This is a genomic window from Streptomyces sp. NPDC001744 (assembly GCF_042892575.1).
Classification (GTDB): Bacteria; Actinomycetota; Actinomycetes; order Streptomycetales; family Streptomycetaceae; genus Streptomyces.
The window spans coordinates 54,625-165,317 of sequence record NZ_JBIAUG010000001.1 but is presented as its reverse complement, the minus strand read 5'-3'; the positions used below and the strand labels follow the sequence as shown (position 1 = coordinate 165,317).

The 110,693-nt window shown below is 71.8% G+C and carries 120 protein-coding genes and 4 tRNA genes (2 of these 124 only partly in view); 71 read left to right on the top strand and 53 right to left on the bottom strand.

Features of this window, described 5'->3' with window-relative positions:
* Positions 1-373, bottom strand: partial view of a helix-turn-helix transcriptional regulator gene (locus tag ACFYZY_RS00900; protein WP_388688191.1) — the 5' end (the start) only. Its footprint begins 617 nt before the window's first position; the window shows 373 of its 990 coding nt (coding positions 1-373); its start codon is at positions 371-373; its stop codon lies off the left edge, out of view.
* 93 nt (positions 374-466) lie between these two features.
* Here ACFYZY_RS00900 and ACFYZY_RS00895 point away from each other — a divergent pair, with 93 nt between their 5' ends.
* Both ACFYZY_RS00895 and ACFYZY_RS00890 read left to right on the top strand, forming a co-directional pair.
* Entirely contained in the window at positions 467-865 is a 399-nt protein-coding gene (locus ACFYZY_RS00895; RefSeq protein WP_388688779.1) for a VOC family protein, read from the top strand.
* A gap of 255 nt (positions 866-1,120) precedes the next feature.
* Complete coding sequence (locus ACFYZY_RS00890; protein ID WP_388688777.1) at positions 1,121-1,501, top strand: integrase core domain-containing protein; 381 nt, start codon at positions 1,121-1,123, stop codon at positions 1,499-1,501.
* 22 nt (positions 1,502-1,523) lie between these two features.
* Here ACFYZY_RS00890 and ACFYZY_RS00885 read toward each other — a convergent pair whose 3' ends face one another.
* The 3 genes from ACFYZY_RS00885 to ACFYZY_RS00875 all read right to left on the bottom strand — a co-directional run bounded on the left by ACFYZY_RS00885 (position 1,524) and on the right by ACFYZY_RS00875 (position 3,736).
* Positions 1,524-2,384 (bottom strand): hypothetical protein, encoded by an 861-nt coding sequence (locus tag ACFYZY_RS00885; RefSeq protein ID WP_388688188.1) that lies wholly within the window; start codon positions 2,382-2,384, stop codon positions 1,524-1,526.
* 324 nt (positions 2,385-2,708) lie between these two features.
* Complete coding sequence (locus ACFYZY_RS00880) at positions 2,709-2,912, bottom strand: DUF397 domain-containing protein (RefSeq protein WP_388688186.1); 204 nt, start codon at positions 2,910-2,912, stop codon at positions 2,709-2,711.
* Positions 2,909-3,736 (bottom strand): helix-turn-helix transcriptional regulator, encoded by an 828-nt coding sequence (locus ACFYZY_RS00875; protein WP_388688183.1) that lies wholly within the window; start codon positions 3,734-3,736, stop codon positions 2,909-2,911. The genes ACFYZY_RS00880 and ACFYZY_RS00875 overlap by 4 nt, the downstream gene beginning before the upstream one ends.
* A 359-nt stretch (positions 3,737-4,095) precedes the next feature.
* Here ACFYZY_RS00875 and ACFYZY_RS00870 point away from each other — a divergent pair, with 359 nt between their 5' ends.
* The 5 genes from ACFYZY_RS00870 (at position 4,096) to ACFYZY_RS00850 (ending at position 6,615) form a co-directional block, all read left to right on the top strand.
* Entirely contained in the window at positions 4,096-4,353 is a 258-nt protein-coding gene (locus tag ACFYZY_RS00870; RefSeq protein ID WP_388688180.1) for a hypothetical protein, read from the top strand.
* Positions 4,354-4,534: 181 nt separating this feature from the next.
* Positions 4,535-4,663 carry a hypothetical protein gene (locus ACFYZY_RS00865; protein ID WP_388688177.1) on the top strand — a complete coding sequence of 43 codons (129 nt, stop codon included), beginning with the start codon at positions 4,535-4,537 and terminating at the stop codon, positions 4,661-4,663.
* Positions 4,664-4,948: 285 nt separating this feature from the next.
* Entirely contained in the window at positions 4,949-5,182 is a 234-nt protein-coding gene (locus tag ACFYZY_RS00860; protein WP_388688175.1) for a DUF397 domain-containing protein, read from the top strand.
* A gap of 76 nt (positions 5,183-5,258) precedes the next feature.
* Positions 5,259-6,149: a JmjC domain-containing protein gene (locus tag ACFYZY_RS00855; protein WP_388688172.1), complete on the top strand. Its 891-nt coding sequence runs from the start codon at positions 5,259-5,261 to the stop codon at positions 6,147-6,149.
* 31 nt (positions 6,150-6,180) lie between these two features.
* Positions 6,181-6,615, top strand: a complete 435-nt coding sequence (locus ACFYZY_RS00850) for a hypothetical protein (protein WP_388688170.1) — start codon at positions 6,181-6,183, stop codon at positions 6,613-6,615.
* 232 nt (positions 6,616-6,847) lie between these two features.
* Here ACFYZY_RS00850 and ACFYZY_RS00845 read toward each other — a convergent pair whose 3' ends face one another.
* The gene (locus ACFYZY_RS00845) at positions 6,848-7,315 is read right to left on the bottom strand and encodes a VOC family protein (RefSeq protein ID WP_388688167.1); all 468 of its coding nucleotides are present in this window, start codon (positions 7,313-7,315) and stop codon (positions 6,848-6,850) included.
* Between the two features lie 21 nt (positions 7,316-7,336).
* Here ACFYZY_RS00845 and ACFYZY_RS00840 point away from each other — a divergent pair, with 21 nt between their 5' ends.
* Positions 7,337-7,945, top strand: coding sequence for a CGNR zinc finger domain-containing protein (locus ACFYZY_RS00840; protein WP_388688165.1), 609 nt, complete (start codon positions 7,337-7,339; stop codon positions 7,943-7,945).
* Positions 7,945-8,304, top strand: coding sequence for an SRPBCC domain-containing protein (locus ACFYZY_RS00835; protein ID WP_388688163.1), 360 nt, complete (start codon positions 7,945-7,947; stop codon positions 8,302-8,304). The genes ACFYZY_RS00840 and ACFYZY_RS00835 overlap by 1 nt, the downstream gene beginning before the upstream one ends.
* On the opposite strand, the gene ACFYZY_RS00830 is transcribed toward ACFYZY_RS00835, so the two are convergent.
* Together ACFYZY_RS00830 and rarD are read right to left on the bottom strand one after the other, a co-directional pair.
* Entirely contained in the window at positions 8,301-8,921 is a 621-nt protein-coding gene (locus ACFYZY_RS00830; RefSeq protein WP_388688160.1) for a DUF4291 domain-containing protein, read from the bottom strand. The genes ACFYZY_RS00835 and ACFYZY_RS00830 overlap by 4 nt on opposite strands.
* A gap of 168 nt (positions 8,922-9,089) precedes the next feature.
* Entirely contained in the window at positions 9,090-10,130 is a 1,041-nt protein-coding gene (gene rarD, locus ACFYZY_RS00825; RefSeq protein ID WP_388688158.1) for an EamA family transporter RarD, read from the bottom strand.
* 359 nt (positions 10,131-10,489) lie between these two features.
* Between rarD and ACFYZY_RS00820 the strand changes: the two genes are divergently transcribed.
* Genes ACFYZY_RS00820 through ACFYZY_RS00810 form a run of 3 tightly spaced genes read left to right on the top strand, consistent with a single transcriptional unit; the run spans position 10,490 to position 15,749 of the window.
* Positions 10,490-11,317 carry a hypothetical protein gene (locus ACFYZY_RS00820; RefSeq protein ID WP_388688156.1) on the top strand — a complete coding sequence of 276 codons (828 nt, stop codon included), beginning with the start codon at positions 10,490-10,492 and terminating at the stop codon, positions 11,315-11,317.
* Positions 11,314-13,569 (top strand): bifunctional serine/threonine-protein kinase/ABC transporter substrate-binding protein, encoded by a 2,256-nt coding sequence (locus ACFYZY_RS00815; protein WP_388688154.1) that lies wholly within the window; start codon positions 11,314-11,316, stop codon positions 13,567-13,569. The genes ACFYZY_RS00820 and ACFYZY_RS00815 overlap by 4 nt, the downstream gene beginning before the upstream one ends.
* A gap of 2 nt (positions 13,570-13,571) precedes the next feature.
* Complete coding sequence (locus ACFYZY_RS00810; protein ID WP_388688775.1) at positions 13,572-15,749, top strand: bifunctional serine/threonine-protein kinase/ABC transporter substrate-binding protein; 2,178 nt, start codon at positions 13,572-13,574, stop codon at positions 15,747-15,749.
* Between the two features lie 15 nt (positions 15,750-15,764).
* Here the strand turns inward: ACFYZY_RS00810 and ACFYZY_RS00805 are convergent, their stop codons facing one another.
* The 5 genes from ACFYZY_RS00805 to ACFYZY_RS00785 all read right to left on the bottom strand — a co-directional run bounded on the left by ACFYZY_RS00805 (position 15,765) and on the right by ACFYZY_RS00785 (position 22,487).
* Complete coding sequence (locus ACFYZY_RS00805) at positions 15,765-16,829, bottom strand: 2-oxoacid:ferredoxin oxidoreductase subunit beta (protein ID WP_388688150.1); 1,065 nt, start codon at positions 16,827-16,829, stop codon at positions 15,765-15,767.
* The gene (locus tag ACFYZY_RS00800; RefSeq protein ID WP_388688148.1) at positions 16,822-18,759 is read right to left on the bottom strand and encodes a 2-oxoacid:acceptor oxidoreductase subunit alpha; all 1,938 of its coding nucleotides are present in this window, start codon (positions 18,757-18,759) and stop codon (positions 16,822-16,824) included. The genes ACFYZY_RS00805 and ACFYZY_RS00800 overlap by 8 nt, the downstream gene beginning before the upstream one ends.
* A 303-nt stretch (positions 18,760-19,062) precedes the next feature.
* Positions 19,063-19,734: a LuxR C-terminal-related transcriptional regulator gene (locus tag ACFYZY_RS00795; RefSeq protein ID WP_388688773.1), complete on the bottom strand. Its 672-nt coding sequence runs from the start codon at positions 19,732-19,734 to the stop codon at positions 19,063-19,065.
* Between the two features lie 79 nt (positions 19,735-19,813).
* Complete coding sequence (locus ACFYZY_RS00790) at positions 19,814-21,106, bottom strand: sensor histidine kinase (protein ID WP_388688146.1); 1,293 nt, start codon at positions 21,104-21,106, stop codon at positions 19,814-19,816.
* Between the two features lie 205 nt (positions 21,107-21,311).
* A complete protein-coding gene (locus ACFYZY_RS00785; RefSeq protein WP_388688143.1) occupies positions 21,312-22,487 on the bottom strand; it encodes a sensor histidine kinase in 1,176 nt (391 codons plus the stop codon).
* A gap of 239 nt (positions 22,488-22,726) precedes the next feature.
* Here ACFYZY_RS00785 and ACFYZY_RS00780 point away from each other — a divergent pair, with 239 nt between their 5' ends.
* The 13 genes from ACFYZY_RS00780 to ACFYZY_RS00720 all read left to right on the top strand — a co-directional run bounded on the left by ACFYZY_RS00780 (position 22,727) and on the right by ACFYZY_RS00720 (position 34,863).
* Positions 22,727-23,155 carry an NADH-quinone oxidoreductase subunit A gene (locus tag ACFYZY_RS00780; RefSeq protein ID WP_388688140.1) on the top strand — a complete coding sequence of 143 codons (429 nt, stop codon included), beginning with the start codon at positions 22,727-22,729 and terminating at the stop codon, positions 23,153-23,155.
* Complete coding sequence (locus tag ACFYZY_RS00775; RefSeq protein ID WP_388688137.1) at positions 23,146-23,739, top strand: NADH-quinone oxidoreductase subunit B; 594 nt, start codon at positions 23,146-23,148, stop codon at positions 23,737-23,739. The genes ACFYZY_RS00780 and ACFYZY_RS00775 overlap by 10 nt, the downstream gene beginning before the upstream one ends.
* Positions 23,736-25,154 carry an NADH-quinone oxidoreductase subunit C gene (locus ACFYZY_RS00770; protein WP_388688134.1) on the top strand — a complete coding sequence of 473 codons (1,419 nt, stop codon included), beginning with the start codon at positions 23,736-23,738 and terminating at the stop codon, positions 25,152-25,154. Before ACFYZY_RS00775 ends, ACFYZY_RS00770 begins: the two co-directional genes overlap by 4 nt.
* A complete protein-coding gene (locus ACFYZY_RS00765) occupies positions 25,151-26,119 on the top strand; it encodes an NADH-quinone oxidoreductase subunit H (protein WP_388688131.1) in 969 nt (322 codons plus the stop codon). Before ACFYZY_RS00770 ends, ACFYZY_RS00765 begins: the two co-directional genes overlap by 4 nt.
* 2 nt (positions 26,120-26,121) lie before the next feature.
* Entirely contained in the window at positions 26,122-26,691 is a 570-nt protein-coding gene (locus tag ACFYZY_RS00760; protein ID WP_388688128.1) for a NuoI/complex I 23 kDa subunit family protein, read from the top strand.
* The gene (locus ACFYZY_RS00755; RefSeq protein ID WP_388688125.1) at positions 26,688-27,284 is read left to right on the top strand and encodes an NADH-quinone oxidoreductase subunit J; all 597 of its coding nucleotides are present in this window, start codon (positions 26,688-26,690) and stop codon (positions 27,282-27,284) included. Before ACFYZY_RS00760 ends, ACFYZY_RS00755 begins: the two co-directional genes overlap by 4 nt.
* Positions 27,284-27,658: an NADH-quinone oxidoreductase subunit NuoK gene (gene nuoK / locus ACFYZY_RS00750; RefSeq protein ID WP_388688122.1), complete on the top strand. Its 375-nt coding sequence runs from the start codon at positions 27,284-27,286 to the stop codon at positions 27,656-27,658. Before ACFYZY_RS00755 ends, nuoK begins: the two co-directional genes overlap by 1 nt.
* Positions 27,655-29,628 (top strand): NADH-quinone oxidoreductase subunit L, encoded by a 1,974-nt coding sequence (locus ACFYZY_RS00745; RefSeq protein WP_388688119.1) that lies wholly within the window; start codon positions 27,655-27,657, stop codon positions 29,626-29,628. The genes nuoK and ACFYZY_RS00745 overlap by 4 nt, the downstream gene beginning before the upstream one ends.
* Before the next feature lie 27 nt (positions 29,629-29,655).
* Positions 29,656-31,209, top strand: a complete 1,554-nt coding sequence (locus tag ACFYZY_RS00740; protein ID WP_388688771.1) for a NuoM family protein — start codon at positions 29,656-29,658, stop codon at positions 31,207-31,209.
* Positions 31,206-32,795: an NADH-quinone oxidoreductase subunit N gene (locus tag ACFYZY_RS00735; RefSeq protein WP_388688116.1), complete on the top strand. Its 1,590-nt coding sequence runs from the start codon at positions 31,206-31,208 to the stop codon at positions 32,793-32,795. The genes ACFYZY_RS00740 and ACFYZY_RS00735 overlap by 4 nt, the downstream gene beginning before the upstream one ends.
* 74 nt (positions 32,796-32,869) lie before the next feature.
* Positions 32,870-33,364: an MscL family protein gene (locus ACFYZY_RS00730; RefSeq protein WP_388688113.1), complete on the top strand. Its 495-nt coding sequence runs from the start codon at positions 32,870-32,872 to the stop codon at positions 33,362-33,364.
* A gap of 222 nt (positions 33,365-33,586) precedes the next feature.
* Positions 33,587-34,450 carry a zinc metalloprotease HtpX gene (gene htpX, locus ACFYZY_RS00725; RefSeq protein WP_388688111.1) on the top strand — a complete coding sequence of 288 codons (864 nt, stop codon included), beginning with the start codon at positions 33,587-33,589 and terminating at the stop codon, positions 34,448-34,450.
* The gene (locus tag ACFYZY_RS00720) at positions 34,447-34,863 is read left to right on the top strand and encodes a YccF domain-containing protein (protein WP_388688108.1); all 417 of its coding nucleotides are present in this window, start codon (positions 34,447-34,449) and stop codon (positions 34,861-34,863) included. Before htpX ends, ACFYZY_RS00720 begins: the two co-directional genes overlap by 4 nt.
* A gap of 5 nt (positions 34,864-34,868) precedes the next feature.
* Here ACFYZY_RS00720 and ACFYZY_RS00715 read toward each other — a convergent pair whose 3' ends face one another.
* The 3 genes from ACFYZY_RS00715 to ACFYZY_RS00705 form a co-directional block, all read right to left on the bottom strand.
* The gene (locus ACFYZY_RS00715; RefSeq protein WP_388688105.1) at positions 34,869-35,495 is read right to left on the bottom strand and encodes an alpha-ketoglutarate-dependent dioxygenase AlkB family protein; all 627 of its coding nucleotides are present in this window, start codon (positions 35,493-35,495) and stop codon (positions 34,869-34,871) included.
* A complete protein-coding gene (locus tag ACFYZY_RS00710; protein WP_388688102.1) occupies positions 35,492-35,986 on the bottom strand; it encodes a methylated-DNA--[protein]-cysteine S-methyltransferase in 495 nt (164 codons plus the stop codon). Before ACFYZY_RS00710 ends, ACFYZY_RS00715 begins: the two co-directional genes overlap by 4 nt.
* Before the next feature lie 93 nt (positions 35,987-36,079).
* Positions 36,080-36,571 carry a YajQ family cyclic di-GMP-binding protein gene (locus tag ACFYZY_RS00705; RefSeq protein WP_388688099.1) on the bottom strand — a complete coding sequence of 164 codons (492 nt, stop codon included), beginning with the start codon at positions 36,569-36,571 and terminating at the stop codon, positions 36,080-36,082.
* 173 nt (positions 36,572-36,744) lie between these two features.
* On the opposite strand from ACFYZY_RS00705, the gene ACFYZY_RS00700 reads away from it, so the two are divergent.
* Positions 36,745-36,826, top strand: a tRNA-Tyr gene (locus ACFYZY_RS00700).
* 80 nt (positions 36,827-36,906) lie between these two features.
* Here ACFYZY_RS00700 and ACFYZY_RS00695 read toward each other — a convergent pair.
* Both ACFYZY_RS00695 and ACFYZY_RS00690 read right to left on the bottom strand, forming a co-directional pair.
* Positions 36,907-37,563: an SDR family oxidoreductase gene (locus ACFYZY_RS00695; RefSeq protein WP_388688096.1), complete on the bottom strand. Its 657-nt coding sequence runs from the start codon at positions 37,561-37,563 to the stop codon at positions 36,907-36,909.
* 2 nt (positions 37,564-37,565) lie between these two features.
* Positions 37,566-38,852 carry an amidohydrolase family protein gene (locus ACFYZY_RS00690; protein ID WP_388688093.1) on the bottom strand — a complete coding sequence of 429 codons (1,287 nt, stop codon included), beginning with the start codon at positions 38,850-38,852 and terminating at the stop codon, positions 37,566-37,568.
* Between the two features lie 205 nt (positions 38,853-39,057).
* Here ACFYZY_RS00690 and ACFYZY_RS00685 point away from each other — a divergent pair.
* From ACFYZY_RS00685 to ACFYZY_RS00660, 6 genes are all read left to right on the top strand, one after another.
* Positions 39,058-39,130, top strand: a tRNA-Thr gene (locus ACFYZY_RS00685).
* A gap of 43 nt (positions 39,131-39,173) precedes the next feature.
* Positions 39,174-39,246 (top strand) — tRNA-Met (locus ACFYZY_RS00680).
* An 89-nt stretch (positions 39,247-39,335) separates the two neighbouring features.
* On the top strand, positions 39,336-39,500 hold the full coding sequence (gene rpmG, locus ACFYZY_RS00675) for a 50S ribosomal protein L33 (protein WP_003956487.1): 165 nt from the start codon (positions 39,336-39,338) through the stop codon (positions 39,498-39,500).
* Positions 39,501-39,609: 109 nt separating this feature from the next.
* Positions 39,610-40,062 carry a MaoC family dehydratase N-terminal domain-containing protein gene (locus ACFYZY_RS00670; protein ID WP_388688090.1) on the top strand — a complete coding sequence of 151 codons (453 nt, stop codon included), beginning with the start codon at positions 39,610-39,612 and terminating at the stop codon, positions 40,060-40,062.
* 2 nt (positions 40,063-40,064) lie between these two features.
* A complete protein-coding gene (locus ACFYZY_RS00665; RefSeq protein ID WP_388688087.1) occupies positions 40,065-40,493 on the top strand; it encodes a MaoC family dehydratase in 429 nt (142 codons plus the stop codon).
* Positions 40,494-40,555: 62 nt separating this feature from the next.
* Complete coding sequence (locus ACFYZY_RS00660; RefSeq protein ID WP_388688084.1) at positions 40,556-41,632, top strand: UDP-N-acetylmuramate dehydrogenase; 1,077 nt, start codon at positions 40,556-40,558, stop codon at positions 41,630-41,632.
* A 143-nt stretch (positions 41,633-41,775) separates the two neighbouring features.
* On the opposite strand, the gene ACFYZY_RS00655 is transcribed toward ACFYZY_RS00660, so the two are convergent.
* On the bottom strand, positions 41,776-42,651 hold the full coding sequence (locus ACFYZY_RS00655; protein WP_388688081.1) for an NAD(P)-dependent oxidoreductase: 876 nt from the start codon (positions 42,649-42,651) through the stop codon (positions 41,776-41,778).
* Between the two features lie 109 nt (positions 42,652-42,760).
* Between ACFYZY_RS00655 and ACFYZY_RS00650 the strand changes: the two genes are divergently transcribed.
* Positions 42,761-43,333, top strand: a complete 573-nt coding sequence (locus ACFYZY_RS00650) for a TetR/AcrR family transcriptional regulator (RefSeq protein WP_388688078.1) — start codon at positions 42,761-42,763, stop codon at positions 43,331-43,333.
* Between the two features lie 187 nt (positions 43,334-43,520).
* On the opposite strand, the gene ACFYZY_RS00645 is transcribed toward ACFYZY_RS00650, so the two are convergent.
* Entirely contained in the window at positions 43,521-44,576 is a 1,056-nt protein-coding gene (locus ACFYZY_RS00645; protein ID WP_388688075.1) for an adenosine deaminase, read from the bottom strand.
* Positions 44,577-44,708: 132 nt separating this feature from the next.
* A complete protein-coding gene (locus tag ACFYZY_RS00640) occupies positions 44,709-45,935 on the bottom strand; it encodes a pyridoxal phosphate-dependent aminotransferase (protein WP_388688073.1) in 1,227 nt (408 codons plus the stop codon).
* Positions 45,936-46,153: 218 nt separating this feature from the next.
* On the opposite strand from ACFYZY_RS00640, the gene ACFYZY_RS00635 reads away from it, so the two are divergent.
* From ACFYZY_RS00635 to ACFYZY_RS00590, 10 genes are all read left to right on the top strand, one after another.
* Positions 46,154-46,226, top strand: a tRNA-Trp gene (locus tag ACFYZY_RS00635).
* A gap of 103 nt (positions 46,227-46,329) precedes the next feature.
* Entirely contained in the window at positions 46,330-46,617 is a 288-nt protein-coding gene (gene secE / locus ACFYZY_RS00630; RefSeq protein ID WP_388688070.1) for a preprotein translocase subunit SecE, read from the top strand.
* A 44-nt stretch (positions 46,618-46,661) separates the two neighbouring features.
* The gene (gene nusG, locus ACFYZY_RS00625; RefSeq protein WP_388688067.1) at positions 46,662-47,597 is read left to right on the top strand and encodes a transcription termination/antitermination protein NusG; all 936 of its coding nucleotides are present in this window, start codon (positions 46,662-46,664) and stop codon (positions 47,595-47,597) included.
* 180 nt (positions 47,598-47,777) lie between these two features.
* Entirely contained in the window at positions 47,778-48,212 is a 435-nt protein-coding gene (gene rplK / locus ACFYZY_RS00620) for a 50S ribosomal protein L11 (RefSeq protein WP_030208950.1), read from the top strand.
* 103 nt (positions 48,213-48,315) lie between these two features.
* The gene (gene rplA, locus ACFYZY_RS00615) at positions 48,316-49,044 is read left to right on the top strand and encodes a 50S ribosomal protein L1 (RefSeq protein ID WP_388688063.1); all 729 of its coding nucleotides are present in this window, start codon (positions 48,316-48,318) and stop codon (positions 49,042-49,044) included.
* Between the two features lie 123 nt (positions 49,045-49,167).
* The gene (locus ACFYZY_RS00610; protein WP_388688060.1) at positions 49,168-50,001 is read left to right on the top strand and encodes a hypothetical protein; all 834 of its coding nucleotides are present in this window, start codon (positions 49,168-49,170) and stop codon (positions 49,999-50,001) included.
* 248 nt (positions 50,002-50,249) lie between these two features.
* Positions 50,250-50,780, top strand: a complete 531-nt coding sequence (rplJ, locus tag ACFYZY_RS00605) for a 50S ribosomal protein L10 (protein WP_388688057.1) — start codon at positions 50,250-50,252, stop codon at positions 50,778-50,780.
* Positions 50,781-50,891: 111 nt separating this feature from the next.
* Entirely contained in the window at positions 50,892-51,275 is a 384-nt protein-coding gene (rplL, locus tag ACFYZY_RS00600; protein ID WP_388688054.1) for a 50S ribosomal protein L7/L12, read from the top strand.
* A gap of 549 nt (positions 51,276-51,824) precedes the next feature.
* Positions 51,825-55,307, top strand: a complete 3,483-nt coding sequence (gene rpoB, locus ACFYZY_RS00595; protein ID WP_388688051.1) for a DNA-directed RNA polymerase subunit beta — start codon at positions 51,825-51,827, stop codon at positions 55,305-55,307.
* 98 nt (positions 55,308-55,405) lie between these two features.
* On the top strand, positions 55,406-59,305 hold the full coding sequence (locus ACFYZY_RS00590; RefSeq protein WP_388688048.1) for a DNA-directed RNA polymerase subunit beta': 3,900 nt from the start codon (positions 55,406-55,408) through the stop codon (positions 59,303-59,305).
* A gap of 64 nt (positions 59,306-59,369) precedes the next feature.
* On the opposite strand, the gene ACFYZY_RS00585 is transcribed toward ACFYZY_RS00590, so the two are convergent.
* The 15 genes from ACFYZY_RS00585 to ACFYZY_RS00515 form a co-directional block, all read right to left on the bottom strand.
* A complete protein-coding gene (locus tag ACFYZY_RS00585) occupies positions 59,370-59,642 on the bottom strand; it encodes a hypothetical protein (protein ID WP_388688046.1) in 273 nt (90 codons plus the stop codon).
* Positions 59,629-59,883: a hypothetical protein gene (locus ACFYZY_RS00580; protein WP_388688043.1), complete on the bottom strand. Its 255-nt coding sequence runs from the start codon at positions 59,881-59,883 to the stop codon at positions 59,629-59,631. Before ACFYZY_RS00580 ends, ACFYZY_RS00585 begins: the two co-directional genes overlap by 14 nt.
* A gap of 11 nt (positions 59,884-59,894) precedes the next feature.
* The gene (locus tag ACFYZY_RS00575) at positions 59,895-60,827 is read right to left on the bottom strand and encodes a peptidoglycan-binding protein (RefSeq protein ID WP_388688040.1); all 933 of its coding nucleotides are present in this window, start codon (positions 60,825-60,827) and stop codon (positions 59,895-59,897) included.
* A gap of 77 nt (positions 60,828-60,904) precedes the next feature.
* A complete protein-coding gene (locus tag ACFYZY_RS00570) occupies positions 60,905-62,350 on the bottom strand; it encodes a phage tail protein (protein WP_388688037.1) in 1,446 nt (481 codons plus the stop codon).
* A 148-nt stretch (positions 62,351-62,498) separates the two neighbouring features.
* The gene (locus ACFYZY_RS00565; protein WP_388688034.1) at positions 62,499-63,215 is read right to left on the bottom strand and encodes a hypothetical protein; all 717 of its coding nucleotides are present in this window, start codon (positions 63,213-63,215) and stop codon (positions 62,499-62,501) included.
* A gap of 3 nt (positions 63,216-63,218) precedes the next feature.
* Positions 63,219-64,325: a hypothetical protein gene (locus ACFYZY_RS00560; protein WP_388688031.1), complete on the bottom strand. Its 1,107-nt coding sequence runs from the start codon at positions 64,323-64,325 to the stop codon at positions 63,219-63,221.
* A gap of 8 nt (positions 64,326-64,333) precedes the next feature.
* Positions 64,334-65,533 (bottom strand): hypothetical protein, encoded by a 1,200-nt coding sequence (locus ACFYZY_RS00555; RefSeq protein ID WP_388688029.1) that lies wholly within the window; start codon positions 65,531-65,533, stop codon positions 64,334-64,336.
* 61 nt (positions 65,534-65,594) lie between these two features.
* Positions 65,595-66,530: a phage distal tail protein gene (locus ACFYZY_RS00550; RefSeq protein ID WP_388688026.1), complete on the bottom strand. Its 936-nt coding sequence runs from the start codon at positions 66,528-66,530 to the stop codon at positions 65,595-65,597.
* 149 nt (positions 66,531-66,679) lie between these two features.
* The gene (locus ACFYZY_RS00545) at positions 66,680-67,984 is read right to left on the bottom strand and encodes a tape-measure protein (protein ID WP_388688024.1); all 1,305 of its coding nucleotides are present in this window, start codon (positions 67,982-67,984) and stop codon (positions 66,680-66,682) included.
* A complete protein-coding gene (locus ACFYZY_RS00540; RefSeq protein ID WP_388688022.1) occupies positions 67,981-69,180 on the bottom strand; it encodes a phage tail protein in 1,200 nt (399 codons plus the stop codon). Before ACFYZY_RS00540 ends, ACFYZY_RS00545 begins: the two co-directional genes overlap by 4 nt.
* A 24-nt stretch (positions 69,181-69,204) precedes the next feature.
* The gene (locus tag ACFYZY_RS00535; protein ID WP_388688021.1) at positions 69,205-69,945 is read right to left on the bottom strand and encodes a hypothetical protein; all 741 of its coding nucleotides are present in this window, start codon (positions 69,943-69,945) and stop codon (positions 69,205-69,207) included.
* A gap of 319 nt (positions 69,946-70,264) precedes the next feature.
* Entirely contained in the window at positions 70,265-70,603 is a 339-nt protein-coding gene (locus tag ACFYZY_RS00530; protein ID WP_388688019.1) for a hypothetical protein, read from the bottom strand.
* 65 nt (positions 70,604-70,668) lie between these two features.
* Entirely contained in the window at positions 70,669-70,959 is a 291-nt protein-coding gene (locus ACFYZY_RS00525; RefSeq protein ID WP_388688016.1) for a hypothetical protein, read from the bottom strand.
* Between the two features lie 103 nt (positions 70,960-71,062).
* Positions 71,063-71,668: a phage tail protein gene (locus ACFYZY_RS00520; protein WP_388688014.1), complete on the bottom strand. Its 606-nt coding sequence runs from the start codon at positions 71,666-71,668 to the stop codon at positions 71,063-71,065.
* 190 nt (positions 71,669-71,858) lie between these two features.
* Entirely contained in the window at positions 71,859-72,263 is a 405-nt protein-coding gene (locus tag ACFYZY_RS00515; RefSeq protein ID WP_383440659.1) for a hypothetical protein, read from the bottom strand.
* Positions 72,264-72,622: 359 nt separating this feature from the next.
* Here ACFYZY_RS00515 and ACFYZY_RS00510 point away from each other — a divergent pair, with 359 nt between their 5' ends.
* Positions 72,623-72,913, top strand: coding sequence for a hypothetical protein (locus ACFYZY_RS00510; protein WP_388688011.1), 291 nt, complete (start codon positions 72,623-72,625; stop codon positions 72,911-72,913).
* A 133-nt stretch (positions 72,914-73,046) separates the two neighbouring features.
* Here ACFYZY_RS00510 and ACFYZY_RS00505 read toward each other — a convergent pair whose 3' ends face one another.
* From ACFYZY_RS00505 to ACFYZY_RS00495, 3 genes are all read right to left on the bottom strand, one after another.
* Positions 73,047-73,256 carry a hypothetical protein gene (locus ACFYZY_RS00505; RefSeq protein WP_388688009.1) on the bottom strand — a complete coding sequence of 70 codons (210 nt, stop codon included), beginning with the start codon at positions 73,254-73,256 and terminating at the stop codon, positions 73,047-73,049.
* On the bottom strand, positions 73,253-73,969 hold the full coding sequence (locus ACFYZY_RS00500) for a hypothetical protein (protein WP_388688769.1): 717 nt from the start codon (positions 73,967-73,969) through the stop codon (positions 73,253-73,255). The genes ACFYZY_RS00505 and ACFYZY_RS00500 overlap by 4 nt, the downstream gene beginning before the upstream one ends.
* Positions 73,970-74,365: 396 nt before the next feature.
* Complete coding sequence (locus ACFYZY_RS00495) at positions 74,366-74,662, bottom strand: WhiB family transcriptional regulator (RefSeq protein WP_388688007.1); 297 nt, start codon at positions 74,660-74,662, stop codon at positions 74,366-74,368.
* 208 nt (positions 74,663-74,870) lie between these two features.
* Between ACFYZY_RS00495 and ACFYZY_RS00490 the strand changes: the two genes are divergently transcribed.
* On the top strand, positions 74,871-75,308 hold the full coding sequence (locus ACFYZY_RS00490) for a helix-turn-helix domain-containing protein (protein WP_388688004.1): 438 nt from the start codon (positions 74,871-74,873) through the stop codon (positions 75,306-75,308).
* 1,310 nt (positions 75,309-76,618) lie between these two features.
* On the opposite strand, the gene ACFYZY_RS00485 is transcribed toward ACFYZY_RS00490, so the two are convergent.
* The 14 genes from ACFYZY_RS00485 to ACFYZY_RS00420 form a co-directional block, all read right to left on the bottom strand.
* Positions 76,619-77,713 carry a bifunctional 5,10-methylenetetrahydrofolate dehydrogenase/5,10-methenyltetrahydrofolate cyclohydrolase gene (locus tag ACFYZY_RS00485; RefSeq protein WP_388688002.1) on the bottom strand — a complete coding sequence of 365 codons (1,095 nt, stop codon included), beginning with the start codon at positions 77,711-77,713 and terminating at the stop codon, positions 76,619-76,621.
* Positions 77,710-78,150, bottom strand: coding sequence for a hypothetical protein (locus tag ACFYZY_RS00480; RefSeq protein ID WP_388688000.1), 441 nt, complete (start codon positions 78,148-78,150; stop codon positions 77,710-77,712). The genes ACFYZY_RS00485 and ACFYZY_RS00480 overlap by 4 nt, the downstream gene beginning before the upstream one ends.
* A 28-nt stretch (positions 78,151-78,178) precedes the next feature.
* Entirely contained in the window at positions 78,179-79,579 is a 1,401-nt protein-coding gene (locus tag ACFYZY_RS00475) for a hypothetical protein (protein ID WP_388687997.1), read from the bottom strand.
* A gap of 22 nt (positions 79,580-79,601) precedes the next feature.
* The gene (locus ACFYZY_RS00470; protein ID WP_388687994.1) at positions 79,602-79,994 is read right to left on the bottom strand and encodes a DUF4913 domain-containing protein; all 393 of its coding nucleotides are present in this window, start codon (positions 79,992-79,994) and stop codon (positions 79,602-79,604) included.
* Complete coding sequence (locus ACFYZY_RS00465; RefSeq protein ID WP_388687992.1) at positions 79,991-81,757, bottom strand: type IV secretory system conjugative DNA transfer family protein; 1,767 nt, start codon at positions 81,755-81,757, stop codon at positions 79,991-79,993. Before ACFYZY_RS00465 ends, ACFYZY_RS00470 begins: the two co-directional genes overlap by 4 nt.
* On the bottom strand, positions 81,754-83,163 hold the full coding sequence (locus ACFYZY_RS00460) for an ATP/GTP-binding protein (RefSeq protein ID WP_388688767.1): 1,410 nt from the start codon (positions 83,161-83,163) through the stop codon (positions 81,754-81,756). The genes ACFYZY_RS00465 and ACFYZY_RS00460 overlap by 4 nt, the downstream gene beginning before the upstream one ends.
* Positions 83,164-83,300: 137 nt before the next feature.
* Complete coding sequence (locus ACFYZY_RS00455) at positions 83,301-84,779, bottom strand: SCO6880 family protein (protein WP_388688765.1); 1,479 nt, start codon at positions 84,777-84,779, stop codon at positions 83,301-83,303.
* A 68-nt stretch (positions 84,780-84,847) separates the two neighbouring features.
* Complete coding sequence (locus ACFYZY_RS00450) at positions 84,848-85,954, bottom strand: zeta toxin family protein (RefSeq protein WP_388687989.1); 1,107 nt, start codon at positions 85,952-85,954, stop codon at positions 84,848-84,850.
* A 34-nt stretch (positions 85,955-85,988) separates the two neighbouring features.
* A complete protein-coding gene (locus ACFYZY_RS00445) occupies positions 85,989-86,231 on the bottom strand; it encodes a hypothetical protein (RefSeq protein ID WP_388687987.1) in 243 nt (80 codons plus the stop codon).
* A gap of 78 nt (positions 86,232-86,309) precedes the next feature.
* The gene (locus ACFYZY_RS00440; protein ID WP_388687984.1) at positions 86,310-87,545 is read right to left on the bottom strand and encodes a hypothetical protein; all 1,236 of its coding nucleotides are present in this window, start codon (positions 87,543-87,545) and stop codon (positions 86,310-86,312) included.
* Entirely contained in the window at positions 87,535-88,338 is an 804-nt protein-coding gene (locus ACFYZY_RS00435) for a hypothetical protein (protein WP_388687982.1), read from the bottom strand. Before ACFYZY_RS00435 ends, ACFYZY_RS00440 begins: the two co-directional genes overlap by 11 nt.
* Before the next feature lie 17 nt (positions 88,339-88,355).
* Complete coding sequence (locus tag ACFYZY_RS00430; protein ID WP_388687979.1) at positions 88,356-88,637, bottom strand: hypothetical protein; 282 nt, start codon at positions 88,635-88,637, stop codon at positions 88,356-88,358.
* Between the two features lie 168 nt (positions 88,638-88,805).
* On the bottom strand, positions 88,806-89,048 hold the full coding sequence (locus ACFYZY_RS00425) for a hypothetical protein (RefSeq protein WP_388687977.1): 243 nt from the start codon (positions 89,046-89,048) through the stop codon (positions 88,806-88,808).
* Between the two features lie 22 nt (positions 89,049-89,070).
* Entirely contained in the window at positions 89,071-89,532 is a 462-nt protein-coding gene (locus ACFYZY_RS00420) for a DUF6668 family protein (protein ID WP_388687975.1), read from the bottom strand.
* A 293-nt stretch (positions 89,533-89,825) separates the two neighbouring features.
* Between ACFYZY_RS00420 and ACFYZY_RS00415 the strand changes: the two genes are divergently transcribed.
* The 7 genes from ACFYZY_RS00415 to tuf all read left to right on the top strand — a co-directional run bounded on the left by ACFYZY_RS00415 (position 89,826) and on the right by tuf (position 97,553).
* On the top strand, positions 89,826-90,863 hold the full coding sequence (locus ACFYZY_RS00415; protein WP_388687973.1) for a peptidoglycan DD-metalloendopeptidase family protein: 1,038 nt from the start codon (positions 89,826-89,828) through the stop codon (positions 90,861-90,863).
* A gap of 38 nt (positions 90,864-90,901) precedes the next feature.
* Positions 90,902-91,597 carry a hypothetical protein gene (locus ACFYZY_RS00410; RefSeq protein ID WP_388687970.1) on the top strand — a complete coding sequence of 232 codons (696 nt, stop codon included), beginning with the start codon at positions 90,902-90,904 and terminating at the stop codon, positions 91,595-91,597.
* An 11-nt stretch (positions 91,598-91,608) separates the two neighbouring features.
* Complete coding sequence (locus ACFYZY_RS00405) at positions 91,609-92,808, top strand: tetratricopeptide repeat protein (RefSeq protein WP_388687968.1); 1,200 nt, start codon at positions 91,609-91,611, stop codon at positions 92,806-92,808.
* 389 nt (positions 92,809-93,197) lie between these two features.
* Positions 93,198-93,569, top strand: coding sequence for a 30S ribosomal protein S12 (rpsL, locus tag ACFYZY_RS00400; protein ID WP_003948652.1), 372 nt, complete (start codon positions 93,198-93,200; stop codon positions 93,567-93,569).
* Between the two features lie 2 nt (positions 93,570-93,571).
* Complete coding sequence (gene rpsG / locus ACFYZY_RS00395) at positions 93,572-94,042, top strand: 30S ribosomal protein S7 (protein WP_015035567.1); 471 nt, start codon at positions 93,572-93,574, stop codon at positions 94,040-94,042.
* A gap of 39 nt (positions 94,043-94,081) precedes the next feature.
* A complete protein-coding gene (gene fusA / locus ACFYZY_RS00390) occupies positions 94,082-96,208 on the top strand; it encodes an elongation factor G (protein ID WP_388687965.1) in 2,127 nt (708 codons plus the stop codon).
* A gap of 151 nt (positions 96,209-96,359) precedes the next feature.
* Complete coding sequence (gene tuf / locus ACFYZY_RS00385) at positions 96,360-97,553, top strand: elongation factor Tu (protein ID WP_388687963.1); 1,194 nt, start codon at positions 96,360-96,362, stop codon at positions 97,551-97,553.
* 128 nt (positions 97,554-97,681) lie between these two features.
* Here the strand turns inward: tuf and ACFYZY_RS00380 are convergent, their stop codons facing one another.
* On the bottom strand, positions 97,682-99,667 hold the full coding sequence (locus ACFYZY_RS00380; protein WP_388687961.1) for a PIG-L family deacetylase: 1,986 nt from the start codon (positions 99,665-99,667) through the stop codon (positions 97,682-97,684).
* 269 nt (positions 99,668-99,936) lie between these two features.
* Here ACFYZY_RS00380 and gdhA point away from each other — a divergent pair, with 269 nt between their 5' ends.
* The 19 genes from gdhA to rpsH all read left to right on the top strand — a co-directional run.
* Complete coding sequence (gene gdhA, locus ACFYZY_RS00375; protein ID WP_388687959.1) at positions 99,937-101,304, top strand: NADP-specific glutamate dehydrogenase; 1,368 nt, start codon at positions 99,937-99,939, stop codon at positions 101,302-101,304.
* A 183-nt stretch (positions 101,305-101,487) separates the two neighbouring features.
* Entirely contained in the window at positions 101,488-101,850 is a 363-nt protein-coding gene (locus ACFYZY_RS00370; protein WP_388687956.1) for a YciI family protein, read from the top strand.
* On the top strand, positions 101,847-103,109 hold the full coding sequence (locus ACFYZY_RS00365) for an RNA polymerase sigma factor (protein WP_388687953.1): 1,263 nt from the start codon (positions 101,847-101,849) through the stop codon (positions 103,107-103,109). The genes ACFYZY_RS00370 and ACFYZY_RS00365 overlap by 4 nt, the downstream gene beginning before the upstream one ends.
* Positions 103,110-103,562: 453 nt before the next feature.
* Positions 103,563-103,871 carry a 30S ribosomal protein S10 gene (rpsJ, locus tag ACFYZY_RS00360; RefSeq protein ID WP_003948644.1) on the top strand — a complete coding sequence of 103 codons (309 nt, stop codon included), beginning with the start codon at positions 103,563-103,565 and terminating at the stop codon, positions 103,869-103,871.
* Positions 103,872-103,884: 13 nt separating this feature from the next.
* Positions 103,885-104,529 (top strand): 50S ribosomal protein L3, encoded by a 645-nt coding sequence (gene rplC, locus ACFYZY_RS00355; protein ID WP_388687950.1) that lies wholly within the window; start codon positions 103,885-103,887, stop codon positions 104,527-104,529.
* Between the two features lie 7 nt (positions 104,530-104,536).
* Entirely contained in the window at positions 104,537-105,187 is a 651-nt protein-coding gene (gene rplD / locus ACFYZY_RS00350; protein ID WP_388687948.1) for a 50S ribosomal protein L4, read from the top strand.
* The gene (rplW, locus tag ACFYZY_RS00345) at positions 105,187-105,510 is read left to right on the top strand and encodes a 50S ribosomal protein L23 (RefSeq protein WP_053646169.1); all 324 of its coding nucleotides are present in this window, start codon (positions 105,187-105,189) and stop codon (positions 105,508-105,510) included. The genes rplD and rplW overlap by 1 nt, the downstream gene beginning before the upstream one ends.
* Before the next feature lie 39 nt (positions 105,511-105,549).
* Positions 105,550-106,386: a 50S ribosomal protein L2 gene (gene rplB / locus ACFYZY_RS00340; protein WP_030208986.1), complete on the top strand. Its 837-nt coding sequence runs from the start codon at positions 105,550-105,552 to the stop codon at positions 106,384-106,386.
* Positions 106,387-106,398: 12 nt separating this feature from the next.
* Positions 106,399-106,680 (top strand): 30S ribosomal protein S19, encoded by a 282-nt coding sequence (gene rpsS / locus ACFYZY_RS00335; protein ID WP_015035577.1) that lies wholly within the window; start codon positions 106,399-106,401, stop codon positions 106,678-106,680.
* A 42-nt stretch (positions 106,681-106,722) separates the two neighbouring features.
* Entirely contained in the window at positions 106,723-107,070 is a 348-nt protein-coding gene (gene rplV, locus ACFYZY_RS00330) for a 50S ribosomal protein L22 (protein ID WP_004571827.1), read from the top strand.
* Positions 107,070-107,918, top strand: coding sequence for a 30S ribosomal protein S3 (gene rpsC / locus ACFYZY_RS00325; protein WP_017239578.1), 849 nt, complete (start codon positions 107,070-107,072; stop codon positions 107,916-107,918). Before rplV ends, rpsC begins: the two co-directional genes overlap by 1 nt.
* A 5-nt stretch (positions 107,919-107,923) precedes the next feature.
* Complete coding sequence (gene rplP, locus ACFYZY_RS00320; protein WP_015035580.1) at positions 107,924-108,343, top strand: 50S ribosomal protein L16; 420 nt, start codon at positions 107,924-107,926, stop codon at positions 108,341-108,343.
* On the top strand, positions 108,343-108,567 hold the full coding sequence (gene rpmC, locus ACFYZY_RS00315) for a 50S ribosomal protein L29 (RefSeq protein WP_017239580.1): 225 nt from the start codon (positions 108,343-108,345) through the stop codon (positions 108,565-108,567). Before rplP ends, rpmC begins: the two co-directional genes overlap by 1 nt.
* Positions 108,567-108,848 (top strand): 30S ribosomal protein S17, encoded by a 282-nt coding sequence (gene rpsQ / locus ACFYZY_RS00310; protein WP_388687943.1) that lies wholly within the window; start codon positions 108,567-108,569, stop codon positions 108,846-108,848. The genes rpmC and rpsQ overlap by 1 nt, the downstream gene beginning before the upstream one ends.
* 106 nt (positions 108,849-108,954) lie before the next feature.
* Complete coding sequence (gene rplN, locus ACFYZY_RS00305) at positions 108,955-109,323, top strand: 50S ribosomal protein L14 (protein WP_003956455.1); 369 nt, start codon at positions 108,955-108,957, stop codon at positions 109,321-109,323.
* 2 nt (positions 109,324-109,325) lie between these two features.
* Positions 109,326-109,637, top strand: a complete 312-nt coding sequence (gene rplX, locus ACFYZY_RS00300) for a 50S ribosomal protein L24 (protein WP_030208998.1) — start codon at positions 109,326-109,328, stop codon at positions 109,635-109,637.
* Positions 109,634-110,191, top strand: a complete 558-nt coding sequence (rplE, locus tag ACFYZY_RS00295) for a 50S ribosomal protein L5 (protein WP_104860432.1) — start codon at positions 109,634-109,636, stop codon at positions 110,189-110,191. Before rplX ends, rplE begins: the two co-directional genes overlap by 4 nt.
* A 5-nt stretch (positions 110,192-110,196) precedes the next feature.
* Positions 110,197-110,382: a type Z 30S ribosomal protein S14 gene (locus ACFYZY_RS00290; protein ID WP_003948630.1), complete on the top strand. Its 186-nt coding sequence runs from the start codon at positions 110,197-110,199 to the stop codon at positions 110,380-110,382.
* Positions 110,383-110,588: 206 nt separating this feature from the next.
* Positions 110,589-110,693, top strand: the 5' portion of a protein-coding gene (gene rpsH / locus ACFYZY_RS00285; protein WP_015035585.1) for a 30S ribosomal protein S8. The gene runs 294 nt beyond the window's last position; 105 of the gene's 399 nt are visible here — the first part of the coding sequence; the start codon lies at positions 110,589-110,591; its stop codon lies off the right edge, out of view.

Genomic DNA, 110,693 nt, shown 5'->3' with positions numbered 1-110,693 from the left:
GGAGTGTGTCGAGCCGGCGGGCGACGTGCTGGGGCAGCACCCTCCGGATCTTCGCCGATGCCGTCTCGTTCGCCGTGCGCTGCGTCGTCGTCAGCCCTGCCCGGCGGCCGGCGACCAGGCCGAGGAGCACGGCCAGCGCCTCGTCGTCGCTGAGCACGAGCGGAGGCAAGCGGTACCCGGGGGCGAGCCGGTACCCGCCGTAGCGGCCGCGCACCGATTCCACGGGCACGTCGAGGTCGATCAGCTGGTCCACGTACCGCCGTACGGTGCGCCCTTCGACGCCGAGCCGGTCGGCGAGTTCGGCCACCGTCCGGGTGCCGCCCGACTGCAGCAGCTCCAGGAGTGTCAGCACGCGGCCAGTGGGTCGAGGCATGTACACAACCTAACGCGAATACAGGACCGATTCTGTCCGCTATTTCTCCTAGCCTGCGACGTGCACGCCTCCAGCACGGCCAAGGAGATCCCCATGGACTTCGTCTCGATCCGCATCATCACCAGCGACGTAGCGCGTCTCGTCGAGTTCTACGAGCGAGCCACAGGAATGCGGGCGACGTGGGTCACCGAGGACTTCGCCGAACTCAAGACCCCGGGCGCCACCCTCGCGATCGCCGGCACCCGCACCGTCCCGCTGTTCGCCCCGGGCTCTGCCCGCCCGGCGGACAACCACAGCGTGATCACCGAGTTCCTCGTCGACGACGTGGACCGCGTTCACCAGAACCTGACCGGCTTCGTCACCGACTTCGTCAACGAGCCCACCACGATGCCCTGGGGCAACCGGTCGCTGCTGTTCCGCGACCCCGACGGCAACCTCGTCAACTTCTTCACCCCCGTCACCCCGGAGGCCATCGAAAAGTTCGCACGCTGACGCCACGCACAGCCGTCCGTGCGGGAGCCCCGAGATCCCGGGGCTCCCGGTGAACGCGGCCGCCGAGTCCAGGAGCGCCACCAGTCCCGCCCGCACCCCCAAACGCACCGGCACCGGCAAGGCCGGATACACGTACCCGCATGCGGCGCTCGACGACCACTCCCGGCTCGCCCGCACCGAGGCCCCGGACGATGAGAAGGCCGTCACCGCGGTCGCCTTCCGGCACCGGGCCGTTGCCTTCTTCGCCGCCGCGGCATCACACCGATCCGCCGCCGCCTCACCGACAACGGCGCGTGCTGCCGGTCTACGACCTGGGCCGGAGCGCTCGCCGCGACCGGTACGAAGCACAAGCGGACGAGGCCGTACACGCCGTGCGCGAACGGGAAGGCGGAGAGGTGCAACGGGACGCTCTCCCGCGAGTGGGCGTACGTCCGCGACGACACAACCGAGCGTGAACGCCGCGTCGCACTAGCGGAGTTCGCGCACTACTGCAACCACGAGCGGCCGCACGCCGCGCTCGGTGGCCGACCGCCCATCAGCCGGGCCGCCGGGAGCGACTACCGGATCGCCTTCGACCAGCCGCCCGAACCACTCGCGGACATCCCGCGGCAGCTCACCTTCGAGGACTTCGCGTGACCAAGGCCCCGGGACACCACAACTAGAAGAGGGTGTACGTGGTCAGGCCGAACAGGTCGGCGAGCGCCGTCAGGCCGAGGGCCGTGCCGCCGGCCAGCAGGGGAAGGGCGAGGACCAGCAGGACGACCAGCCCGGCGGCGAGCTGGGCGGCGTTGCGGCGCCGCAGCTGGTTGACGCCCGGGTTCCGCGGGTCGTAGACGATCTCCTCCTCGTCGCGGCCCCCGTTCGAGCCCCGGTACACGCCCGGTGCCCCTTCCGCGTCGGTGAACAGGTAGACGTACAGCGCGTCGGGGTCCCCCCGGTCGACGGACCCGGAGTTCTTCCGGTGCCCGTCCACCGTGATCCCCCGCACGGCCAGGACCCAGCCCTCGCGGACGGGCTTCCCCCCGAGGGCGGCCAGGGCGACTCCGCCGCCGACCGTCATCGGGACGAACAGCCAGCAGAAGGCCCCGGTCCAGTCCTCCGTGACCAGCAGCGCCGCCATCACCAGGAAGAACGCGGCGGCGACGGCCACGCCCGGCCGGACGGCGGGAAGGCCCGGACGGTCCAGGGGCTCGGTGGTGACCAGGGCGGAGCCGGAGACGTGCAGCTCGGCCCCGTCGCGCACCGGCAGCGCCTCGCGCAGGACGGCGGCGAAACGCCTCACCGCGCCGGGCCCGAGGGAGGTCAGCGCGTGGGTCCGCGCGGTCTCGGGCTCCTGCCCGGTCAGCACGACGGCGAGCGTGCGCCCGCCGGGGCCGCGCACCTCCACGCGCTCGATCGCCGCCACGGGTATCCGCCGGAGTTCGCGTCTCGACCCGAGCAACAGCTCTCCCGAGCGCAGCCGGGCGCGCCGTCCGAGGAGGCCGTGGAGTACGAGCGGGGAAGTGGTCGCCGAGGTCATCGCCCCACTGTAGGGACGGCCCGTCCGCCGCGTGGGCGCGGCCGGGAAAACCCCTCGCCGGACCGGTTCGGCCCGGCCCGGCGAGGACGTGCGCACCCACCGACCCCACGGCGGAAGTGCGTGCGGTACCGGCCCCGCGAGGGAGCCTCCCACCCGGCCCGCAGGGCTTCCGGGCCCGAGTCCGGGGCGGACGCGACGAGCGCCGGGGCGACGAAACCGAGGGGGCGCGCATGCGCTGCATCGGCTGCACGGAGCCAGGGCGGTGAGTACGACGACGCCCCGCCCTGCTCCCATGTCGGGTGGCGGGGTGGGGTATCCGTTGTTTCAGACTGTGAGCCGGCCGTCCTTGACGCTCTCGATGAACGCGGAAAACACGGCGGCCGGTACGGACAGAGCGGGGCCGCTCGGGACCTTGGAGTCGCGGACAGGAATGACGCCGAGGGTTGGCACGAGGTTGCGGGCGACCTCTACGCAGTTGCCGCCAGTGTCACTGTGGGAGGACTTGAACCACTGCGGGGTTTCGGTCACGGGTAGCCCTTTCGTGCCTCACGGATCAATTCGACCGTCGCGCTCTGCGAGAGGGCTTCGGCCTGCAACTGATGGTAGGCCGTCAACAAGGGGAGCAGCGTTGACGGGTCGCGCTCCAGGTACCCCCGCATCTGTGACTCCGCATAGGCGATCACGGTCATGTCCGGCATGGTCAACAGGTTCGTCGGCAGGTAGAGAGCGCGGTGCTCGCCCATCTCGAACGGTGCGATCTGGAGGACGGTGTTCGGGCGTTGGGCGAATTCCAGTAGGTGGTCGAGCTGCGCCCCCATCGTTCCGGGGCCGCCCACTCGGCGGCGGATGCAACTCTCGTCCATCACGACCAGCAGCATCGGCGGACGAGGGCGGGTGAGCGTGGCTTGCCGCTCCACGAGGAACGCCACCAACTCATCAGCCTGCTCGTGCGTTATGGCGCCCCGTCGGGCCTTGCTGTCCGCCAGGCAGCGCGCGTACTCCGGTGTCTGGAGCAGGCCCGGCACGATTCCGGTGTCGAACAGACGCAGTTCTACGGCTGTTCCCTCGTGTTCGACGTACTCGGGGAACCCCTCCAGGAGCGCCCCTTGCCGCATCTCGCGCCACTCGCGCTCAAACGTGTCCCCGCACTCAAGCGCGCTGTCTGCACGTCGCGCGAACCGAAGAGTCGGCATCTTGCGACCAGTTTCGACTGCCGAAATATGCGTCCCTGAATACCCCATCGGCACGCCCAACTCTTCCTGCGACAAGCCCCGTTCTTCCCTCAGCCTGCGCAGACGTGCCCCGAACGCAGCTTGCGGCGAGGACTCCGGGTCCAAGTCTTTACGGTTCACGGCCGTGCTCCCAACCTGCCGTCCTGTCTTGCCACGTTGAACGGCCCCGAGTCTAGGCCACGCTGATGACCCCTAGTAGTGGAAGCGCTACGGAGAGGAGTGACGGTGGTCGAGAGCATGTCCGGTCCGAGCCCCGAGCCGGCGGAGTCCGGGCCCGGCCTCGGGGCGTTCGTGGTGGACACCCTCACCGGAAAGGAGCGGCTCGGAAGAGTGGTGGCCGACGACGACGGCTGTCTGTGTCTGCGTCCCCCCGGCGGAGGCAAGGAGTGGACCGCAGTGGCCGGAGACCTACGTCCGCCCACGGAAGCCGAGTGGGTCCGTATCCGAATGCTCACCACGCCCGTGCCGGGTGCGCAGCCGTGAGCCGAGTACTGGCGCTGGTCAACTGGACCTTACGGGCCGACCGGGACGACGACGCCCCGCCGGTGACGTACCGGTTCCGGTGCCTGACGCTCAACGACGACGACACCGAGTGCGGGGCCGAGGGCGAGCCGGTCACAGACCCGGGAGCGGCGCAGGACTGGACGTTCGCGCACCTGCGTGAACACCCCGAGCACACCGGTTACGCCGGAGTCGTCGAGCTGCCTTATGTGATGTGGCGCGAGGGGCGAGCATGACCGGGGAAGCACGCCTTCTTGCCTACCGGGCCGAGGTCCGCGCGGAGGGCCCGGTGTACGGCACCGGTCGGGGCCCCATGGCTGCTCGGGCTCTTCCGGGTGCCCTCTCCGGAGCCGGCGCCGCGGTGGCTCCGGGGCGAGGCCCTGCGGACCGCGGACCGGCTCGACACCCACCGAGCCCGTGCCCGAGGAGCCGACGATCAGCACCACGGGCGACACCGACCGGGTGTCCGGCCCGGACGCCGACGAGCACCAGGACGACGACCAGGCGGACGTCGACACCGTGGCCCGGCTGCTGCCCATGGCGTAGGGGTAGCGCGCCGTCCTACAGGTTTCCCCGTCCACACGGGCGGGGCCGTGCAGTCCTGCGAACCGCCCGGACCACACCGGGCACGGGGGCCGCACCACGGGTTCCCCCTACGTCCCTCCCGGACGTGGACGGAGCCCGCTCACCGACTCCGTTCCTCGGTCCGGTCCCTGCCCACGGGGAGGGCCCGAGCCGGAGAACGGTTGAGCCCCGCCCTCCGACGGTCTCGCCGGACATCACGGAGGGCGGGGCGGAGTCCCTATCAGTGACAGAGACAGGAGAACGGTAATGCCCCACCTGTACGAGAGCGAGATCACGGGCGAGTTCGCGGCCCTCTGCGGCGGCGCCGGCGGCACCTCCAACGCGGAGAGCTGCCTCACCCTCGCCGAGCTGGCCGGCGGCGGCTACGCCCTCGGCGACAGCAAGCCGGAGGGGGCGGGGCGGCAGCTCCGCATGAGCGAGGCGGAGATCACCGCGTTCGCCGAGGCGTGGATGTCCGGCAAGCGCAGCGCGTCCGCCTGACGCGGCACCACGGGGGTCCGTACCGGTCGGGTGCGGGCCCCGCTGCCCCTTCCACAGATATCAGGGAGCACAACCGATGCCCTTGTCCGACCTGGTCGACAATGTGCCCGAGGTCTTGACCCGGTGGCCGGGCAAACCCCTCTTGTCCGAGCGGGACCCGAACTCGTTCGCGCACCTGCTGACCCTTGCCGAGGTCAATGCGCTCGTTGACGCGCACTGCCTCGCCGCCCGAAACGTCGTGCTGCTGAAGGACGGCGAGATCATCGGCCGGGAGACGTACGTCTCGGGCGACATGCCCCGCCCGGGAGCCATCCGCGCGCACCTGGACCAGGGCGGCACGATCACCCTCCGGGATCTTCAAGCACTCAAACCGGCGGTCAGCCGACTGCGTGACGAGATCCGGCAGGAAACCGGCTGCCGCGTCCACATCAACGCGTACATGACCCCGCCCGGCGGCCACGGGCTCACGTACCACTACGACCCGTACGCAACGCTGATCATTCAGGTAGCGGGCCGGAAGGCGTGGCCGCTCCACCCGCCGGTCGTGCGGAACCCCATGGGCGAGCACGGGGCGTTCGAGGAGCGGGGGTTCACGCGCGAGGAATGGCAGTGGCTCGCCACGACTCCGCCGGCGCAGACCATCACCCTTGAGCCGGGCCGTGTCCTGTGGCTCCCTCGCGGCTACATCCACGCGCCGTACACGGTGGGCGAGGAGACTTCGCTCCACTTGACCGTCGCGCTCAAGGAACGGACGCGGCACTGGCTCGCCGAGCGCGTAGCGGCCGAGGTCCTGGCACAAGCGCTCGTGGACCCCGCGCTACGGGCCGAAGTCCCTCCCGCCGAACTCCTCGACGCCCCCGGCTCCGCCATCGAGCGGGCGCGCACGTACCTGCTCGGAGCGCTGCTCACGATGACACCCGACGACGTGGCCGGACTCGTTCGAAGGACGGCAAAGGGTGTCGCGTGAAGAGGGGTCCCCCGGCTCGTACGCTCCGAGCGTGACAGCTCACTGGCACGCGTACGCGTACACGGGGCGGAAGCATTCGGACGCGGACATCCGCCGTGGAACGGCGCCGGTCAACTATCCGCCCATCGAGATCGCGCATTGGCTGCGGCGTCCGGCCACACACGTGGCCGACACGTTCGCGTACGGCCCCGAGGGGGTGGACAGGGCGGTGGCGTGGCTGGAAGGCGAGCTGACGCAGAACCCGCCTCTGGATGAAGAGCACCACCCCGTTTTCGAGCGTCTGGAAGGTGGCCGGCGAAGTCTCATGGCCACGACCACCATCCTCGCCACCGGGGACACGCCGACCGTGCAGCGGGCGAGGGACGCCGTGTACGGCTACTGGTCGAAAACCGGCCAGTACGTGTCCCGCGCGGTGATCGCCTGCCCGCGCGGGGCGGGTGACGTGTGCCCGTACGGCATGGGGTAGACCGGCCCTCGCCACACCGCACACCCCTGCTGCCCCGTCCGCGCGTCGCCCCCGCGACGCACGGGCGGGGCTCCCGCGTCTCCGGGCCCGGGGAGCGGCCGTGCGCCTCTGCGGCAACACGCGTCGGCTTCCCCGCGTGGAGCTGCTGACTGCCGTGCGGGACGCCGGGGCGAAGGAGAGCGACCGCGATCCCGGCCCGCTGAACACAGCGCACCAGTGGCCCCCCCGCCCCCTACTGGACGCAGAACTCGTTCCCCTCCGGGTCCGCCAGGACCACCCACGACCCCGACGGCTCGTCCACCTCCCGCAGGACCGTCGCGCCGAGGCCGCGCAGGCGGGCGACCTCCTCGTCGCGGGTGCCCTCCTCCGTGTGGAGGTCCAGGTGGAGGCGGTTCTTGGCGGTCTTCGGCTCCGGGACGCGCTGGAAGAGGATGCGACGGCCCCGGCCCGTGTCGGTGGCCTCGTCGTAGGGGTCGTCCGGGTGGCGCACGGCGGCGAGGTCGCGCCAGCCGAGGCGTTCGCGCTCCGTGCCCCCGTGGACGGTGGCCGTGGCCTCCAGGGGGGCGGCGCCCAGGTCGAGGAGGCGGCGGACGAGGCCGCTGTGGTCCTCCTCCCGGTAGCGGAGGGCGCCCGCCCAGAAGGTGGCCTGGGCGTGCGGGTCGGCGGCGTCGAGGACGAGCTTCCAGTGCAGTGCGTTCATGTAACCAGTTATAGTGGTTACATGCCTCGGACCGCCACCGGAATGACCCTCTCGCACCACGACGGGCAGACCTTCCGCTTCGACGCGGGCGCCCTCTGCCTCGAACTGCTCCTCACCGGCGGTCCCGGCCCGGTCGCCTCCCGGTACGAAGTCCTCGACCGCGCCGAGGGCCTGCTCGCCTGGGTGCGGAACTGCCGGCTGGCCCCCGGCCCGGACCTGACCGTCACCGGCGCGGAGCTGGCGGCGGTACGGGAAACGAGGGACGCCCTCTGGGGCCTCGCCCTCGCGCGGGCCGAGGGGAGGCCGTACGCCCCCCGGGAACTGGCGGTGGTCAACGCCGCCGCCACCGGCGCGCCCCTCGCCTCCCTGATCTCCGCCGACGGCACGCGCGCGTGGGCCCCCGGCGCCACCGGGGCCGGGCTCCTGGCGACGCTCGCCCGCGACGCGGTGGACCTCCTGACCGGGCCGTACGCCGACCGGATCCGGGTCTGCGGCGCCGCCGACTGCTCCCTGCTCTTCGCCGACACCTCGCGTCCCGGGCACCGCCGCTGGTGCTCGATGGACCGGTGCGGCAACCGCCACAAGGTGCGGGCCCACCGGTCCCGCACCCCTTCGGAAGGAGAAACGTGATGCCCGTGGGACTGACGCGGGACGCCGGCTGGGAGATCGGCGTCTCGAAGACCCTGCCCCTGCCCGTGGCGGCCGTCTGGGACTTCCTGGTCTCTCCCGGGGGCCTGGCCCTGTGGCTCGGGCCGGGCGCCTCGCTGCCCCCGGCGGGCGACCCCGCCCTCCGGAGCCTCCGGCCCCGCGACCGGGTCCGCCTCTCGTACGGCGGGACCGTCCTCCAGGTCACGGTCTCCCCGGCGGGCGACGGCCGGACCGTCCTCCGCTTCCACCAGGAACACCTGGCCGACGCGGAGGAACGCGAGCGCCGGCGCGCCCACTGGAAGGCCGTGACGGCGGAGATCGCGCGGACCCTCGCCCCCTAGGGGGCGGGGACCCGCAGGTGGTCCAGCAACCCCTCCGGCTCCGGGTACGGCTCCTCGCGGGGGAGCAGCGCGCGGGCCCCGTCGAGGTCACCGGCCCGGACCAGCGCGTGGACGCGGTGGGCGAGCGGGGTCACGTCGGTGACGGACACCGTCCACTCGTCCGCGTACCGCCGGACCGCCTCGCCCGACAGGCCGAGCTGGAGCGAGCGGTACGGGAGCGGACGGAGGCGCAGGTCCCGCTCCGGGTCCCACTGCACGCGGGCCGGGGCGCTCCGCAGCTCCCGCCGCCACGCGTCCCGGTCGGGGTGGAGGCCGCGGTCGTGGTGGGAGAGGCAGGCGTTCCGCAGGGCCCACTCGAAGCCCTCGCGGGTGATCTCCACGGCGAGGACCGTCTCCTGGCCCTCCTTCGTGCCCCAGCCCGAGCGGTACATCATCCACAGGAACGACGGCTTGATCCACGTCATGCGGTCCCGCTTCCAGAGGGCCGGAAACCGCCCCTCCCGCGCCGTCGGCAGCCCGATCGCGGGCGGGTACGCCTGGTGGACGGTGACGGTACGGGCGGTGTGGACCGCGCGCACGCGGCACCTCGGCTCTTCCGGCTCTTCCGGTTCTTCCATGCGCCTCAGGGTGGGCGAAGTCCCCGGGCGGGGCCATCGATTATTCCGGCCGGGAGCCGTTCCGGCCGACGGCGGCCAGGGCCGCCCGTGCCGGGACCGCCCGTACCGGAACCGTCCGGCCGGGACCGCCCGTGCCCAGGGCCGCCCGCGCCCGGAGCCGTACCGCCGTCACCCCCGGTCCGTCGGGGCCGCCGGAGTCCCGGCCCCCGTCGGCGCCTCGGCCTCCGCCGGAGTTCCGGCCCCCGTCTCGGCCCCCGTCGGCGTCCCCACCCCCGTCGCCCCGGCCGCGGCCGCCTGGACCGCCGCGGCCTCGGCCGCCGCCCTGCTGCGGCGGCCCGTGCGCAGCGCGTCCCAGGTGAGGATCGTCAGGGCCAGCCAGACGAGGGAGAAGCCCGCCCACCGCTCCGGGGGCATCGCCTCGTGGAAGTAGAGGACGCCCAGGAGGAACTGGAAGGTCGGCGCGAGGTACTGGAGGAGCCCGAGCGTCGACAGCGGTACGCGGATCGCCGCCGCGCCGAAGCAGACCAGCGGGACCGCCGTGACCAGGCCGGTGGCGGCGAGCAGCGCGGTGTGGCCGGCGCCGTGCGCGCCGAAGGCCAGGGTGCCCCGGGTCCCGAGCCAGACCAGGTAGGCGAGGGCGGGCAGGAACTGGACGGCGGTCTCGGCGGCCAGCGACTCCAGGCCGCCGAGGTTGACCTTCTTCTTCACCAGGCCGTAGAGAGCGAAGGAGAAGGCGAGGACGAGCGAGATCCAGGGCGGCTGCCCGTATCCGATCGCGAGGACGAGCACGGCGGCGAAACCGATCCCGACCGCCGCCCACTGCGCCGGGCGCAGCCGTTCCTGGAGGACGAGGACGCCGAGGGCGATGGTGACGAGCGGGTTGATGAAGTAGCCGAGGGACGCCTCGACGACGTGGCCGCTGTTGACGGACCAGATGTACAGGCCCCAGTTCACCGTGATGACGGCGGCGGCGACGGTGACCAGGCCGAGCTTGCGCGGGCTGCGCGCCAGCTCCCGTATCCAGCCCCAGCGGCGCAGCGCGAGGAGGGCGAGGGCGACGAAGACCAGGGACCACGCCATGCGGTGGGCGAGGATCTCGATCGCCCCGGCGGGCTTGAGGAGCGGCCAGAAGAGCGGGACCAGGCCCCACATGCCGTAGGCGCCGATCCCGTAGAGCAGTCCCGCTCGTCCCTCGTCGTCCTTCTTCACCGGACCTCCCGCCCCGTACCGTGCCGCCCTGCCGGCCGCTCTGCCGACGGTAGCTCCGCACGGGGCGGGTTGTCATGCCCGTACCGCTATACGGTCATGACGGCCGGTGCGCCTCGCGGGAGGCGTCCGGAGCCTCCCCGATCGAGACGGCGACCGGGGTGGTCGGGCGGCCGGTCGGCCGGGCCGGGAGCTCGCCCGCTGGACCGGATGCCGGGTCCGGGCCGCCGAAGAGGCGCGCGTGCGTTACGACACCGTGCACGAGGCGTCTCAATGACGTTGTAGACCCGCGCAGTTGACCCACGGACCCGTACGATCTCCTGCACCGGCCGGGGGATCGTACGAGCGACCGTGGGGGAATCGTGGGGGACGCGTACGGAAGAACGCTGCGCACCGGTGCCGTGCTGGCGGCGGGCATGGCACTCCTGGCGGGCTGCTCGCCGGGAGGCGGCGGGGACGGCGGGAAACCGCCCGCGAGCACACCGCCCGCGAGCACACCGGGCGCGAGCACGTCCGGGGCCCCGGCCCCGTCCCCGACGCCGACCGCGCCCCCCTTCGCCGCGGACCCGAAGAAGGCCCCGCGCACCGAGGCCGACGCCCGGCGGATGGCGCTCGCCTTCGTGGCGGGGCCGGACGACTGGGGGCCCGAGTACGTCAAGCGCAGTTCGTTCCTCAGCGCCCCCGGCTCCTGGCCGGTCCTCGACGCGAACTGCGCCTGGGAGGCCGCGAGCCTCCCGGTCTCCGTCCTCTACAGCGTCACCGCCCACAGCGAGATCCCGGCCGCCGGCGGCAAGGGCCCCCTGCGTGTCGCCGCCACCGTCACCGTCCATCGCACCGAGACCGACGCCGACTGGGAGATGGCGGAGACCCTGGAGGAGGCGCTGCGCTGCCCCGACCAGCAGCTGCGCGAGGGCGAACGCATCAGCCGCCTCATCTCGCTCGCCCCCTACACCGTCGGCGAAAGCACCGCCACGACCGACTTCATCACCGAACGCGGCTCGTACCTCAACGACGCCTTCGAGAAGCCGCAGTTCTACAGCTGGTTCCAGAGCCGGGTCGGGCAGGTCAGTGTCGCCACCGTCGTCAAGGGAGCCCCCGGCTACACCGAGGAGGAGACCACCGCCGCCCAGGTCCGGGCCAATGTCGTCATGCAGGACCGGGTCAAGAAGCAGTTGGGAGCCCCGTCATGAGCCCGATGGCCCAGCCCGACCCGAGGCCCGTTCCCCGGCCCGGCGCACTTGATCCCCTCCTCCCCGCCGACCCCTCCACGATCGCCGGCTACCGGCTCCTCGGCCGCCTCGGCGCCGGCGGCATGGGCGTCGTCTACCTCGGCCGCACCGGCACCGGCGAACTCGCCGCCGTGAAGGTCACCCACGCCGACCGGGCCGACCGGGCCGACTTCCGGGCCCGCTTCCGCCGCGAGGTCGAGGCGGCCCGCCGGGTCGCCAGCCCCTGGGCCGTGCCCGTGACCGGCGCCGACCCCGACGCCCCCGAGCCGTGGATGGCCACCGCCTTCGTGCCGGGACCGTCCCTCGGCGAGGCCGTCCGCGCGCACGGGCCGCTGCCCGGACGGAGCGTACGGATCCTCGGCGGAGCCGTCGCCCGCGCCCTGGCCGCCGTCCACACGGCCGGGCTCGTCCACCGGGACGTGAAGCCCGGCAACGTCCTGCTCGCCGTCGACGGCCCCCGGCTCATCGACTTCGGCATCGCCCGCGCCACCGGAGAGACCGGGCTGACCTCGACCGACATGGTCGTCGGCACGCCCGGCTTCCTCGCCCCCGAGCAGGCCGAGGCCCGCGCCGCCGAGATCGGCCCCGCCGCCGACGTCTTCGCCCTCGGCTGCCTCCTCGCCTTCGCGGCGACCGGCCGCCCCCCGTTCGGCGCGGGCGCCCCGGACGCGCTCCTCTACCGGACCGTGCACGACGAGCCCGACCTCGACGGCGTGCCGGAGCCGCTGCTCGACCTCGTACGGCAGTGCCTCGCCAAGGAGCCGGCGGCCCGCCCCACCGCCGACGAGGTCGCCCTCCGGCTCACCGAGGACACCTCCGACACCCCCGCCGGCTGGCTGCCCGCCCCCGTCGTCGCGGACGTCGCCGCCCGCTCGGCGGCCATGCTGGCGCTCCCCGACATCGACCCGACCGCGCCCGGCACGGTCCCCGCCGCCCCGGCCGGGCCCGGCCGACGCGGCTTCCTGCTGCTCGGCGCCGGTGCCGCGGTGCTCGCGGCGGGCGGCGCGTACGCCCTGTGGAACTCCGGGCGCGACGGCACCGGCGACGGGAAGCCCTCCGCGCCGAAGCCCCGGAACACCTGGGCCATCGGCGTCCTCGCCGACCTGTCCGGACCCGCGCAGGAGATCGGCAGGGCCCAGGAGCGCGGCGCCCGGCTCGCCGTCGAGCGGTTCAACGCCGTGCACGGGGGCAAGCCCTTCACCCTCGAACTCAAGGTCTCCGACGACCGCGGGGACCGTGCCGGCGCCCTCGCCGCCGCCCGCCGGCTCACCTCCGACCCCTCCGTGCTCGCCGTCCTCGGCCCCACCTCCGACGACACGGGCGTCGCCGCGCTCCCCGCCTTCGAGGAGGCCGGCGTGCCGCTCCTCACCGTCTCGGCGGGCTACCACCTCTTCACCCTGCGCGGCGCGTCCGGAGCGCCGAACACGACCGTGCTGCGCGCGATCCCGAACCACATCATCGCGGGCACCTACCTCGCCTGGGCCGCCACGCTGCCGTCGCGGATCCGCCGCCCCGGCGTCCTCCAGGAACGCACCGACGACCAGTACAGCTGGCAGTACGTCAGAGGAGTCGGCTTCGGCTTCAAACAGGCCGGCGTCGCGCCACACTTCCGGGTGGTCCCGGGCCGGGCCACCGACTACCGCCGGATCGTCGGCGAGATGATCGACGCCGGCATCGACGCCTACGTCCACTGCGGCGACCGCTCCACGGCCGTCCTCGCCGCCCGCGCCCTGAACCAGCTGGGCTTCACCGGGCCCCGGTTCACCGGCCAGCACGTCCTCGGGTCCGCGTTCCTCCAGGAGGCCGGCGAGGACGCCGAGGGCTGGTACGTCTGCGCGCCCGTCGTCGACCCCGTCCAGCGGGCCGCCGACACGAAGCAGAAGGCCGCCGACCGCGAACTCGCCCAGGACTTCCTCGACGCCCACCGCGAGCGCTACGGCACCGCCCCGGCCTTCTACACCGGCGAGTCCTTCGACGCGGTCAACCTGGTCACGTCCTGGCTCTCCTCGAACGCCGCCAAGGGCCCGCCCGCCCGCAAGGGCCTGTGGGAGGCCCTGCGCAAGCGGAAGCACACCGGGGCCATGGGCGGTTACTCCTTCGCCGACAACGGCGAACTCATCGGCATCGGCACCTTCCTCTACGGCGTGCGGAAGGGGGCCTACACGTTCCTCGGCCCCGCGCCCGCGGAGCCCCGCAAGCCCGAGAAGGCATGACCGTGCAGCCGCTCAGGAAGACCGACCCCTCCTCGATCGCCGGTCACCGCCTCCTCGGCCGGCTCGGCGCCGGCGGCATGGGCGTGGTCTACCTCGCCCGGTCCGCCGGCGGCGCGCTCGCCGCCCTCAAGCTCATCCGCGCCGAGCACGCCGCCGACCCCGGCTTCCGGGAGCGGTTCCGCCGCGAGGCCCGCGCCGCCGAGCGGATCACCGGCCGCTGGGTCGTCCGCGTCCTCGGCGCCGACCCGGAGGCCCGGGAACCGTGGCTCGCCACCGAGTACGTGCCCGGCCCCTCGCTCGCCGAGGCCGTCGCCCTGCACGGCCCGCTGCCCGAACCGGCCGTACGGGCGCTCGGCGCGCGGCTCGCGGACGCCCTCGCCGGCGTGCACGCGGCCGGACTCGTGCACCGGGACGTCAAGCCCGGCAACGTGCTGCTCGCCCTCGACGGGCCCCGGCTCATCGACTTCGGCATCGCCAGGACCGCCGGGGCGACCGCGCTCACGGCCACCGACGCGATGATTGGCACCCCCGGCTTCCTCGCCCCCGAGCAGGCCCGCTTCCTGGGCGCCGGCGAGGTCGGACCGGCCAGTGACGTCTTCTCGCTCGGCTGCGTCCTCGCGTACGCGCTGACCGGGGAGCGCCCCTTCGGCACGGGCGCGGTGGCCGCGGTCGTCTACCGCACCGTCCACGAGGAACCCGACCTCGACGGCCTGCCCGAGACGCTGCTGCCCCTGGTCACGGCCTGCCTCGCCAAGGACGGCGCCGACCGGCCGAGCACCACCGAGGTGCGGGACGCCCTCGGCCCGCACGAAGGCCCGGCGGCGGGCGACTGGCTGCCGCCCGGCCTGCCCGCGCTGATCGCCCGGCGCTCCTCGCGGATCCTGGACCTGCCGGTCGCCGACCCGACCGTGCTCGAACCGGAGGGACCGGAGGAGCCCCCGCGCCGGCGCTTCCTGGCCCTCGGCGCGGCCGGGGCCGTCGCGGCCACGAGCGGCCTCACCGCCTGGCTGCTCGGCCGCGACCCGGACACCCGCACGGGCGGCGGCGGTACGGGAGCGCCGAGGGCGGCGTACACGCTCGGCGTCCTCACCGACCTCAGCGGCCCCGGCAAGGCGGACGGACGCGCCCAGGAACGCGGGCTGCGCCTCGCCGCGGAGACCTTCAACGCCCGCGCGGACCGGCCCTTCGACCTGGTCCTCAGGGTGGCGGACGACGGAGGAGAGCCCGGGCGGGCCACCGCCGGGGCCCGCGCCCTCCTCGAGGAGCCCGCCCTCGTCGCCGTCCTCGGCCCGACGACCACCGAGACGGCGATCGCGGCGGCGAACGTGCTCGTCGATCCGAAGGTGCCGGTGCTGAGCGTGGTGGCGACGGTCGCGGAGGGGGTGATCCGGGGCCAGTCGCCGGAGATGCGCACGTACTTCGAACTGCGGCCCTATCCCGAGTTGATGATCGCGCCCTTCGGTCGCTACCTCACCGAGCACGGTCTCGGCCGCACCGCCGTCATCGAGGACCGGGCGGCCGGAACCTACAGCTGGCTCGTCGCCCGGAACCTGAAGGGATCGCCCCCCGCCGGCGGTACGACCACCGTGCACCGGGTCGCGGCGGACGGCGAGGACTTCGGCCCGGCGGTCCGGGACGCGCTCGCCACTTCCCCGACGGGCGTGGCGTACCTGGGGAGGTCGCCGCGCCGGGCCGCCCTGTGCGCCAGGGCCCTGCGACAGCGGGGGTACCGGGGCCCGTGCGGAAGCGTCGAGTCCGTGCTCCGGCCGGAGTTCCTCGCCGTGGCGGGGTCGGCCGCCGAGGGCTGGTACTTCGGGGCGGGCTACACCGATCCGGACACGATTCCGGCCGCGAAGGGGTTCGCGGCCGCGTACCGCGAGCGCTGGGGGCTCGCGGCCACGGATCCGGTCGACCGGTTCGCGGTGGAGTCGTACGACGCCCTGTCCTGGACGGCGCGGGCGCTGCGCACCGCCGCCGGGAGGAACGCGAGGTCCCCGGCAGCGGCGTTGTCGTACGCGTTCATGAAGGAGCACAAGGCGTACCGGGGGCTGGTGAGGTCCTACGGTTCCCGGGCCAACGAGAACTCCGCGTCCGCCCTCGAAGGGCTGTTCCTCTGGCGGATCCGCTCCGGGAGGCCCCGCTGCCTCGGCCCGTACGCCGAGGCGGCGAAGCGCGACTGACCGCGCGGACGGACGTCAGCCGACGACCGTCCAGGTGTCGTTCCCGGCGAGGAGCCGTCCCAGGTCGCCCCTGCCGTGCCGCTCCACGGCCGCGTCGAGCTGCTCGGCCATCAGGGCGTCGTAGACCGGCCGCTCCACCGACCGGAACACCCCGACGGGGGTCCGGTGGAGGGTGTCGGGGTCCGCGAGCCGGGAGAGCGCGAAGGCGGTGGTGGGGGAGGCGGCGCGGGCGTCGTGGACGAGGACGCGCGCCTCGTTCTCCGGGGTGACCGTGACCACGTGGAGGTCGCCGGTGTCGGGGTCCCGCACGACGCCCTTCTCGTTCTCCGCGCCGAAGCGGATCGGCTGCCCGTGTTCGAGCCGGATCACCGCCTCCCGCGCCCGGTCCTTGTCCTTCAGGACCTCGAAGGCGCCGTCGTTGAAGATGTTGCAGTTCTGGTAGATCTCCACGAGCGCGGTGCCGTCGTGCTCGGCGGCCTGCCGCAGCACCCCGGTCAGGTGCTTGCGGTCGGAGTCGACCGTACGGGCCACGAAGGAGGCTTCCGCGCCCAGCGCGAGCGAGACGGGGTTGAAGGGCGCGTCGAGCGAGCCCATCGGCGTCGACTTGGTGACCTTGCCGACCTCGGAGGTGGGGGAGTACTGGCCCTTGGTCAGCCCGTAGATCCGGTTGTTGAAGAGCAGGATCTTGAGGTTCACGTTGCGGCGCAGGGCGTGGATCAGGTGGTTGCCGCCGATGGAGAGCGCGTCGCCGTCGCCGGTCACGACCCAGACGGACAGGTCGCGGCGCGAGGTGGCCAGACCGGTGGCGATGGCCGGGGCGCGGCCGTGGATGGAGTGCATCCCGTAGGTGTTCAGGTAGTACGGGAAGCGGGAGGAGCAGCCGATGCCGGAGACGAAGACGATGTTCTCCTTCGCCAGGCCCAGCTCCGGCAGGAAGCCCTGCACGGCGGCGAGGACGGCGTAGTCGCCGCAGCCGGGGCACCAGCGGACCTCCTGGTCCGACTTGAAGTCCTTCATGGACTGCGGGGCCCCGGCCTTCGGCACCAGGTTCAGGAGCGAGTCACTGCGCGGCTCAGCCATCGATGGCCTCCTTGAGGACGGCGGCGAGCCGTTCGGCCTTGAACGGCATGCCGTTGACCTGGGTGTGACTGCGGGCGTCGACCAGGTACTTCGCCCGGATCAGGGTCGCGAGCTGACCGAGGTTCATCTCCGGGACCACGACCTTCTCGTACCGCTCCAGCACCTCCCCGAGGTTCTTCGGGAAGGGGTTGAGGTGGCGCAGGTGGGCCTGGGCGACGGGCAGCCCGGCGGCCCTGAGGCGGCGGACGGCCGCCGTGATCGGCCCGTAGGTGGAACCCCAGCCCACGACCAGGGTGGACGCGCCGTCCGGGTCGTCCACCTCCAGGTCCGGGACCTCGATGCCGTCGATCTTGGCCTGGCGGACGCGGACCATGAAGTCGTGGTTGGCGGGGTCGTACGAGATGTCGCCGGTGCCGTCCTGCTTCTCGATGCCGCCGATGCGGTGCTCCAGGCCGGGGGTGCCGGGCACGGCCCACGGGCGGGCGAGGGTCTCCGGGTCACGCTTGTACGGCCGGAAGACCTCGGTGCCGTCCTCCAGGGCGTGGTTGGGGCCGGTGGCGAAGGGGGTCCTCAGGTCGGGCAGCTCGGCCGTGTCCGGGACGCGCCAGGGCTCGGAGCCGTTGGCCAGGTAGCCGTCGGAGAGCAGGAAGACCGGGGTCCGGTACGCGAGCGCGATCCGGGCCGCCTCCAGGGCCGCGTCGAAGCAGTCGGCGGGCGTCCTCGGCGCGACCACCGGGACCGGCGCCTCGCCGTTGCGGCCGTACATCGCCTGGAGGAGGTCGGCCTGCTCGGTCTTGGTCGGCAGGCCGGTCGACGGGCCGCCGCGCTGGATGTCCACCACCAGCAGCGGCAGTTCGAGGGAGACGGCCAGGCCGATCGTCTCCGACTTCAGCGCCACGCCGGGGCCGGAGGTGGTCGTCACGGCGAGGGAGCCGCCGAAGGCCGCGCCGAGGGCGGCGCCGATCCCGGCGATCTCGTCCTCGGCCTGGAAGGTCCGCACGCCGAAGTTCTTGTGGCGGCTCAGCTCGTGCAGGATGTCCGAGGCCGGGGTGATCGGGTACGAGCCGAGGTAGAGCGGCAGCTCCGCCCGGTCGGCGGCGGCGATCAGCCCGTACGACAGCGCCAGGTTCCCGGAGATGTTGCGGTACGTGCCGGCCGGGAACGCCCGCGCGGCCGGGGCGACCTCGTAGGAGACGGCGAAGTCCTCGGTCGTCTCGCCGAAGTTCCATCCGGCCCGGAAGGCGGCCACGTTGGCCTCGGCGATCTGCGGCTTCCCGGCGAACTTCCGGCGCAGGAACGCCTCGGTGCCCTCGGTCGGCCGGTGGTACATCCACGACAGCAGCCCGAGCGCGAACATGTTCTTCGACCGCTCGGCCTCCTTCCTGGGCAGGCCGAACTCCTTCAGGGCCTCCAGGGTCAGCGTGGTCAGCGGCACCGGGTGGACCCGGTAGCCGTCCAGCGAGCCGTCCTCCAGGGGCGAGACCGCGTAGCCGACCTTGGCCATGGCGCGCTTGGCGAACTCGTCGGTGTTGACGATGATCTCGCCGCCGCGCGGCACGTCCCCGATGTTCGCCCTCAGCGCGGCGGGGTTCATCGCGACCAGCACGTCCGGCGCGTCGCCCGGGGTCAGGATGTCGTGGTCCGCGAAGTGGAGCTGGAAGGACGACACGCCCGGCAGCGTCCCGGCGGGGGCCCGGATCTCGGCCGGGAAGTTCGGCAGCGTGGAGAGGTCGTTCCCGAAGGACGCCGTCTCCGAGGTGAAGCGGTCGCCCGTGAGCTGCATGCCGTCGCCCGAGTCGCCCGCGAAGCGGATGACCACCCGGTCGAGCCGGCGGACTTCCTTCCCGGTGCCGTGCGGGGACGTCGCCGGGGCACCGCGCTGCTCCCCGAGCAGGGCCTCACCGGCCTCGCTGCTGACCTGGCTGGTCACTGAACTGGACCTCCCTCGTCGCAGGGGGGCTCTCCGCCGGAGGCGGGGAGCGGCTCGGGGAGCGGCCGGCCGATCACCGTCCGTCCCGTCGCCCACCCTACGACGGGAAGGGGGAACCGCCCGGGACTTCTCGCATCGCGGATCCGGTTTCGGGACGCCCTTTTGCCCGGTGACGTCCCGTTGTGCCGTCACCGGGCGCATTTGGAAGATCGCGTTCCGTTTCATTCCCGGGGGTGTGCGGCGGGCGCCCGGGGCCGCGCCGCCCGGTCCTTCAGGACCTCAGGACCTCAGGAACTCAGGACTTCAGGACCTCAGGTACGTCAGCACCGCCAGCACCCGCCGGTGGTCGCCCTCGCTCGGCGAGAGCCCCAGCTTCAGGAAGATGTTGCTGATGTGCTTCTCCACCGCGCCGTCGCTCACCACCAGCGCCTTCGCGATCGCCGAGTTCGTCCGCCCCTCCGCCATCAGGCCCAGGACCTCCCGCTCGCGCGGGGTCAGGTTCGCCAGGACGTCCTGCCGGCGGCTCCGGCCGAGCAGTTGCTGCACGACCTCCGGGTCCAGGGCCGTACCGCCCCCGGCGACCCGGACGACCGCGTCCACGAACTCGCGGACCTCCGCCACCCGGTCCTTCAGGAGGTACCCCACGCCCCGGCTGGAACCGGCGAGCAGCTCGGTGGCGTACTGCTCCTCCACGTACTGCGAGAGGACCAGCACCCCGAGCCCGGGGTGCTCCCCGCGCAGCCGCACCGCCGCCCGCACGCCCTCGTCCGTGTGCGTCGGCGGCATCCGCACGTCCGCCACCACCACGTCCGGCAGCGCGCCCGCGGCGGCCAGCTCCGCCACCGTCTCCACTAGGGCCTCGCCGTCGCCCACCTTGGCGACGACCTCGTGCCCCAGGTCGGTCAGGAGCCGGGTCAGCCCCTCCCTCAGCAGCACCGAATCCTCGGCGATGACCACGCGTACCCGCCCCGCCACGTCCCGCTCTCCCACGCCCCACAGCCCTTACGTTCCGGTCCTCGGATGAGGCCCCCAGCATCCCATCCGGGGCCCGCCGTCACGCGCGTGTCCGCCAGGGCAGTTCGACGGTCGCCGTGGTCGGCCCGCCCGCCGGGGAGTCCACCACCAGTACGCCGTCCACCGCCCCGACCCGCTCGGAGAGCGCCTCCAGGCTCCGCCCGGCCGCCCGCTCCGCCCCGCCGGTCCCGTCGTCCCGGACCTGGAGCATCAGCCGGTCGTCCACGCGCCACACGTCCACCCGGGCGCTCCGGGCCCGCGCGTGGTCGGTGACGTTCCGCAGGAGCTCCGAGACCGTGAAGTACGCGAGGCCCTCGATGGCCGCGGCCGGCCGCTGCGGCATGTCCACGTTCACCGACACCGGGACCGCGCAGCGCGCGGCCACCGCCGAGAGCGCCGCGTCCAGGCCCCGGTCGGTGAGGACGGCCGGGTGGATGCCCCGGGCCAGGTCCCGCAGCTCCCGGAGGGCGAGCTTCACCTCGCCGTGCGCCTCCTCGACCAGGACCGCCGCCGCCCCCGGGTCCTCCGCCAGCCTCTCCTTCGCGCGCCCCAGGTCCGTGGCGAGCGCCGAGAGCCGGGCCTGCGCGCCGTCGTGCAGGGCGCGCTCGATGCGCCGCAGGTCGGCGGCGGCGGTGTCCACCAGGACGCCCCGGTCCGACTCCAGCTCCGTCACGCGCGAGGCCGGCCGGGACGGGCCGAGCAGCCCGGAGACCAGGAACCGGTCCACGGCGACGAACCCGCGCAGCACCCACGGCCCCACCAGCACGACCGCCAGGCCGACCAGGCAGGTCGCCGTGACCTCGAAGGGCGAGTCGAGGAAGAAGTCGTGCGTCCCGTCGCCGTACAGCTGGAGGCCCTCCTGTCCGGTGTACGCGGGGAACACCCACCGCCACAGCGGATAGGTGAAGAAGGCCCAGCCCCACGCCCAGAGCGCCGTCGTCACCGAGAAGGTGAACACCGCCCAGGGCAGGTGCACGACCGCGTACAGCAGGTGCCGCCAGGACGCCCCGCTCTTCAGCACGGCCCCCATCCACGAGAACGCCCCGCCGGTCCGGCCGCGCACCGGCTCCGGCGCCGCCACGTCCAGGCCGAGCAGCGCCCGCGCCCGTGCCCGCTCCACGACCCCGAAGCCCCGGCACAGGGCGAGCGCCCCGGCCAGGACCGGCACCCCGAGGAAGGTGATCAGCAGACCGGCGCCGGCCGAGACGAGGGAGACGGAGAGCGAGAACCAGCAGACGCTCAGGGGCAGCCCGATCAGCACGTACCCGAGGGCGCGCCAGGTGCGGCCCTCGAACGGCGCGCGGATCGCGGCGGGGAGACGGGGAGAGGCCATGACGGACGTCCTTCTCTGCTGGTGGGCGGGGAGCATGTGTTCCAGGGTTCCGTCCCGGCGGGCGCCGGACCATGAGGGGAGTCGGCGTCTGCGGACGGGGGTTTTCCCCACCCCGGGCGGTCGGCGGGCCCCGTCCGGCCGGGGCACGGGACCGGTCGGCCGGGCCGCGGGTCCGTCCGGCCGGGTCGCGGGTCCGTCCGGTCGGTCAGCGGGCCGACGGCCGCCCCCGCCACGGCAGTTCCGCCGTGACCGTCGTCGGGCCGCCCTCGGGGGAGTCCACGACGAGGACGCCGTCGACCGCGCCGAGCCGTTCCGCGAGCCCGGCGAGCCCCGTACCGCCGTCGAGGCGCGCCCCGCCGGCCCCGTCGTCCCGGACCTGGAGCATCAGCCGGTCCCCCGCCCGCCACACCTCCACGGAGGCCGACCGGGCGCGGGAGTGCTTGGAGACGTTCTGGAGCAGCTCCGAGACCGTGAAGTACGCGATGCCCTCGATCGCCTCCGCCGGACGTTCCCGGAGGTCGGCGTGGACCGTCACCGGCACCGTGCAGCGCGCGGAGACGGAGGACAGGGCGGGGCCGAGCCCCCGGTCGGTGAGGACGGCCGGATGGATGCCCCGGGCCAGGTCCCGCAGCTCCTGGAGGGCGAGCTTCACCTCGCCGTGGGCCTCGTCGACCATCGCGGCGGCGGCCTCCGGGTCGTCGTGCAGCTTCTCCTTGGCCAGACCGAGCCCCATCGCGAGGGCCACGAGCCGGGCCTGCGCGCCGTCGTGCAGGTCGCGCTCGATGCGCCGCAGGTCGGCGGCGGCGGTGTCCACGACCACGCCCCGGTCCGACTCCAGCTCCGCGATCCGCCGCTCCAGCTCGTCGGAGGGCGCGAGCAGCCCCCGGACCATGCCCCGGTCGGCGTTGGCCAGCCAGCGGGACACGAAGGGCAGGACCGGCCAGAGGACGACCAGCGAGACCAGCGTGACCGTGAACGTCAGGATGCCCCAGGGCAGCCGGATCAGCCCGTACAGCTGGGTCCGCCAGGCCACCGGGTCCTTCAGGGCGGTCCACAGCCAGGGCAGGAAGCCGTCGTGCCGGGGCAGCGGGGACGGCTCGGGCACCGCGACGCCGAGCAGCGCCCGGCCCCGCGCCCGCTCCGACCGGCCGAGCAGCCGGGCGCCGCCGAGCCCGAGGGCGAGCAGCGGCAGGCCGACCACGGTGACCGAGAGGCCCACGCCGAGCAGGACGCTCACCACCGCGTACACGAAGCCCACCAGCGTCGTGAGGAGGTTGGAGAGGAGGAAGACGATCTCCTTCCAGGTCTCCTTCCCGTAGGCGGGACGCGGACGCGCCGGGGAGGCGGCGGGCGTGACGGCGGGATCGTGATCGGTGGTCATGGACCTCAGGGTGCCGGGTCGGGGGCGCGCGGCACCATGGGGGAGGTGGGCCGGTGGGAGGGGGGATATCCCCACCGGGGCGCGGCGGGGACGTGGCCGGGGTGCCCCCGGAGCGCGGCCGGCCCGCCGCCGGGACTCCGCCGCCGCCCCGGCGGAGAGGGTGCCCGCACCTGCTTACGGCCCCTTTGACAGGGCCTAGACTCGCGTGCGTACAGATGCGTACAGAACAGAAGTGACCCATGGGGCACCCGGACCGAGGGGCGGACGTGCGGGAACCGACCGTTGTCGCGGCCGACGCGGCGGACTACTTCCAGACGTACTCCGCCGTCGGCCTGCTCGCCGTCGTCGGCGTGCTCTTCGTCGCCGTGGCGTTCGGCGCCGGACGGCTGCTGCGGCCCGTCGTGCCGACGCCCGAGAAGCTCCTCACGTACGAGTGCGGCGTCGATCCCGTGGGGGAGGGCTGGGCGCACACCCAGGTCCGCTACTACGTGTACGCCTTCCTCTACGTGATCTTCGCCGTCGACTCGATCTTCCTCTTCCCCTGGGCGACGGTCTTCGCCGCGCCCGGCTACGGCGCCACGACCCTGGCCGAGATGTTCGTCTTCCTCGGCTTCCTGGCCGTGGGGCTGCTCTACGCGTACAAGAAGGGCGTCCTGGCATGGACGTAACACCCGGAACCGGCCCCGTGCCCCTCCCCGCCCCGAAGCTGGGCACGCTCGCCCGGCTGGCCCCCGAGCCGATGAAGGTGGTCCTCAACTGGGGCCGCCGCTACAGCCTGTGGGTCTTCAACTTCGGCCTCGCCTGCTGCGCGATCGAGTTCATCGCCGCGTCGATGGCCCGGCACGACTTCATCCGGCTCGGCGTGATCCCCTTCGCGCCCGGCCCGCGCCAGGCCGACCTGATGATCGTCTCGGGCACGGTGACGGACAAGATGGCACCGGCCGTGAAGCGCCTGTACGAGCAGATGCCCGAGCCGAAGTACGTCATCTCCTTCGGCGCCTGCTCCAACTGCGGCGGCCCGTACTGGGACTCGTACGCGGTGACGAAGGGCGTCGACCAGATCATCCCGGTGGACGTGTACGTACCGGGCTGCCCGCCCCGGCCCGAGGCGCTGCTCCAGGGCATCCTCAAACTCCAGGAGAAGATCGCCCGGGAGAACCTGGCGGAGCGGTACGCGACCGCGGCACCGCCGCAGGCGTCGGTGGCCGAGCTGACGAGCCCCCTGACTCCCCCGCCGGGAGGCACGGCATGAGCACGCACGCGCACGCGTACGACTCCCTCCCGGACTCCGTGACGGAGGTCTTCGGCGCGGAGGCGACGGCGGAACGGGCGTACGACCTGCTGACGGTCGACGTCCCGCCGTCCTCCTGGATCGCGGCCCTGACCACGGCCCGCACCACGCTGGGCTGCACCTACTTCGACTGGCTGAGCGCGGTGGACGAGCCGGGCACGGGCTTCCGGGTCTGCGCGCACGTGGTGGCCCTCGGCGGGGGCCGCCCGCGCCGCCTCCTCGTCCGCACGACGGTCCCGCACTCCGCGCCCGTCCTCCCCACGGCGGTGGAGGTGTACGCGGGCGCGGGCTGGCACGAGCGCGAGACCCACGAGATGTTCGGCGTGGACTTCACGGGCCACCCGAACCTGGTCCCGCTGCTCCTCCCCGAGAACTTCGAGGGCCACCCGCTGCGCAAGGACTTCGTCCTCGCGGCCCGGGTGGCCAAGGCGTGGCCGGGCGCGAAGGAGCCGGGCGAGTCCCACGACGGCGGCCCCAAGCGCCGCCAGATGCTTCCCCCGGGCGTCCCGGACCCCAACGAGTGGGGCCCCCTCAAGGGCCTGCTCCCCCCGGCTCCGGCCCGCGCCGAACGCCCGGCGCGCCGCACCCGCACGGCGTCGGAGGGGACGGCGTCCCAGGACCCGGCGGCGGCCCCGGTGCGCCGTTCCCGTTCGGTGTCGGAGGGCTCGGCGAGCCAGGCGGCGGGGGAGGCGGCGGCTCCGGTGCGCCGTTCCCGCCCGGCGGCCGACGGATCGGCGAGCCGGGTCGCGGGGACGCCGGACGCTCCGGCGGGTCCCGCGCCCGAGACGGCCCGCCCGCCGCGTCGCAACCGTTCCGCGTCGGAGGGTTCCGCGAGTCAGGCGCCGGTGTCCCCGGACGCCGCCGCCGCGCCCCCGGCGGCCCGCCCGCCGCGTCGCAACCGCTCCGCGTCGGAGGGTTCGGCGAGTCAGGCGTCCCAGGAACCGACGCGTGCGGAACCGGCGCCCTCGGAGCCGGCGCGTACGGAACCCGCGTCCTCGCGGCCGGTCCCTCCGGCTTCCCGGCGCCCCCGCAGCGCGGACGCCCCCTGGCACCACGCCCGTCCGGCCTTCGACGAGGAACCGGCTCCCGAGGCCGGTACCGATGCCGGTGCCGCTCCCGAGGCCGGCACTGCTCCTGGGGCCGGTACCGGCACCGCTCCCGAGGCCGGTACGGCTCCGGAAGCCGACACGGCCCCCGAGCCCGACGCCCCGGGGCCGGACGCCCCCACCCCCGACGCCCCCACCCCCGACGCCCCGGGGCCCGACGTCCCCGAGCCCGACGCCCCGGGACCGGACACCCCCGCCCCCGACGCTCCCCGTCCCGAAGAAGAACCGCCGACCGACCCCACCCACCCCGCCGGAGGCGATCCCGCGTGAACGACGTACTCGACGTCGCCCTCCGGCTGCTCGTCGTCTTCGCCGTCTTCCTCGTGCTGCCCCTCGTCGTCGGACAGGCCGAGCACAAGGTCATGGCCCACATGCAGGGCCGCCTCGGCCCCATGTACGCCGGCGGTTTCCACGGCTGGGCCCAGCTCGTCGCGGACGGCGTGAAGTTCGCGCAGAAGGAGGACGTGGTCCCCAAGGACGCCGACCGGCGGGTCTTCCAGCTCGCGCCGGCCGTCGCCCTCCTCCCGTACCTCCTCGTCCTCGTCGCGATCCCGATCGGCCCGGGCGAGGGGGCCGTCGGCCTGGTCGTCGACGCCGGCGTCTTCTTCGTGCTCGCCGTCATGGGCGTCGGCGTCCTCGGCAGCCTCATGGCCGGCTGGGCGTCCGCGAACAAGTTCTCGCTGCTCGGCGGTCTGCGGACGGCCGCCCAGCTCCTCGCGTACGAGCTGCCGATGCTGCTCGCCGCCGCCTCCGTCGCGATGGCCGCCGGCACCGTCTCCCTCCCCGGCATCCTGAACGCCTTCGAGTGGTGGTGGGTGCCCTGGCAGATCACCGGCGCGCTCGTCTTCTTCGTGGCCGGCCTCGCGGAGCTCCAGCGGCCGCCGTTCGACATGCCGGTCGCGGACTCGGAGATCATCTTCGGCGCGTACACCGAGTACACCGGCCTCCGTTTCGCGCTCTTCCTGCTCGCGGAGTACGCGGGCATCGTCGTCCTCTGCGGCCTCACCACCGTCCTCTTCCTCGGCGGCTGGCACGGCCCCCTCGGCGCCGACGGCCTCGGCTGGGTCTGGACCCTCCTGAAGACCGCCGTCCTCGCCTTCGTCGTCATCTGGCTCCGGGTCAGCTACCCGCGCCTGCGCGAGGACCAGCTCCAGAAGCTCGCCTGGACGGCGCTCGTCCCGCTCGCCCTCGCGCAGATCGCGCTCACCGGCATCGTGAAGGTGGCGATCCAGTAACCATGCCCCCTCTTCTCCCGCCCTCCCGGCCCGGCATTCCCGGCTCCGGCCTCGCCAAGGGCCTCGCCGTCACCCTCCGCACGATGACGCGGAAGACCGTCACCGCGCAGTACCCGGACGCGCAGCCCGAACTCCCGCCCCGCACCCGGGGCGTCATCGGCCTGTTCGAGGAGAACTGCACGGTCTGCATGCTCTGCGCGCGCGAGTGCCCCGACTGGTGCATCTACATCGACTCCCACAAGGAGACCGTGCCGCCCGCCGCCCCCGGCGGCCGCGAGCGCAGCCGGAACGTCCTCGACCGGTTCGCCATCGACTTCGCCCTCTGCATGTACTGCGGCATCTGCATCGAGGTGTGCCCCTTCGACGCGCTGTTCTGGTCGCCCGAGTTCGAGTACGCGGAGACCGACATCCACGAGCTGACGCACGAGCGCGACAAGCTCCGCGCGTGGATGTGGACGGTCCCGGAACCGCCCGCGCTCGACCCGCGCGCGGAGGAACCGAAGGAGATCGCCGCCGCGCGCAAGGCGGCGGAGAAGGCGGCGGCAGCGGCCGCCGAGGGGGAGCAGCGGTGATCCTGACAGCAGCGCGGGCGGCCCAGCAGGCCGCCCAGGGGAACGGCTTCCTCTCGCCCACCGGCGTCGAGATCGCCTTCCTCCTCGTCGGCCTCGTCACCCTCGGGGCCGCCGTCGTCACCGTCACCACCCGCCAACTGGTGCACGCCGCCCTCTGGCTGGTCGTGGCCCTCGGCGGGCTCGCCGTCGAGTACCTGCTCCTGACCGCCGAGTTCATCGCCTGGGTCCAGGTCCTGATCTACGTCGGTTCCGTCGTCGTCCTCCTCCTCTTCGGCCTCATGCTCACCAAGGCCCCCATCGGCCGCTCCCCGGACACCGACTCCGGCAACCGGCCGGTCGCCCTCGCCGTCGCCGCGACCGCCGCGGCCGCGCTCGTCTGGGTCGTCGTGGACGCGTTCCGCACGACCTGGATCGACCTGGACGGTGCCGTCCAGGGCTCCACCGAGGTCACCGGCTCGGTCCTCTTCCGGCACTGGGTCCTGCCCTTCGAGGCGCTGTCGGTGCTGCTGCTCGCCGCGCTGGTCGGCGCGATCGTCCTCTCCCGCAAGAAGGACACCGGGAAGACCGCGACGAAGGACGGAGCCGCGCGCTGATGCACCTCGCCTACCCCGCCGTCCTCGCCGCCCTCCTCTTCTGCACCGGCCTCTACGGCGTCCTCGCCCGCCGCAACGCGATCCTGGTCCTGATGTCCGTCGAGCTGATGCTCAACGCCGTCAACCTCAACCTGGTCGCCTTCGACGTCTGGCTCCGCGACGCCCTCCACGCCGGCCAGGCCCTCACCCTCTTCACCATCGCCGTCGCCGCCGCGGAGATCGGCATCGGCCTCGCGATCGTCCTGATGGTCCACCGCAACCGCGGCACCGCGGACGTCGACCGCCTCCGCGACACGGCGGAGCACGCGGACCAGGACCAGGACACGGCCCCGCACGCGGGCCCGCACGACGAGAAGGCCGAGGCCGCCGCGTGACCACCACCACCCTCGCCGTCCTCGTCCCCCTCCTGCCCTTCCTCGGCTCCGCCGCCGGACTCCTCCTCGGCCGCGCCGCGCCCGGCTTCGTCCGCCCGCTCGCCGTCCTCCCGACCCTCGCCGCCGCCGCCCTGGCCGTCCTCGTGGCGGTCCGCCAGGGCGGCGGGAGGGCGATCGACGCCGCCACCCCGCTCACCCCCACCGGCTCGGTCCCGATCGACCTGGCCCTGCACGTCGACGGCTTCGCCGCCCTCGTCGCCGTCCTCGTCGGCGTGGTCGCGACCTGCGTGCAGATCTACTCGACCGGCTACCTCCGCGAGGACCCCCGCTACCCCTCGTACGCCGCGCTCGTCTCCCTCTTCACCGCCGCGATGCTCCTCGTCGTCTACTCCGGCGACCTGATGGTGCTCCTGGTCGGCTGGGAGGTCATGGGCATCTGCTCGTACTTCCTCGTCGGCCACTACTGGGAGACCCCCGAGGCCCGGTCCGCCTCCCTCAAGGCGTTCCTCGTCACCAAACTCGGCGACGTCCCCTTCCTCATCGGGCTCTTCGCGCTCGCCACCGACGCCGGCACCTTCCGGATCACCGGCGTCCTCGGCGCCGTCGCGACCGGCGGCCTCGACCACCCCACCGTGATCGCGCTGCTGCTGCTCGCCGGCGTCGCGGGCAAGTCCGCCCAGTTCCCGCTGCACACCTGGCTCCCGGACGCCATGGCCGGCCCCACCCCCGTCTCCGCGCTCATCCACGCCGCGACGATGGTCGCCGCCGGCATCTACCTCACGGCCCGGCTGCTGCCCGTCTTCGCCGCCTCCGCCGCCGCGATGACCGTCCTCGCCGCGATGGCCGCGATCACCATGGTCGGCTCGGCGCTCGCCGCGCTCGCCCAGGACGACATCAAGCGGGTCCTCGCCTACTCGACGATCGGCCAGCTCGGCTACATGGCCGGCGCCCTCGCCGTCGGCGACCGGGGGGCCGCCGTCTTCCACCTCCTCTCGCACGCCGCCTTCAAGGCGCTCCTCTTCCTCGCCGCCGGCGTGGTCATCCACGCCGCCGGCACGAACTCGCTCACCGCCATGTCCCGGGTGAGCGGCCTCGCCCGGCGGGTCCCGGACGCGTACTGGACGATGACCGTCGCCCTCCTCGCGCTCGCCGCGATCCCGCCCTTCGCCGGCTTCTTCTCCAAGGAGGCCGTCCTGGTGGCCGCCGAGCACACCGCGCTCGGCGACCGGACCGCCGCTCCCGCCGGGGCCGGCTGGACCGTCCTCGTCGCGGGCCTCCTGACCGCCCTGCTCACCGCCGCCTACGCGCTCCGCCTCTGGCTGCGGACCTTCCGGGGCCGGGGCGCCCCCGCCCCCCGCCACACCCGTCAGCCGATCGCCATGACGAGCGTCCTGTGGGTCCTCGCGGTCCCCTCCCTCGGCTTCGGCCTGGCCGTCCGGTACCTCCCCGACTGGTTCGACGGGCACGGGCTGACCCCGACCCCCACCACCGCCGTCCTCGGCACCGGTCTCGCCGTCGCCGGAGCCGCCGTCACCTACGCGGTCTGGCGCACGCTCGCCGTCCGGGCCCCCGCCGTCCCCGCCCCGCACGTCGCCCACCCGGACGCCGACGCGGGCCTGGTCGAGGCCGAGGCGCTGCACCTGCCGCACCCCGCCGAGGACCCGGCCGACCCCGGCCGCGCCCTCCTCGGGCCGCTGTACCGGCCGGCCGCCGACGGCTTCCACCTGGACGCCGTTCACCGGGCCGCCTTCGTCCGTCCCGTCCTCGCCGCCGCCTCCCTGGTCCGCTTCCTGGACCGCGAGGTCGTCGAGACGTACGTCCGGGGCGCCGCGGGCTCCGCCAGGGGCCTGGGGTGGCTCGTCCGCCGCGCCCAGACCGGCAACGTCCAGACCTACCTGAGCGCCCTGCTCGCCGGCTCCGTCGTCCTGGCGATCGTCGCCGTCGCCCTCGCCAACGCCGCCGGAGCGTGAGCCGTGATCGACATCAGTGAATCCGCGATGCAGTTCCTCCTCCTGCTGGTCGTCGCCGGCCCGCTGGCCGGCGCCGCCGCCGCTTTCCTCCCCGCCCCGCCCGGACTGCGCGGGAAGTCACCCGACCAGGCCGTCCTGCGCCACGGCGTCACCGTCACCGGCGTGATCCTGCTCGCCGCGATCGTCCTCGCGGCCGGCTTCGACCACGACCACCCGTCGACGGTGCAGGCCACGACGGACGTCAGCTGGATCAAGGCACTGGGCGTGCGCGTCCACCTCGGTGTCGACGGCATCTCGCTGCCCCTCCTGGTCCTGACCGCGCTCCTGAGCTTCCTCTGCGCCCTGTACAGCTACTTCACGATGCCGGACGGGCCCTCTCCCCGGGCCTTCGTCGCCCTGCTCCTCGTCCTGGAGTCCGGCACCCTCGCCACCTTCGCCGTCCTCGACCTCGTCCTCTTCTTCCTGGCCTTCGAGACGGTCCTCGTCCCGATGTACTTCCTCATCGCCCGCTGGGGCGGCGAGGGCAGGCGCGCCGCCGCCACGAAGTTCGTCCTCTACACGCTCCTCGGCTCCGTCGTCATGCTGCTCGGACTCCTCCTCGTCGGCGTGAAGGCGGGCACGTTCGACATGGTGGCGCTCGCCACGGACAACAGCCGTGGACTGAGCACGTCCGTGCAGGTCACCGCCGTTCTCGCGATCGGGATCGGGCTCGCGGTGAAGACCCCGATGTGGCCCCTGCACAGCTGGCTCCCGGACGCCCACACCGCCGCCCCGACCGTCGGCTCCGTCCTCCTCGCCGGCGTCCTGCTCAAGATGGGCACCTACGGCTTCGTCCGGATCGTCCTGCCGATCGCCCCCGACGGCATGCGGACCTTCGCCCCGTACCTCGCCGCCTTCGCCGTCGCCGGGATCATCTACGGATCGCTCGCCTGCCTCGCCCTCGCGAGGCCCGGCAACAAGGGCGACCTCAAGCGCCTCATCGCGTACTCCTCCGTCGGCCACATGGGCTTCGTGCTCCTCGGCATCGCCACCATGACCCCCACCGGCGTCAACGGCGCCCTCTTCGCCAACATCGCCCACGGCCTCGTCACCGGACTGCTCTTCTTCCTGGCCGGCGCGATCAAGGACCGGTACGGCACCGCCGACCTCGACACCCTCGCCGGCGCCACCGGAGCCGCCCTCTACGGCCGCGCCCCGCGCCTCGGCGCCCTCCTCGCCTTCGCCGCCGTCGCCTCCCTCGGCCTGCCCGGCCTCGCCGGCTTCTGGGGCGAGATGCTCGCCCTCTTCGGCTCCTTCGACCCGGCCCCGGGCCTCAGCCGCCCCGCCTTCCTCACCTTCACGGCGATCGGCGCCCTCGGCACCCTGCTCACCGCCGCCTACCTCCTGATCGTCGTCCGCCGCGTCTGCATGGGCGGCCCCCGCCCCGCCGGGGAGACGGCGATCGCCGACGTCCAGGGGTACGAGTTCGCCGCCTGGACCCCGCTCGTCGCCCTCACCGTCCTCGCCGGACTCTGGCCCGCCGTCCTCCTCGGCCTCACCGACCCGGCCGTCCAGAAGCTCCTCGCCGGAGGCACCCAGTGACGTCGCCGCTCGTCCAGTCCGTCGACTGGCTCACGATCGCGCCCCCGACCCTCACCGCCGCGGTCGCGCTCGCCGTCCTCGTCGCCGACCTCTTCGTCCCCGAGGAGCGCAAGCGGTTCCTGGGCCTAACCGCGACCGCCGGCCTCGCCGCCGCCCTCGCCCTCCTCCTGCCGCTGCGGTCCGGCGACCGCTCCACCTTCTGCCTCACCCCCGACACGCGGGTCGAGGCGTGCAGCTACACCGCCGACCACTTCACCCTCGTCGTCCAGCTCCTCGTCCTCGGCGGCGCGCTCCTCACCGCGCTGCTCTCCCTGGACGCGACCCGCGAGAGGCTCCCGGCCGGCGAGTACTGGTTCCTGCTGCTCTCCTCGGCCGCCGGCGCGGCCCTGCTGCCCGCCTCCCGGGACCTCGCCACCCTCGTCGTCGCCCTGGAGGTGGCCTCCCTGCCCGCCTTCGCGCTCGTCGGCCTCAAGCGCGGCGACCGCATGTCCGGCGAGGCCGCCCTCAAGTTCTTCCTCTCCTCCGTCACCGCGACCGCCGTCACCCTGCTCGGCGCGAGCTTCGTGTACGCGGCGACCGGCACCCTCCACCTCACGGAGATCGCCCACCGCCTCGGTGACGTCCCCGGGCAGCTCCAGACCCTCGCCGAGGCGGGCGTCGCCCTCACCCTCGTCGGCTTCGCCTTCAAGACGGCCGCCGTGCCCTTCCACTTCTGGGTCCCCGACACCTACGTCGGCGCCCCGCTGCCCGTCGCCGCCTACCTCTCCGTGGTCGGCAAGGCCGTCGGCTTCACCGGGCTGATCCTGGTGACGGTCGTCGCCTTCCCGTCGTACGCGGACGTGTGGGGCCCGGCGCTCGCCGTCCTCGCCGCGCTCACCATGACCGCCGGGAACGTCGCGGCCCTCCGCCAGGCCACCACGCGCGCGTGGAGCGCGGTCCGGCTCCTCGCCTGGTCCTCCGTCGCCCAGGCCGGCTACCTCCTGGTGCCGATCGCCGCCGCCGCGTACTCCAGCGACGACCAGATCGGCGCCACCGTCGCGTACGCCCTGATGTACGCCGTCGTGAACCTCGGCGCCTTCGCGGTCGTCGTGCTCGTCGCGCGCGGGCGGCCCCGGAACCGGATCGAGGACTACCGGGGCCTGTACGCCACGCGCCCCGCGGCGGCCCTCGCGCTCGGGTTCTTCCTCCTGAACCTGGCCGGTCTGCCCCCGGGCCTCATCGGCCTCTTCGCCAAGGTGACCGTCTTCTCGTCGGCCGTCGACGCGGGCCTGGGCTGGCTGGCCGTGGTCATGGCGCTCAACGTCGTGATCGCGCTGTACTACTACCTGCGCTGGACGGCCCTGCTCTTCCGCACCCCGGAAGAAGCGCCGGAGGGATCACCGGCGGAGTCGCCCGCAGCGGCGTCGACGGGTACACCCGCGGGGGCATCGGCGGAGGTGCCGGCAGCGGTGCCGGAGGAGGCCGCCGCGCTCCGGGGGACCCCCGCGCCGATCGTCCTGGCGATCGCGCTGGCCGTCGTCGCCGGAGCCGTCCTGTCGGCCTACCCGCAGTTCGCGCTCCGCTTCGCGACCACACCCTTGTTCTGAACACGCCCGCTGTTCCGAACACGCCCGCTGTTCCGAACGCACCCGCACAGAGAGCCATCGAGGAGCAGGACCCCGTGCTGACCGGATTCAAGGACTTCGTACTCCGAGGCAACGTCGTCTCGATGGCCATCGGCCTGGCCGTGGGATCGGCCTTCACCTCCGTGGTCACCGGCTTCAGCAAGGCGTTCATCACCCCGCTCATCGGCCTCGCCACCGGCTCCGTCGGCAACTTCAACGACGCGACGTTCAGCGTCGGCAGGACCGTCTTCCCCTACGGCCTGGCCATTTCCGCGACCATCGCCTTCGTCATCACCGCCGTCGTCCTCTACTTCCTCATCCTGGTCCCCATGACGAAGATCCAGCTCAGGTTCGCCCGGCAGGAGGCCGCCGACCCCAAGGCGGAGAAGCGCGACTGCCCGCGCTGCTACACGGAGATCCCGGCCATCGCCTCCCGCTGCGCCCACTGCACCAGCGAGGTCGAGCCCGTCGCCACCCTCCCGGAGAAGCCGGAGAAGACAGAGGTCCCGGCGCCCCGCCGCACCCTGGCCCGCCCCGGCCGGTCGGCCTGACCCGGCCCCGTACCCGCGACCCGGCAGCGACCGCCGGTCCGGCCCGGACCACCCGAACGGCCCACGGCCGGCCCCGGCGCGGCCGGGGAACCCGGGCCCCCCGCCTGGCGTTGACCAGTACGGGAGGGTCCACTGGACGTGGGGGTCCCTCCCGGACGAAATCCGGGGGAGGACCACCGCGAAGAGAAGGGTTCCCCTGCCGCACCACCTGGAGGGCGTACCGTGCACCGCCGGCACAACGGGCTGAGGACCGCCGTACTCCTCGGAGGGCTCTCGGCCCTCATCATCGTCATCGGCAGCTTCTTCGGCCGTACGGGGCTGCTCGTCGCGCTCGTCGTGGCGCTCGGCAGCAACGCGTACGCGTACTGGAACAGCGACAAGCTGGCGCTGCGGGCCATGCGCGCCCGCCCGGTCAGCGAGTTCGAGGCGCCCGCGCTCTACCGGATGGTGCGCGAGCTCTCCACGCAGGCGCGCCGGCCCATGCCCCGGCTCTACATCTCGCCGACCCGGGCGCCCAACGCCTTCGCGACCGGCCGCAACCCGCGCAACGCCGCCGTGTGCTGCACCGAGGGCATCCTCGCCCTGCTGGACGAGCGGGAGCTGCGCGGAGTCATCGGCCACGAACTGAGCCACGTCTACAACCGGGACATCCTCATCTCCTCGGTCGCGGGCGCGCTCGCCTCCGTGATCATGTTCCTGGTCAACTTCGCCTGGCTGATCCCGGTCGGCCGCTCCAACGACGACGAGGGCCCCGGACTGCTCGGCATGCTGCTGATCATGATCCTCGGCCCGATCGCCGCCTCGGTCATCCAGCTCGCCGTCTCCCGCTCCCGCGAGTACGAGGCCGACGCCTCCGGCGCCCAGCTCACCGGCGACCCGCTCGCCCTGGCGGGCGCCCTGCGGAAGCTGGAGGCGGGCACCAAGCAGCTCCCGCTGCCGCCCGAGCCCCGGATCGAGACCGCGAGCCACATGATGATCGCGAACCCGTTCCGTCCCGGCCGGGGCCTCTCCCGGATGTTCTCCACCCACCCGCCGATGGCCGAGCGCATCGCCCGGCTCGAAGAGATGGCAGGCCGACGCCCGTGAAAACGATCCTGAACGTCATATGGCTGGTCCTGTGCGGCTTCTGGATGTTCCTCGGCTACCTGCTCGCGGGCGTCCTGCTCTGCGTCACGGTCATCGGCATCCCCTTCGGGCTCGCCGCCTTCCGCATCGGGGTCTACGCCCTGTGGCCCTTCGGCAAGACGGTCGTCGACCGCCGCGACGCGGGCGCCCCCTCCTGCGTGGGCAACGTCCTGTGGCTGGTCCTCGCCGGCTGGTGGCTGGCGCTCGGCCACATCACCACCGGCATCGCCCTCTGCCTCACGATCATCGGCATCCCGCTCGGCATCGCGAACTTCAAGCTGATCCCGGTCTCGCTGCTGCCCCTGGGCAAGGAGATCGTCTCCACGGACCGCGCCACGGGCGTCCACGTCCCCCAGGGGTACCAGGGGCAGTAGGGGCATCAGGGGAGCCCCGTCTCCCGCAGCGTGATGTTCAACCGCCCCTTCAGGCCGAGTCCGGGCTCGGCGGTCCCGGGAAAGACCCGGGGCACCCCGTGGTGCGCCCACCGCGACGGACCGCCGAAGACGAACAGGTCCCCGGAGGCCAGCTCGACGTCCCGGTAGGGCCGCCCCCGGTTCTCCCCGTTCCCGAAGCGGAACACGCACCGGTCCCCGAGGCTCAGCGACACCACCGGCGCCCCGGAGCGCTCCTCCCGGTCCTGGTGCATCCCCATGTGCGCCCCGGGCGCGTAGAAGTTCACCAGGGCGGTGTCCGGCGCGAAGCCGCCGTGCTCCCCGTAGGCGTCGGCGACGGCCTCCCGCCCGAGCGCGACCAGCCAGTCCGGCAGCGGAACCCCCACGGCGTCGAGGTACCGGTACGGCACCCACCGCCGCCCCAGGCACAGCGACCGCACCGACATGACGCCCCCGCCCGGCAGCACGGTGTGCCGGTACGGGAGGGGGCCGCGCCCCCACTCCCGGCAGGCGTCCACCAGCTCCCGCCGCCGCCCGGGCGGCAGCCACCCGGGCACGTGCACGGCACCGGGCGCCACCTCGGTCCGCTCGCGCGGAAACAGCCCCTCGCTCACACGAGGACCCCCTCCAGGCCCAGCAGCCGCTCCTTGCGGTCGAGCCCGGCCGCGTACCCGCGCAGGGCCCCGTCGGCCCCGATCACCCGGTGACAGGGCCGCACCACGAGCAGCGGGTTGCGCCCGATCGCGGTGCCCACGGCCCGCACCCCGGCGCCGGGGGACCCGACCCGCCGGGCGATCTCCCCGTACGAGACGGTCGTCCCGTACGGGATCTCCTCCAGGGCCGCCCAGACGCGCCGCTGGAACTCCGTACCGCTCGCGGCGTACGGGAGGTCGAACCGGTCCCGTTCACCGGCGAAGTACTCGCGCAACTGCCCGGCGGCCTCCTCGAAGGCGCCGGGCGCGCGCGTCCAGCCGTCCCCGACCACGACGGCGCCCTTCTGCCCCGGCAGGGACAGCGAGCGCAACACGGTACGGCCCCCGGGGACGAGCTGCCCGACGAGCAGCATCTTGCCCAGGGGGCCGTCGACGTACGCGTACACGGTCATGACTGGTTCCTCTCCCCGTACGGGTCTTCCACGACCCAGTGTGCGGGGCCGCCGAACCGGAGGCTGGCGGGATTCGGACACAGCCCTCGACGTCTAGCGGTAGTTCACGAACTGGATCGCGAAGTCGAAGTCCTTGCCCTTGAGGAGCGCCTGCACGGCCTGGAGGTCGTCCCGGCTCTTCGAGCTGACCCGCAGCTCGTCGCCCTGCACCTGGGCCTTGACGCCCTTGGGGCCCTCGTCCCGGATGGTCTTCGCGACCTTCTTGGCGTTCTCCTGCGAGATGCCCTCGGTGACCGACGCGAAGAGCTTGTACTCCTTGCCGGACAGCTGCGGCTCGCCCTCGACGTCCAGCGACTTGAGCGAGATCCCGCGCTTGATCAGCTTGGACTGGAAGATGTCGAGGATCGCCAGGACGCGCTCCTCGCCGTTCGCCTGCATGAGGATCTTCTCGCCCGACCAGGAGATCGAGGCGTTGGTTCCCTTGAAGTCGTAGCGCTGCGAGATCTCCTTGACGGCCTGGTTGAGGGCGTTGTCGACCTCCTGCCGCTCGACCTTGGAGACGATGTCGAAACTGGAGTCGGCCATGACTCGTGGCTCCTTGCTCGGATGCTGTGGGGTACAGCGCAAAGCCTAGGGGGTGAGTCAGGGCCCGAACCGCTGATCAACCCGGTGGCGGACCACCCCCGGGGATCGGGTATTGTTTACGTCGTTGCCAGGGAGAAACGCCGGAAGGCGGGTCCGACGGGCGACGATCCCATGGCGGTGTGCCCGAGTGGCCAATGGGAGCGGACTGTAAATCCGTCGGCTTAGCCTACCCAGGTTCGAATCCTGGCGCCGCCACGCGATGTCGAAGGTCCCCGGTGTTCGCACCGGGGACCTTCTTCGTTCTTCCCTCTCCGGTCCTGCGGCTCCCGCCGGGGTCAGTTCCCGGCCACCGTCCGCACCGCGACCGCGACCGGGACCGGCCCCGTGACCAGTTCCAGGGTGAGGCCGGCGGTCGCCGGGGTCTCCAGGAGTTCCGCGAGGACCGCGGCCACGTCGTCCCGGGGGACCTGACCCCGGCCGGTGCGGGCCTCCAGGCGGACCAGGCCCGTGCCCGCGTCGTCCGTGAGGGCGCCGGGGCGCAGGATCGTCCAGTCCAGGGCCGTACGGGAGCGGATCTCGTCGTCCGCCGCGCCCTTGGCCCGCAGGTACGCGTCGAAGACCCCGTCGCCCGGGTGCGACGCGTCCGCGCCCATCGAGGAGACGACGACGTACCGCCGCACCCCCGCCAGCTCCGCCGCGTCCGCCAGGAGCACCGCGGCCCCCCGGTCCACCGTCTCCTTGCGGTCCGCGCCGCTCCCCGCGCCCGCGCCCGCGGCGAAGACGGTCGCGTCGGCGCCCCGCAGGACGTCCGCGACCTCCTCGGCCGACGCCGACTCCAGGTCCAGGACGACGGGCTCGGCACCCGCCTCCCGCAGGTCGTCCGCCTGTTCCGGCCGGCGGACGATCCCCGCCGGTTCGTGTCCGCCCGCCGAGAGCAGCCTCTCCAGGCGCAGGGCGATCTGTCCGTGTCCTCCAGCGATGACGATGCGCATACTCACGACCGTACGACGGGACCGGCCGGAGGGCTTCCCGGTCCGGACGGCCGCCCCGGGCGCGCCTGCCGCGGCAGGCCGGGCGCCGCCGCCGAGTCGCAGTACTCCCGCACCGCGCTCGTCCGCGCCACCACCCGCCCCCGGTGCACCACGATCCGGCTGTACGCGAGGGACAGCACGCCCGCGAGACGCGTGCCCCGCACCGCCAGCAGCTCCGCCGGGAAGCCCGCCTCCACCCGTACCTCCGGCAGCCCGAGCACCGCCCGCGCCCCCGCGCCCACCGCCCCGTACGCCTCCCCCGGGGAGAAGCCGCCCAGGGAGGCGAGGAGGTACGCCGCCTCCAGCGGGTCCCCGCGCCCCACCGGGTTGGCCGCGTCCCGCAGCGCCCCGCTCCCGGCCGCGAGCCGCACCCCGGCCGACCGCAACAGCCGCGCCGGCGCCCCGCCCCGCGTCCCCGCCCCCGCGCAGCCGCCCTGCGGCAGGCACACCACCGCCACCCCGGCCGCCGCCAGCCGGTCCGCCGCCCGGCCCGCCACCTCGGGAGGGAGCCGCCCGAGCCCCGCGCACGGCCCGACCGTCACCCCGGCCCGCAACCCCCCGGCCATCGCCGCGAACCGGGTGAGCCACGCCGGATCGTCCCCGTCGGTGTGCAGGTCCACCGGTACGCCGTGTTCCGCCGCCACCTCCAGGACCGCCTCCGCGTACCCCACCGGGTCCGGATCGAGGTCCGGACGGCCGCCGACCGCGTCCGCGCCCGTCCGCACCGCGTCCCGCAGCAGCGCGCGCCCGTCCGCGCCCGCCGCCCCGGTGAGCGGACCGGGCACGGCGACGGTGGTCAGCTCGCAGAGCCCGCGCAGCGAACGCCGGGCCCCGAGCACCCCTTCCAGGGGGCCGAGCCCGTGGGCGCCCCCGATCCCCACGTGCGCGCGGAGCGCGGTCGCGCCGTGCCCGAGCTGGAGCAGCGCGGCCTCCGTGGCCCGGCGCCGCACCTCGTCGGAGGCGTACGAGAGGGGGCCGGGGGAGTCGGCGGAGAGCGCGGTGTCGGCGTGGGCGTGGGGCTCCGCCGGGGCGGGCAGCAGCAGATAGCCGCTGAGGTCGACCCGGGCGCCCGGACCGGCGGGGGCGAGGCTGCCGGCGGTGCCGACCGCCTCGATCCGCCCGCCGGCGAGCCGTACGTCCACGGTCCGCCCGTCCGTGAGGCGCGCGTGCGAGAGCAGGAGCGGGACCGGGCCGCCGGGGGCTCCGGGCCCCTCCCCGGGCGGCGGGGACTGCTTGCTGTCGGCCGGCATCGGGCTCCTCGGCGCTCCTCGGCATCAAGATCACGCGGCGTGGGCCGAGCCTAGGGGCGCCCGGAACGGCCTTCGCGGAGAAGCGCGACGGACGTCCCGATGAGGGCACGTGTGGCGTACGGGACGCCTGGTGGGGGCACCCGGGCGGGCCCGGGGAAACGGATTTGGGGGATGGGCCGGGGAGCGTGTAATGTCTTCCTCGCTCGCCCCAATAGCTCAGTCGGTAGAGCGTCTCCATGGTAAGGAGAAGGTCTACGGTTCGATTCCGTATTGGGGCTCTGGTGAGAAGGACCCGTCTTCGGACGGGCTCCGGATCATCAAAGCGGTGTAGCTCAGTCGGTAGAGCAAGCGGCTCATAATCGCTGTGTCACCGGTTCAAGTCCGGTCACCGCTACACACGGTAGCCGATTGTGGGGTCGGTCCTTCGATCGGCTACCCTTTTATGCGTTCACCCGTCCCACCGTCCGTCCAAGGAGCACTCACGTGGCTGCCACCGACGTCCGCCCGAAGATCACGCTGGCCTGCGTGGAGTGCAAGGAGCGGAACTACATCACCAAGAAGAACCGGCGTAACAACCCGGACCGTCTTGAGATGAAGAAGCACTGCCCCCGCTGCAACTCGCACACCGCGCACCGCGAGACGCGCTGATTCAGGCTCGTACACGAGGCCGTCCCCACCAGGGGGCGGCCTCGTGTCGTTTGTCCACCGTGGTTTCATCGGCAACAGTTCCAGAGATCCAGCAGGAGGTAGCGAGTCCATGGCGCTCGACCAGTCCTTCGTGGGCCGGACCTATCCGCCCACCCCGCCCTACGAGGTCGGCCGCGAGAAGATCCGCGAATTCGCCGAGGCGATCGGGGACGCCAACCCCGCCTACACCGACCAGGAGGCGGCGAAGGCGCTGGGCCACCCCGACGTGATCGCCCCGCCCACCTTCGTGTTCGCCATCACGTTCAAGGCGGCCGGACAGGTCGTCGAGGACCCGCAGCTCGGCCTCGACTACAGCCGGGTCGTGCACGGTGACCAGAAGTTCGCGTACACCCGCCCCGTACGGGCCGGGGACCGGCTCTCGGTCACCTCGACCATCGAGGGGATCAAGTCCCTCGCCGGCAACGACGTCCTGGACATCCGCGGCGAGGTCCACGACGAGACCGGCGAGCACGTCGTGACCGCCTGGACCAAGCTCGTCTCCCGCGCGCCCGAGGGGGTCTGACCATGACCGCGAAGATCGCCTACGACGAGGTCGAGGTCGGCACCGAGCTGCCCGCGCAGACCTTCCCCGTGACCCGCGCCGACCTCGTCCGGTACGCCGGGGCCTCCGGGGACTTCAACCCCATCCACTGGAACGAGAAGTTCGCGGTCGGGGTCGGCCTTCCCGACGTCATCGCCCACGGCATGTTCACCATGGCCGAGGCGATCCGCGTCGTCACCGACTGGGCCGGCGACCCCGCCGCCGTCGTCGAGTACGGCGTCCGCTTCACCAAGCCGGTCGTTGTCCCCAACGACGACACCGGCGCGCTGATCGAGGTCGGCGCCAAGGTGGCCGCCAAGCTGGACGACGGCCTGGTGCGGGTGGACCTCACCGCGACCAGTGCCGGCCAGAAGGTGCTGGGGATGAGCCGGGCCGTGGTGCGGCTCGCCTGAAAAGTGCGTACGAGAGCCCCGGTGCCCGACGGCGCCGGGGTTTCCACTTTTCTACTGTGGCAGTGGAAAAACGTACTCTTAGGCCCGTGCAGCTCCTCAACGACGCCCCCCTCGCCCCCCTCACCACCTTCCGTCTCGGCGGTCCCGCCACCCGTCTCGTCACCGCCACCACCGACGACGAGGTGGTCGCGGCCGTCCGCGAGGCCGACGACGCCGGGACGCCGCTGCTGATCATCGGCGGCGGTTCCAACCTGGTCATCGGGGACAAGGGTTTCGACGGCACCGCGCTCCGGATCGCCACCACCGGCTTCTCCCTCGACGGGACCCGTCTGGAGCTGGCCGCCGGAGAGGTCTGGACGGACGCCGTCGCGCGGACCGTCGAGGCCGGGCTCGCCGGGATCGAGTGCCTGGCCGGCATCCCCGGTTCGGCCGGTGCCACCCCGATCCAGAACGTCGGCGCGTACGGGCAGGACGTCTCCGCCACCGTCACCGAGGTCGTCGCGTACGACAGGACCGCGCGCGAGACGGTCACGCTCACCAACGCCGAGTGCGCCTTCTCGTACCGGCACAGCCTCTTCAAGGAGCACCCCGAGCGGTACGTCGTGCTGCGGGTCCGCTTCGGCCTGGAGGACGCCGGCGGGCTCTCCGCACCGGTCAAGTACGCCGAGACCGCCCGCGCCCTCGGCGTCGGGGTCGGCGACCGCGTCCCGGCCGGCCGGGCCCGCGAGACCGTCCTGAAGCTGCGCGCGGGCAAGGGCATGGTCCTGGACCCGGAGGACCACGACACCTGGTCGGCCGGCTCCTTCTTCACCAACCCGGTCCTCACGGCGGACGAGTACGAGGCGTTCCTCGCGCGCGTGGCCGAGCGGCTCGGCGCGGACGTCGCCCCGCCGGCCTTCCCCGCCGGCGAGGGCTTCAAGACCTCGGCGGCCTGGCTGATCGACAAGGCGGGGTTCACCAAGGGGTACGGCTCCGGGCCCGCCCGGATCTCCACCAAGCACACCCTCGCCCTCACCAACCGGGGCGGGGCGACCACCGAGGACCTGCTGGCCCTCGCCCGCGAGGTCGTCGCGGGCGTGCGCGAGGCGTTCGGGATCACCCTCGTCAACGAACCGGTGACGGTGGGCGTCACCCTCTGACGCGCGACCGGCCCACCGCCGGTCGTGACGCCTCCGGCGCGTGTTCCGGGAGTTCCGCCCGCCCGGCGCGACCCGCGCTCCCCGCCGGGCGGACCGCCTCCGCCGGCCGGTGGCGGGACGCGTCGTTCACCGGGCGGACGCGGTCATGCCCCCTTGTTCAGCAGCTCCACCAGGACGGAGGAGCTGTCCGCGGCGTGGCCGGCGTCCATGCCGCGGCGGAAGAGCTCGACGACCGCGCCCGGAAGCGTGGTGTCGACCCCCGCGTCGGCGTTGGTGTGCAGGACGTGCTCGACGCTCGCCATCCCCATGGCGAGGCGGTCCACGTCGCCGGTGTGCAGGCCGGCGTCGACGCGCTCGGCGTAGAAGGAGAAGAACCCCGCCAGTGAGTTCGCGGTCTCCACGGCGTGCGGAAGGATGTCCGCCGCCTTCATGCCGTTGGCGTTGGCGAGGGCGACGGCCTGCCAGTAGCTCACTATGGAGGACCAGAACATGACCATGCCGATCTGGTACATGAGCGCGGCGAGCCCGGGGTCCTCTCCCCGGTGGTCGGTCCGCCCCGTGACGACTTCGAGGGCGGGCCGGTGCCGGTCGAAGACCTCGCGCGGGCCGCTGTAGAAGGTCGACGACTCGGCCCGGCCGATCCCGGAGGGCGGCACGGTGACGCCGCCGGTCAGCTGGACGGCGCCCCGCTCGGCCGCCCAGTGGGCCGCGGCCCGGGCCCTCTCGGGCGTGTCCGAACTGAGGTTCACCAGCACCCGTCCGGTCAGCGCGGCCTCGGCGGGCCCGAGCGTGGCGTACACGGCGTCGTAGTCCGTGAGGCTGAGGATCACCAGCTCGTTGGCCGCGAGGGCCCCCTCCACGTCCGGTGCGAGCGTCGCCCCGCGTGCGACCGCGGCGTCCGCGCGGGAGGCGGTGCGGTTCCAGACGGTGACGTCGTAGCCGTGGTCGAGGAAGGCGCCGGCCATGGCCTGCCCCATGGGGCCGAGGCCGATGACGGTGACCGATTTCTTGTTGCTCATGACGGGATCTCCACTCCTCGCTAAAACGAGCGCTCTATTTAGGATGCGGCGAAAACGTACCACAGCTCTGGAGCGATCGCTCTACCCAAGGGGTCGATACGGTGGTCCCATGCAGACCAGCACACGGGACCGGATCGTCGTCGCCGCCTCACGCCTCCTGCAGCGGCAGGGCTACGTCGGCACGGGCATCAAGCAGATCGCCCAGGAGGCGCAGGCCACTCTCGGCTCCGTCTACCACTTCTTCCCGGGCGGCAAGGAGGCCGTCGCCGTCGCCGCGATCAAGCACGGCGCCGAGGAGTTCGCGACGCTCCTGCGGGAGACGCTGGAGAGCGAGGAGGACCCGGCGGACGCCGTGACGGCCTGTGCCCGGCAGCTCGCCGTCGAGCTGCGCGCGTCGGGCTGGACCGACGGCTGTCCCGTCACGGCGGCGGCTCTGGAGACGCTCGGGACCGACTCGGAGATCCAGCGGGCGTGCGCCGACGCGCTGCGCGGCTGGGAGCAGCTGGTCCGCGACAAGCTGCTGCGCTGCGGCTTCCCCTCCCAGGACGCCCGGGAAGTGGCGGTCACCGTCATCTCCGCCCTGGAGGGCGCCGAAGTCACCGCCCAGGTCAACCGCAGCGAGGAACCGCTGTGGACGACGGGCCGGCAGCTCGCCCGCCTCGTGCGTTCGTACGACCTCTAGGGCGCGCTTCGGCAGCGTCCCGCGCCTCGGCGGGCGGCGCCGCTTCCGGTTCGCGCCCCGGTCCCCGCCGGCGGGCGGCGGGCGTCGGCCGGGGAGACGGCACCCGGTGCGCCCCGCCGACGCCCCGGCCGACCGTCGCCGGACCGTCCCTCGTCGCCGGCCTCGCCCGCGTCCCGCCGAGGGGGGGTCAGCCGCCGATCCAGTCGTCGATCCCCGCCAGCAGCTTCGCCCGGACGCCCTCCGGCGCCGCCGAGGCCCGCACCGACTGCCGGGCCAGCTCCGCCAGCTCCGCGTCCGTGAACCCGTGGTGCCGGCGGGCGATCTCGTACTGGGCCGCGAGCCGCGACCCGAAGAGCAGCGGGTCGTCGGCGCCGAGCGCCATCGGCACGCCCGCCTCGAAGAGGGTCCGCAGGGGGACGTCCTCGTGCCTCTCGTACACCCCGAGGGCCACGTTCGACGCCGGGCAGACCTCGCAGGTCACCCCGCGCTCCGCGAGCCTCCGCAGCAGTCGCGGGTCCTCCGCCGCCCGCACCCCGTGGCCGATCCGCGCCGCCCGCAGGTCGTCCAGGCAGTCCCGCACCGACGCCGGCCCCGCCAGCTCGCCGCCGTGCGGGGCGGCGAGGAGGCCGCCGTCCCGGGCGATCGCGAACGCCCGGTCGAAGTCCCTGGCCAGGCCGCGCCGTTCGTCGTTGGAGAGGCCGAAGCCCACCACGCCCCGGTCCGCGAACCGCACCGCGAGCCGGGCCAGGGTGCGGGCGTCCAGGGGGTGCTTCATCCGGTTCGCGGCCACCAGCACCCGCATCCCCAGGCCGGTGTCGCGGGACGCCGACTCGACCGCGTCCAGGATGACCTCGAGCGCCGGGATGAGCCCGCCGAGGTGCGGCGCGTACGAGGTGGGGTCGACCTGGATCTCCAGCCACCCCGACCCGTCCCTGACGTCCTCCTCGGCCGCCTCGCGGACCAGCCGCCGGATGTCCTCGGGGGAGCGCAGGCAGGAGCGGGCGATGTCGTAGAGCCGCTGGAAGCGGAACCAGCCGCGCTCGTCGGTCGCCCGCAGTTCGGGGGGCGTGCCGCCGCTCAGCGCCTCGGGGAGGTGCACGCCGTACTTGTCGGCCAGCTCGATCAGCGTCGTGGGCCGCATCGAACCGGTGAAGTGCAGGTGCAGGTGGGCCTTGGGCAACAGGGTGAGGTCGCGGGAGTCGTTCGGGGAGTTCGGGGGGTGTCCCTCGGAAAAGGCCAGCATCGATCGATCCTGCCGTACGCGAATGACCGGGAACACCCGCTTTCCCCGATCGTGGCCCGTCCGAACGCAGAAACGGGCCCCGGTTCCGAAGAACCGGGGCCCGGGCGATCACCGAATTCGGCGATCGGTCTTCTAGTCCGTCGCCTCCGCGAGCAGCTTCTGGATCCGGGACACGCCCTCCGCCAGGTCCTCGTCACCGAGCGCGTACGAGAGGCGCAGGTAGCCCGGGGTGCCGAACGCCTCGCCCGGCACGACCGCGACCTCGGCCTCGTCCAGGATCAGGGCGGCCAGTTCGACCGAGGTCCGCGGGCGCTTGCCGCGGATCTCCTTGCCGAGGAGCGCCTTCACCGACGGGTACGCGTAGAACGCGCCCTCGGGCGTCGGGCAGTACACGCCCTCGATCTCGTTGAGCATCCGCACGATGGTCCGGCGGCGCCGGTCGAAGGCGGTGCGCATCTCCGCGACCGCGTCCAGGTTCCCGGAGACGGCGGCGAGGGCCGCGATCTGCGCGACGTTGCTCACATTGGACGTGGCGTGCGACTGCAGGTTCGTGGCGGCCTTCACGACGTCCTTCGGGCCCACGATCCACCCGACGCGCCACCCCGTCATCGCGTACGTCTTCGCCACGCCGTTGACCACGACGCACTTGTCGCGCAGCTCGGGCACGATCGCCGGCAGCGAGGTGAACTTCGCGTCGCCGTAGACCAGGTGCTCGTAGATCTCGTCCGTCAGGACCCACAGGCCGTGCTCGACGGCCCAGCGGCCGATCGCCTCGGCGTCCGCCTCGCTGTAGACCGCGCCGGTCGGGTTGGACGGCGACACGAAGAGGACGACCTTGGTCTTCTCCGTGCGGGCCGCCTCCAGCTGCTCCACCGAGACCCGGTAGCCGGTCGTCTCGTCGGCCACGACCTCCACCGGGACGCCGCCCGCGAGCCGGATCGACTCGGGGTACGTCGTCCAGTACGGAGCCGGGACGATGACCTCGTCGCCCGGGTCGAGGATCGCGGCGAACGCCTCGTAGATCGCCTGCTTGCCGCCGTTGGTCACCAGGACCTGGGAGGCGTCGACCTCGTAGCCGGAGTCGCGCAGCGTCTTGGCGGCGATGGCGGCCTTCAGCTCGGGCAGGCCGCCGGCCGGGGTGTAGCGGTGGTACTTCGGGTTCTTGCACGCCTCGACGGCCGCCTCGACGATGTAGTCCGGGGTCGGGAAGTCGGGCTCGCCCGCGCCGAAACCGATCACCGGACGGCCGGCGGCCTTGAGGGCCTTGGCCTTGGCGTCGACGGCGAGGGTGGCGGACTCGGAGATCGCACCGATCCGGGCGGAGACCCGACGCTCGGTGGGAGGGGTAGCAGCGCTCATGCGGCCCATCGTCCCAGACCGCTTCGGGGCCGGACACACAGGTTTCACGGACCGGACAGGAACGGTCATTCCCGGTCGTACGCGCGTTCCCGAGCGGGTCGACGCGCCTTCCGGGCGCTTTCTGTTCGACGTGGGGGCCCATCACCACGTATGCTCACTGCTCGTTGGCCCGCGCCGAACCACGTCGCACGATGCGGTAGGTTGGTGGGTACCGACAAAGGGTCGTAGCTCAATTGGTAGAGCACCGGTCTCCAAAACCGGCGGTTGGGGGTTCAAGTCCCTCCGGCCCTGCTACACACACCGCCAGGTGTTGTGCGCATGTACGTACTTCATTGCACCGCCGTGCGGCTCCACCCGGGCGCGGCACGGCCGACCCGGAATCAGGTGAGAGATCGTGACGGACGCCGTAGGCTCCATCGACATGCCTGATGCCGACGACGAGGCCGCAGAGTCGAAGAAGAAGTCCCGTAAGGGCGGAAAGCGCGGCAAGAAGGGCCCTCTGGGCCGTCTCGCGCTTTTCTACCGCCAGATCATCGCGGAGCTCCGCAAGGTCGTCTGGCCCACGCGCAGCCAGCTGTCGACGTACACCACTGTGGTGATCCTCTTCGTCGTCATCATGATCGGCCTTGTCACCGTGATTGACTATGGCTTCCAGGAAGCAGTCAAGTACGTCTTCGGCTGACTTTTTGTTCCACCCCATCTGTATCGCAGGAAGAAGCAGCCACCGTGTCTGACGCGAACCTGAACGACGCCTTCGAGTCCGAGTCCGTCGAGGACGAGCTGGACATCGTCGAGGCCGCCGACGAGGACCAGGCCGACGCTGCTGACGACATCGCGGGCGAGGCCGCCGAGGAGACCGCTCCCGAGGCCGAGGACGACGAGTCCGGCGACGACGAGGCGAGCGCCGTCGAGACCGCCGCGGCCGACGAGTCCGGTGACGACGCCGAGTCCGACGAGGCCGAGGACGCCGAAGCCCCGGAGGCCGTCGAGACCGACGGGGACGCCGGGGCCGAGGTCGAGGAAGCCGCGGAGGAGACCGAGCCGGTCGACCCCGTCGCCGCGCTCCGCGAGGAGCTGCGGACCCTTCCCGGCGAGTGGTACGTCATCCACACCTACGCGGGTTACGAGAAGCGCGTGAAGGCCAACCTGGAGCAGCGCGCCGTCTCGCTCAACGTCGAGGACTTCATCTACCAGGCCGAGGTCCCCGAGGAAGAGATCGTCCAGATCAAGGGCGGCGAGCGGAAGAACGTCAAGCAGAACAAGCTCCCGGGTTACGTGCTCGTCCGCATGGACCTGACGAACGAGTCCTGGGGCGTCGTCCGCAACACCCCCGGCGTCACCGGCTTCGTGGGCAACGCCTACGACCCGTACCCGCTGACCCTGGACGAGATCGTCAAGATGCTCGCCCCGGAGGCCGAGGAGAAGGCCGCCCGCGAGGCCGCCGAGGCCGAGGGCAAGCCGGCTCCGGCCCGCAAGCTGGAGGTCCAGGTCCTGGACTTCGAGGTCGGCGACTCGGTCACCGTCACCGACGGCCCCTTCGCGACCCTCCAGGCCACGATCAACGAGATCAACGCCGACTCGAAGAAGGTCAAGGGCCTCGTCGAGATCTTCGGTCGCGAGACCCCGGTCGAGCTCAGCTTCGACCAGATCCAGAAGAACTGATCCCACGGTTTTCCGTCCAGGTCAGAGCGGCTCTCGCTGGGGGTATCCCCGCTCGCGGGGGACGCTCTGACCTGCTCGGTTTTTAGCCGCGCTTCTATACCCGTTATCGTTGTGCGGTATGCCTCCATCCGGATGACCGGACGGCGGGCTGAACACTCTCACTAGGACCCGGAGAGAGCAATGCCTCCCAAGAAGAAGAAGGTCACGGGGCTTATCAAGCTCCAGATCAACGCCGGCGCGGCCAACCCGGCCCCGCCGGTCGGCCCCGCGCTCGGTCAGCACGGCGTCAACATCATGGAGTTCTGCAAGGCCTACAACGCCGCGACCGAGTCGCAGCGTGGCATGGTCGTGCCGGTGGAGATCACGGTCTACGAGGACCGTTCCTTCACCTTCATCACCAAGACTCCGCCGGCCGCGAAGCTGATCCTCAAGGCCGCTGGTGTGGACAAGGGATCCGGCGAGCCGCACAAGACCAAGGTCGCCAAGCTCACGGCCGCCCAGGTCCGCGAGATCGCCTCGGTCAAGCTGCCCGACCTGAACGCCAACGACCTGGACGCCGCGTCGAAGATCATCGCCGGCACCGCCCGTTCCATGGGCATCACGGTCGAGGGCTGATCACCCCCCTCGTGACCAGTGGGAGGGCCGAGCGCTGGCCCCCACCACGACTCCACACCTGCCACGCGGCCGAGCCGTGTGGCGCAACTCCACAGGAGAAGAAGTGAAGCGCAGCAAGGCTCTCCGCGGCGCGGACGCCAAGGTCGACCGCGAGCGGAACTACGCTCCCCTCGAGGCCGTCCGTCTCGCCAAGGACACCGCCACCACGAAGTTCGACGGCACCGTCGAGGTCGCCTTCCGCCTGGGTGTCGACCCGCGCAAGGCCGACCAGATGGTCCGTGGCACCGTGAACCTTCCGCACGGCACCGGCAAGACCGCCCGGGTCCTGGTCTTCGCGGCCGGTGACCGTGCCGAGGCCGCGATCGCCGCGGGCGCCGACATCGTCGGCTCCGACGAGCTCATCGACGAGATCTCCAAGGGCAACCGCCTGAACGAGTTCGACGCCGTGGTGGCCACCCCGGACCTCATGGGCAAGGTCGGCCGCCTCGGCCGCGTCCTCGGCCCGCGTGGTCTCATGCCGAACCCCAAGGTCGGCACCGTCACCCCCGATGTCGCCAAGGCCGTCAACGACATCAAGGGCGGCAAGATCGAGTTCCGCGTCGACAAGCACTCGAACCTGCACTTCATCATCGGCAAGGTCTCCTTCGACGAGACGAAGCTGGTCGAGAACTACGCCGCGGCCCTGGAGGAGATCCTCCGTCTGAAGCCGTCCGCCGCCAAGGGCCGCTACATCAAGAAGGCGACCCTGACGACGACGATGGGCCCCGGCATCCCGCTGGACTCCAACCGCACCCGCAACCTCCTCGTCGAGGAGGACCCGGCCGCGGTCTGAACCCCCCGGGTTCACTGAGTGGTCACCGGCCCCCGCCCCTCCTCGGAGGGGCGGGGGCCGGTTCTTTGTTACGTTCGGGGCCGCAGGCCCCCGGTCAAGGGGGAACGAGAAGTGGGGGGACGCATGAACGGGTCCGTACGGAAGCGCGCGACCGCCGTCCTGGCGGTCCTGGCCGTCGCGACGGGCGTCGCGGGGTGCGAGGACGGCGGCGGTACGAAGAAGGCGGCGGGCTCCGCGTCCGCGACGGCGGCGCCGGGCACGCAGAGCCACGAGGAGGCGGCGAAGGCCGTACGGGCCGCCTCCGAGAAGACCGCGGGGGCCGGAGGCGCCAGGGTCGAGATGCGCCTCTCGGTGAGCGGCGGCCGGGCGCCCGGCAGCAGCACGTTCACCGGCGTCCGGAGCTGGAAGCCCGCGACCGCGGACCTGAAGGTCACCGACTCGACCTACCTGGCCGACGTGCCCGGCGCCCCGGCCGAGACGCGCGTGCTCGCGGTCGGCGGGGTGACCTACGTGGACGTGGGCGCCGCGCAGACCGCGCAGACGGGCGGCAAGCGCTGGATGAAGGTCGATCCGGCGGAAGTGGGCGCGGAGGACGGCCTCGCGACCCAGCTGACCGCCGGCCTGAACGGCGTGAACCAGGACCCGGCCGGAGAGCTCGGCCTCCTCGCCGCCTCCCCGACGCTGAAGCACCTCGGCCCCGTCAAGGGCTCCGCCGTCGCGGCACAGGCGTACGAGGGGGAGCTCCCGGGAGGCAGGGAGATGGAGGTCTGGATCGGCGCGGACGGCCGGCCCGTGCGGACGAGCGTCCGGACCGAGGCCGACGGGGCGCTGACGAAGCTCACCACGACCTACACCGGCTACGGCGCCCGGACCGGCGTCCGGGCCCCGGCCGCCGGCGACACGTTCGGCTTCGCGGAGCTCCTGAAGAAGATCGGCGGAAGCCGCGGTCAGGGCTGATTTGCCCCTGGCCGACCCGGTCGCGTACTCTTCCACAGAAGCCAAAGACCGCTGGTCGTCGCTGTGCCGTCAAGGCGTGGTGGCCGAAGGATTCGCTGAGACGCGAACGACCCGCGCAGGTGATTGTGGAAGAGTTCCCGGATCCTCGTGATGCGGTGGAGCTGAGCCCCGAGCGCCTGCGCCGGGGCGTTTTGTTTTGTCAGCCCCTTCTGAGCGGTCCTCATCACCCGGAAGGAGGCCGACGCTCTATGGCAAGGCCCGACAAGGCTGCCGCGGTGGCCGAGCTTGAGGACCAGTTCCGCAGCTCGAACGCCGCCGTGCTGACCGAGTACCGGGGTCTCACCGTGTCGCAGCTCAAGACGCTGCGTCGTTCGCTCGGTGAGAACGCCCAGTACGCCGTGGTGAAGAACACGCTGACCAAGATTGCGGCCAACCAGGCCGGGATCACCGCGCTGGACGAGCACTTCGCTGGTCCGACCGCGGTCGCCTTCATCACCGGTGACCCGGTGGAGTCGGCGAAGAGCCTGCGTGACTTCGCCAAGGAGAACCCGAATCTCATCATCAAGGGCGGTGTCCTTGATGGCAAGGCGCTCTCCGCCGATGAGATCAAGAAGCTCGCGGACCTCGAGTCCCGCGAGGTTCTGCTCAGCAAGCTGGCCGGCGCGTTCAAGGGCAAGCAGTCCCAGGCTGCCTCGCTCTTCCAGGCGCTGCCGTCGAAGTTCGTCCGCACCGCGGAGGCGCTTCGCGTCAAGCTCGCCGAGCAGGGCGGTGCCGAGTAATTCGGCTCGCGCATTGATCCGCGCCGCCTAGCGCGCGGGTCGCAGCGGGCCGCTACGCCCGCCTCTACACACATCCGGCACCTGCCGAATTAGTTGGAAGGATCGCCCATCATGGCGAAGCTCTCTCAGGACGACCTCCTCGCCCAGTTCGAGGAGATGACCCTCATCGAGCTCTCCGAGTTCGTGAAGGCCTTCGAGGAGAAGTTCGACGTCACCGCCGCCGCGGCCGTCGCCGTCGCCGGTCCCGCCGCTGCCGGTGCCCCGGCCGAGGCCGAGGCCGAGCAGGACGAGTTCGACGTCATCCTCGAGGGTGCCGGCGACAAGAAGATCCAGGTCATCAAGGTCGTGCGCGAGCTCACCTCCCTGGGCCTCAAGGAGGCCAAGGACCTCGTCGACGGCACCCCGAAGCCGGTCCTCGAGAAGGTCGCGAAGGAGGCCGCTGACAAGGCCGCCGAGGCCCTCAAGGCCGCTGGCGCCTCCGTCACGGTCAAGTAAGACCGTTTCGAGTCGCTGAAGCAGACTCACGCTCCCGTGTAACGCGGGAGCACCGAAGGGCGATCATCCACATGGGTGGTCGCCTTTCGGCGTTCCCGGCGACGGGCGCGGCGGGGGTCCTGGGGGCCGCCGGAAGCGGAGTATGGTGATCTTCGCCGTGCGCCTCGCGGAGCGGGAGCCCTTGACGAACCGCACGCAGCGCGCAATTCTCAGGACGCGTCGTCACAACGATCCGTATCCGAGGCATGGATCGACGGCGGAACGGGCAGTATCGAGGTGCGCCACACGGCGCGAGGTGCAGCGGAGTTGAGTGCAACGAGGGTCGCGAAGATCTCGCCCTGGACATCAGTGAGCCAAGTGGCTACACTGACCCTTTGCGCTGCCTGTTAGCTGCCCCCTGCCCGTCACCAGGGGCATACCTTCGCATCCGCTTCACCGTCCGACCCCGTCTGACCTGGCCTTTCGGCCACATCAGGAAACGTCTGCCGTGAAGCACTGCTGGGGACCGGTACGCGCGTAGTGAGTCCGAGCCCTCGGAAGGACCCCCTCTTGGCCGCCTCGCGCAACGCCTCGACCAATACGAACAACGGCGCAAGCACCGCCCCGCTGCGCATCTCCTTTGCAAAGATCAAGGAGCCCCTCGAGGTTCCGAACCTCCTCGCGCTGCAGACCGAGAGTTTTGACTGGCTGCTCGGCAACGCCGCCTGGAAGGCTCGCGTCGAGGCTGCCCTTGAGTCGGGACAGGACGTCCCCACGAAGTCCGGCCTGGAGGAGATCTTCGAGGAGATCTCCCCGATCGAGGACTTCTCCGGGTCGATGTCGCTGACCTTCCGCGACCACCGCTTCGAGCCGCCGAAGAACTCGATCGACGAGTGCAAGGACCGTGACTTCACGTACGGCGCCCCGCTCTTCGTCACCGCCGAGTTCACCAACAACGAGACCGGCGAGATCAAGTCCCAGACGGTCTTCATGGGCGACTTCCCGCTCATGACCAACAAGGGCACCTTCGTCATCAACGGCACCGAGCGTGTCGTGGTGTCGCAGCTGGTCCGCTCGCCCGGCGTCTACTTCGACTCCTCGATCGACAAGACGTCCGACAAGGACATCTTCTCCGCCAAGATCATCCCCTCCCGGGGTGCCTGGCTGGAGATGGAGATCGACAAGCGCGACCTGGTCGGTGTCCGCATCGACCGCAAGCGCAAGCAGTCCGTCACCGTCCTCCTGAAGGCCCTCGGCTGGACCACCGAGCAGATCCTCCAGGAGTTCGGCGAGTACGAGTCCATGCGCGCCACCCTGGAGAAGGACCACACCCAGGGCCAGGACGACGCGCTGCTCGACATCTACCGCAAGCTGCGCCCGGGCGAGCCGCCGACCCGCGAGGCCGCCCAGACGCTGCTCGAGAACCTCTACTTCAACCCGAAGCGCTACGACCTCGCGAAGGTCGGCCGCTACAAGGTGAACAAGAAGCTCGGCGCGGACGAGCCGCTGGACGCCGGCGTCCTCACCACGGACGACATCATCGCCACGATCAAGTACCTCGTGAAGCTCCACGCGGGCGAGACCGAGACGATCGGTGAGAACGGCAACGAGATCGTCGTCGAGACCGACGACATCGACCACTTCGGCAACCGCCGTCTGCGCAACGTCGGCGAGCTCATCCAGAACCAGGTCCGCACGGGTCTGGCCCGGATGGAGCGCGTCGTCCGCGAGCGCATGACCACGCAGGACGTCGAGGCGATCACGCCGCAGACCCTGATCAACATCCGGCCGGTCGTCGCCTCCATCAAGGAGTTCTTCGGCACCAGCCAGCTGTCGCAGTTCATGGACCAGAACAACCCGCTGTCGGGTCTGACGCACAAGCGTCGTCTCTCGGCGCTGGGTCCCGGTGGTCTGTCCCGCGAGCGGGCCGGCTTCGAGGTCCGAGACGTGCACCCGTCCCACTACGGACGCATGTGCCCGATCGAGACCCCCGAAGGCCCGAACATCGGTCTGATCGGTTCGCTCGCCTCGTACGGCCGCGTCAACGCGTTCGGCTTCATCGAGACGCCGTACCGCAAGGTCGTCGACGGCCAGGTCACCGACGAGGTCGACTACGTCACCGCCGACGAGGAGGACCGCTTCGTCATCGCGCAGGCCAACGCCGCGCTCGACGACGATCTGCGCTTCTCCGAGAACCGCGTCCTGGTCCGCAAGCGCGGCGGCGAGGTCGACTACGTCGAGCCGTCGGACGTGGACTACATGGACGTCTCGCCGCGCCAGATGGTGTCGGTCGCGACCGCCATGATCCCCTTCCTGGAGCACGACGACGCCAACCGCGCCCTCATGGGCGCGAACATGATGCGTCAGGCGGTGCCCCTCATCAAGTCGGAGGCCCCGCTCGTCGGCACCGGCATGGAGTACCGCTGCGCCACCGACGCCGGCGACGTGCTCAAGGCCGAGAAGGACGGTGTCGTCCAGGAGCTGTCGGCCGACTACATCACGGTCGCCAACGACGACGGCACGTACATCACGTACCGCCTGCACAAGTTCTCCCGGTCCAACCAGGGCACCTCGGTGAACCAGAAGGTCGTCGTGGACGAGGGCGACCGCGTCGTCGAGGGCCAGGTCCTCGCCGACGGCCCCGCCACCGAAGACGGCGAGATGGCGCTCGGCAAGAACCTGCTCGTGGCGTTCATGCCGTGGGAGGGCCACAACTACGAGGACGCGATCATCCTGTCGCAGCGCCTCGTGCAGGACGACGTCCTCTCCTCGATCCACATCGAGGAGCACGAGGTCGACGCCCGTGACACCAAGCTGGGCCCCGAGGAGATCACCCGGGACATCCCGAACGTCTCCGAGGAGGTCCTCGCCGACCTCGACGAGCGCGGCATCATCCGCATCGGTGCCGAGGTCGTCGCCGGCGACATCCTGGTCGGCAAGGTCACGCCCAAGGGCGAGACCGAGCTGACCCCGGAGGAGCGCCTGCTCCGCGCGATCTTCGGCGAGAAGGCCCGCGAGGTCCGTGACACCTCCCTGAAGGTGCCGCACGGCGAGATCGGCAAGATCATCGGCGTGCGCGTCTTCGACCGCGAGGAGGGCGACGAGCTTCCCCCGGGCGTGAACCAGCTGGTCCGCGTCTACGTCGCCCAGAAGCGCAAGATCACCGACGGTGACAAGCTCGCCGGCCGTCACGGCAACAAGGGCGTCATCTCGAAGATCCTGCCGATCGAGGACATGCCGTTCCTGGAGGACGGCACCCCGGTCGACATCATCCTCAACCCGCTGGGCGTCCCGTCCCGAATGAACCCGGGACAGGTCCTGGAGATCCACCTCGGCTGGCTCGCCAGCCGCGGCTGGGACGTCTCCGGGCTCGCGGACGAGTGGGCGCAGCGCCTCCAGGCGATCGGCGCCGACAAGGTCGCCCCCGGCACCAACGTCGCCACCCCCGTCTTCGACGGCGCGCGCGAGGACGAGCTGGCCGGCCTGCTCCAGCACACCATCCCGAACCGCGACGGCGAGCGCATGGTGCTCCCGACCGGCAAGGCGAGGCTGTTCGACGGCCGCTCCGGCGAGCCGTTCCCGGACCCGATCTCCGTCGGGTACATGTACATCCTCAAGCTCCACCACCTGGTCGACGACAAGCTCCACGCGCGTTCGACCGGCCCGTACTCGATGATCACCCAGCAGCCGCTGGGTGGTAAGGCCCAGTTCGGTGGCCAGCGCTTCGGTGAGATGGAGGTGTGGGCGCTGGAGGCTTATGGCGCCGCGTACGCCCTCCAGGAGCTGCTGACGATCAAGTCCGACGACGTGACCGGCCGCGTGAAGGTCTACGAGGCCATCGTCAAGGGCGAGAACATCCCTGAGCCCGGCATCCCCGAGTCCTTCAAGGTGCTCATCAAGGAGATGCAGTCCCTGTGCCTCAACGTGGAGGTGCTGTCCTCGGACGGCATGTCCATCGAGATGCGCGACACCGACGAGGACGTCTTCCGCGCAGCGGAGGAGCTCGGCATCGACCTGTCCCGGCGCGAGCCGAGCAGCGTCGAAGAGGTCTGACGGGAGTTTCGGCGGGCCTTGAGCGATCAAGGCCCGCCGGCCCCAGGACCCCCGTATCAGACCCCAAGCCTTACAACCCTGAGAGGGATTGACGCATAGTGCTCGACGTCAACTTCTTCGACGAGCTCCGGATCGGTCTGGCCACCGCTGACGACATCCGTCAGTGGAGCCACGGCGAGGTCAAGAAGCCGGAGACCATCAACTACCGCACGCTCAAGCCCGAGAAGGACGGACTCTTCTGCGAGAAGATCTTCGGTCCGACCCGGGACTGGGAGTGCTACTGCGGCAAGTACAAGCGCGTCCGCTTCAAGGGCATCATCTGTGAGCGGTGTGGCGTCGAGGTCACCCGCGCCAAGGTGCGCCGCGAGCGGATGGGCCACATCGAGCTGGCCGCTCCCGTCACCCACATCTGGTACTTCAAGGGCGTCCCGTCGCGCCTCGGGTACCTGCTCGACCTCGCCCCGAAGGACCTGGAGAAGGTCATCTACTTCGCGGCGTACATGATCACGTACGTCGACGACGAGCGCCGTACGCGTGACCTGCCCTCCCTGGAGGCGCACGTCTCCGTCGAGCGTCAGCAGATCGAGAACCGTCGCGACTCCGACCTGGAGGCCCGCGCCAAGAAGCTCGAGAACGACCTCGCCGAGCTGGAGGCCGAGGGCGCCAAGGCCGACGTGCGCCGCAAGGTGCGCGAGGGTGCCGAGCGCGAGATGAAGCAGCTGCGCGACCGCGCGCAGCGCGAGATCGACCGCCTGGACGAGGTCTGGTCCCGCTTCAAGAACCTCAAGGTCCAGGACCTGGAGGGCGACGAGCTCCTCTACCGCGAGCTGCGTGACCGCTTCGGCACGTACTTCGACGGCTCGATGGGCGCCGCGGCGCTGCAGAAGCGCCTGGAGTCCTTCGACCTGGAGGAGGAGGCCGAGCGCCTCCGCGAGATCATCCGCACCGGCAAGGGCCAGAAGAAGACCCGCGCGCTCAAGCGCCTCAAGGTCGTCTCCGCGTTCCTGCAGACCGCGAACAGCCCCAAGGGCATGGTTCTCGACTGCGTGCCGGTCATCCCGCCGGACCTGCGTCCGATGGTGCAGCTGGACGGTGGCCGCTTCGCGACCTCCGACCTGAACGACCTGTACCGCCGCGTGATCAACCGCAACAACCGCCTGAAGCGGCTTCTCGACCTCGGCGCGCCCGAGATCATCGTGAACAACGAGAAGCGCATGCTCCAGGAGGCCGTGGACGCCCTCTTCGACAACGGTCGTCGCGGTCGCCCGGTCACCGGTCCCGGCAACCGCCCGCTGAAGTCCCTCAGCGACATGCTGAAGGGCAAGCAGGGCCGTTTCCGCCAGAACCTGCTCGGCAAGCGAGTCGACTACTCGGCGCGTTCCGTCATCGTCGTCGGCCCGCAGCTCAAGCTGCACCAGTGCGGTCTGCCGAAGGCCATGGCGCTCGAGCTCTTCAAGCCGTTCGTGATGAAGCGCCTGGTGGACCTGAACCACGCGCAGAACATCAAGTCGGCCAAGCGGATGGTCGAGCGCGGCCGCACGGTCGTGTACGACGTCCTCGAAGAGGTCATCGCGGAGCACCCGGTCCTCCTGAACCGTGCGCCCACGCTGCACCGCCTCGGCATCCAGGCGTTCGAGCCGCAGCTGGTCGAGGGCAAGGCCATCCAGATCCACCCGCTCGTCTGCACCGCGTTCAACGCGGACTTCGACGGTGACCAGATGGCCGTCCACCTGCCGCTCTCCGCGGAGGCGCAGGCCGAGGCCCGCATCCTGATGCTGTCCTCGAACAACATCCTCAAGCCGGCCGACGGCCGCCCGGTCACGATGCCGACCCAGGACATGGTCCTCGGTCTGTTCTTCCTGACCACCGACGGCGAGCTGCGCGACACCAAGGGCGAGGGCCGCGCGTTCGGCTCCACGGCCGAGGCGATCATGGCGTTCGACGCCGGCGAGCTGGCGCTGCAGTCGCCGGTGGACATCCGCTTCCCGGTGGGCACCATCCCGCCGCGCGGCTGGACCCCGCCGGCCCGCGAGGAGGGCGAGCCCGAGTGGCAGCAGGGGGACTCGTTCCGCCTGCGCACCACCCTGGGCCGCGCGCTCTTCAACGAGCTGCTGCCCGAGGACTACCCGTTCGTCGACTACTCGGTGGGCAAGAAGCAGCTCTCCGAGATCGTCAACGACCTGGCGGAGCGCTACCCCAAGGTCATCGTGGCGGCGACGCTCGACAACCTGAAGGCGGCGGGCTTCTACTGGGCGACCCGTTCCGGTGTCACCGTGGCCATCTCCGACGTCGTCGTCCCCGAGGCGAAGAAGGAGATCGTCCGCGACTACGAGGCGCGCGACGAGAAGGTCCAGCGTCAGTACGAGCGCGGTCTGATCACCAAGGACGAGCGCACGCAGGAGCTCATCGCGATCTGGACGGAGGCCACCAACAAGGTCGCCGACGCGATGAACGCGAACTTCCCCAAGACGAACCCCATCTTCATGATGGTTGACTCGGGTGCCCGAGGAAACATGATGCAGATGCGGCAGATCGCCGGTATGCGTGGTCTGGTGTCGAACGCGAAGAACGAGACCATCCCGCGTCCGATCAAGGCGTCCTTCCGTGAGGGCCTCTCCGTCCTCGAGTACTTCATCTCGACGCACGGTGCCCGTAAGGGTCTCGCCGACACCGCCCTGCGTACCGCCGACTCGGGTTACCTGACCCGTCGTCTGGTGGACGTCTCGCAGGACGTGATCATCCGCGAGGAGGACTGCGGCACCGAGCGCGGTCTGAAGCTGCGGATCGCGGCGAAGGACGAGACGGGTGTCCTGCGCAAGACCGAGGACGTCGAGACCTCCGTGTACGCGCGGATGCTCGCCGAGGACGTCGTCGTGGACGGCAAGGTCATCGCGCCGGCCAACGTCGACCTGGGCGACGTGCTCATCGACGCCCTGGTCAACGCGGGCGTCGAGGAGGTCAAGACCCGTTCGGTCCTGACCTGTGAGTCCGCGGTCGGTACGTGTGCGTTCTGCTACGGCCGTTCGCTCGCCACCGGCAAGCTGGTCGACATCGGTGAGGCGGTCGGCATCATCGCCGCCCAGTCCATCGGTGAGCCCGGCACCCAGCTGACGATGCGTACCTTCCACACCGGTGGTGTGGCCGGTGACGACATCACCCAGGGTCTGCCCCGTGTCGTCGAGCTCTTCGAGGCCCGGCAGCCGAAGGGTGTCGCCCCGATCTCGGAGGCGGCCGGCCGCGTCCGCATCGAGGAGACCGAGAAGACCAAGAAGATCGTCGTCACCCCGGACGACGGCACCGACGAGACGGCGTTCCCGATCTCGAAGCGTGCCCGTCTGCTCGTGGGCGAGGGCGACCACGTCGAGGTGGGCCAGAAGCTCACCGTGGGTGCCACCAACCCGCACGACGTGCTCCGGATCCTCGGTCAGCGCGCGGTCCAGGTCCACCTGGTCGGCGAGGTCCAGAAGGTCTACAACTCGCAGGGCGTGTCGATCCACGACAAGCACATCGAGATCATCATCCGGCAGATGCTGCGCCGCGTGACGATCATCGAGTCCGGCGACGCGGAGCTCCTTCCGGGCGAGCTGGTCGAGCGGTCGAAGTTCGAGACCGAGAACCGTCGTGTGGTCACCGAGGGCGGTCACCCCGCCTCCGGCCGTCCGCAGCTGATGGGTATCACCAAGGCCTCGCTCGCGACGGAGTCCTGGCTGTCGGCCGCCTCCTTCCAGGAGACGACCCGAGTCCTGACGGACGCGGCGATCAACGCCAAGTCCGACAGCCTCATCGGCCTCAAGGAGAACGTCATCATCGGTAAGCTCATCCCGGCCGGTACGGGTCTGTCCCGCTACCGCAACATCCGGGTCGAGCCGACCGAGGAGGCCAAGGCCGCGATGTACTCGGCCGTCGGCTACGACGACATCGACTACTCGCCGTTCGGTTCGGGCTCCGGCCAGGCCGTTCCGCTGGAGGACTACGACTACGGTCCGTACAACCAGTAAGCGAGTCGCCTGAACCGCAGGGCGGTCACCCCGTGTACGACGGGGTGGCCGCCCTGCGGCGTGTTCAGCGGCCGAGGGCCTGCCAGGTGGTGAGCATCAGGCCGGCGCTCGCCACCAGGACGGTGACGCTGGCCACCGGCCAGCGCGAGCGTTCCAGGGAGTCGAGCCGGAGCTCGTGGTCGGCGAGCTGCTTGTCCGTCTGGTCGTGGCGCTGGACCAGCAGGGCCAGCGACCCGTCGACGCGGGCGAAGCCGGCCTCCAGCGTGCCGCGCAGCCGCTCCAGTTCCAGGGCGACCGCCACCGGGTCGCCCGAGTGGGACGTGTCAGAGTCGGTCATCGGCGGCCCCCGGGAGGACGGCGGCGTCCGGTTCCCCGCTCCGCAGCCAGGACGGCAGCAGCCGCTGCACCCCCGGCAGGGCCATCACGCGGGTCAGCGCGCCCGCGACGGCGAGCGCCCCGGCGGCCCAGGGAAGGGTGGCCGGGATGCCGGAGGCGTCGACGACGGCGGGCAGGACGACGGCGAGGGCCACGGCGGTCTGGACGATCGTGCGGGCCGTGCGCTTGGCGGCATCGGACATCTGCGGGCTCCTCACCGGGTGTACGGGACCTTCAGGGCGTTCCAGGAGGCGCGGCCGGGCACGCCGTCGGCGTCGGCGCCGCGGAACCCGAGCTTGCGCTGCCACTTCGCGTAGCTGCGCCGGTCGGCCTCCGTCCAGCGGGGGCCGGGGCCCACGCCGTACGCGGAGCAGCCCTCGGCGACGAGCCGGCGGCCCATCGCGGTGATCACCGGGGAGCTGGTGGAGCCGGTGAAGAACTCGCTTCCGGGAAACGGCTGGAGGCGCGGGGCGCCCGAGGGGGCGCCGCCGGACGGCCCGGCCGGGCTCGTGGCGGGCGCCTTCGACGGGGCGGCGGCGAGCCGGGCGGCGATCCGGCCGCGCAGGTCCGGCATGGTGAAGCCGCGCGGATCGCTCTTGTGGTCCGACCACTCCAGGTGCCCGATGACGGACTTGGCGCCCCAGGCGTGGGCGCGGCAGATCGCGGCGGAGGCGCGCTCGATGGCGTCGAGCTGGGCGGCCGGCCAGGGGTCGGCGCCGTCCCCGAGGTTGACGCACTCGAAGCCGTAGAAGCGGGCGTTGCCGTCGACGGCGCCCGCGCTGCCCTGGTGCTCGTCGGTGGCGGGCGGGCGGTCCCCGTAGTTCTCGGCGATGACCGCCTTCAGGACGTCGGGGTCGCCGCCGCCCGCGTGGTTGGCGCGGCCGTTGCCGACCAGGTGGACGACGCCCTCCTTGTCGATGACGCCGTGGCACAGGGGGCCGGGCAGTTCGGCGTAGCCGTTGTAGCAGAGCTCGACGGAGGCCGCGCTGCCACTGGAGACGGTGTGGTGGATCATCACGCCGTTGACCGGGCCCCAGGCACCGACGTGATTGCGGTTGTGGGTGCGCCATTCGCGGTGCTCGACGACGGTGACGCCTTCGGCGCGCAGCGCGGCGAGCAGCTGGTCGGCGGTGAGGGGAGTGGCCATACGAGGGCTCCTTTCGGAGAGGAGAACGCCCCGTGCCGTTCGGACGGCACGGGGCGGGTGGTGCGGAGGGGGCCCGGTCAGGACAGGGCGGCCCAGATCGCGTTGGAGTCGGCGAGCACGGTGGAGGGGGTGAACGACGCGGGCAGGGAGGTCTGACCGGTGGTGGGCAGCCGGCCGTGGCGGACGAACGACCCCGGCATGCGGGCGCTGCCGCCCGGGGTCTCGCCCATGGAGGCGCCGCGCATGAAGGCCGGGCCGCTGTTGGACGGGCTCGGGCCGTTGATCAGCAGCGCCACCCAGTAGTTGCCGGGGGCGGCGTTGTACTGGGCGGTCAGCGGCAGGACGAACGTCTTGCCCTCGGTCGCGGTGATCGTCGTGTTCAGCGTGGCCGTCTGGCCGACCTTCGCGCCGGCGGCGGTGTAGAGGCCGGCGAGGGAGGCGGCGCCGAGCGTGCCGCCCACGTACCCGGGCACGTAGAAGACGACGTTCTTCACGGTGGTGGCCGCGTGCAGCGGGATGCCGATCAGGTACACCCAGCCGTTGATGCAGTACTGCACGGAGTTGGCCGAGGAGGCCGCCGGGTCGAACGCCCAGCCGGCGAAGCCCATCGACGCGGGCGACCAGGTGCCGGCCGCCGAGACCGCGTCGACGTAGCCGCGCCGGACCAGGTGGTGGGCGGTGGTGGGGTTGACCGCGGTCGACGGGGGAGCGGCGAAGGTCTTGGCGCCGTTCACCGTCTGGTCGCCGGTCAGGAGCACCGCGTCCCCGGCGGCGACCGCCGCGACGTCGGACGCCTTCAGCTGGACCGCGCCCGCCTGGCCGTTGACCGACTTCACCGGGGCGGCGTTGATGCCCAGGTAGCGGATGTCCCCCGTCGCCTGGGTCAGCGCGCCGAGTTCGGCGGCGGTGAGGGTGACCGCGCCGGTCTGCCCGTTCACGGAGGAGACCGCGCCCCCGGTGGCCGGCAGCTGGGCGAGGGGGACCTTGCCGTCGGGGCCGAGCGCCGCCACGCCGCCCGCCGTGCCCACCGTGGAGACGGCGACGGCCGACAGGTCGGCGGCGGTCAGGGTGATGTCGGGGGTGGTGCGGCCGTTGACCGAGCGGACCGGGCCCGCCGGACCCACCGGCCCCATCTGCCCGGCGGGTCCGGGCGGGCCGGGCACGGCCACGTAGTGCGGGGTGTTCGGGTCGGCGGGGGCCGTGTCGGCGAGGTCGACCGCGGGACGGGAGGCCGGGAGGGCGATCTGGTACGCACGGAGCCGGCCGAGGCCGCCGAGCTTCTCGGTCACCTGGTAGGTCCAGTCGACCGGGTTCCAGCCGGGGGCGTCGGTGGCGGGCAGGACGACGTTGATCCGCCCCTCGCCGTCCAGCCGGGCGACGGTCGGACCGCCGACGAACACGTCGGCGTCGGTGTGGGTCAGCAGGGACGGCGGGCGGAACTCGACGGAACCGCTCATGGGGCTGCCGTCCGGGGTCAGGTAGCGGGCGGTGACGCGGACGGTCGGGATGGACGCGGGGAGCACGGGGCGTTCTCCTTCGGTTGGGCGGGTACGGGGCCGGCGGCGGGCCGGTGGCGGGGGAGCGCGGGCGCCGGACGGGGCGGCGCGGTGCCGGCCGGCGGCCGCCGCCCGCCCGGAGGAGGGCGACGGCCGCCGGCACGGGTGCCGTGCGTCAGGACTGCACGCCGTACAGCGCGAGCGGGCTGCAGCGGACCGTGTCGCCCGCCGCGGCGACCTTCGCCTGGATCTCGAAGGTGACCGTCGCGCTGAACGCGGCCGACAGCGGCTCGGTGAACTCCAGGCCCGCGTCCGGCGTGCCGACGGGGCCCACCGGGACGCCGTCCACGAGGAGGCGGACCTCCGCGCCGGCCGCGCCCCGGACCGCGATCCGCGCGTACAGGCGCGGGTGCTGCACGATGCCCGGACCGCTGTAGAGCGTGGTCCACTCGACGCTTCCGGTGGACTCCCAGCGGGCCGTGTCGACCGGCCGGGGCAGCGCGTACGGGATGTACGGGCGGGCGAGCCCGCGCTGCGCGGCGTCGTCGGCGACGACGACGTTGCCCCACCGGTCGAAGATCTGCACCGGCTGGGTGCTCAGCTGGTCCGGCGCGGGGGTCCGCACCGTCAGCGCCAGGGAGCCGTCGTCGCGGCGGACCATCAGACCCTGCTGGGGTTTGTCCGGGCCGCGGTCCGGCTGGACCCTGCCCATGTGGATCAGGTCCTCGCCCTCGGCGGAACGGACCCGCAGCCGGCCGCCGTCGCCGATGACGACCTCGCCGTTGTTGATCTGGTTCAGCGCCGGAGTGGTGTTGGCGCTGCCCATCAGCTCCCGGATCTGCCGTTCCAGGTCGCGGATGCGGTCCAGCAGGTCGGTGGGAATGATCGCCAAGGGTTACACCCCTTCCAGATAGAGCGTGGCCGTCTCCGGCTTGGTGCGCTGGGGCGGGTTCACGGCCAGGCCGACGACCCGGTAGTGGGCGTCGAGCCCGTCCGGGTGCCACAGGTCACGGACGCGCAGCCGGATCAGGGAACCCAGCAGGGCGGGGGTGATCCGGCCGTCCAGGACGACCGTCAGCTCGGGGATCTGCTCGGGCCGGCGCTGCCGGGCGAGCTCGGCCCGGGCCAGCGACCGCAGCACCTCCGGGTCCTTCACCCCGCTGTGGTCGGAGGTGCGCTCCAGGCGCGGCCAGCCGGCCACGAGGTCGCCGGGCTCGGACTCCTTCACCGTCAGCGGCTCGGATTCCTGGGCCTGGTCGGTGTTGTCCGAGTCGCCACGGGCGACCCAGACGTTCGCCTGCACGGTCGAGTCCGTGGGCAGGCTGTACGACAGGACGGGACCCGGATGGTCCAGGACGATGTCCGAACGGCCGCCGCGGATGACCGGGTACCCCAGCTGGAGCCGCTTGACGCGGCGGCCCTGGCCGTCGCGGTAGCAGTGGACGCGCCATTCGAAGCCGTCGGCGAGCTGGGCCAGCTTGTCGAGCAGTTCGCGGACGCGGGCCAGGGCCGAGTAGCCGTACGCGAAGTCCCGGTGGACACCGGACATCTCCGCGCCGAGGCTGATCCCGATGTCGCCGCCGGCCTGCGCCTGGGCGTGTTCGACCAGGGCCCGCGCGATGTCGAACTGGTCGGTCGCGGTGCCCGCGATGCTGTCGGAGAGGATGCGGTGGTCCAGGTAGGAGTCGAAGGTGCCCGCCTGGAACTGCACCGTCATCCGGCCCTGCTCGTCGGAGGCGGGGGTGCAGGTCCACAGCACCCCGCCCCACCAGATGTCCCCGTCCCGCTCCAGCCACACCGCGGTGCGGCCGGGCCGGAGGGCCTCCTTGGCCCGTGCCGCCAGGCCCGGTCCGGGCAGGGGCACGGTCGCGGACAGCGACCCCGACTTGCCGATGAAGTCGTCGAACTTGGCCTCGGTGAGCGGCAGGATGTCGAGGACCTGGTCCGTGCGCAGGTCGCAGAAGAGCGCCCGGTAGACGGGCGTGATCACGTCCTTGCCCATCGGCCGGCTCACAGCACCGGGTCGACGCGGATGAACCGGTTGTCGATCCAGGCGTTGTTGCTGGTCGCCGACGAGACGTACGCGGCGACCGCGTCGTACACGGTGTGCGGCTTGAGGCCGGTCACCCGGAAGGTGTGCGAGACCGACAGGACCGCCCTGCCCGTCAGCTGCGCGGCGCGCGCGTCGTCGGCGGGCACGACGACGGCACCGGCGAGGCGGATGTTCGCCGACATCTGGGACCAGCCGGCGTCGACCGGGTTGTTGCCCCGGTAGCCGACGGTCACCAGCACCGCGCCCGAGACGGGCGTGGTGAACGAGGCGGAGATGCCCGGGACGCCGGTGTCGGTGATGGTCTCGACCCAGGTCACGGACTTGCAGTAGCCGCCGTCGTTGTTGTGGTTCCAGCCGTTCGCCGGCGCGATCGGGCGCCAGACCGTGCCGTCCCAGCGCTGGAGCCTGCCGCCCTCGTCGCGGTACTGGCCCACGTACTCGCCGGCCGCCAGCGCGCCCTGCGGGGCGATGCCGCCGATGTGCTTGGGGTAGGAGATCCAGCGGTTGCCGTCCCAGCGCTGGAGCTGGGTGGCGTTGTCCCGGTACTGGCCGGAGTAGCCGCCCTTCATGTCCCGGTTCCACGACTCCGCCAGGATGCCGCCGACGGCGACGGTGGTGTGCCGCAGGTCGTAGACGGCCTTGGACCAGTCCAGGCCGCCCGTGCCGACGGACGCGCCCGCCGGGACGACGACCTTGGCCAGCGGCAGCGCGCCCTCCGGCACCGACTGCGGGTCCGGCTGGCCGGGCGTGCCCTTGAGGATCTCCAGGACGGCCTCGGTGCGGTTGTTGATCGTGTCGAACTGGGCGTCGTACACCCGCAGCAGGACCAGGTCGACCCGGTCGTTGTTGGCGTCGCCGTCCTCGAAGGTGATCTGGGTGTAGTCGGTGAGCACGACCGGGTAGGCGCCGGCGGCGGCGGAGCCCTGGACGACGGCCCGGCCCGGAGCGACGTTCGCCGTCATGCCGGCGGTGTCCCCGTAGACGTACAGCGCGTCCATGATGTACGTGCCGTCCTTCGACCCCGGCAGGATGCCGGTGGCGCTGGTCAGCGCGCCGGTGGGGGCCATGGTGCCGATGGGGGCGAGCCGGGTGTCGGCGCGGGACTGGCCGGACTCGGTCTCGGTGCGGTTGATCAGCCATGCGCTGCGCACGGGCATGAGGTCCTCCTGGGAGATGCGTGGTGGGAAGTCGGGGGAGGGGAGCAGGCGCCGGGACCGGTCACCAGTGGGAGTCGCGCCAGCGCACGGTCACCGAGGCCCTCGGGTCGGGGGTGGCGTCGTCGGAGCGGAAGGCGAGCGCGGTCCGGCCGGGCTCCAGCCGGAACAGCTGCTCCGGGGCGGACGCGGGCGTCGCCGTGTAGAGCCGGGACGCGGTGCCGTTGAGCAGCACGGTCCCCGCCTCGGTGTCGACGGTGAGGACGTCGCCCGCGCCGAGGACGATGTCGTACTGGAGCTGGCGTCCGTCGCCGAGCCGGGTCAGCGACGGGCGGCGGACGGGGCCCCGGAACTCGATCACGGGGTGGGCGGCGGCACCGCCCTCGTTGACCGCGCTGAAGCTGCCGGACTCGGCGTCGCCGCCCCAGCTCAGCGGCCAGGTGAGTCCGCCGCCGGTCTCGTCCTGCCAGACGAGCCCGGGTTCGCTGACCGGCAGGGTCGCCCGGCCCTCGCGCAGGGCGGGGCTCAGGCGCCGCGGGTCGGTCGCCGTCCACTGCAGGCTCGCCTTGCCCAGGCCCTGGCGGACGAAGGCGCGGTCCTGGGGGACGACGCGGCGGCTGACCCGGGCCCGTACGGCGAGGGTCTCGCCGTGCAGCCGCACGGCCAGCCAGCGCTCGCCGCCCTCGGGGCCGGTCGCGGCGCGGAAGGCGAGGCCGGTGTCCAGCGCCCGTGCCGCGGTGGGCGGCACCAGCCAGACGGTGGCGGTGACGAGCCGCGGCTGCGCCCAGACGGCGCCGGGCCAGGCGCCGTGCTGGTCGGGGCGGGGCACGTCGCCGGTGTCGAGGGTGGGCAGGTCGTCCCAGCCGGTGATGCCGGTGCGGTCGATCTGGTACGGCGTGCCCGGACCCATCAGCAGGCCGGCCCACTGGATCTGCCCGTCGCGGGTGATCAGTGAGCCGGGTGCGGTCTCGTCGGTGTACGCGGTGGTGGTCTCGGCCATGACGGGCCGTCACCTCACTTTCGTCAGGCCGCGTCCAGGCCGGGCGCGGGCCGCGGTCCGGTGCGGGGGCGGGGGTCCGCGGTGGTGTGGCGTGGTCCGGTGCGGGGGCGGGGGTGTGCGGTGGTGTTCCGGGCCGGACCGGTCCGGGCTCAGGCCGCGGTCCGGTGCAGGAACAGCAGGTCCTCGGCGACCGCGAGGGGGCTGCGCCCCTCCGGCTCGTGGTAGGCGCGCAGGCGGGCGCGGTCCGAGGGGTCGGGGGTGCCGCCGGTGCGCCGTCCCGCTTCGGCGGGCCGGAGCCGGTCGAGGGAGGACAGGGGCCGTACGGCGGAGGCGCCGTCCCGCGAGGGATCGACGACACCGCCCTCGGCGAGCTGCGGGATCTTGTCGAGCTTGACGCCGAACTTCTTGCCCAGGAACTCGCCGCTGAGGCTGTTGAGTCCGTCGATGACCCAGTTGGCGAAGGCGATCAGGCCCTTGACGGGGCCGGTGATGACCCCGGCGAGCATCTGCAGGCCGGTGGAGACGAAGTCGCCCATGCCGCCGAGGGTCCCGGCGGTGGCGTCCTTCACCCGGGTGAACATGCCGGGGATCTTGCCGGTGATCCAGTCCAGGACGGGCTGGATGACGGTCCTGAACGCGTTCCAGGGCCGCCGGACGAGGGCGCTGAGCGCCTCGGTGGCCCGGGTGATCGATCCCTTGGCCTTGCCGAAGTCCCCGGAGACGGCGGCGCCCACGACCTCGACGACGGTCGTCATGACGACGCCCATGGCCTTGAAGTAGGTGCCGATGATCGTGCCGTAGAAGGTGACGACGGGGCCGAGGAACTTCAGGATCTGCTGGAAGACCTTCAGGACGTGGTCGAAGACCTGTTTCATGATCTTCTGGCCGGTCTCGGTGTTCATGGCGTACTCGACGAGGGCGGCCACGACCGGCACGATGATCCCGGCCAGGAAGCCGAGCGGGTTGGCCCGCATGGCGACGTTGGCGGCGGTCATGGCGGCCGCGGCGGCACCGAGGCCGATGCCGAGCACGGTCATGACCTGGGACACGGGGCCGATGAACTGGCCGAGGAGACCGGCGATGCTGTCGAATCCGGCGGCACCCGCCACGAGCGTGACGAGCCCTCCCACCACGCCCCTGGTCTTCGAGCCGCCGTTCCTGATGCCGTTCGCGGCGGTGCCGGCCGTGCGGCCGGTCCTGGTGAGGGACGTGCCCGCGCCGTCGGCACGGCCGCGGATCTGCCGCAGCTGGGCGGTGGCGGAGGAGGCGTCGGAACGGACGCCGTCGAGCGCGCCGGTGATCCGGGCCGGGACGCCGCGCAGGGCGCGTGCCGCCCGGACGGCCGGTGTGACCTGGGCGCGGAACGACGTGAGCGCGCGGGTGAGGTTCCGCAGCTCGGTCCGGAGGACGTCCGCGGAGAGGGCGTTCGCGGGAAGGGCGGGCGCGGCACTCATCCGCGCGCCTTCGACAGGAACAGCAGCGCGGAGGCGGTCTCCCGCAGGTCGCTGGAGGACGCCTCGTAGTAGTTCTCGATCTGGAAGCCGTGCGCGGCGCCCGCGCCGGAGTTGACCGACCGGGCCCTGGCCGCCCGGGCGGTGTGGCGCAGCAGCCGGTCGAGCTTGGACAGCGGCAGGACGGCCTCGGCCTCGCCGGCCTCGGCGACGATGGCGTGGACGCCGCCGCGACGCGGCTGGACGACGCCGCCCTGGGCGAGCTGCGGGATCTTCGGGATGCTGACGCCGAAGGTCTTGCCGCCGACGAAGGGGACCCAGCCCGGGATCGAGACCTTGATGCCGTTGAGCTTGCCGATCGCGCCGTTGATCAGGCCGATGACGGCGTTGATGGGGCCCTTCACGGCGCCCTTGATCTTGTCGAACGCCCGGCCGGCGATGTCCTTGAGGCCGCCCCAGATGCTGGAGAGCTTCTCCTTGACGGCGCTGAACGCCTTCGGGACGACGTCCTTGATCCAGTTGACGATCGGCATGATGATCTTCTTGATGCCGTTCCAGACACCGGAGATCACCGACTTCACGCCGTTCATCACCGAGGTGATGACCTTCTTGATGGCGTTGAACGTGGTCGAGATGACCTTGGAGACGGCGTTCACGACGACCGTGACGGCCTTCTTGATGCCGTCCCAGACCGTCTTGATCAGCTTGCCGGCCGCCTTCATGATCGGCCCGATGGCCTTCATGACGGCGGTGATGACCTTCTTGATGGCGTCGAAGGCGACCTTGAGGACCTTCTGCATGGTCTTCGAGCGGGTGGCCATCTCGACCACCTTCTCGATGAGCGGCATGAACAGTTCCATGAGCCGGGCGATGAAGTTGCCCTTCATGGACTTGTTGAGGCCGCCCATGCCCTTGGAGGCGTTGTCGGCGCCCTTCTTGAAGTTGCCGATCTGGCCGCCGCTGGTCGTGCCGGTCTTCCCGGCCTTCGCGAGGGACTTGTCGGCCTTGTCGGCGGCGGACTTGAGGTTGGTGAGTTCACGGGCGGAACCCTGGGCGGCGGACCGCAGCCCGGTGAGCCCGCTCTGCCCGGTACGGGCTCCCTGACCGATGCTCTGGGCCGCCCGGGCCGAGGCGTCCGCCTGGGTCTTGAACTGTTTCAGTGAGCCCGAGGCCCGTGTTGCCGCTGAAGCGAGCGACATGGCGACTCCTTGAGGTGTGCGCGGTTAGGCGAAGGCGGCGGAGAGCTCGTTGACGGCGGCACGCAGCACGCGGACCTCGGAGGAGACGCCTCTCGTGGTGGGGCTTGCGTCGTCGATTCCGCGGGGAGTGGGGCCGGGGCGCCTGGCCTCCGCCGCTCTTTGACCGCTCGTCGCCTGCGACACGGACCTGAGCGCGGCCTTGATCTTGTCGACGTCCCGCCTGAGGTTCTCCAGAATGGCCGCGTCGATCTCCTTGTCCCGACGCGCCTCCTTCTGTTTCTTGCTTTCGATCTTCTTCTGCAGCTTGTCGATCAGCTTGTTGGTCCACTTGAATTCCCGGGTGGCGCCGAGAATGGTGATTCCTTTTTCGTCGACCTTGAACACCGAGAGGCCCACGGTCAGCGCGGTGAGGCTCGCGGCGACTCCGGTCGCGGTGAGCGACGCGAAGGAGGCGGTGCCGCTGATCTTGGAAAGGGTGACGCTCATGTTGTTGACGGTCACGCTCAGGTCGTTGACCGTCTTGCTGTACTTGTTGACCGTGGAGCTGAAGGTGTTGTGGGTGACGGTGATCCCGTTGACGGTCGAGCTGATCCCGTTGACGGTCGAGCTGATGGCGTTCTGCGTGGTACTGAGCTGGTTGAAGGACCTGGTAATCCCGCTGAAGGATTCCCGGAATTGCTTGTAGGGGTCCTTGGACGCCTCTTCCATGGCGTAGAGAGCGTCGTCGACTTCTTTTATGGTTTTTCTGGGGTTGGGGTTTCCCATCCGAGGTCTCCTGTGGGATCGCTGCGGCACGGTGCTCGCACGGCTTCCGAACCGGCGCGAGTTCTTCTGGTGCTCCCCACCGCGAGGTCGAGGTGTTCCGGAGCCACCGGGCGCGCCGCACGGCGGGTCGGGAAGGCTCCGCGCACTGCGGACAAAAGGTCGCCGGGGGCCGAAGCCGCCGCAGCGGCGGGCGGGCGCCGGCCCCCGTGACGGACCCGGCTGCCCGCCCCGGTGCCGACCCGGACCGCCGCACCGTCGCCCGGTGCTCCTCCCGACGGCCGGAGGGGACGCCGGGCCGGCGGTGCGCACCGGCCGTGACTCACGAGAAGAAGCGCCCCAGCTCCGCCGGGTCCGGGACGCCCGCCGCCTCCGGCGCCGACCGCTCCGCCTCCTCCTCGCGCTCGCGGTCGCCCGGCCTGGGCACCGGAACCGGCTGCTCCGGCGGGTCGGAGTCCTCGTCCGAATGGACGGAGGCGAACATCCAGTTCGCCGCCGCCATGTGGTCGACCACGGCGGCCAGGAGGTAGTCGGTGACCGACCACTCCGCCGCCTCGCCGTCCCGTTCCCTGCAGACGGCGCTGTCCTGGGGCATGTGCTTCACGAGGATCGCGAGCCGGCGGGAGGAGAGCCGGCCGCGGTGCCAGTCCAGCAGGTCCACTCCGTAGTGCCGGAGCAGGTCGGCTTCGAGGGCCTCGGCGTGTTCGGTGACGAACTCGTCGAGGCTCAGTCTTCCCCCAGGCCGAGCCCGGTCTCCTTGCCGTACGCCTCCAGGACGGCGGCGATGTCCTGCATGGTGACCTCGTGCTTCTCGAAGCGCGCGAACTGCTCCTCGCCCATCAGCAGCAGGAGCAGCCCGTCGACGTCGTTGTCGTCGAGGTTCTTCAGCCCTCCGGCCGCGCCGCGGGTGAGCTCGGTCGGAAGCTCGAAGGTGTCGCCGTCCAGCTCGAACGACCAGGTCCGGCCGAGGGCCTCCAGGCGCTGGGCGCGGGCGGCGTTGACGTTGAACGATGCCATGGGTGTCTCCGTATCTCTGGGACGCAGCTGTGAAGGGTGGTGCGGGGGGAGAGCGGTGCGCCGGGGCGGGGGCGGTGGGCCCCCGCCCCGGCACGGGTGGTGCCTAGGCGCCGGCGGCCGCCGCGTACGCCGGGTCCTTCATGACGAAGGTGGCCAGCGGCTCGCCGTCCCCGGAGGACAGCGCGGTGAAGGTGACGCCGAGCGACGCGGCCGCCTTGCGGGCGAGCTTGATGTCGTCGGTGGCCGTGACCTGGCCGCGCGGGATGACGAAGCGGTACGTCACCTCCTTGCCGTCGGTGAACTCCAGGCCGAGCGCGCGCTCGTCGAAGGTCGGGCCGTCCGGGACGTCGAAGGTGAAGACGCCCGGGTTGCCGGTGCCGCCGGGGGTGATGTCGGTCTTGCTGCCGCCCATGAAGAACGGCAGCGTGTCCTCGTTGAACTGCAGCATCGAGAACTTCAGCGTCAGGTCGCGGTCCGAGTAGACGAACCGGGCCGGGCTGATCGACTGCCACGTCTCGACCGGGTCGAGCTTGTCCTTCTTGGAGAAGGTCACGCCGTCGGTCGACGTGTACCCGAGGTCCACCCAGCCGGTGCCCCAGTCGGTGGAGGGGTTGGCGGAGAAGGTGGTCGGGAGGGGCGCGCCGAGGGGGGCGACCAGGACGCGTCCGGTGCCTGCGACGCGGATCTCGGAAGCGGAGTTGCCTGCCATGTGGTGCTCCTTCAGGGGAATGGGTGGTGCATCGGTGGGCTGCCGTGGGTACGGCAAAGGCCCCGCCGGGATCGGCGGAGCCTGGTCTGTGGGGTACGGGGCGGAGGGTCCGGCCCGTACGGGGGCGGTGCGTGCCGGCGCGGTCCCGTACGCGTCCGCCCGGCGGACGCGGAAGGACCCGGGCGCCGGGTCAGGTCCGGACGGAGAGCTGGATCACGCAGAGGTAGCGGTTCGCGGCGGTGTAGACGTAGTCGGGCAGCCAGCGCGGGCCGTCCGCCTCCGCGACGTCGGTGATGACCGACGTGCCGAAGGCCGTGCCGGCGCTCTGGAGCAGCACCGCGCGGGCCGCGTTGGCGAGGACGTGCGCGGCCGTCTTGTCGGGGCCGTACACCTCCAGCTCGATCATCGGCCGGTCGACGTGCAGGTCGTCGATCCAGGCGCCGCCGCGGCGGGAGACGATCACGGCCCGCTGGGTGCCGTCGAAACCGGCCGGCGGCGTCTCGTCGACGACCGCGCCCGCCAGCTCCGGACGGTCGGAGAGGAGGTCCACGACGATGGCCTCCACGTCGGGGAAGGTGCTCGGGGCTGAGCTCATGACGGGGAATCACTCCTGTTCGTACGGGGCTGACGGCGTCCGGGCGGTGCCCGCGGCGCGCTCGGCGCGACGGAGCGGGCCGGGGGGAGCCCGCGGTCCCGGCGCGCGGGGCCTTGCGGACACCGCCCGGACGCGGAGGCGGGGAGCCGGTCCCTGGAGGGATGCGGGCACAGCTCCGCCGCTGCACCCATTGTGAACGAGATCGCGCGAGCGCGCAACTAGTTCGTGCGAGCCCGATCGGGGCACGAGTGTTTGGACTGGTGACGCACCGCCACGGCGCGTTACCCTCGATACTTCGAACACAGATTCGATTGGTGCGTGAGTCGATGTCAGCGCGTTGTGCGGACAGGGAACGGCAGGTGCGTGTGGTCGGGGGTGTCGGCAGTGCCCATGAACGGCTGACCGAGGTGGTCGCGGCCGCCGTCGAGGTCGCGGCGGAGGCGGGAGAGGCCGGTACGTACACCGGGGACGTGGCCCGGACCCTCTCCGCCGTGGTGGGCAAGGTCGGCGCGCGGATCGCGGTCGAGGCGGAGATCCGCGGGTTCTCCAGCGGCTGGCAGGAGGCGGTCGCCCACGTCGGAGCGCCCCGCCCCGACCCCGACGGCGCGCGCGTGGTGCCCATGCGACCGGAAGGGGACGGAGGACCGTGACGTCAGGACCGCACGGCAGACGGAAGAGGCGGCCGCCCCTCGGGGCGACCGCCTCTTCCGTGTCTTCCGTGTCTTCCGTGTCTTCCGGTGTTCTGCCGTGGTGCCGTACTGCCGTGCTCTGTTGTCCCCGCTCTCAGGTCGCCGGGTCCGCCGCGGGCCTGCGCCGGGTGGCGCGCTCCGCGGCGAACACGTCCTCCAGCCGGTAGAGCAGCGCCCGGCCCCGCCGGCCGGCCGGTACCAGGTGGCCCAGCTGGACCCACTTGCGGATCGTGGCGGGCACCACGCCGGCCTCCGTGGCCGCGAGGGCGCCGTTGATCAGGGTGTCGGCGGCGATGACGGTCATCGGCGTCCTCCTTCGTCCGAACGGGCGGGTGCGGTGCGGGCGTCGGCGGACTCGTCCATCGACACGCCGATCTCGTCGGGGTCCGCCCCGGCGGCACGCGCCAGGGCCTCCCAGTCGCCCTCGTGCCACACGTGCCGGTAGGCGGGGTCCGTGCGGCAGTCGCACTCCTCGCCGGCGCAGCGGCAGGCCGGGTTCACGCACAGCACCGCCCGGCGGGCCGGGAAGGCGCGCAGGGAGACCGAATCGCACCACGGGCAGCGGCCGCCGACCCGCACCATCGTCTCGGAGTCGCCGAGGACACGGGCGCTGCGGCGGGCCATGCGCCGGGACTCGTCCCGTACGTGCGCGGCGAGTTCCGGGTGGGCGGCGACCCGGGGGAGGAACCCCGCGATCCGCGCCAGCCGCTGGGGCACCCGCGCGTGGCGCGGGCGGCCGAGGCCCAGCTTGTCGTGGACGGCCTCGTCCAGCTCGACGACGCCGTCGGTGATGTCGCGGATGGCGTCGGAGACGTGGAGCCGCAGCGGAGCGGCCGAGTAACCGGGGACGGGCGTGCCGTGCCGCTGCTGCGCGAGCAGCGAGTCCCGGCGCTCCTCGCGGATGCGCCGGTCGGTCTCGGGGGAGGGGGCGCGCCGCTCGCCCGTGGCGGACGCGGACGGGCGGCCCGGCGCGAGCTCGGTCAGCAGTTCGGGGAACTGCTTGAGGAGGGCCTCGATCCAGAGGGCCGCGTCGCGGACGGTCTTCTCGGGGGAGACGGCCGGTCCGGGGACGGCCGGCCCGGAGGGGGCGGGGGCGGAGGGGGCGGGGGCGGACGGAGTCGCGGTCGAGGGCGGGGGCTGGGGTGAGGACGCGGCCGGCGTGGACAAGAGGGTCTCCAGGTGGGGCGGGTACGGCGGAGGGGGAAGGAGCGGGGGCGGGGCGAAGTGCCGGTCGGGTACGGGGACTTCACGCGGCCGGATCGGGACCCCGTACGAGGAGCCCCTACGTCACGTGCGGAACGGGGCTGGCCTCCGGCGTGGTCCCGGATACGCCGGAAGGCGCTCGACGCGCACGCGTCCGGCGGGCGCCCGACGAGATGCGCGCGTGGGCGCAACAAGAGGAAGGGGGCGGTCTCAGGGCGCGGCGTGCGGTCCGGGGGTGCCCGGCCGCCCCCTCCCGCGCCCGGCCGGTCGGCCGTTGCGCCAGAGACGGCCGGCGCTCACCCCGTCGAAGAAGCTCTCCGCCGGGGCGACGGCCTCCTCGCACCGCCGTACGACCGGACACCGCTCGCACGCCATCAGCGCAGGCAGGGCCTCTTTCTCCCGCTTGCTGAAGACCACGTGCGGGGGCAGTCCGGAGCATGCGGCGGCGGCGCGCCAGCCGAAGAACTCCACGATCTCGGACAGCGGCAGGGCGGTTGCGGACGGCATGCGGAACTCCTGTCTCGGGCGGCGGCCGGTCCGTTCGCGCGGTCCGAGCCGTAGTTGCGAACACGCACGATGGCATATTGCGCGCTCGCGCGCAACGTTCCCGTCTCCTCACCTTTGCGAAATCAACACTGTGCGTGCGCAGGAGCACGTAATTCCTTGCGCGCAATCGCGATAAGCTGGACATCGCTTTGGAGGGAGGCGACCAGTGATGACCGCCAGTGACCTGGAACCGTTCGCCGCCTGGATCGAGGAATTGATTCGCCGCCGCGGCTTCGACATCGACAGTCCCCGCGGAGGGGGCAAGTCCCGGCTCGCGGACGAAGCGGGGGTGCACCGCGCGGCCATCACCCGGCTGCTGCAGCGGCAGAGCATGCCGGACCTGGAGACGACCCGTCGTCTCGCGCACGTCCTGGACGTGCCGGTGCGGGACATGCTCATCAGATCCGGTCGGCTCACCGAGGACGACCTGCCGCTGCCGCAGGCCGCCGAGACGGTTCAGCCCGGTGTCGGGGGACGCCGGCTGACCCTGGAGGAGGCCGCCGCCGGACTCGGGGTGCCGGCGGCGCAGCGGGAGATGTTCATCAAGGTCGCGGGCCAGTTCCTGGACGCGCTGCCGGCCCGGCGCGAGTCGCTCGCCAAGGATTGAACCCGTGCCGCCCGAGCGGCCTTTCGCGCGGGGGAAGGCGTCCGGAGCGGGCGTCTTCCCCGTGTCCCAGTAAACTGTCACGGCCTGACGCCCGCACACCTGTACCAGTTACGCCCCAGGAGTCGCACACGCCGATGTCACGCGGGCCGAGCAGGTGGCCGCAGTCTGCCTTCGACGCCACGGGCGGGATCGGCAGCGATGGGACGCGAGAGAGAAAAACGCATGACCGAGGGCAAGGAGAGGTCCCTGCCCTCCGGCGGCGGGAACGACGCCACCGGCGGCGACGCGCCGGACCCCGCGTGCGGTGAGGAACACCCACCGGGCGACGGTGGCTCCGCCAGGCCCCCGGGGCCTTCGGGCTCTCCGGGGACTTCGGCTCCGGGGGCCCCGGGGGATACGGACTCCCCGGGTGACATCCCCGGTCTCCTCGCCTTACTCGTCAGGCTGCTGGAGGACCACGCCCCCGACGAGATCGCCGTCCTGCTCCGCGAGGAGGTCGAGCGCCGTGAGTTCCGCGCCTACGCGAACGGGTGGCGCGACGCCACCGCCCACGCCGGGCCCACGCCGGAGGAGGCGCGGCTGACGCGTACCCGCGCGCTGCGTCTCGTGCGGCGCATGTCCGGGGAGGCGTCCGTCATCCCCTTCCCGCAGAAGCGGCCGACGGCGGCGGACCAGGCGGCGAACGCGCCCGAGGAGATCCTGGCGGCTCCCGACGAACCGCCCGAGGAGCCCGACCGGCCGGCCGACGCCGATGCCGGTCCGGACGCCGTCGCGGGGGCTGCGTCCGACACCGGTGCGGACGGGGCCGCCGGTACGCGGCGACCGGGTGCCGGGGCGGGGGAGGGCGGCCCGGGGGACCCGGACGCGGCGGAGGCCGCCCCGGAGTCCCCGGAGCCCCCGGAGCCCCCGGAGGACGGTGCGGGGCCGGTGGTTCCGGGACCCCGCGACCCCTCGGGATCCGAAAGTCCTTCCGCGTCCGGGGAGTCTTCGGCGCCCGGGGGGTCTTCGGCGTCCGCGGAGTCCCCGGAGGCCCCGGAGTCTCCCGGGGCCGCCTCCTCGCCCTCCGCCCGTCCTCCGCGCACCCCGCCCCCGCCCGGCTTCGTTCCCAAGAGCCGGAGGTCCAAGGTGCCCACGATCCCGAGCATTCCGAAGCTCGCCGGACCGCGCAGGCCCCGCCGCGGGCCGGCGGCCGGACGGCCTTCGGCGTCGTCGTCCGCGTCCGACGACGACACCGTCTGAGCGGGGCGTTCGGCCCCGCCCGGCCGGGGCCTCCGCCGGCGGCCGTCCCGTCGTCCCCCGGAGAACGGGGATCAGCGGGCCGGGCCGCCGCCTCCCTGGGGCGGGAGGTGGGGCCGGGGGGTTGTCTGCTGGCCGGGGACCCGGGGGGCCGTGGCCTGGGGGCCGGGGGCCGAAGGGGTGCCGGTCGCGGGTGCGGCGGTGCCGCGCAGGCGGGCGGCGGCGGCGATGGAGGGCGTGGTGGCCGTCGCGGTGGTGGAGGCGGTGGCGGTGCTGGTGGCGGTCGCGAACTGCGCCCGGTCGAGGTAGGGGCCGGGGGTGACCTTCCAGGAGGTGACGTTCGGGTCGACTTCCTGGCGGACCACTCGTTCCATGAGGGTGGCCATTTCGACGGGGCCGATGCCGCCGGGTACGGGGGTGATGTTCTGGGGGATGTGGTACGCCTCGGCCCGTATGTCGCCGCGGACGCTGCCGTCCGCCTGGGGGACGAAGCCGGAGTCGATGACGACGCGGTGGTGGGGCCGGATGTGGTCGGGGGTGAGGATGCCGGGGTTGCCGGTGACGGATATGACGATGTCGGCGTCGCGGACCTGTTCCAGTCTGTCGCCGTAGTCGAGGGTCATCGGGTCGTGTCCGCCGGCCCGGAGCATGTTGACGACTCCCTGTCCGACGAACCCCTTGCTGCCGACCACGGCGATGGTGGGGTGGTCGGTCGCGAAGGGTTCCGCGACCCGGTAGATGCCTTCGGCGGTGGCACAGGCGGGGTAGGGGGAGCGGCCCTTGAGCAGGGCGTCGATGTCCTTGGCCGGGTCCATGCCGTCGACGAGGGGAGCGAGATCGCGCGGCGGCGGGAACTGCACGATGATCGCACGTGTGTCCGGGTCCGCGTTGTAGCCCTCCAGGACCTGGCGGAAGTCACCACGGCCGACGCCGGGCGGCAGGACGACGTGGTCGGCCCGGAAGCCGAGGTGTTCGAAGCTCTTGATCTTCTGCTCGGCGGAGATCCGGGACGCCTCCAGGCGGACGCGCCAGTCCGGCGGGTCGTTGTCCGCCGGGGTGAAGCGGATGACCGCCACCCGCATCCCGGTCGGCTCGACGGCGGGCCGGTAGGGCGCGTACAGCTCGCGGGCCTGCCGCAGTACGTCCCGGCCCGACACCAGCTCCGTCACGCCGAGGGCTCCAGGCCGGCCAGCACCTCGGGCACCGGGTCCAGGGGGATGCCGTGGAACAGGCGGGTGACCTCTTCCGCGCTCAGTCTCCGGTCGCCCTGGTCGTCGTCCTGGTACCCGTGCTCCGTGACCTTCAGGGTGATCGCGGTGAAGATCTCGGGACCACCGGGGTCGTAGGAGGAGAAGTCCCCGAAGTGAGCGATCCACAGCAGGGAGGTGAGGTGGGGACTCAGGTGCGCGCGGAGCAGGGGGAGGGCCGCGTTGGCGACATCGGCGAAGTTGTAGGTGATTCCCTGGGCCGGGCTGTCGGCCAGCTCGGAGACGACGGCCACGGCCCGGCCGGTGCTCGGGTCGTACACGGCGCGCAGCAGGGAGAACGCCTCGCCGTTGAGCCGGTGCCGCCAGTGGAGGATCTGGGTGATCCGGGGAAGGGACACGTACTTCTCCAAAAAGGGATCGGGACCGTCACTTGCGCTTGAGAACGGAGATGAGCAGGCCGTTCACCGGCTGGGGCGTCAGGAACACCCCGGTGTCCCGCAGGGCCCACTCGGGCACGCGGGTGCCGGCGGGAAGGGCGCGAGGCGTGCCGTCGCCCGAGGACAGGTCGGCCTCGGCCGCGCCGGGTTCCTCCCCGATCCGCGCGGCGACCTCCCCGTACGCGATCCCGTCGTCGGTGATCGCCCGGACGGACACGTCGGCCTTGCGGCTCTCGCCGGCGTCCAGGCAGGCGCCGTGGCGGCGCTGGAGGTCGAAGGCGACGGTGCCGGCGGCGACGAAGCGGCCGTTGGGGGAGGAGACGGCCTCGCCCGTACGGGGGTTCTCGCAGACGATGCTCGTCTCCAGCTTGCCCGTGGCGGCGTTGTGCACGGCGACGAGGGGAGTGGAGAAGGTGCCCCCGGCCTCGGTGCGCCACCGGGTGAGGAGATGCCCGCCGACGGCCGCCATGTACTGGCCGTCCATGGAGAGCTTGTCCATCGTGGACCGGACGCCCGACGGGGCGTCGTCCTGGATGTGCCACGCGCCGGGCATCTCCACGAGGCCGAGGCCGTGCCCGGACACGACCCAGCCCTTGGCGGTCCTGACCCGCCCGACGCCTTCGGCGCAGGCGTCCGCGCACGCGTCGATCGTGCCGCTCGTCACGTCCACGGCGACGGCGCCCTTCCTCGTGCCGTCCCAGTGGACCTGGAGCCCGCCGCCGACGTCCTCGACGCGCAGGTCGTCCTCGCCCTTCCCGCCCTCGGAGTTCGGCCCGTACACCTCCACGGGGACGTCGATCTGCCGCACCGGCGCCACGGCCGGGCCGGAGGCGTCCACCGGGTGGACCAGGAGGCGGACGATCTCCTTGCCCTTGGTGAGGGCGTCCCCGCCCAGCATGCCGTGGGCCCACAGCACGACGTACTCGCGGCCGTCCTGGAAGGTGGTCGAGACCGAGGGCAGCTCCACCTTGTCGCCCTCGTGGGAACTCTTGCCGGCCTCCCCCAGGGGGGTGGGCGGCTCCCACGGCCTGCTGGTGAAGCGGACCTTGCCGGTCGACGCCTCCCGGACCTGGACGACGTAACCGCCCTCCGTGGTGTTCACGTAGGCGATCGTGTCGCTCCGGGGGGCCACGGCCACCGGCGGCTTCGAGGAGTACTTCGCCGGCATCCAGGAGAGCGGCTGCTCCCAGCCCCGGTCGGCGCTGTAGGCGGGCGGGACGGTGAGGAGGACCGAGGGGCCCGCCGGAGTCGGGGAGGCCGACGGCGCGGCGGTCGTCTTCTTCCCGTCGTCCCCCTTCTTCCCCGGGGACGCCGGCTCGCCGATCCCCGCGCATCCGGCCAGGAGCATCCCGGCCAGGACGGTCCCCGCCACGGCCTTTCGCGTGCGCATCACTGTCACTGCCTCTCTCGGTTCAGAACGCTTCGACCACCGGCACGGCCTTGGGCCTGTGGGCGCCCGGCTTGCACCCCGCGAACGGTCCGGAAGGGCTGCGGAGTTCGTGCATGACCGCCCCCAGGTGGTCGCGGTGCCACAGCGCGGGCCCGCTCGGGCCGGCCGCCGGGTCGGTGAGTTCCTGCCAGGCGAGCCACAGGCCGTGCAGCCGGGCCACCGCCTCCAGGTGTTCCCACCAGCGGGGGCACCAGGGCTCGCCGGAGGTGACCTCCCGGCCGTAGACGGGCAGCAGGAGCGCGTGCACCCAGGTCACCAGGGAGCGCAGCTCCTCGTCGTACTCCTCGCCGTCGAGGTAGAGGATGAACGGGGGAGCCGCCGGGTCGGACCCGGCCGGTCCGGCGGGGGCGCTCACCGGGACACCTCCTTCGCGGCACGGGCGGTGATGGCCCGCAGCTCCGCCGTCGCGGCGGCCTGGATGCGTTCGGCGCCCGGCTCCGCGTACCAGGGGCGCAGCCGGATCAGGGCGGGACGGACACCGGTGGCCAGGAGCAGGGCCGTGCCCTTGGGCAGGGCCCGGATGCGGTCGGCGGGAAGGATGCGCTCCAGCCGGTACGAGGTGGAGCGGGTCCGGCCGTCCTTGCTCCGGGAGTGGCTCACGGTGCGCACGTCGTGCTCGCCGACCAGCCGGGAGACCTTCTCCACGAAGTCCGCGTCGTCGAGGCCCGCGCCGAGGAGCTTGATGGTCGCCGCGCCCCACAGGGCGTCCATGCCGGCCTCGCCCCACACGCGGGAGCCCTGCCGGTAGCTCTGGAGCAGGGTCACGATGTTGATGCCGCGCGAACCGAGGTGCGAGTACAGATCGGGCAGGTCGGAGATCCGGCAGACGTTGGCGGCCTCGTCGAGGATCGCGGTCATCGGCGGTTCCAGCCGGCCGCCCATCCGCTCGGCGGCGCGGACCCCGGCGCGCAGGACGGAGTCGGCGACGGCGGCGATGACGCCCGCCGCCGAGCCGCCGCCGTCCTTGGACAGCAGGTACAGGGTGCCGGTGCCCAGCACGTGGTGGTCCGGGCGGAACTCCGGCAGGACCGGGTCGGGGGACACCCAGGCGGCGATCCGGGGATCGAGCAGGCAGCTCACGCACTGGCGGGCCGTCTCGTAGATGCCGTCCCGGGTCTCGACCGCTCCCTGGATCGTGCCCCGGAGCTGTTCGGCGAGGGCGGGCATGCCCGCGTCGCGCAGCAGGTCGATCGGGGTGCGGTCGGCGGGGTCGGCGAGCCAGCCGAGGACCTCGTCGATCTGCCGTCCGCCCTTGGCCGCGGCGTGGAAGAGGGCCGTCAGGGTGTTCTGGGCGGCGGAGATCCAGAAGTCCCGCTTGGAGGCGTCGTCGTTGACCGCGCCGACGAAGTGCCCGGCCAGCCGCCGGGCCCCCTCGATGTCGCGGGCGTCGGCGAGCATGTCCCACCAGAGGGCCCGGGGGGAGTGCGCGATGCCCTGGGGGTCGAACGTCCACACCTGGCCGACCCGTTCGCGTTCGGCCCGGGTCGCGGCGAAGACGTCGGACTTGTTGGAGGTCAGCAGGACGCTGCCGCGGGCGCGCAGGACGCGGGGGACGGCGATGCCGGTGGACTTTCCGGCGCGCGGCGCCATCAGGTCCAGTTCCACGTCCTCGTAACTGGAGCGCAGCTCGGGGCCGTTCGGTTCCAGGTTGCCGAGGAGGTTGCCGGTGTCGTCGGGGGTGAGCCTGCCGCCCGTCAGCTTCTTCAGGCCGGGACGGAGCTGGAGGGCGCGGGCCGCGGCCCCCTTGGGGAGCATCGCGGCGAGTTCCTTGCGGCCGGCGAGGCCCGGGGTGCGCCCGCCGCCCCGCTTGCGGACCAGCAGGACGAGGACGACGGCCAGGCCGGTCAGCAGCCCGGCCGTCACCGCGATGCCCGCGAACACGGCGGCCCGCGGGGCGTCCGGCCAGAGCGCGGCCGGGCCGTTTTCCACCAGGGAGGAGAGCGTCCGCAGGCCGAACGGGGGCGGGTTCCAGCCCGCCCCGGACGCGACGGCGCCGAGCGTTCCGCCCAGCCACACGCCGAGGAAGCCGAGGAAGACGAGGGCGGCGACGCCCACGATCAGCCAGGGCAGGTAGTCCTCGGCGGAGGTGGCGCCGCCCCGGGACTGACGGTTCGTCATCGGTGCTCCCCGGAACGCGGCAGGGGCATGTCCCGCCCCGCCCACCGCGTGTTGGTGTTGTGCAGGTTGCGCTCCGTCTCGGTGATGGCGACCTTGATGGGGATGCCGGGACGGCCGCCCACCTTGATCAGGAAACGGCCCCGGCCGGGCGGCTCGGAGCTCACGTCCGGGTTCGCCCAGCCGGGCGGCGACGACCAGGAGGAGACCAGTTCGATCTCCCGCTGGGACATGCCGATCACCTTGCCGAGATCCTCCATCTCGGTACGGGGCAGACCGGCGCAGACCACCATGCCGGCGCGCTCGACGAAGCCGCGGGCCTTGGCCCGGTCGGCCTCGCTGCCCAGCGCCTCGGCGTCCTTCAGGGTGTGGGTGATCTTGGCGTCGCCGAGTCCGAGCGAGCGGTTCAGGCGGGTGAGCGCGTCGATGCGCTCCACGATGCCGGAGGCGGCGCGCAGCGGCCGCCACAGCTCGTCGAGGACGGTGAAGAACCAGCGCTGCGGGGCCAGTCCGGCGTCCGCGAGCGCGTGGGCGGCGGCGACCGTGCCGAGCCCGTCGGACCAGGCGGCGAGCATCGCCGCCGCGGTCAGCTGGGTGTCCGCCTCGCCGATGCGGGAGATGTCCACGCACACGGCGGGCGCGTTGGGGTTGATGCGGGTGGAGGTCTCCGAGGCGAAGGTGTCGCCCAGCGGACCGTCCAGCACGCCGATGAGCGAGCGGTGCAGGGGGTCCACGGCCTTCTGGTACCGCTGCTGGTCGCCCCGGTCCAGGGTGACCGCGCGGACCCGGTCGGGGCCCTCGTCCAGCACCCTCAGCAGATCGGGCAGGAGGGGCGGGCGGCCGGGCGTGGACCGCTCCCTCAGGTGGTGCAGGCAGGCCGAGAGGACCGACTGCTCGTGGTCGTCCATGGGGCGCCCGCGCATGATGGTGATGAGCGCGGCCACCATGTTCAGGACGCGGCCGTGGGCCTCGGCCAGCAGGACGCGGCCGGCCTCTCCGCCGATGCGTTCCGCCGCCTCGCCCATGGCCCCGGGGTCGAGGACGTTGATGCCGCCGACGCCCCGGCCGATGGAGATCACCTGGCCGCCCAGGGCCCGCACGGTGTCCGCGTAGTCGGGCTTCAGGTCGCCCAGGACCAGGGGGACCACCCCGGTGGCCGTCATGCCGATCAGCATGCGGTTGACCAGCGTGGACTTGCCGAGTCCGGGCATGCCGAGCATGAACAGGGACGGGTTCGAGATGTACCGGGCCCGGGTGAACCAGGAGATCGGGTCGCCGCAGACCGTCGCACCGGTGTGCAGGTGCTGGCCGAGCGGGACCCCGGTCATCGGCGCCCCGGAACCGGCCGCGAACGGCCACAGGCCGCACGCCTGGACCGTGGTGGCGCGCCACATCGAGGGCGGGTCCACATGGGCGACCTGGCCGCCGCCGGGGCCGGGCCAGCCCCGCGCGGGCGCGACCGGGACCCGGCGGCGGGCGGCCTGCTTGGCCTCCTTGGCCCGCCGGAGCTCCTCGGCCTCCCCGGCCGCCTTGGGGTGCTTCCTGCTCACAGCGTCTCCCTGAGCTGGTACGGAATGAGGGTGTACTCCCACGGGAGGAGGCCGACGGGCAGCGTGCAGGTGAAGGCGGACGCCTGCATGCGGTCGGCGGGGCGCATCAGGATGCGGGAGGACGCCTGCAGGTTGCGGACGGTGATCGAGGCGTCCTGGAGCTCCTCCTCGTTGTCCACCGTGACGGTGACCATGAGGGAGAACTCCACCAGGCCGGCGCCGGACGCCTCCTCGGCGGCGGTCTGCTCGGCCGCCTGCATCTCGGAGGCGGCGCGGGCCTGGACCAGGCCCCGGCGGGAGCCCGCCATGAAGTGGGCCGCGCGCCGGTCGGCCTCCACGATGCGGGCGGAGGTCGCCGGGTCGATCGGCCGGTAGACGAGGGAGACGCGCTTGCGGCGGGTGCCCTGGGCGGGTTCGAGCAGACCGCGCAGCACGCTGGAGCGGACGGTGCCGCGCGGCGCCAGGGTGAGCATCCAGGTGCGGGAGATGCCCGAGTCGTGCTTGTAGCCGTCCACGGTCTCCACGGCGGCCGCCGGCCCGCAGTCCTGCCAGCTCACCCCGGTGGTGGCCTGGTTGGCGCGGACGGACAGCACGTCGGGCGCGATGGCCGGGTCGTAGGCGACCCGGACGATCTCCGCGATCCGCTCCTCGGACAGCGGCGAGGCGGAACCGCCGCCGGCCGCGACCAGGCCGGCCAGCAGGCCCGGCAGGCGCATCGAGAGGTCGGTGACCACGTCCTCGGGCTTGCGGCGGGGGCCGGGCAGGGCCCCGTAGGTGAGGGCGACGTACGTGTGCATCTCGGAGGAGGCGGACGGGTAGCGCGCCACGACCTCCTCCATCACCGCGCGGGCCGCCTCCGGGGCGTCCGGGGCGATCCGGGGCAGCACCTCGGCGGCCAGCCGGGTGCCGGTGTCGGGGGCCGTCTCCACGACGACCTGGGCGCCGCGCAGCCCCGGTTCGTGGGAGAGCCGGGACAGCCAGTCGCCCCAGGAGGCGACCCAGATGTCGACCTGCTCGGGGTCGACGAGGGAACCGCCGTCGGGCTCGCAGGCGAGCACGATGGTGTAGAGGTTCCGGCCGGGGTGGTGCAGGACGCCGAAGGGGCGGTCGTACGCGTCGCGGCCGTGCAGCATCTTCACGCGGGCGAGCAGCCCGGGAGGGGAGAAGTTGCCGCCGGGGCGGCGCGAGAGCGGCCCGGAGACGTAGGTGTGCGAGCCGTTGGCCTTGCGCTTCAGCCAGCCGATCCGGATGGCGACCATCTGGTAGACGTTCCTTCCGTCGGCGGTCCGCAGGGCGAGCGGGCCGAGGAACAGGGCGAGGGGGACGAGGACGGTGAGGGCGACGGAGATCGAGACGAGCGAGGCGAGCAGGACGACCACGAGACCGCCGAACGCGACGACGGTCCCGAGCAGGCCGAGGGGCCCGAGCCCGGGTCGGCGGGGGCGCCGCCAGTTCCCGTAAGTGGGCCGCGCCATGGATTCGGAGGCCACGGGGTTCCTTTCGGGGGAGGAGTGTACGAAGTGCGGACGGGCGTCCCGCCGGGTCAGCGGGTGCGGCCGCCGGAGGAGGGCGGTGTGGGGCGCGGAGTGGTGGTGCGGGCGCCCCGGGTCTGGTTCTGGTTCTGGGCCTGCGTGTTCTGCGTGGTCTGGGCGGTCTGCGTGGTCTGGGTGGTGCCCCGGGAGGAGCGCAGCTTGCTGGCGGCGGCGACGCCGACGGAGAACTCGCCCCTGGTGAAGGTGGGGGTCGTCTGCTGCGCGGGGACCACCGTGCCGGTGCCGGTGGGCGTGAACGCGCCGCGCTCGGTGGTGATCAGCCCGGTCGCCAGGCCCTGTCCGACGAGCTTCTCGGCGTTCTGGCGGCTGATGGAGTGGCCGAGGCCGGTGGTGTTCTTGGCGTAGAGGGCGCGGATCATCTCCTGCGGGGCCATGCGGCCGCCGTAGGGGTCGTTGCCCTGCTCGTACGCGATGCGGCCCGCCTGCCAGCGGCCGGCGTTCTGCGCGAGGGAGGTCTCCAGGGGGACCTCGACGGAGAGGATGACGCGCTGGTCGTATCCGTCCCGGGCGAGGTTGTCGAGGAGGGCGACGTTGGCCGTCTCGTTGGCGAGCGTGGCGTCGAAGAGGAGGTTGTGGCCCTCGCGGCGGGCCCAGGTCTCCAACTGGTCGCGGAGGTAGGACGCTTCGCGGTGCAACAGCCCGGACAGCTCCGCCGGGGAGAGTTCCCGGCCGAAGGAGAGGGCCATCGCTTCGGGGGAGAGCCGCGGCAGCCCGCCGGCCTCGAAGAGGGCGCGCTTGAACTCGTCGGGGTCGAGGACGACGTAGTCCTCCAGCTTCAGGCCGTGCGCGGAGGTGAGCAGGCGGCCCAGCTCGGACTCCTCGTTCTGCCAGGAACCGAGCTGGTGCTGCACGGTGCTCTTTCCGGCGCCGGGTGCGCCGGCCGTCAGCAGGACGGCGTTCCCCCCGCGCGGCCGGCCGGCGTACTCGGCCTTGAAGCGTTCGATGACGGAGGCGTGCAGGGCGAGGCGTTCGCGGTGGTAGAGGCCCTGGGTGGTGAACCGCGCGGCGGTGTCCCCCGCGCCGGGCGAGAGGTCTCCGCCCCGCCCCATGCGCTGTTGCAGCTCGGCGTAGAGCTGAGCGTATTCCCCCGTCAGCACGGGTTCTCCTTTCCCCTCCCCGGACCTGCCCGGGTCAGCCGCGCGCGTTCTTGCGGCGCAGGATCTCTTCCGCGTCCTCGTAGGTGATGTCGCCGAGCAGGACGGCGCCGTTGATCATGGAGAAGACGTTGTCCTGGCCCGTGGGCTCGATGAGCAGCGGGTCGTAGAGCTCTTCTTCGAAGTCCCAGGCCGCGATGGTCTCGATCATCTCCTCGCGGGGGATGCCGCCCTCGGCGTAACGCCTGAGGTAGTCGCGGAGGGAGGGCTTCTCGGTCATGGGTGGGTCCTTCCGTGCCGTGCCGCCGCCGGCGGGTGGGGTCCGCGTGCCGCGCCGCCCCACCCGCCGCCGTCGTCGTTACTGGTTGTGGCCCTTCATACCGTCGTTGTCGTCCAGGGAGCCCGCGACCTCGTTGGCCGCGTTCATGCCCGCCTGGGCGACCACCGCGGCGGCCTGGACGGCGATCATCGCGGGGCCCGCGGCCGCCGCGGCGCCACCGGCCGCCGCCGCACCGCCGCCACCCGCTCCCGCGCCTCCGGCGCCACCCGCGCCGGCCGACGGGGCCGCGCCGGCACCGGACGACGGGGAACCCACGGGGCCCCGTCCGCCGCCGCCACCGCCACCGCCGCCCCCTCCTCCGCCACCGCCACCGGCGCCACTGGCGATGCTGACCGCACCGCTCGCGATGCTGTTGGCGAAGTTGAGGGCCACGGTGCCGCCCGAGGTGCTGCCGAGCGCGGCGGTCGCCGGGACGACCAGCTTGAGCAGGGCGGGCAGGGCGAAGACCGAGAGGACGAGCATGCCCATGCCGGCGATGGTGTTCTCCAGGCCCGGGTCCTTCCGGCTCTGGGTCATGGACGTGGCCGAGTAGATGATCAGCGCGGCGGCCGGCTTGTAGAGCAGCCAGGCGACCAGCCAGCCGATGTGCTTCTTCCACCAGCCGTCGCCCCAGCCCGTCATCGAGGAGGCGGCGGCGATGGGAAGGGTGCCGATCAGCATGATGAGCACGCCCAGCCTGATGTACATCAGGATGATCTGCACGAAACTGGCCAGCATGACCAGCAGGCCGAAGATCAGGATCAGACCGGGACTGGTCAGCGCGGTGACGCCGAGAATGGTCTCGGCGTTCTCCCCCAGGTTGGCCTTCCGGTAGACCTCCTGGGCGTACGCGTCCGACGCCTGGTACAGCAGACCGGCCACGACGGGTATGAGGGTGGAGACGAGGATGACCTTCCACATGCCCATGAACGCCTGCTGCATGGACTGGCCCTTGCGCTCGTAGGCCATCCTGATCGCGGCGACGAGGACGGAGGCGACGGCCACGTAGCCGACGATCCACTTCGTCTCGCCGATGATCATGTCGAGCCCGGTGCCCCCCTCGGGGTTCAGGCTGCTGCCGCTGCCGACCTTCATCCAGACGCCGTTGAGGGCCTTGAGCACCTCGGAGGCGGCCGCCCCGATTGCGTTCGCGAAGGCTTCCACGGCGCTGCCGACCACGCTGTTGACGGCGCCCTTGGCGCCGTCCTTGGCGCATTGCAGCGGACTGGTGGCGCACTCGAGGAGGTCTCCGGGACTGGGCAGGTCAAGCGCCATTCCCGCCTCCCCAGAGGACGAATCCGTCCGTGCCGCCGACCGGCGTGATGCTCTCCGTGATGGAGCCGCTCAGCGTGGGACGGATCTTCCAGTCCCCGCCCTCCCAGACGACCGCGACGGTGCCCGTGACGTAATTCCCCTCGGGGAGCCGCATGAGCATCATCACCGTGGCGCGGTCCTTGTCGTAGGTGACCATGCTGAAGCCCACGTAGGTGCCGTTGCTGCCCGGTGCGCCGGGATCGTTCTCGTCCTTCTTCGCGGCGCGGGACTTCTTGAGGGCCTCCGTGCCGGTGCCGGGGGCGAACTGCCTCCCGACGACGGCCTTCCAGTCCGAACCGCCCATCTTGGTGGAGATGGAGTGCACCGCGAGCGCCGCACCCAGCGGCGTGTGCGCGAAGCAGGACCAGACGGGCCCGTCGTACTGGAGGGGGCCCGCCGTCGCGGACACCGGGACGAGTTCCGCCTGGTAGACCTTCCACTTCAGGTCGGCCGGGCTCTTCGGCGGAATCGTCTGGTCGCTGTCGTCCGTGCGGCAGCCCGCCGGCCGGGGTTCCTCCGCCCCGCCCGACGGCTTGCCCGAGGGGGTGGCCTGCGTGCCGCCCGGGGAAGGGGACGCCGTCGTCTCCGGCCCCCGGCCGGCGTTCGCGTCGCCTTCGCCGTCGTCGGCGAGTACGGCGTACCCGCCGACCAACGCCAACACCAGGAAGAACCCGGCGGACAGCAGCCAGCCGGGCTGCTGCCAGAACGGCTTCTCCCACTCACCACTGCTGCTTCGCCGGCTTCGCGGACTCATGGGTCGGCCTTCCCGGGTCAGTTGAAGACGAAGGAGACGAGCGGCCCGGCGGTGGCGACCAGGATGCATCCGCCCAGCACCATGCCGAGGCGGCCCATGTGCTCCGAGCCCTCGCCCCGGCGCATCGAGATCGCCATCATGGCGCCGGTGATCAGCACGCCCGCGACGCCCGCCGCGGTTCCCGCCCACGCGACGATGCCCAGTACGTCGTTGACCTTGCTGGTGAGTTCCTTCGGCGCGTCCATGCCCGGCTTGGGCACGTCGGCTGCGAGGATGATGTCGCGGACCTTGCTCAACATGGAGAATCTCCCCCCGTGGGAACGAGCCGTCGTGGCTCACATGTGGTGCCTGTACTGATGAGTTGGGTGGCGATGTCGCCGCTGCATCATGTCAGGGCTTCTTCGGTGCGTGTCCGTCTCCGGTCACAACAGTGACCTGTTCGGAACGGAACGCGGCCCGGAATCCCTTCAAGGCAGGAGGAATTGGACGATCGGGCCCGCGGTCGCTCCGATGATGCAGGCCCCCATCACGACCGCGAACTGCGTCAAGTGCTCATCACCGCTTCCCGATCGTAGCGAGATCGCCATCCGTGACCCCACGATCAGAACGCCCAGTACGCCCGCGGCGGTGACCAGCCAGGCGAGGTAGCCGAGGATCTGGTTGAGGGGACCGGTGACGTTCGCGCCGGGAGCGGCCAGTATCAGTTCCATCTCGTACTTCCCGTGGGCCGGTTCAGTTGCCGGCGACGAGCCGGCCGAGTGCGGCGACCTCGCGCGGCAGGGGCCCCGAGAGATTACCGGTACGCCAGGACGACACCCAAGGGACCCGGTGCACTTCGACCACCGAACCGATCACCTTGATCCGCTGGTTCAGCTCCCTCGGCAGCCGGCCGGGGGCGTCCGCGACGAGGACGACCGCCGCGAGCGTGACGCCCGCCGGAATCTCGTTCTGCCGGTGGGCGTTGAGGATCCGGGAGACCGCCTGGAGGCCCGAGGCGTGGGTGCGGGCCACCAGCAGGACGTTCCCGGGCCGCCCGGCCGCCGCGTCGGGCCAGGAGAGGCCGGAGTCGTGCCCTCCGAACACCTGGGCCAGGGTGGAGGTGCCCGCCCCGCCGTGGGCCCCCATCCAGGAGAACCGGCCCCCGGCGCCCGGCGGAACGGCCGCCCCGGGCACCGGCCCGGACGGCGCGGGCACCGGAAAGTCCTGGTACGGCACGGGATTCGGGGTGGATCCGTCCGAAGGCGCCGGTACCGGCCGGGCGGAGGGATCCACCGGTCCGCGGAGCCAGATCTCCGGCCCGCCGATCGTGTTCTGCTGCATATGTTCTGCCCCCGTGTCGACGTCCGTCGACTGTCTCGCGTAGCGTCCGACCCCGACAACGTACTGCGAATCTCCGGCCCTTGAACGCGCCGGACATGTGATGTTGTCGCCGGGCACGTGGAAGCGCGGCCCGGTGCCGGAGCTCGGGACGCGCCGACGGGGGAGCGATGTCAGGCAATGGGGGAAGCACCGTCGCGTGGGTCGCGGGCGGTGCCTTCGCGCTGGTCGTCATGCCGGTCTTCATGTTCGTGGGGGTGGGAGCGGGAGACGTCGGGCCCGACATGTCGGGCGTCAACGGCGGGACGCTGGACCCGAAGCACGTACCGCCGCAGTACCTGCCGTGGGTGCTGAAGGCGGGCTCCATGTGCCCGCAGATCACCCCGCCGGTCATCGCCGCGCAGATAGAGGCCGAGTCCGGCTGGATCAACGGGCGGACCTCGCCCGTCGGGGCCCAGGGCCTCTCCCAGTTCATGCCCGGGACCTGGAAGACCTGGGGCCGGGACGACGACGGCAACGGCCGCGTGAACCCCTTCGACCCCGGGGACGCGATCATGGCCCAGGGGCGCTACGACTGCGCCCTGGCCGAACAGGTCGAGGGGTACAAGTCCCGGGGGCGGGCGAGCGGGCCGACGCTCGACCTCACCCTCGCCTCCTACAACGCGGGGCCGGGCGCGGTGCTCAAGTACGGTGGCATTCCCCCGTACCAGGAGACCCGGGGCTACGTCGTCAAGATCAAGGCCGCCATGGCGAAGTACACGGCGATCGCCTCCGGCCCCGGCACGGGCACGATCCCCGCCGGACAGCGGCTGGCCATGCCGCTCTCCGGCAACCCGCCCGTCACCTCGCCCTTCGGCATGCGCGTGCACCCCATCACCGGGGTCCACAAGCTCCACACCGGCATGGACTTCGGGGTGGCGGCCGGCGTGCCGATCCTCGCCGCGAAGGAAGGCGTCGTCACCTCCGCCGGCATGGAGAAGGGGTACGGGAACCGCGTGATCGTCTCCCACGGCACGATCGGCGGCAAACAGATCTCCACGACCTACAACCACATGTCCGCGATCAACGTCTCCAGGGGGCAGAGGGTCGGCGTGGGAACGGTGGTCGGCCTCGTCGGGAGCACGGGCTACTCGACCGGCGCCCACCTGCACTTCGAGGTGCAGGAGAACGGACAGTACGTCAACCCCGCCCCCTGGATCGGAAAATGACCGGGCGGCGGGCGGACGGGAACGGAAGGAGGGGAACCGTGCGGAAGGCCATCGCCACGGTGCTCGTGACCGTCACGGGAGCGGCCGTCCTGGCCGGCTGCGGACTGAAGGACCTCCGGGAGTCGGACGGCGCGGGCGGAGGCCCGGGACCGGACCCGGTGGCCTCGGACTCCTTCACGCCCAAGGCGCCCGTCCCCCGGGGGAAGCCGCTGGACGGGGGGAGCAGGATTCCCGCCCCGCCGAAGGCGGACGACCGGGACCCGACCTCGGTCGTCCGCGCCTGGGCGACCGTCGCCTACGGCTACGACACCGCCTACGACGCGGGACGCCAGGACGCGGTGCTCCGGTCCCTCCCCTACCTCACCCCCGAACGCGCCGCCGCCGAACGCGAGCACGTCTCGTCGGGCGGCACCGGGGACGACTGGAACGTCTGGGCGCAGCACGGGGCGTGGACCACGGTGCGGCTCACCTTCGGCGACGGCGACGACGACCTCCCGCCCGACACCCCCGTCCTCGCCCGCCGGGAGGTCTTCGTCGAGGGCACGGCCCTGGGCCGGGACGGCTGGACCGGACCGGGCCCCCGGCTCACGGCCTGGGTCGAGCTGACCCGGCCGGCCGGCGGCGGTCCGTGGCGGGTCGCCGACGTCCAGGTGGTCGAGGAGGTCCTGCCGCCCTCCGCGCCGCCCTCCGCCCCTCCCGCTTCTCCCGCATCTCCGCCCGCACCGAAGAACTGAGTGAGGCATCCATGTCCGTGTTCAGCCGCCGCAAGCGGAAGGAAGAGGACCCGCCGCCGGCTTCCGGGTCCACGGCGGTCGAGGTACGGGTGCGCGCCGACGGGTTCGCCGAGGTGGACGGCAGGCCCGTGGTGGCGGGAGTCGGGGAGAACCCCCAGGACGCCGTGCTCGACTACCTGCACCGTCTCGTCCTGACGTCCGGACGGCCCGTGTCGGCCGTGGTGTACGACGAGCGGATCGGGTCGGTCGTGCCGCTGCGGGTGCTGGAGGACGGGTCGAGCGTCTTCTCGGGCCACCCGGCGCCGCTGTGGGAGGCCGGGTCCCAGGGCCTGCCGGCACAGGGGCCCGCGCCGGTGCCGGTGCCCGCGCGGGACTTCGCGCTCCCGCCCGGCCCGGCGGTACGGGCGCCCCGGCCCGCCGCCGTGGAACCGGTACCCGCGCCGCGGCAGGAGCCCGAGGCCCCGCCCGTACGGACACCGGCCCCGGCGCCCGCGCCCGCTCCGGTACTCGCGCCCGCCCCGGACCCGTCCCCGGTACCCGCGCCGGACCCGTCCCCCGTACCCGCCCCGTCTCCCGCGCCCGCTCCGTCCCCGGTGCCCGCGCCGTCCTCCGTGCCGGACCCGTCCCCCGTACCCGCTCCCTCTCCCGTACCGGCTCCCGCCCCCGTACCCACGCCGTCCCCCGCACCGGAACCCGCACCCGCTCCCGCACCCGTGGAGCCGCCCGTCCCCGCGCCGACCCCCGTTCCCGCCCCGGCCCCGGTCCCCGGCCCTCCCGTCGGCGAACCGGCCGCCGGTCCCGTGGCCCGCATCCACGAGGCGCTCCAGGCCGGGCGCATCGAGTGGGCCGCCACCCTCGCCCTGCAGAGCGTGAACGAGGCCGCCGCGCGCCTCGGCCCGGAGGCGTCCGAGACGCTGCGGCTGCGCGAGCTCAACGCGTACGTCGCCTTCGTCGCGGGGGACAGCCGCCGCGCTTTCGAGGGCTCCCTGGACATCGCCCGCGTACGCGTCGCGCACGACGATCCGCAGGCGCTGCAGAGCGTGCTGAACGCGGCGGCGGCCTGGCTCAGGGTCGCCGACCCCCACGAGGCGCTCCGGATGGGGCACGACCTGGTCGCCCTCTGGTCCACCCTCCCCCCGGCGGACCAGGTCCGGCTGGAGTCCGTGCGGGCCCGGATGGCCCGGCTGGAGCGGCGGGCGGGGACCGCCTGAGCATGCGTGCCGAAAGCGGCGCCGTCCTCCCGGAGGGCGGGCGGGGCTCTCGGCACGCGCCCCGGAGGAGCACGGGCGCGCCGCCTCCGGCCGGTCCGCGCGGGCGACCGTCCGCGCGGCGCCGCCCGTGCCCGCACACGGCCGCCGATCGCGTGCGTCGCATTTGTTTTGACCGGAGTCCGTGCGATAGGTACGCTCAAGCCTTGTGCCTGGGGTGTGCCTGGGCTCGTGTGCGTGTCCTCAACCGCACCGCGAGTCATATACCGGCCACCGTGGTCCGCGCTTTTCCGCCGTTGGCGGGGGTCCGCGCGATTCGACACACCCGACCGCGTGGGTCGGTGACTGTTCCAGGTTAGTTTTACCGACGGCACACAGAAACCGGAGAAGTAGTGCCTACGATCCAGCAGCTGGTCCGGAAGGGCCGGCAGGACAAGGTCGAGAAGAACAAGACGCCCGCACTCGAGGGTTCCCCTCAGCGCCGCGGCGTCTGCACGCGTGTGTTCACGACCACCCCGAAGAAGCCGAACTCGGCCCTCCGTAAGGTCGCGCGTGTGCGTCTGACCTCCGGCATCGAGGTCACGGCCTACATCCCGGGTGAGGGTCACAACCTGCAGGAGCACTCGATCGTGCTCGTGCGCGGTGGCCGTGTGAAGGACCTGCCGGGTGTTCGTTACAAGATCATCCGCGGTTCCCTCGACACGCAGGGCGTCAAGAACCGTAAGCAGGCTCGCAGCCGCTACGGCGCCAAGAAGGAGAAGTAAGAATGCCTCGTAAGGGCCCCGCCCCGAAGCGCCCGGTCATCATCGACCCGGTCTACAGCTCTCCTCTTGTCACCTCGCTGATCAACAAGATCCTGCTGGACGGCAAGCGTTCCACCGCCGAGCGCATCGTGTACGGCGCCATGGAGGGTCTTCGCGAGAAGACCGGCCAGGACCCGGTCATCACGCTGAAGCGCGCTCTCGAGAACGTGAAGCCGGCCCTCGAGGTCAAGTCCCGCCGTGTCGGTGGCGCCACCTACCAGGTGCCGATTGAGGTCAAGCCGGGCCGCGCGTCCACGCTCGCCCTCCGCTGGCTCGTCGGTTACTCCCGCGCCCGTCGCGAGAAGACCATGACCGAGCGCCTCATGAACGAGCTGCTCGACGCCTCGAACGGCCTCGGCGCTGCGGTCAAGAAGCGCGAGGACACGCACAAGATGGCCGAGTCCAACAAGGCCTTCGCGCACTACCGCTGGTAGTCGCAACCCACATCGAGACCGAGAGAAGACTGAGCCGATATGGCTACCACTTCGCTTGACCTTGCCAAGGTGCGCAACATCGGCATCATGGCTCACATCGACGCGGGCAAGACGACCACCACCGAGCGGATCCTGTTCTACACCGGTGTCTCGTACAAGATCGGTGAAGTCCACGACGGCGCTGCCACGATGGACTGGATGGAGCAGGAGCAGGAGCGCGGCATCACGATCACGTCCGCCGCGACGACCTGCCACTGGTCGCTCGAGAACGTCGATCACACGATCAACATCATCGACACGCCCGGCCACGTCGACTTCACCGTCGAGGTGGAGCGTTCGCTGCGCGTGCTCGACGGTGCTGTCACCGTGTTCGACGGCGTGGCCGGCGTCGAGCCGCAGTCCGAGACCGTCTGGCGTCAGGCGGACCGCTACGGCGTTCCGCGCATCTGCTTCGTCAACAAGCTCGACCGCACCGGTGCCGACTTCCTGCGCTGCGTCGACATGATCGTGGACCGCCTCGGCGCCACCCCGATCGTCATGCAGCTCCCGATCGGTGCCGAGGCCGACTTCCAGGGCGTCGTCGACCTCGTCCGCATGAAGGCCCTCGTCTGGTCCGCCGAGGCCAGCAAGGGTGAGATGTACGACATCGTCGACATCCCGGCCTCGCACACCGAGCTCGCCGAGGAGTACCGCGGCAAGCTGGTCGAGACCGTCGCGGAGAACGACGAAGAGATCATGGAGCTCTTCCTCGAGGGCGTCGAGCCCACCGAGGAGCAGCTGTACGCCGCGGTCCGTCGCATCACCATCGCCTCCGGCAAGGGCGGCGAGACCACGGTCACCCCCGTGTTCTGTGGCACCGCGTTCAAGAACAAGGGCGTCCAGCCCCTGCTCGACGCGGTCGTCCGCTACCTGCCGTCGCCCCTGGACGTCGAGGCCATCGAGGGCCAGGACGTCAAGGACCCCGAGGTCGTCGTCCGGCGCAAGCCGTCCGACGACGAGCCGCTGTCGGCCCTCGCGTTCAAGATCGCGAGCGACCCGCACCTCGGCAAGCTCACCTTCGTCCGGATCTACTCCGGTCGCCTGGAGGCCGGCACCGCGGTGCTGAACTCCGTCAAGGGCAAGAAGGAGCGCATCGGCAAGATCTACCGCATGCACGCGAACAAGCGTGAGGAGATCGACTCGGTGGGCGCCGGCGACATCGTCGCCGTCATGGGCCTCAAGCAGACCACCACCGGTGAGACGCTGTGCGACGACAAGAACCCGGTCGTCCTGGAGTCCATGGACTTCCCGGCGCCGGTCATCCAGGTCGCCATCGAGCCCAAGTCCAAGGGTGACCAGGAGAAGCTGGGTGTCGCCATCCAGCGTCTCGCGGAGGAGGACCCCTCCTTCCAGGTCCACTCGGACGAGGAGACCGGCCAGACCATCATCGGTGGCATGGGCGAGCTCCACCTCGACATCCTCGTCGACCGCATGCGGCGCGAGTTCAAGGTCGAGGCGAACGTCGGCAAGCCGCAGGTCGCGTACCGCGAGACGATCCGCAAGGCCGTCGAGCGCGTGGACTACACCCACAAGAAGCAGACCGGTGGTACCGGTCAGTTCGCCAAGGTGCAGATCGCGATCGAGCCCATCGAGGGTGGCGACGCCTCCTACGAGTTCGTGAACAAGGTCACCGGTGGCCGCATCCCGAAGGAGTACATCCCTTCGGTCGACGCGGGTGCGCAGGAGGCCATGCAGTTCGGCATCCTGGCCGGCTACGAGATGACCGGCGTTCGCGTCATCCTTCTCGACGGTGGCTACCACGAGGTCGACTCCTCCGAGCTCGCGTTCAAGATCGCCGGTTCGCAGGCCTTCAAGGAGGCCGCGCGGAAGGCTTCGCCGGTCATCCTCGAACCCATGATGTCCGTCGAGGTCACCACGCCCGAGGACTACATGGGCGAGGTCATCGGTGACATCAACTCCCGCCGTGGCCAGATCCAGGCCATGGAGGAGCGCAGCGGCGCTCGCGTCGTGCGGGGCCTCGTGCCCCTCTCGGAGATGTTCGGCTACGTCGGAGACCTCCGCAGCAAGACCTCGGGTCGCGCAAGCTACTCGATGCAGTTCGACTCCTACGCCGAGGTTCCCCGGAACGTCGCCGAGGAGATCATCGCGAAGGCCAAGGGCGAGTAACTCTCCCGAGTTCACGCTTTAGGCTTGACACCGAACGCCGGGGCTCGGCCCCCGAAACCCGAGGAACCGGGCCCCGGCGAACGGCATCCCAGCAAAGATCACCTGGCGCCGATGAGCAAGGCGTACAGAACCACTCTCCAGGAGGACCCCCGTGGCGAAGGCGAAGTTCGAGCGGACTAAGCCGCACGTCAACATCGGCACCATCGGTCACATCGACCACGGTAAGACGACCCTCACGGCCGCCATTACCAAGGTGCTGCACGACGCGTACCCGGACCTGAACGAGGCCTCGGCCTTCGACCAGATCGACAAGGCTCCCGAGGAGCGCCAGCGCGGTATCACCATCTCGATCGCGCACGTCGAGTACCAGACCGAGTCGCGTCACTACGCCCACGTCGACTGCCCCGGTCACGCGGACTACATCAAGAACATGATCACGGGTGCGGCGCAGATGGACGGCGCCATCCTCGTGGTCGCCGCCACCGACGGCCCGATGCCGCAGACCAAGGAGCACGTGCTCCTGGCCCGCCAGGTCGGCGTTCCCTACATCGTCGTCGCCCTGAACAAGGCCGACATGGTGGACGACGAGGAGATCCTGGAGCTCGTCGAGCTCGAGGTTCGTGAGCTCCTCTCCGAGTACGAGTTCCCGGGCGACGACCTGCCGGTCGTCCGTGTCTCGGCGCTCAAGGCCCTCGAGGGCGACAAGGAGTGGGCGGACAAGCTCCTCGGTCTGATGAAGGCCGTCGACGAGTCCATCCCGCAGCCCGAGCGCGACGTCGACAAGCCGTTCCTGATGCCGATCGAGGACGTCTTCACGATCACCGGTCGTGGCACCGTCGTCACCGGTCGCATCGAGCGCGGTGTCCTCAAGGTCAACGAGACCGTCGACATCATCGGCATCAAGACCGAGAAGACCACCACCACGGTCACCGGCATCGAGATGTTCCGCAAGCTGCTCGACGAGGGCCAGGCCGGTGAGAACGTCGGTCTGCTCCTCCGCGGCATCAAGCGCGAGGACGTCGAGCGCGGCCAGGTCATCATCAAGCCGGGTTCGGTCACGCCGCACACCAGCTTCGAGGCCCAGGCCTACATCCTGTCGAAGGACGAGGGTGGCCGTCACACCCCGTTCTTCAACAACTACCGCCCGCAGTTCTACTTCCGTACCACGGACGTGACCGGCGTCGTGACCCTCCCCGAGGGCACCGAGATGGTCATGCCGGGCGACAACACCTCCATGTCCGTCGAGCTGATCCAGCCCGTCGCCATGGAGGAGGGCCTCAAGTTCGCCATCCGTGAGGGTGGCCGGACCGTCGGCGCCGGCCAGGTCGTCAAGATCAACGCCTGATCTCGCACTGACCTGGTGGCTCGCAGGAGCCGCTGAGCGATAAGGGGAAGGCCCCGCACCGAGAGGTGCGGGGCCTTTCTCGCGTTCCGCCGGACGCCGCGGCCCGGGCGGGACCTTCCGGGCACGGCCTACGGCCGCCAGCTCCACAGCCGTCCGTCCGCGCCCGCGCCCACCACGGTCGCTCCCCGCGCGCCCAGGTGCAGGGCGGCCGAGACCACGGGACCGCCGGACGTACGGGTACGCCTGCGGCCGCCGGCCCGCACCGTCGCCCGGCCGCGCGGGTCCGTGCCGAGCAGGACGGTCCCGAGCGCCGCCGAGTGCGCGGCGACCACGCCCCCGTACCCGTCGAGGCCGGCGTCGCCGCGCGGGCCGAGCAGCTTCCCGGACGCCGGGGGCCGGTGGTAGAGCGCGCCGTTCGCGCTCGCCACGGTGGAGCCGGAGAGCGGGAGCCGTTCCGTCCGCTCCGTCCCGTCCACCCAGTGTCGTACGGACTCCCGGCCCGCCGCGTAGAGGTGCGTCCGGCCCGCCCCGTCCACCGAGACGGCCAGCCCGTCCTGGACCTCCGCGTCCCCGGGGAGGGTCCGCCAGGGACCCCAGGTCCCGTCCGCCGCCCGGACCCTGGTCGAGACGTGCTTGTCCGCGTTCCGCACGAAGAGGTGGACCCGGCCGTCGGGGGTCGCGACCGCCACCGGAGAACCGATTCTGCGCCCCCGGTCGCTTGTGTGTTCCGGGTTCCCCAGGCCCCGCCAGGCGAGGAACGGACCGCCGGGGGAGCGCTGCTCCAGGAGCACCACCTCGCGCCGGTTGGCCCCGCCGTGCCCGTCGAGCGCGGCGAACCGCACCCCGAAGAGCAGCGTCCTGCCGTCGTCGAGGACGGCCGAGCCGAGCGCCGGGGCGAGCGGGCCGCCGCCCAGGTCCTCCGGCTCGCCCCAGGCGCCGCCGGGGGCGGTCTCGCGCCGGCGGACCGCGCGCAGGCCCAGGACCCCGTAGGCCGTGAGCCGTCCGTCCGGCTCCTCGGCGAGCACCGGGCGGGCACCGGGCCAGCGGTGGTGGGTGGAGCGGACCCAGCCCTTGCGGTTGGTGAGCGGCCGGGTGCCGCCGACCCCGTAGTCGCCGCAGCCCGAGGGGTTCCCGCACCGCCAGGACGGGTTCCCGCCGTACGGGACGAGCCGGGCGGCCTTCTCCTTCAGGACTCCCGGCGGGAGGTTCTTGGGCCAGTGCCGGTTGTAGTAGCCCCGGAAGGCGGTCGTGGTGAAGGCCGGCACCGGCTCGCCGTCCCGCACCGCGTCCGCGACGCGGCGGCACAGCGCGGCCCAGGTGAAGCAGGCGACCGCCGTGTGGTCCCCGTGGTCCTCGTAGCCCGGCTGCTCGGCGTCGTTCCGCCGTGCGGCGTCGGTGCCGTGCTGGATGTCGGGGTCCGGGTCCAGGGTGTGCACCACGGTGGGCCGGTAGCGGGCGAGCAGTCCGGCCAGGACCTCGACCAGGCCGTCGTAGTCGTAGGTGTCCGGGCGGGTGAGGGGGGAGTCCGCCGACAGGTGGGTCCGCACCTCCAGGGAGCGGTCCTTCCAGAGCGCGGGCAGCGCCATGTACCGGCGGGGGGCGTGCATCGGCAGGTTGAGGAAGACCAGCTCGATCCGGCGGGTGCCGTGCGTGAGCGTGTCGATCTCGGCCCGCCGGCCTCCCGGGAGCGTCAGGACCCCCCGCCGCCACGGCGTGAACACCGGCAGGCCGAGGGCCACGGCGTACGACTGGCGCAGCCCCTGGTGGCGGGCGGCGGAGTAGGCCGCCCGGTCCGGGCGGGCCGCGGGCATTCCGGCGATCCGGTTCCGGCCGTTGTGCTCGCCGGCGGTCACGTACACGGAGACGAGCGGGACCCCCGCGTCGATCAGCCGCTGCGAGTCCGGGTTCATGAAGTACAGGTCGTCGTCCGGGTGCGCGGCGAACTGCATCAGGAGCGCCCGGTGGGGCGGCGTCGGGGCGACCGGTTTCCCCGGCGCCGGATCGGCGGTCGGTCCGGCCCGGCGCGGCTCCGGTACGGAGCATCCGGCGACGGCCGAGGCGCCGGCGAGGGCGCCGGCGAGGACCGTCCTGCGACGGGGGGTGGTGTGCTGCACTGGGGGGCCCTTCACTCATCGGTCCCCTGAAAGACGGATGTGCGCGCGAAGGGGTTGTGTCCGTACGGCACGGTTGACAGGCGTCTCGGATGACGGAACCCGGAGTCCGCTCACTGGTGCTCACGATCACATGGATGCAACAGTGAGTACGACGGCGGCGGAACGAGGGAGTTCCGGGCGGCCGTCCCTCCCTCCCGCGCGCGGCAACGGCGCCGAGCGCTCCCACCGGTTTCTCCGCCGGCGCATGCCGTGCCAGAAGGGGGTTCCACGTGCCGAACCGACCCGACCCGAAGGCCGCCCGGGCCGCTCTCGACGCCCTCCGCACCGAGATCGAGCACCGCAACCCGGCGCAGCCCGAGTTCCACCAGGCCGTCCACGAGGTGCTCGACAGCCTCGCCCCCGTGCTCGCGGCCCGTCCGGAGTTCGCCGAGCCCGGACTCCTGGAGCGGCTGGTCGAGCCCGAGCGGCAGATCATCTTCCGGGTGCCGTGGCAGGACGACCGGGGCCGTACGCGGGTCAACCGGGGCTTCCGCGTCGAGTTCAACAGCGCCCTCGGCCCCTACAAGGGCGGTCTGCGCTTCCACCCGTCGGTGAACCTCGGGATCGTCAAGTTCCTCGGTTTCGAGCAGATCTTCAAGAACGCCCTGACCGGGCTCGGCATCGGCGGCGGCAAGGGCGGCAGCGACTTCGACCCGCACGGCCGCAGCGACGCCGAGGTCATGCGGTTCTGCCAGTCGTTCATGACCGAGCTGTACCGGCACCTCGGTGAGCACACCGACGTGCCGGCCGGTGACATCGGCGTCGGCGGCCGGGAGATCGGCTACCTGTTCGGCCAGTACCGGCGGATCACCAACCGCTGGGAGGCCGGCGTCCTCACGGGCAAGGGCAGCGGCTGGGGCGGCTCCGCGATCCGCCCGGAGGCCACCGGCTACGGCAGCGTCCTCTTCGCCGAGGCGATGCTCCGCGAGCGCGGCGAGGGCCTGGAGGGCCGGACGGCCGTCGTCTCCGGCTCCGGCAACGTGGCCCTGTACACGATCGAGAAGCTGATCGCCCTCGGTGCCAACCCGCTGACCTGCTCCGACTCCGGCGGTTACGTGTACGACGACAAGGGCATCGACCTCGCGCTGCTCAAGCACGTCAAGGAGGTCGAGCGCGGCCGGGTGGCGGACTACGCCGAGCGCCGGGGCGCCTCCGCGCGCTTCGTGCCCGGCGGCCGGGTCTGGGAGGTCCCCGCCGACGTGGCCCTGCCGTCCGCGACCCAGAACGAGCTGGACGAGAACGACGCGGCGGCCCTGATCCGCAACGGCGTGAAGGCCGTCGCCGAGGGCGCCAACATGCCCACGACGGCGGAGGCGGTCCACCTGTTCCAGCGGGCCGGCGTCGCCTTCGGTCCGGGCAAGGCCGCCAACGCGGGCGGTGTCGCCGTCAGCGCCCTGGAGATGGCGCAGAACCACTCCCGTACGACCTGGAGCGCGGCCCGGGTGGAGGAGGAGCTGGCGGGGATCATGACCTCGATCCACACGGCCTGCCACGAGACGGCCGAACGCTACGGGGCGCCGGGCGACTACGTCACCGGGGCCAACATCGCCGGGTTCGAGCGGGTCGCCGGGGCGATGCTGGCGCAGGGCGTCATCTGAGCCGCGGCCGGGCCGGCCGCGTCCGCACGTCCCCGTCCCCGTACGCCTCCGCATCCGTGCCCGTACGTCCCCGGAAAGATTTTCCGGAAGATCTTCCCGGGGACGTAGAGACCGTCCGGACGGCTCCGACCGTAGGGTGACAGCGCGCCGGAGGGGCGCGCGGGAACGGGGAGGGCACCCGGAATGAAGTACGTCGCGATGATCTACGGCAACCAGGCCAAGTGGGACGCCTTCCCCGCCGAGGCGTGGCCCGAGGCGATCGCCCGGCAGGAGGCCTTCAACCGCGAGTACCGGGAGAGCGGCGAGCTGATCGGCGCGTACGGACTGGCCGACGCGGCCGCCGCCCGGCTCGTGCGGCGCGAGGACGGGGCGCCGGCCGTCACCGACGGCCCGTACCTGGAGACCAAGGAGTACCTGGCCAGCTTCTACCTCCTGGACTGCGACAGCCAGGAGCGGGCGCAGGAGATCGCCGCCGACATGCCCTTCGCGGACGTCGAGCCCGTCGAGCTGTGGCCGGTCCTGCACGAGTCCGCGGCGGACGCGTGAGCGACCGGAACGGCGTCGAGGACCTGCTGCGCGAGCACGCGCCGCGGGTCCTCGGCGCGCTCGTCCGGCGGCACGGCGACTTCGACCTCTGCGAGGACGCCCTCCAGGAGGCCCTGATCGCCGCCGCCCGGCAGTGGCCCGGGGAGGGCGTGCCCGGCAACGCGTACGGCTGGCTGCTGACCGTCGCCCACCGCCGGTACGTGGACCTGGTGCGCGGCGAGGCCGCGCGCAGGCGCCGCGAGGACGCCGTCGCGCTCGCCACCCCGGACTCCGAGCTCCTGGCGCGCGCGGCGGACGAGGACCCCGGTACGGACCGGGACGACTCCCTGGCGCTGCTCTTCCTCTGCTGCCGCCCGGAGCTGTCGCCGCCCAGCCGGATCGCGCTCACCCTGCGCGCCGTCGGCGGCCTCACCACCGCGCAGATCGCCGCCGCCTTCCTGGTGCCCGAGGCGACCATGGCGCAGCGGATCAGCCGGGCCAAACAGGCGATCAGGGAAGGGGGTTGGCCGCTGACCCCGCCGGGGGGCGAGGAGGGCGCGGCCCGCCTCGCCGAGGTGCGGCACGTGCTGTACCTGATCTTCAACGAGGGCTACACGACCAGCGGCGGCGACGCGCTCACCGCGCCCGCGCTGTCCACGGAGGCGATCCGGCTCGCCCGGCTGCTGCACCGGCTCGTCCCCGACGACACCGAGACGGCGGGACTGCTCGCCCTCATGCTGCTCACCGACGCCCGCCGTCCGGCCCGCACGGGGCCGGCCGGGGAGCTGGTGCCGCTCACGGAGCAGGACCGGACGCGCTGGGACGGCCGGCTGGTCGCGGAGGGGGTGGAGCTGCTCGGCCGCACCCTGCCGAAGGGGCGGGTCGGTCCGTACCAGCTCCAGGCGGCGATCGCGGCCGTGCACGACGAGGCGGGGTCCGCCGGAGAGACGGACTGGCCGCAGATCCTCGCCCTGTACGACCTCCTGGAGCGGACCGGGCCGAACCCGATGGTCACGCTCAACCGCGCGGTCGCCGTCGCGATGGTCCACGGCCCCGGAGCCGGGCTCGAACTCCTGGACGGGCTGGCGGCGGACAAGCGGCTCGCCCGGCACCACCGCCTCCTCGCCGCGCGGGCGCACCTCCTCGAACTGCTCGGCGACGACGGGGGCGCCGCCACCGCCTACCGCGAGGCGGCCCGCCGCACGGCCGGCGCCCCCGAACGGCGCTACCTGACGGAGCGGGCCCGGCGCCTGGCAGGGCCGGGGGAGAGGGGCGCCTGAGCGCCGCGCGCACACCCTGCGTATGCGCCCCGGCGCATGGGCGTACGTGACGTGGGGTACAGTCTTCGACCCCGATTGGCGGCCGGATGCCCGTGTGTGGCAGACTGTCGGGGTTGCTCGGTTGAGTGCCGATGCTGCGCGCCTCCCGTCGGGGGGACCGGAAGCGAGTCCCACAGTACTCGTCGCTCCTTCTCAGGGGCGGACGTACGGGAATCTTCTGGGAAGCGTCAGCGGGGTGCCGGCCAGGCACCCGGTGGGCCGGTGGAGACAGTGCGGCAGCCCCCGATCGGCGGTCATGGCGACCGTGCCCCCTTGGTTGGGAAGTCCCTGGGACTTCTGCGTAGAGGGAGTGCGACACGCCCGACCGCGTGGGTCGGAGGAGGCGGCGGTTCTCCGGAAGCACGACCGACCGGGTTCCAGAGCGTTTACGAGACAAAGGACTACTGAGTAGCCATGGCGGGACAGAAGATCCGCATCCGGCTCAAGGCCTACGACCACGAGGTCATCGACTCCTCGGCGAAGAAGATCGTCGAGACGGTGACGCGCACTGGTGCGTCGGTCGCGGGCCCGGTGCCGCTGCCCACTGAGAAGAACGTGTACTGCGTCATCAAGTCGCCGCACAAGTACAAGGACTCGCGCGAGCACTTCGAGATGCGCACGCACAAGCGCCTCATCGACATCCTCGACCCCACGCCGAAGACGGTCGACTCGCTCATGCGCCTCGACCTGCCGGCGGGCGTCGACATCGAGATCAAGCTCTGAGGTGACGCGCGAGATGGCTAAGAACATCAAGGGCATCCTGGGCGAGAAGCTCGGCATGACGCAGGTCTGGGACGAGAACAACCGGGTCGTCCCGGTGACCGTCGTCAAGGCCGGCCCGAATGTCGTGACCCAGGTGCGTACGAACGACACCGACGGCTACGAGTCGGTCCAGATCGCCTTCGGCGAGATCGACCCGCGCAAGGTGAACAAGCCCCTCAAGGGCCACTTCGCCAAGGCCGACGTCACCCCGCGCCGCCACCTGGTGGAGCTCCGCACCGCCGACGCCTCCGAGTACACGCTCGGCCAGGAGATCACCGCCGAGCTCTTCGAGGCCGGCGTGAAGGTCGACGTCACCGGCAAGAGCAAGGGCAAGGGCTTCGCCGGTGTCATGAAGCGCCACAACTTCCGTGGTGGCAAGGCGTCGCACGGTGCCCACCGCGTGCACCGCAAGCCCGGTTCCATCGGTGGCTGCGCCACCCCGGGCCGTGTCTTCAAGGGCATGCGCATGGCCGGTCGCATGGGCAACGAGCGTGTGACCACCCAGAACCTGACCGTCCACGCCGTTGACGCCGAGAAGGGTCTGCTGCTCATCAAGGGCGCCGTCCCCGGCCCGAACGGTGGCCTCGTCCTGGTCCGCACCGCGGCCAAGGGGGTTTGAGGAACCGATGAGCACCATTGACATCCTTTCGCCGGCGGGCGACAAGGCCGGGACCGTCGACCTCCCCGAGGAGATCTTCGGCGCGAAGGTCAGCGTTCCGCTGATCCACCAGGTCGTCGTCGCGCAGCTGGCCGCGGCCCGTCAGGGCACGCACAAGACCAAGACCCGTGGCGAAGTCCGCGGTGGTGGCAAGAAGCCTTACCGCCAGAAGGGCACCGGCCGCGCCCGTCAGGGTTCGACCCGCGCCCCGCAGTTCGCCGGTGGTGGCGTCGTGCACGGTCCCGTGCCGCGTGACTACTCGCAGCGGACCCCGAAGAAGATGAAGGCCGCCGCTCTCCGCGGTGCCCTCTCGGACCGGGCGAACCACTCCCGCATCCACGTCGTCACCGGCGTGGTCGAGGGCGAGGTCTCCACCAAGGCCGCCAAGACGCTGTTCGGCAAGATCTCGGAGCGCAAGAACCTGCTCCTGGTCGCCGAGCGCTCCGACGAGGCCGCGTGGCTGTCCGCTCGTAACCTGCCCCAGGTGCACATCCTGGAGCCGGGCCAGCTCAACACGTACGACGTGATCGTCTCCGACGACGTGGTCTTCACCAAGGCCGCCCTCGAGTCCTTCGTGTCTGGCCCCCAGACCGCTGAGACCGAAGGGAGCGACGCCTGATGAGCGAGGCCGTCGTCACCAGCAAGACCTTCTCGGACCCGCGTGACATCCTCGTCAAGCCGGTCGTCTCGGAGAAGAGCTACGCCCTGCTCGACGAGAACAAGTACACGTTCATCGTCGCGCCCGGCTCCAACAAGACCCAGATCAAGCAGGCCGTCGAGGCGGTCTTCTCGGTCAAGGTCACCGGGGTCAACACGATCAACCGCCAGGGCAAGCGCAAGCGGACCAAGGCCGGTTTCGGCAAGCGCAAGGACACCAAGCGCGCCATCGTGACCCTTGCTGAGGGCAACCGAATCGACATCTTCGGCGGCCCGACCGCCTGACGGCGGTCGAGTCGTCCGATATCGGACGAGGACTGAGAAATGGGTATCCGCAAGTACAAGCCGACTACGCCGGGCCGCCGTGGCTCCTCCGTAGCCGACTTCGTCGAGATCACGCGGTCCACGCCGGAGAAGTCGCTGGTCCGCCCCCTGCACAGCAAGGGCGGCCGTAACAACACCGGTCGTGTGACCGTCCGTCACCAGGGCGGTGGCCACAAGCGCGCCTACCGCGTGATCGACTTCCGTCGTCACGACAAGGACGGCGTGCCGGCCAAGGTCGCTCACATCGAGTACGACCCCAACCGCACCGCGCGCATCGCGCTGCTCCACTACGTGGACGGCGAGAAGCGCTACATCATCGCCCCCAAGGGTCTGACGCAGGGTGACCGCGTCGAGAACGGCCCCGGCGCGGACATCAAGCCCGGCAACAACCTGGCGCTCCGCAACATCCCGGTCGGTACCACGATCCACGCGATCGAGCTCCGTCCCGGTGGCGGCGCCAAGTTCGCCCGCTCGGCCGGTGCCTCCGTGCAGCTGCTGGCGAAGGAGGGCACCATGGCCCACCTCCGCATGCCGTCCGGTGAGATCCGTCTGGTCGACGCCCGCTGCCGCGCCACCATCGGCGAGGTCGGCAACGCCGAGCAGTCGAACATCAACTGGGGCAAGGCCGGACGCAAGCGCTGGCTGGGTGTTCGCCCGACCGTCCGCGGTGTGGCGATGAACCCGGTCGACCACCCGCACGGTGGTGGTGAGGGCAAGACCTCCGGTGGTCGCCACCCGGTCTCCCCGTGGGGTCAGAAGGAGGGTCGTACTCGTTCGCCGAAGAAGGCTTCGAACAAGTACATCGTCCGCCGCCGCAAGACGAACAAGAAGCGCTAGGAGCGGGTTTAGATGCCGCGCAGTCTCAAGAAGGGACCCTTCGTCGACGGCCACCTCGTCAAGAAGGTGGACGCCCAGAACGAAGCCGGTACCAAGAACGTCATCAAGACCTGGTCCCGTCGCTCGATGATCATCCCGGCCATGCTCGGCCACACGATCGCGGTGCACAACGGCAAGACCCACATTCCGGTGTTTGTCACCGAGTCGATGGTCGGCCACAAGCTCGGCGAGTTCTCGCCGACGCGCACCTTCCGGGGTCACGTGAAGGACGACCGGAAGTCGAAGCGCCGCTAGTAGCGGGGTGGAATGACCATGACAGACACTGGAAGGACAACCATGGAAGCCAGGGCCCAGGCGCGGTACATCCGCGTCACGCCCATGAAGGCCCGCCGCGTGGTGGACCTTATCCGTGGCATGGACGCCACGGAGGCTCAGGCGGTCCTGCGTTTCGCCCCGCAGGCCGCGAGCGTGCCGGTTGGCAAGGTGCTGGACAGCGCCATCGCCAACGCTGCACACAACTACGACCACACCGACGCCTCTTCGCTGGTCATCAGCGAGGCGTACGTGGATGAGGGCCCGACCCTGAAGCGGTTCCGTCCGCGTGCTCAGGGCCGTGCCTACCGGATCCGTAAGCGGACCAGCCACATCACCGTGGTCGTCAGCAGCAAGGAAGGAACCCGGTAATGGGCCAGAAGGTTAACCCGCATGGGTTCCGGCTCGGCATCACCACGGACTTCAAGTCCCGCTGGTACGCCGACAAGCTGTACAAGGACTACGTCAAGGAAGACGTCGCCATCCGCAGGATGATGACGTCCGGCATGGAGCGCGCCGGCATCTCGAAGGTGGAGATCGAGCGCACCCGTGACCGTGTGCGTGTGGACATCCACACCGCGCGTCCCGGCATCGTCATCGGCCGCCGCGGCGCCGAGGCCGACCGCATCCGCGGCGACCTCGAGAAGCTCACGGGCAAGCAGGTCCAGCTGAACATCCTCGAGGTCAAGAACCCCGAGATGGACGCCCAGCTGGTCGCCCAGGCCGTCGCCGAGCAGCTCTCCTCCCGCGTCTCCTTCCGTCGTGCCATGCGCAAGAGCATGCAGGGCACGATGAAGGCCGGCGCCAAGGGCATCAAGATCCAGTGCGGCGGTCGCCTCGGCGGCGCCGAGATGTCCCGCTCGGAGTTCTACCGCGAGGGCCGCGTGCCCCTGCACACGCTCCGCGCGAACGTCGACTACGGCTTCTTCGAGGCCAAGACGACCTTCGGCCGCATCGGCGTGAAGGTCTGGATCTACAAGGGCGACGTCAAGAACATCGCCGAGGTCCGCGCCGAGAACGCCGCGGCCCGTGCGGGCAACCGCCCGGCCCGCGGTGCCGGCGCTGGCGACCGCCCGGCCGGCCGTGGTGGCCGCGGTGGCGAGCGTGGCGGCCGCGGCCGCAAGCCGCAGCAGCAGTCCGCGCCGGCTGCCGAGGCCCCCAAGGCCGACGCTCCCGCCGCCGCTGCCGCTCCGGCTGAGAGCACCGGAACGGAGGCCTGACCGACATGCTGATCCCCCGTAGGGTCAAGCACCGCAAGCAGCACCACCCCAAGCGCTCTGGCATGAGCAAGGGTGGTACGCAGGTCGCGTTCGGCGAGTACGGCATCCAGGCCCTCACGCCGGCGTACGTGACCAACCGCCAGATCGAGGCGGCCCGTATCGCGATGACCCGCCACATCAAGCGTGGCGGCAAGGTCTGGATCAACATCTACCCGGACCGCCCGCTCACGAAGAAGCCCGCCGAGACCCGCATGGGTTCCGGTAAGGGTTCTCCCGAGTGGTGGATCGCGAACGTCAAGCCGGGTCGGGTGATGTTCGAACTGTCCTACCCGAACGAGAAGATCGCGCGCGAGGCTCTGACCCGTGCGGCTCACAAGCTGCCGATGAAGTGCAAGATCGTCAAGCGCGAGGCAGGTGAGCTGTGATGTCGGCCGGTACCAAGGCGTCCGAGCTGCGCGAGCTGGGCAACGAGGAGCTTCTCAACAAGCTCCGCGAGGCCAAGGAAGAGCTGTTCAACCTCCGCTTCCAGGCGGCGACGGGCCAGCTCGAGAACCACGGTCGGCTCAAGTCCGTCCGTAAGGACATCGCCCGGATCTACACCCTGATGCGTGAGCGCGAGCTGGGCATCGAGACGGTGGAGAACGCCTGATGAGCGAGAGCAACGTGACTGAAAAGAACGAGCGGAACGCTCGTAAGGTCCGCGAGGGCCTGGTCGTCAGCGACAAGATGGACAAGACCGTCGTCGTCGCCGTCGAGGACCGCGTCAAGCACGCGCTGTACGGCAAGGTCATCCGCCGTACGAACAAGCTCAAGGCTCACGACGAGCAGAACGCCGCCGGCATCGGTGACCGCGTCCTCCTGATGGAGACCCGGAAGCTGTCCGCCACGAAGCACTGGCGCGTCGTCGAGATCCTCGAGAAGGCCAAGTAATCACCTAGGGGGCTTTCCCTTAGGTTCAGTTCCGCCAGGCTCGGTGGAGAAGCGCTCGTCACGAGTGCTTCTCCACCGGGAACCGGCAGACAATCAGGAGATAGACGTGATCCAGCAGGAGTCGCGACTGCGTGTCGCCGACAACACTGGTGCCAAGGAGATCCTTTGCATCCGTGTTCTCGGTGGCTCGGGTCGCCGCTACGCGGGCATCGGTGACGTCATCGTCGCCACCGTCAAGGACGCGATCCCCGGTGGCAACGTGAAGAAGGGTGACGTCGTCAAGGCGGTCATCGTTCGCACCGTCAAGGAGCGCCGCCGCCAGGACGGCTCGTACATCCGCTTCGACGAGAACGCCGCTGTCATTCTCAAGAACGACGGCGACCCTCGTGGCACCCGTATCTTCGGCCCGGTCGGCCGTGAGCTGCGCGAGAAGAAGTTCATGAAGATCATCTCGCTCGCGCCGGAGGTGCTGTAAGCATGAAGATCAAGAAGGGCGACCTGGTCCAGGTCATCACCGGTAAGGACAAGGGCAAGCAGGGCAAGGTCGTCACGGCCTTCCCCCGCGAGAACCGCGTCCTCGTCGAGGGTGTCAACCGGGTCAAGAAGCACACCAAGGCCGGCCCCTCGCAGGCCGGCGGCATCGTGACGACCGAGGCCCCGATCCACGTGAGCAACGTTCAGCTCGTCGTGGAGAAGGACGGCAAGAAGGTCGTCACGCGTGTCGGTTACCGCTTCGACGACGAGGGCAACAAGATCCGCGTTGCCAAGCGGACGGGTGAGGACATCTGATGGCTACCACCACTCCGCGTCTCAAGACGAAGTACCGCGAGGAGATCGCGGGCAAGCTGCGTGAGGAGTTCTCGTACGAGAACGTCATGCAGATCCCCGGTCTCGTCAAGATCGTGGTCAACATGGGTGTCGGCGACGCCGCCCGTGACTCGAAGCTGATCGACGGCGCGATCCGCGACCTCACGACGATCACCGGTCAGAAGCCGGCCGTCACCAAGGCTCGCAAGTCCATCGCGCAGTTCAAGCTCCGCGAGGGCCAGCCGATCGGCGCCCACGTCACGCTCCGTGGCGACCGCATGTGGGAGTTCCTGGACCGCACCCTGTCGCTGGCGCTCCCGCGCATCCGCGACTTCCGCGGCCTGTCCCCCAAGCAGTTCGACGGCCGTGGCAACTACACCTTCGGTCTCACGGAGCAGGTCATGTTCCACGAGATCGACCAGGACAAGATCGACCGTGTCCGGGGTATGGACATCACCGTGGTGACCACGGCGACCAACGACGACGAGGGCCGTGCCCTTCTGCGTCACCTCGGCTTCCCCTTCAAGGAGGCGTAAGCGAGATGGCGAAGAAGGCTCTCATCGCGAAGGCTGCCCGCAAGCCCAAGTTCGGCGTGCGCGGTTACACGCGCTGCCAGCGCTGTGGTCGTCCCCACTCCGTGTACCGCAAGTTCGGCCTGTGCCGCGTGTGCCTTCGTGAGATGGCTCACCGTGGCGAGCTGCCGGGCGTGACCAAGAGCTCCTGGTAATCCCTTCATTGGGATGACCGGAGTCTCTCGGTAAGCATTGGGTCGGCGGAGGCCCGTCCTCGCATGCCTTAGGCTTGTGGGGTTGGGCGTCCGCCGCCCGTACGACTTACTACGCCGTAGGTCCCCGCGCCGCACCCGTCCCGCCCCTGTGTGGGGAGAGGGATGGCGCACTGGAAACCCCGGCGAGAGAGGCCGAAGGCCAATTCATGACCATGACTGATCCGATCGCGGACATGCTGACTCGTCTGCGTAACGCGAACTCGGCATACCACGACTCCGTGACGATGCCGCACAGCAAGATCAAGTCTCAC

Coding starts and splice junctions, on each gene's coding strand:
- ACFYZY_RS00525 (WP_388688016.1), bottom strand. CDS start 70,959: ATGGCATCGTTCAACGTCAACGCCGCCCGCGCCCAGCGCCTGGAGGCC.
- ACFYZY_RS00655 (WP_388688081.1), bottom strand. CDS start 42,651: ATGAGCAACAAGAAATCGGTCACCGTCATCGGCCTCGGCCCCATGGGG.
- ACFYZY_RS00465 (WP_388687992.1), bottom strand. CDS start 81,757: ATGACGAACCGTCAGTCCCGGGGCGGCGCCACCTCCGCCGAGGACTAC.
- ACFYZY_RS00505 (WP_388688009.1), bottom strand. CDS start 73,256: ATGACCGTCATCGCCGCCGACACCCTGATCAACGGCGCCCTCGCGGCC.
- ACFYZY_RS00770 (WP_388688134.1), top strand. CDS start 23,736: ATGAGCACGCACGCGCACGCGTACGACTCCCTCCCGGACTCCGTGACG.
- rpsG (WP_015035567.1), top strand. CDS start 93,572: ATGCCTCGTAAGGGCCCCGCCCCGAAGCGCCCGGTCATCATCGACCCG.
- ACFYZY_RS00845 (WP_388688167.1), bottom strand. CDS start 7,315: ATGAACGCACTGCACTGGAAGCTCGTCCTCGACGCCGCCGACCCGCAC.
- ACFYZY_RS00545 (WP_388688024.1), bottom strand. CDS start 67,984: ATGAGTGCCGCGCCCGCCCTTCCCGCGAACGCCCTCTCCGCGGACGTC.
- ACFYZY_RS00670 (WP_388688090.1), top strand. CDS start 39,610: ATGGCGCTCGACCAGTCCTTCGTGGGCCGGACCTATCCGCCCACCCCG.
- rpsC (WP_017239578.1), top strand. CDS start 107,070: ATGGGCCAGAAGGTTAACCCGCATGGGTTCCGGCTCGGCATCACCACG.
- ACFYZY_RS00415 (WP_388687973.1), top strand. CDS start 89,826: ATGTCAGGCAATGGGGGAAGCACCGTCGCGTGGGTCGCGGGCGGTGCC.
- rplD (WP_388687948.1), top strand. CDS start 104,537: ATGAGCACCATTGACATCCTTTCGCCGGCGGGCGACAAGGCCGGGACC.
- ACFYZY_RS00475 (WP_388687997.1), bottom strand. CDS start 79,579: ATGCGCACGCGAAAGGCCGTGGCGGGGACCGTCCTGGCCGGGATGCTC.
- ACFYZY_RS00520 (WP_388688014.1), bottom strand. CDS start 71,668: ATGGCAGGCAACTCCGCTTCCGAGATCCGCGTCGCAGGCACCGGACGC.
- rplV (WP_004571827.1), top strand. CDS start 106,723: ATGGAAGCCAGGGCCCAGGCGCGGTACATCCGCGTCACGCCCATGAAG.
- nuoK (WP_388688122.1), top strand. CDS start 27,284: ATGCACCTCGCCTACCCCGCCGTCCTCGCCGCCCTCCTCTTCTGCACC.
- ACFYZY_RS00690 (WP_388688093.1), bottom strand. CDS start 38,852: ATGCCGGCCGACAGCAAGCAGTCCCCGCCGCCCGGGGAGGGGCCCGGA.
- ACFYZY_RS00440 (WP_388687984.1), bottom strand. CDS start 87,545: ATGGCGCTTGACCTGCCCAGTCCCGGAGACCTCCTCGAGTGCGCCACC.
- ACFYZY_RS00550 (WP_388688026.1), bottom strand. CDS start 66,530: ATGGCCGAGACCACCACCGCGTACACCGACGAGACCGCACCCGGCTCA.
- ACFYZY_RS00560 (WP_388688031.1), bottom strand. CDS start 64,325: ATGGGCAAGGACGTGATCACGCCCGTCTACCGGGCGCTCTTCTGCGAC.
- ACFYZY_RS00370 (WP_388687956.1), top strand. CDS start 101,488: ATGAAGTACGTCGCGATGATCTACGGCAACCAGGCCAAGTGGGACGCC.
- rplL (WP_388688054.1), top strand. CDS start 50,892: ATGGCGAAGCTCTCTCAGGACGACCTCCTCGCCCAGTTCGAGGAGATG.
- ACFYZY_RS00835 (WP_388688163.1), top strand. CDS start 7,945: ATGCCCGTGGGACTGACGCGGGACGCCGGCTGGGAGATCGGCGTCTCG.
- ACFYZY_RS00435 (WP_388687982.1), bottom strand. CDS start 88,338: ATGAGTCCGCGAAGCCGGCGAAGCAGCAGTGGTGAGTGGGAGAAGCCG.
- ACFYZY_RS00640 (WP_388688073.1), bottom strand. CDS start 45,935: ATGAGCGCTGCTACCCCTCCCACCGAGCGTCGGGTCTCCGCCCGGATC.
- rpsS (WP_015035577.1), top strand. CDS start 106,399: ATGCCGCGCAGTCTCAAGAAGGGACCCTTCGTCGACGGCCACCTCGTC.
- ACFYZY_RS00775 (WP_388688137.1), top strand. CDS start 23,146: ATGGACGTAACACCCGGAACCGGCCCCGTGCCCCTCCCCGCCCCGAAG.
- ACFYZY_RS00430 (WP_388687979.1), bottom strand. CDS start 88,637: ATGTTGAGCAAGGTCCGCGACATCATCCTCGCAGCCGACGTGCCCAAG.
- rplJ (WP_388688057.1), top strand. CDS start 50,250: ATGGCAAGGCCCGACAAGGCTGCCGCGGTGGCCGAGCTTGAGGACCAG.
- fusA (WP_388687965.1), top strand. CDS start 94,082: ATGGCTACCACTTCGCTTGACCTTGCCAAGGTGCGCAACATCGGCATC.
- ACFYZY_RS00830 (WP_388688160.1), bottom strand. CDS start 8,921: ATGGAAGAACCGGAAGAGCCGGAAGAGCCGAGGTGCCGCGTGCGCGCG.
- ACFYZY_RS00695 (WP_388688096.1), bottom strand. CDS start 37,563: ATGCGCATCGTCATCGCTGGAGGACACGGACAGATCGCCCTGCGCCTG.
- ACFYZY_RS00665 (WP_388688087.1), top strand. CDS start 40,065: ATGACCGCGAAGATCGCCTACGACGAGGTCGAGGTCGGCACCGAGCTG.
- ACFYZY_RS00575 (WP_388688040.1), bottom strand. CDS start 60,827: ATGGCCACTCCCCTCACCGCCGACCAGCTGCTCGCCGCGCTGCGCGCC.
- rpsJ (WP_003948644.1), top strand. CDS start 103,563: ATGGCGGGACAGAAGATCCGCATCCGGCTCAAGGCCTACGACCACGAG.
- ACFYZY_RS00290 (WP_003948630.1), top strand. CDS start 110,197: ATGGCGAAGAAGGCTCTCATCGCGAAGGCTGCCCGCAAGCCCAAGTTC.
- rpmC (WP_017239580.1), top strand. CDS start 108,343: ATGTCGGCCGGTACCAAGGCGTCCGAGCTGCGCGAGCTGGGCAACGAG.
- ACFYZY_RS00740 (WP_388688771.1), top strand. CDS start 29,656: ATGCAGTTCCTCCTCCTGCTGGTCGTCGCCGGCCCGCTGGCCGGCGCC.
- ACFYZY_RS00445 (WP_388687987.1), bottom strand. CDS start 86,231: ATGACCGAGAAGCCCTCCCTCCGCGACTACCTCAGGCGTTACGCCGAG.
- ACFYZY_RS00785 (WP_388688143.1), bottom strand. CDS start 22,487: ATGACCACCGATCACGATCCCGCCGTCACGCCCGCCGCCTCCCCGGCG.
- ACFYZY_RS00805 (WP_388688150.1), bottom strand. CDS start 16,829: ATGGCTGAGCCGCGCAGTGACTCGCTCCTGAACCTGGTGCCGAAGGCC.
- ACFYZY_RS00855 (WP_388688172.1), top strand. CDS start 5,259: ATGCCCTTGTCCGACCTGGTCGACAATGTGCCCGAGGTCTTGACCCGG.
- ACFYZY_RS00840 (WP_388688165.1), top strand. CDS start 7,337: ATGCCTCGGACCGCCACCGGAATGACCCTCTCGCACCACGACGGGCAG.
- ACFYZY_RS00580 (WP_388688043.1), bottom strand. CDS start 59,883: ATGTCCGATGCCGCCAAGCGCACGGCCCGCACGATCGTCCAGACCGCC.
- rplC (WP_388687950.1), top strand. CDS start 103,885: ATGGCTAAGAACATCAAGGGCATCCTGGGCGAGAAGCTCGGCATGACG.
- ACFYZY_RS00405 (WP_388687968.1), top strand. CDS start 91,609: ATGTCCGTGTTCAGCCGCCGCAAGCGGAAGGAAGAGGACCCGCCGCCG.
- ACFYZY_RS00535 (WP_388688021.1), bottom strand. CDS start 69,945: ATGGGAAACCCCAACCCCAGAAAAACCATAAAAGAAGTCGACGACGCT.
- ACFYZY_RS00705 (WP_388688099.1), bottom strand. CDS start 36,571: ATGGCCGACTCCAGTTTCGACATCGTCTCCAAGGTCGAGCGGCAGGAG.
- ACFYZY_RS00780 (WP_388688140.1), top strand. CDS start 22,727: ATGGGGCACCCGGACCGAGGGGCGGACGTGCGGGAACCGACCGTTGTC.
- rplP (WP_015035580.1), top strand. CDS start 107,924: ATGCTGATCCCCCGTAGGGTCAAGCACCGCAAGCAGCACCACCCCAAG.
- ACFYZY_RS00610 (WP_388688060.1), top strand. CDS start 49,168: ATGAACGGGTCCGTACGGAAGCGCGCGACCGCCGTCCTGGCGGTCCTG.
- rpsQ (WP_388687943.1), top strand. CDS start 108,567: ATGAGCGAGAGCAACGTGACTGAAAAGAACGAGCGGAACGCTCGTAAG.
- ACFYZY_RS00495 (WP_388688007.1), bottom strand. CDS start 74,662: ATGCCGTCCGCAACCGCCCTGCCGCTGTCCGAGATCGTGGAGTTCTTC.
- rplB (WP_030208986.1), top strand. CDS start 105,550: ATGGGTATCCGCAAGTACAAGCCGACTACGCCGGGCCGCCGTGGCTCC.
- ACFYZY_RS00515 (WP_383440659.1), bottom strand. CDS start 72,263: ATGAGCTCAGCCCCGAGCACCTTCCCCGACGTGGAGGCCATCGTCGTG.
- ACFYZY_RS00540 (WP_388688022.1), bottom strand. CDS start 69,180: ATGTCGCTCGCTTCAGCGGCAACACGGGCCTCGGGCTCACTGAAACAG.
- ACFYZY_RS00895 (WP_388688779.1), top strand. CDS start 467: ATGGACTTCGTCTCGATCCGCATCATCACCAGCGACGTAGCGCGTCTC.
- rplX (WP_030208998.1), top strand. CDS start 109,326: ATGAAGATCAAGAAGGGCGACCTGGTCCAGGTCATCACCGGTAAGGAC.
- ACFYZY_RS00815 (WP_388688154.1), top strand. CDS start 11,314: ATGAGCCCGATGGCCCAGCCCGACCCGAGGCCCGTTCCCCGGCCCGGC.
- rplW (WP_053646169.1), top strand. CDS start 105,187: ATGAGCGAGGCCGTCGTCACCAGCAAGACCTTCTCGGACCCGCGTGAC.
- ACFYZY_RS00885 (WP_388688188.1), bottom strand. CDS start 2,384: ATGACCTCGGCGACCACTTCCCCGCTCGTACTCCACGGCCTCCTCGGA.
- ACFYZY_RS00490 (WP_388688004.1), top strand. CDS start 74,871: ATGACCGCCAGTGACCTGGAACCGTTCGCCGCCTGGATCGAGGAATTG.
- rplK (WP_030208950.1), top strand. CDS start 47,778: ATGCCTCCCAAGAAGAAGAAGGTCACGGGGCTTATCAAGCTCCAGATC.
- ACFYZY_RS00555 (WP_388688029.1), bottom strand. CDS start 65,533: ATGCCCGTGCGCAGCGCATGGCTGATCAACCGCACCGAGACCGAGTCC.
- ACFYZY_RS00650 (WP_388688078.1), top strand. CDS start 42,761: ATGCAGACCAGCACACGGGACCGGATCGTCGTCGCCGCCTCACGCCTC.
- ACFYZY_RS00790 (WP_388688146.1), bottom strand. CDS start 21,106: ATGGCCTCTCCCCGTCTCCCCGCCGCGATCCGCGCGCCGTTCGAGGGC.
- ACFYZY_RS00645 (WP_388688075.1), bottom strand. CDS start 44,576: ATGCTGGCCTTTTCCGAGGGACACCCCCCGAACTCCCCGAACGACTCC.
- ACFYZY_RS00710 (WP_388688102.1), bottom strand. CDS start 35,986: ATGACCGTGTACGCGTACGTCGACGGCCCCCTGGGCAAGATGCTGCTC.
- ACFYZY_RS00860 (WP_388688175.1), top strand. CDS start 4,949: ATGCCCCACCTGTACGAGAGCGAGATCACGGGCGAGTTCGCGGCCCTC.
- ACFYZY_RS00455 (WP_388688765.1), bottom strand. CDS start 84,779: ATGGCGCGGCCCACTTACGGGAACTGGCGGCGCCCCCGCCGACCCGGG.
- ACFYZY_RS00585 (WP_388688046.1), bottom strand. CDS start 59,642: ATGACCGACTCTGACACGTCCCACTCGGGCGACCCGGTGGCGGTCGCC.
- ACFYZY_RS00425 (WP_388687977.1), bottom strand. CDS start 89,048: ATGGAACTGATACTGGCCGCTCCCGGCGCGAACGTCACCGGTCCCCTC.
- ACFYZY_RS00760 (WP_388688128.1), top strand. CDS start 26,122: ATGCCCCCTCTTCTCCCGCCCTCCCGGCCCGGCATTCCCGGCTCCGGC.